This window comes from Burkholderia seminalis, from assembly GCF_001718535.1.
Taxonomy (GTDB): domain Bacteria; phylum Pseudomonadota; class Gammaproteobacteria; order Burkholderiales; family Burkholderiaceae; genus Burkholderia; species Burkholderia seminalis.
Map to the genome: position 1 here is coordinate 2,733,599 of NZ_CP013398.1, position 111,430 is coordinate 2,845,028.

Sequence of the window (111,430 nt, forward strand, 5' to 3'; positions counted from 1 at the left end):
CGGCCCGCACGCCGCGCACGCGATCAGGCGTCACGATTGTCGACGCCGGCCGACTCGAAGCTCGCCATCTCGCTGAGGAAGGCCGCCGCCGCGCGCACGAGCGGCAGCGCGAGCGCCGCCCCCGTGCCTTCGCCGAGCCGCAGGTCGAGCGCGAGCAGCGGCTTCGCGCCGAAATGCTCGAGCATGCGCCGGTGGCCGGCCTCGTGCGACGTATGCGAGAACACGCAGTAGTCGCGCACGCCGGGCACGATGCGTTCGGCGACGAGCAGCGCGGCCGTCGCGATGAAGCCGTCGACGAGAATCGTCATCCGCTCGCTCGCGGCCGCGAGATACGCGCCCGTCATCATCGCGATCTCGAAACCGCCGAACGTCGCGAGCACGTCGAGCGGCGCGATCGCATGCGAATGCTTGACGAGCGCACGGCCGAGCACCGCGCGCTTGTGCGCGAGCCCCTGGTCGTCGAGGCCCGTGCCGCGTCCGACGCATGCGTCGACCGGCACGTCGAGGAGGCGGCTCATCAGGCACGCGGCCGACGACGTGTTCGCGATCCCCATCTCGCCGAAGCCGATCACGTTCGTGCCGAGCGATGCATGCAGGCGCACGCGCGCCGCGCCGGCGGAGAGCGCCGTCGTCGCCTCGTCGCGCGACATCGCCGGCTCCGCCGCGAAGTTGCGCGTGCCGCGCGCGACCGGCAGCGACACCAGCCGGTCCGACAGCGGCAACGGCGACGCGACGCCCGCATCGACGATCTCGAGCGCGCTCTGCGCGACGCCCGAGAACGCGTTGATCGCCGCGCCGCCGGCCAGGAAATTCGCGACCATCTGCGCGGTCACCGCCTGCGGATAAGGGCTGACACCCTCGGCGGCGATCCCGTGATCGCCGGCGAACACGATCGTCACGGGGCGCTGCACGACCGGTCGCTCGGTATGCTGGATCAGGCCGATCTGCAGCGCGAGCGCCTCGAGCTGGCCGAGGCTGCCCGGCGGCTTGGTCTTGTGGTCGATCACATGCTGCAGGCGCGTGCGCAGCGCGTCGTCGAGCGGCGCGATCGCGGGCGGGAAGGGGGTCGAAGTCGTCATCGGGAAGCCGTGTCGTTGGCGCGGCACGCGCCGCGCATCGGAGGAATCGGAAAAGGAAAGGTCATGGTCGCGCAGGCCATGCCGGCAGCAACGCATCGCGGCCGTTCTCGCGGATCAGCACGAGCGGATAGCCGAACGCGTCGCTCGCGCGTTCGGGCGTCAGCACGTCGTGCACGGGGCCGGCCGACGCGCGGCCGCGGCCGTCGAGCAGCAACGCGTGCGTCGCGAAACGCCGCGCGAGATTCAGGTCGTGGCACGAAAACAGCACCGTGCGCGGGCCCCGGTCGAGCCATGCGCCCAGCGCGGTCAGGCAGTCGATCTGGTGATGCAGGTCGAGATGCGCGAGCGGTTCGTCGAGCAGCATCAGCGGCGCATCCTGGCACAGCGTCGCGGCCAGCGCGACCCGCTGCCGCTCGCCGCCCGACAGCGACAATACATCGCGCGACGCGAGTGCGGTCAGATCGAACGTCGCGAGTGCGTCGTACGCGGCCGCGCGATCGCCGTCGCGCTCCCAGCCCCAGCCGCCGAGATACGGATAGCGGTGAAGCAGCACCGTGTCGAGCACCGTCGCGCTGAACGCGTCGTGCAGCTGCTGCGGCATCAGCGCGCGACGCTGCGCGAGGGGCCCGGGCGGCCACGCGACCAGCGGCCGGCCGTCGATCTCGACCTGTCCGCCGGCCGGCGGCTGCAACCCCGCGAGCGTCGCGAGCAGCGTCGTCTTGCCGGCGCCGTTCGGCCCCGCGACGCACCAGATCTCGCCGGGCCGAAACGCCTGCGTGAACCCGTCGAGCAACGTGCGCGCGCCGGCCTTCAGCGTCAGGTCGACGGCCATGCAGCGCAGCTCGCCGCCGCCCGCGCGCAGTGCGGCATCCGTCATCGCATCGGCCTCCTCAACAACATCCACAGGAACACCGGCACGCCGATCAACGCGGTCATCACGCCGACCGGCAACTGCGCGGGCGCGATCGCGGTGCGCGCGAGCAGGTCGGCCGCCATCACGCCGCCGCCGCCCGCGAGCATCGCGGCCGGCAGCAGCATCCGCTGGTCGTTGCCGAACGCGAGCCGCAGCGCATGCGGCACGACGAGGCCGACGAAGCCGATCGTGCCGGCCGTCGTCACCGCGGCCGCGGCCGCCAGCGACGCGACGAGATAGATCCGCACGCGCAGGCGCGCGACGGGCACGCCGAGCGCCTGCGCGGTCGCGTCGCCGCGCAGCAGCACGTTCAGTTGCGGCGCGGCCGGCAGCGCGACGCATGCGGCCAGCAACAGCGCCCCCCATGCGAACCAGGGCGCCGTCACGCCGTTCAGGTCGCCCGTGAGCCAGAAGATGATGCCGCGCAGCCGCGCATCGGGAGCGAGCGACAGCAACAGCGTGACGAGCGCGCCCCACCCGGCCGCGATCACGACGCCGGTGAGCAGCAGGCGCGGCGACGCGTCGCGCGAATCGCCGCGCCACAACGCGCGGCGCGCGAGACCGAGCACGAGCGCGACCGAGACGAGCGAACCGGCGAATGCCGACGCGTCGACGAGCCACCATGCGCCGCCGGCAATCATCGCGACGAGCGCGAAGCCGGCCGCGCCGCCGGACACGCCGAGCACGTACGGTTCCGCAAGCGGGTTGCGCAGCAGCACCTGCAACAGCGCGCCGGCCAGCGCGAGCAGCGCGCCGCACGCGAAGCCGGCGAGCGCGCGCGGCAGACGCAGCGTGCGGACGATCTCGGCGAACAGCGCGTCGCCGCCATGCGGGACGAGCGACACGAGCGCCTGCCACGGCGACATCGGCACGCTGCCGATCGACAGCGACGCGACGAACAGCAGCGCGACCACGGCGGCCAGCGCGGCCCAGATCGCGGCGGCGCGCGCGGCGCTCATGCCGTGCACGGCCGCGCGCATGATGCGCGGCGCATCCGCTCGAGGTGGCCGGCCGGACGTGACGGGGACGCCGCGCGGACGATTGGGGTCAGCATCGAAGAACATTCCGTGAAGCGTTGCGCGCCCCGCCTCCCCGCAGGCCGCGCGTCATGAAACCCGTGCGGGCTTCCCGTCTCGGCCGGTATCCGGGCTGGCGGCGGTCCGGCTCGCCTTCCCGCGCGTTTCACGCGCAGTGGCCCGCGCCCGCGTGCGACACCTGCACGCAAAACGCGCCCGAGCCGGCCTGCGTCGACGGACGCGGCCGCTTACCGTTGCGGGGGCAGCGCAGGTTGGCACGCTCCCGGAGCGCACGCCCTGCTTCCCGTTTAACCGCGCGTGCCACGCGCGAGCACCGAGGCGGCGCCAGTTTAGGAGCCGGTCGCGCGAGCGTCAAGGAAGCATCCGGACACGCACGGGAAGCACCGATTCGCGGCAAGAAGCCGGGGTGTTACGACTGGAAACGTTACAGATGTCGGATTGCGCGTTATTCCGCGCTAAAATGCTGGGTCTTTAGAGGACGCAGCAAATGCTCAACGAACTCGAAACCTTATCTCAAAATATTGGCCGTCTGATTTCGCTGAACAAGCGCTATCACGCGGAACGGCTCGCGCTCGAGGAGCAGGTCGCGCAATTGCGCGCGGAAGCGGACACGGTCCGCGCGGAACTCGCGGCACTGCGCGACGAACGCAATGCGCTCGCGGCCGAGCGCGACACGCTGTCGGCAAAGATCGACGACGCCCAGGTGAAACTGAACGCGATTCTCGAAAAGCTGCCGCGCTCGAAAAGCGCGGAGCAAGCCGACAACCAGCTCGACCTGCTGGATGCGCAGGCACGCCCGGATGGCGATGACGCGGCCAGCCACGGAGAACATGCATGAGCACCAAGCAGATCGAAGTCTCGATTCTCGGTCAGGCCTATCGTCTCGCCTGTTCGGCCGAGACCGAAGCGGCACTGCTCGAGGCCGTCGCGCGCGTCGACGCCGAAATGTCGAAAATCCGCTCGAACAGTTCGGTACGCGGCACCGATCGCATTGCGGTGATGGCGGCGCTGTCGCTCGCATCGGAATTGCTGCGGCTGCAAACGAGCGTGCGGCACGGTGAAGCATTTCCGGCGGAGGAAATCCGTCGTACAATGCACCAGATGAACGAACAGCTCGGCGCGGTGCTCGCACAGCACGAGACGCAGTAACGTTTCAAACGATGCGTCGATTCCCCTTGATCTCGGCGGTCAACGGTGGTCAAATTGGCGCATCGAATCACAGTTCAGTCAGCTTCCCTGCCTGGTTCGCCAAGGTCATATATTCCTTGAACCAATGCCATGTGCACGGTTGCGGAAATTTGTAGCACGGGCGCGCGCGTCACTCTGTCTGATGTACCCGAAGTGCTGCTAACTGCGACCAATTCTGAACCCCAGGTTCAGGATGCCGGCCTAGCGGCCAAGGCGGGGGCCTATCCAACGGCATCGGGCGAGTCCCGGTGCCGTTTTCTTTTGTAGCAGCCCTTTCTGCGTCGATCACGATCCATGCAATACTGGCTGATGAAGTCCGAACCGGACGAAGCAAGCATCGACGATCTCGCCAACGCTCCGCAGCGCTCGCTGCCGTGGACCGGCGTGCGCAATTATCAGGCGCGCAATTTCATGCGCGACACGATGAAGATCGGCGACGGCGTGCTGTTCTATCACTCGAGCTGCCCCGAGCCGGGCATCGCGGGCCTCGCCGAAGTGTCGTCGACACCCTACCCCGATCCCACGCAGTTCGATCCGAAAAGCCCCTACTACGACCCGAAATCGACGCAGGAAGCGCCGCGCTGGCTGCTCGTCGACGTGCGCTACGTGAAGAAGTCGCCGCTCGTGCCGCTTGCCGCACTGCGCGAGCACGACGAACTCGCCGACATGCGCGTGCTGGCCCGGGGCAACCGGTTGTCGATCACACCCGTGACGCGCGCCGAATGGCGCTTCATCACCGAAAAGCTGATGAAGTAGGCGCGCGCCAAAGGTCAAATCTGGTCAGCACGCGCGGCCGGCACGGAACTCGCGGCACTTTTGCGCAGCCTAAGCAACCGCTGTCGGCCGATCGGGCCGGCCGTCGTTTATTTCGTCGCGCGGTACGCCCGCGTCGTGCACGCGTGATCCGCGTGCGCGCCCTCGCACAAGGAGTCCAACAATGACCAAGAAATCCGCTCTCGCGCTGTCGCTCGCCCTCGCCGCCGCCGTTCCCGTCGCGCTGACGCTCGCGTCGCCGGCCGCGCACGCGCAAACCGCCAACCCGCATTTCCCCGAGCCGGCAGGCGTGCTGTCGCTGTCGTCGCAAGCCAGCGCCGACGTGCCGCAGGACATCATCCACATCACGCTGTTCTACGAGCAGCAGGCCAAGGATCCGGGCAGCCTGACGGCGCAGCTGAACCAGCGCGCCGACGCGGCGCTGTCGCAGGCAAAGGGCGTGTCGGGCGTCACCGCACACACGGGTGCATTCTCCGTGTATCCGAGCACCGATCGCGACGGCAAGATTTCCGCGTGGCGCGGCCGTACCGAGGTGGCGCTCGAATCGCGCGATTTCGCCGCGGCGTCGAAGCTCGCGGGCCAGTTGTCGAACCTGATGCAGGTCGCGAACGTCGAGTTCTCGCTGTCGCCTGAAGCGCAGCGCACGGCCGAGCAGAAGCTCACGACCGAGGCGATCAAGTCGTTCCGCGCACGCGCGGACGAAGCCGCGAAGGCATTCGGCTACAGCAGCTACACGATTCGCGACGTGAACGTCGGCAGCGGCCGCAACGTGCAGCCGTACCCGCGCATGATGGCGATGGCCGCGGCGCCGATGGACAGCGCGAAGATGAGCGCGCCGATCGCGGTCGAAGGCGGCAAGGCGACCGTGTCGGTTACCGTCAACGGCTCGGTGCAGATGAAGTAACGCGCCACGCGTTGTCGGAAACGAAAAACGCCGGCCCGAGGGCCGGCGTTTTTTATGCGCCTGCAGATTGCCGATGCGCGCGACGGTTGCGCGCGCATCGATTTCACATTACGCGGCGGCGTTCGCCGCACGGCGGCGATACGCCCAGGCCATCAGCGCGACGCCCGCGAGGATCATCGGCAGCGACAGCCACTGCCCCATCGACAGGCCCAGTGCAAGCAGGCCGAGGAAGTCGTCGGGCTCGCGCGCGAACTCGACCGTGAAACGGGCGAGGCCGTAGCCGATCAGGAACAGCGCGGACACGGCGCCCATCGGCCGCGGCTTGCGCGCGAAGAAAAACAACGCGAAGAACAGCGCGATGCCTTCGAGCGCGATTTCATAGAGCTGCGAAGGATGGCGCGGCAGCATCTGGTATTGCATGAACACGTCGGCGAGATGCCACTGCTCGACGAGCGCCGGATGCTTCGGCAGCCAGGCCGCGTCGTCGCGCATCGCGCCCGGGAACAGCATCGCCCACGGTGCGGCGGGGTCGGTCACGCGGCCCCACAGCTCGCCGTTGATGAAGTTGCCGAGGCGCCCGGCCGCGAGCCCCGTCGGCACCATCGGCGCGACGAAGTCGGTGACCTGCAGCCACGGGCGCTTGCGCTGCCACGCGAACAGCATCATCGCGAGCGTGACGCCGAGGAAGCCGCCGTGAAACGACATGCCGCCCTCCCACACCTTGAACACGTCGAGCGGATGCGAGAAATAGAAATCGGCCTTGTAGAACAACACATAACCGAGCCGGCCGCCGAGCACGGTGCCGAGCACGCCGTAGAACATCATGTCGTCGATGTCCTTCGCGGTCCAGCCCTGCGCGGCGACATGCGGCAGCTTCAGGCGGATCCGGCCGACGACGATCGCCGCGATGAAGCCGACGAGATACATGAGGCCATACCAGCGCACGGCCAGCGGCCCGAGATGGATCGCAACGGGGTCGAAATTCGGGTGAATGATCATGGGTTAGCGAAGAAGTTTTCGAATGCGGTACGGCAGTCGCGCTGCGCAGCACTACGCGGCACCGCGCATTGGACGGCACCGGCGCGCCATCGTTCACGTCACGCGGCGGGGCCGTGCGCGCGCACGACGTCGATGAAGCCGGCCAGCACGGGACTCACGTCGCCCGTGCGCCACACGAGGCCGGTCTCGACGACCGGCGCGTGCCCGGCAAGCGGCCGGTAGACCACACCGGTGCGCCGCAGGTTACGCAGCGATTGCGGCACCAGTGCGACGCCCATGCCGGCCGACACGAGGCTGACGATCGTCTGCATCTGGATCGCCTCCTGGCCGATGCGCGGGGTTTCCCCCGCCGCGCCGTAGCAGCCCGTAATGATGTCATAAAAGCCGGGCGCCAAACGGCGCGGAAAGATCACGAGCGGCAGCGCGGCCACTTCGGCGAGGTGCACGGGCACGTCTTCGGCCGCATCGGATGCCGCGGCGGGCATCGCGACCACCAGCGGCTCGCGCACCACGGGCAGGTACGACAGGCCGGCTGCGTGGCGCGGCGGCACCGGTGGAATGACGAGTCCCGCGTCGATGCGCCCGGCGACGAGTTCGTCGATCTGCACGTCGCTCGTCGCCTCCGCGAGCTGCAGGCGCACCTGCGGATAGCGTGCGCCGAACGCGCGCAGCAGCGACGGCAGCAGCCCGTAATCCGCGGTCGACACGAACGCGAGCGACAGCGAGCCGGCCTCGCCGCGCGCGAGCCGCCGCGCGAGCGGCGGCAGCGCATCGGCCGATGCCAGCAGCCGGCGCACGTCGGGCAACAGCGCCGCGCCGACCGCCGTCAGCGCCACCGAACGCTTGGTGCGCACGAACAACGCGACGCCCAGCGCGTCCTCGAGCGCGCGGATCGCCTGCGACAGCGGCGGCTGCGTCATCGACAGGCGCTCGGCCGCGCGGCCGAAATGGCGTTCGTCGGCCACGGTCGCGAAATAACGCCACTGGCGCAAGTCGGGTGTCGGATCGGCCATGCTTGACTCATTCGCAAAAAGACTTAATAGGCGACAAATAATATATTGGACATCCCAATCCGGAAACTCCATTCTTGATTGACCCAAACCGGCGCGCCCTCACGAGCGACGCCCACACAACGATGGAGCCCCCCATGTCGTACAACCGTCGCTCGAAGCACATCACGCAAGGCGTGGCCCGTTCGCCGAACCGCTCGATGTATTACGCACTCGGCTACCAGAAGGACGATTTCGACAAGCCGATGATCGGCATCGCGAACGGCCATTCGACGATCACGCCATGCAATTCCGGCCTGCAGCGCCTGTCGGACGCGGCCGTCGAGGCCGTGAAGGCGTCCGGCGCGAATCCGCAGATCTTCGGCACGCCGACGATTTCGGACGGCATGTCGATGGGCACCGAGGGGATGAAGTACTCGCTCGTGTCGCGCGAGGTGATCGCCGACTGCATCGAGACCTGCGTGCAGGGCCAATGGATGGACGGCGTGGTGGTGGTCGGCGGCTGCGACAAGAACATGCCGGGCGGCATGATCGCGCTCGCGCGCCTGAACGTGCCGGGCATCTACGTGTACGGCGGCACGATCCGCCCGGGCAACTGGAAGGGCCGCGACCTGACGATCGTGTCGTCGTTCGAGGCCGTCGGCGAATTCACCGCGGGCCGGATGTCGCAGGAGGACTTCGAAGGGGTCGAGAAGAACGCGTGCCCGACGTCGGGCTCGTGCGGCGGCATGTACACCGCGAACACGATGAGCTCGTCGTTCGAGGCGCTCGGCATGTCGCTGCTGTATTCGTCGACGATGGCGAACCCCGACCAGGAGAAGGTCGATTCGGCCGCCGAATCGGCGCGGGTGCTCGTCGAGGCCGTGAAGCGCGACCTGAAGCCGCGCGACATCATCACGAAGGAAGCGATCGAGAACGCCGTGTCGGTGATCATGGCCACGGGCGGCTCGACCAATGCGGTGCTGCACTATCTCGCGATCGCGCACGCGGCCGAGGTCGACTGGACGATCGACGATTTCGAGCGCATCCGCAAGCGCGTGCCCGTGATCTGCGACCTGAAGCCGTCAGGGAAGTATGTGGCGACCGACCTGCACCGCGCCGGCGGGATTCCGCAGGTGCTGAAGATCCTGCTCGACGCGGGACTGCTGCACGGCGACTGCATGACGATCACCGGTCGCACGATCGCCGACGAACTGAAGGACGTGCCGAGCGTGCCGCGCGCCGACCAGGACGTGATCTTCCCGATCGACCGCGCGCTGTACCAGGAAGGCCACCTGGCGATCCTGAAGGGCAATCTCGCGGAAGACGGCGCGGTCGCTAAGATCACCGGCCTGAAGAACCCGGTGATCACCGGCCCGGCCCGCGTGTTCGACGACGAACAGAGCGCGATGGATGCGATCCTCGGCGACCGGATCCGCGCGGGCGACATCCTCGTGCTGCGCTATCTCGGCCCGCAAGGCGGCCCCGGCATGCCGGAAATGCTCGCGCCGACCTCCGCGATCATCGGCAAGGGGCTCGGCGAATCGGTCGGCTTCATCACGGACGGCCGCTTCTCGGGCGGCACCTGGGGCATGGTGGTCGGCCACGTCGCGCCGGAGGCGTTCGTCGGCGGCACGATCGCGCTCGTGCAGGAAGGCGACTCGATCACGATCGACGCGCACCGGCTGCTGCTGCAGCTGAATGTGGACGACGCGGAGCTCGCACGACGCCGCGCCGCATGGCGCCAGCCGGCGCCCCGCTATACGCGCGGCGTGCTCGCGAAATTCGCGGCGCTCGCCCGGCCGGCGAACCAGGGGGCCGTTACGGGGTGACGTGAGCGCGTCGCGGCATGCGGCCCCAACAGGCACGGCCGCCGGGGAACGCGCAAAACGCGCCTTCCCTTTGCTTCTATAATGCGCGGACCATGAGGCCGGCTGTCCCCGCCGGCGGAGAACCGCATGAAACAGACGATATTGCGCGCGCTGCTCGTGACGCTGCTGGCCGGCGGCGCGGCCGCCGCGCGTGCCGACCAGGCCGACGGGCTCGCGCTGGCGCAGCGCAAGAACTGCATGGCCTGCCACGCGGTGACCAAGCCGCTGATGGGCCCGTCGTTCCACGATATCGCCGGCAAGTACGCGGCACGCGGCGACGCCGTCGACTACCTGGCCCAATCGATCGTGAAAGGCAGCGTCGGCGTATGGGGCAGCGTGCCGATGCCCGCCAATACGCAACTGACGAATACCGAAGCCCATACGCTCGCGCAATGGGTGCTGTCGGTGCGCTGATCCGGATGCCCCGGACACCGGTCGCCGTTGTGCCGCGCGTTTGCCGTCAGGCGGCCCTGCACCGGCCGGCCGGTGCCTTGACGGCCACCTTACCGGCACTTGCCGGGACCGCCCCCTCTTTTCCGCCGCGGAGCGACCGCGCGTTCAGCCGGAATGGCCGGCGCGGCGGCGTGCGATCTCTTCATCGACCGCGTCGCGGACCCAGTCCATGACCTCGGTCTCCAGCGCGAGCGCCACCTCGCGCGTGACCTGCCCGACGAGCCAGGCCGAATGCTCATGCAGCGCGTCGCGACAGCGTTCCTCGATCGCGTCGCGACCCGCTCCGGTCAGATAGTTCGTCAGCCGATTGCGCAGGCGCTCGGCGATGTGCTGCGCATCCTCCGGCGTCAGCCCTGCTGCCGCGGCGGTATCCGGCATCGCCGTTTCAGGCGCCGGCCCGGCCGCTTCGTGCGCCATCGCGGCGAGCGCGTGCCGCGGCACGGTGTCGTCGGCCAGCGACGACCGCAGCGGTGCATTCATCGCCGCCGTGTCTTCGGCGACCACATGCTCCGTGGCGCCGGTTTCGGCCGGCGCATCGGTTTCGCCCATCGCGGCCGCCTCGGCCGTTGCCACGTCGCCCGGCAACGCGATCGCCGACACGTGCGGCGTCGGCACCGGCTCGACCACGACGGCTTCGGGGTCGGCCCCGATTTTCATGGCATCGCCCGGTGCGATCACGTCAGTGAGCACCGGAATCGCCGTGCGCTCGTGCGGCTGCGACGCGCCGGGCGCGGACGCGCGCGCCGGCACCGGCTTGCCCGGCACCAGCACGTCGGTCAGCGTCGGGATCGAGGATGAATCGGCTTGTGTCACGGCAACACTCCGTCGACGGTTGCGGCTAGCTGCCTTGCTTGTAGTTGTTCAGCGCGTATCCGCGGTCGCGGTAGAACCGGTAGCGGTCGCGGCCCGCGGCCAGCTCGTCCGGCGCATTGCCGACCACTTCGAGCAGACGCTCGAAGCGGGCGAACTGCGCGGGCACGGCCGCGCCGAGGTTCAGCAGCACGTGGTGATGCGGCGCGCGGTCGAGATCGGCCGCCAGCACGATCGGCGTGCCGGCTGCGTGCTCGCTGTCGACGCCGCAATGCGGGATGAAATCGAGCGGCGAGAACGTCCAGAGCCGCTCGTCGAGCGCGCGCAGGCGCGCGGGCTCGGCGAGCACGACGACCGGCTGCCCGGCCTGGTAGGCCTTGCGCAGCAGCCGGCACGCGTACGCGAGCGAATCGCCGACGTTCGAGTGGAAATCGATCCGCGTCATTGCCCGCGTACCCGCATCGTCGTCTGCACCGCCATCACTGGCCGGCGCGGTCGATCAGGAACTGCGCGAGCAACGGCACCGGACGGCCCGTCGCCCCCTTCGCCGCGCCGCCCTTCCACGCGGTGCCCGCGATGTCGAGGTGGGCCCACGGGTAGCTGTCGGTGAAGCGCGACAGGAAACACGCGGCCGTCACCGCGCCGGCCGGACGGCCGCCGATGTTCGCGAGATCCGCGAAGTTCGACTTCAGCTGGTCCTGGTACTCGTCGTCGAGCGGCATGCGCCACGCCGGATCGTTCGCCTCGCGCGACGCGTCGAGCAGTTCGCCCGCGAGCGCGTCGTCGGTCGAGAACAGGCCGCTGTTGTGGCCGCCCAGCGCGATCACGCACGCGCCCGTCAGCGTCGCGACGTCGATCACCGCCGCCGGCTTGAAGCGCTCGGCATACGTGAGCGCATCGCACAGGATCAGGCGGCCTTCGGCGTCGGTATTCAGCACTTCGATCGTCAGGCCCTTCATGCTGGTGACGATATCGCCCGGCTTCGTCGCGTTGCCGCCCGGCATGTTCTCGCAGGTCGGCACGATCGCGACGACGTTGATCTTCAGCCCCATCTCGGCGACCGCGCGCATCGTGCCGAGCACGGAGCCGGCGCCGCACATGTCGTACTTCATCTCGTCCATGCCCTCGCCCGGCTTCAGCGAGATGCCGCCCGTGTCGAACGTGATGCCCTTGCCGACCAGCACGACCGGCGCGGCCTTCGCGGCGGCGCCCTGGTAGTGCAGCACGATGAACTGGGGCGGCTCGACCGACGCACGCGCGACCGACAGGAACGAGCCCATCTTCAGCGCCTGGATCTGCTTGAGCCCGAGGACTTCGGCCTTCAGGCCCCAATCCTTCGCGATCTTCTTCGCGGTGTTGCCGAGGTAGGTCGGCGTGCAGACGTTGCCGGGCAGGTTGCCGAGGTCGCGGGTCAGATCCATCCCGTTCGCGAGCGCGACGGCCTGCTTGACCGCGACCTTCGCGGCCTTCTCGTCGGCCGGGTCGACGCTGAACACGACGCGCTTGAGCGTGTGCGACGCCGGTTCCGGCTTGCTCTTCATCTGCGTGAAGCGGTAGGTCTCGTTGCGCAGCGCGAGAATCGCCGCACGCACGCCCCAGTCGGAGCTGCGCTCGTCGACCGGCAGTTGCGCGAGCGAGAACGTGACCTGGACGACCTTGGTCGCCAGCAGCGCGCGCCACGCGGCCGTCACCGCGTCGTTATAGGCTTTCTGATTGAAAGCATCCTGTTTGCCGAGGCCGACGAGCAGCACGCGCGACGCGCCGATGCCCGACACTTCGTGCAGGAACAGCGTCTTGCCGCGCTTGCCGTCCATGTCGCCGGCCTTCACCATGCGCGAAATCAGCCCCTTGGTGGCCGTGTCGATGTCGAGCGCCGCGCCCGAAAGCGTCTGCGCCTCGAAGATGCCGAGCACGATGCAGTCGGACTTCCCGGTCAGGAACCCCTTGGCCTCGCCTTTGCTCCAATCACAGCCTTTTATGCTAAAGTCCATCGCGCTTGTCCTCGGATAAAATCTGGGCTAAGGATGAAAGCCGCAATTATCCGCTATTTTTCCCGTGGCGGCGCGAGCGCTCCACCACGCGTGCGCCGCCTCCCGCCCTCTTCTCATCAAGAATGATCTTCGAACGCTCCCTCCAGCGCGAGCTTGCGTATACGGCTGGCGCCGTGTTCATGGTGCTGCTCACGATCATGCTCACGACGATGATGATCCGCATCGTCGGCTACGCCGCGTCCGGTGAAATCGATCCGCGGGACGTGCTCGTGCTGATCGGCCTGACCGTGATCGGCTATCTCGCCGTGATGCTCGTCGTCACGCTGTTCGTGTCGATCCTGTTCGTGCTGACCCGGTGGTACCGGGACTCCGAAATGGTGGTGTGGCTCGCGTCGGGCGTGAGCCTCACGCGCCTCATCAAGCCGATCGGCGTGTTCGCCACGCCGATCGTCCTGCTGATCGCCTTCTTCGCGTTCGTCGGCTGGCCGTGGTCGAACCAGCAGAGCAAGATGATCAAGGCACGCTTCCAGCAGCGCGACGAGATCTCGCTGCTCGCGCCGGGCCAGTTCCGCGAGTCGGCCGCGAACCACCGCGTGTTCTTCATCGAGAAGATGACGCCCGACCAGAGCAAGGTGCAGAACGTGTTCGTCACGTCGACCGAGAACGGCAAGGTCAACGTGGTCGTGTCGCAGACGGGTCATACGGAGACGCGCGACGGCAGCCGTTTCGTCGTCCTGGAAGACGGCCGCCGCTACGACGGCACGCCCGGCCAGCCGAACTTCAAGATCATGGAGTTCGAGCGCTACGGCGTGAAGATCACCAGCACCCCGGTCACCAACGTGCCGACCACCAACAGCACGCCGACGCCCGACCTGCTGCGCAACCCGACGCGCGACAACCTCGCGGAATTCGCGTGGCGCGCGGGGCTGCCGCTGATCGCGATCAACCTGATGGTCCTCGGCATTCCGCTGTCGTACCAGAACCCGCGCCGCAGCCGCACGATCAACCTCGTGATGGCCGTGCTGATCTACCTTACTTACTCGAACCTGCTGAACGTCGTGCAGGCGCAGATCGAGCAGGGCAAGATGTCGTTCGGCGTGGGCCTCGTCGGCCTGCACCTGGTCGTCGCGGCGATCGTCGCGTTCATCTTCTGGTTGCGCGTGCGCAATCGTCCGTTATTGACACGCGCGCTGTTCGGCCGCTCGGGAGCATGATCGATGCGGCTCTATGAAAAGTACTTCGCGCGACAGATCTACGTCACGTTCATCTTCATCCTGTTCGCGTTCTCGGGCCTGTTCTTCTTCTTCGACCTGATCAGCGAACTGAACTCGGTCGGGCACGGGAACTACAAGTTCGGCTACGCGGTGCTGCGCGTCGCGCTGCAGACGCCGTCGCGCTTCTACGAGATCATCCCGGTCGCCGCGCTGATCAGCGCGATCTACGTGTTCGCGCAGATGGCCGCGAACTCGGAATTCACGATCTTCCGCGTGTCGGGCCTCGCGACCAACCAGGCGCTGCGCTCGCTGCTGAAAATCGGCGTGCCGCTCGTGATCGTCACCTACCTGATCGGCGAATTCGTCGGCCCGTACGCCGACCAGCTGTCCGAACGCGTGCGGCTGCAGGCGCTCGGCGCATCGGTATCGTCGAACTTCCAGTCGGGCGTGTGGGTGAAGGACACGCTCGCGGCCCGCGAAAACGGCGAGCAGGTCACGCGCTTCGTCAACGTCGGCAGCCTGTCGCCCGACTCGACGATCAGCAACGTGCGCATCTACGAATTCGACTCGAAGTTCCAGCTGCAGAACGTCCGGATCGCGCAGACGGGCCGCTACGAGCCGCCCGGCCACTGGCTGCTGAAGGGCGTCACCGAGACGGAGCTCACGCCGATCAAGCCGGTCAGCGGCCAGCCGGCCGACGCGCTGAACCCCGTGTACCGGTCGCAGCAGGTGTCGCTGCCCGAATACCGGCTGCGCTCGGACCTGACGCCGCAGATCCTGTCGGTGCTGCTCGTGTCGCCGGAGCGCATGTCGCTCATCAACCTGTTCCGCTACATCCAGCACTTGCGCGAGAATCAGCAGGACACCCAGCGCTACGACATCGCGCTGTGGCGCAAGCTGCTGTATCCGTTCGCGGTGTTCGTGATGCTCGTGCTGTCGCTGCCGTTCGCGTACCTGCACACGCGCGCGGGTGTGGTCGGCGTGAAGGTGTTCGGCGGCATCATGCTCGGCATGAGCTTCCAGCTGCTCAACACGCTGTTCTCGCACATCGGCACGCTGAACACGTGGCCCGCGCCGCTCACCGCGGCGACCCCGGGCCTGATCTATCTCGCGCTCGGCCTGTTCGCGCTCAAGTGGGTCGACCGGCACTGAGTGCCGCATGACGACGGAGGCATCGACATGAGTTCGCACGGCATCGTCCTGTTCGGCCACGGCGCCCGCGATCCGCGCTGGGCCGAGCCGTTCGAGCGGCTCGCCGCGCGGCTGCGCGGCGCAGGCTCCGCTGCCCCGCGCGTGTCGCTCGCGTTCCTCGAGCTGATGACGCCGTCGCTCGCCGACGCCGTTGCCGCGCAAGTCGCCGCCGGCTGCACGCGCATCACCGTGGTGCCCGTGTTCTTCGGCCAGGGCGGCCATGTCCGCCGCGACCTGCCGCAGCTCGTCGATGCCTGCCGCACCGCGCATCCGGCGGTCGAGATCCGCTGCGCGACGGCCGTCGGCGAAGACGACGGCGTGCTCGACGCGATCGCACGCTACTGTCTCGGCCAGCTCGGCGACGACGCCTGAGCGAATCCGCCGCCCCAAACAAAAAAGCGCCGGCTTCGAAAGCCGGCGCTTTTTTTACGCCCGCGAACCGGCGGCAATCCGGCAGCAATCGCTACCTCGCTTGGCCGCGCCGCGCGCGCGACTCAAGCGGCACTGCGCAACGCGTCGCTGTCTTTTGCGAGCCGCACGCGCTCGGCGAATGCATCGCCGATCATCAGCAGGCTCGGTTCGGCGGGATCGAGCCACGCCTGCGCGTCGCCCGCCGCCATCTGCGCGAGCGTCAGCGTCAGCGAGCGCTCGCGCACGGTGCTGCATGCCTCGACGATCGCGACGGGTGTCGCCGGCGCCCGGCCGGCGTCGATCAGCTCCTGCGCGATGCCGGGCGCCCTGTCGCGGCCCATGTAGTAGACGATCGAATCGGCGCGCGCGGCTTCGCGAATCTCGTCGCTGCCCGGCGCGCGACTGTGCGTCGCGAACGCGACGCTGCGCGACACACCGCGCAACGTCAGCGATCGCTTCAGCGTCGCGGCGCCGGCCAGCGCCGCGGTGATGCCCGGCACGACCTCGTAGTCGATGCCGGCCGCCTCGAGCGCACGCATTTCCTCTTCGGCGCGGCCGAACAGCATCGGATCGCCGCCCTTCAGCCGCACGACGCACGCGTGTTCGCGCGCCGCATCGACGATCTGCTTGTTGATGAAATGCTGCGCGGTCGAGCGCTGCCCGCAGCGCTTGCCGACCGCGATCTTTCGCGCGTTCGGCGCGTAGTCGAGCATCGCCGGCTCGACGAGCGCGTCGTGCAGCACGACGTCGGCTTGCTCGAGCAGCCGCATGCCGCGCACCGTGATGAGGTCGGCCGCGCCCGGCCCTGCTCCGATCAGATACACCTTGCCCATGTTTGTCGCTTCGCTTCGTCCTTGCGGACGTTTGCGGGCGGCCCGCGCCGCCGTGCGGCGGCGCGGTTCGCCGCGCAGATTGACGATTACGCCGAGAACGCCCGGATCATGCCGGCGGCGACCGTGTGGTGCGTCGCCTCATCGATCAGCACGAACGCGCCGGTGCCCGGGTGCGCATCGTACGTGTCGCAGACGATCGGCTTCTGCAGCGTCAGCGCGACGCGGCCGATGTCGTTCATCTTCAGGTCCTGACGGTCGGTCGCGTGCGACAGCGTATGCACGTCGAGCACCTGCTTGACCGCGCCGATCTTCGCGAACACCGTGCTCGTGGTCTGCTTCAGCAGGTACTTGCGCTGCGGCGACAGTGGCGCTTCGTCGAACCAGCACAGGTCGGCCTCGAGCTTCTTCGCCGGCTCGACCGGCTCGGCGGTCGTGACGAACATGTCGCCGCGCGACACGTCGACATCTTCCTCGAGGCGGATCGTCACCGTCTGGCCCGCGAACGCGTGCGCGACCGACGCGGTGCCGCCCGGCACCGGCGCGACGATCTCGGCGATCGTTGCCGTGCGGTTCGACGGCAGCACGACGATCTCGTCGCCCACCTTCACTTCGCCCGACTCGATCCGGCCCATGTAGCCGCGGAAGTCGTCGGCCGAGCTGCCGTCCTGGCGCGCGACCCACTGCACCGGGAAGCGCAGCGCGTCATGCGCCTGCGTCTCGACCGGCAGCGACTCGAGCACGTCGAGGAGCGGCTCGCCCGCGTACCACGGCATGCGCTCGCTCGCGCCGACGATGTTGTCGCCCTTCAGCGCCGACACCGGCACGAAGCGCACGTCGGTCAGGCCGAGCTGCTTCGCGAGCGCCACGTACGCATCGCGGATCTCGTTGAAGCGCGCCTCGCTGTGGTCGACGAGGTCCATCTTGTTGATCGCGACGATCACGTGCTGCAGCCCCAGCAGCTTGACGATCGCGCTGTGGCGCTTGGTCTGCGGCAACAGTTCCGCGACGCCGTTCTCGATCGTCACGCGCGTCGCGTCGATCAGGATGATCGCCGCGTGCGCGGTCGACGCGCCGGTCACCATGTTGCGCGTGTACTGCTCGTGGCCCGGCGTGTCGGCGATGATGAACTTGCGCTTCGCGGTCGCGAAATAGCGGTACGCGACGTCGATCGTGATGCCCTGCTCGCGCTCGGCTTCCAGCCCGTCGGTCAGCAGCGCGAGGTCGAGCTCGTCGCCGACGGTGCGCTTGTTCTTCGCACGCGACAGCGCGGACAGCTGGTCGGACAGCACGGCCTTGCTGTCGTACAGCAGGCGGCCGATCAGCGTGCTCTTGCCGTCGTCGACGCTGCCTGCGGTGATGAAGCGCAGCACGCCGAGGTCTTCGGTGTTCTCGATGATGCTCATGATGTGAATGTCCTCGTGTGCTTCAGAAATAACCTTGCTTCTTGCGCTGTTCCATCGCGGCTTCGGAGGCCTGGTCGTCCATCCGGGTCGCGCCGCGCTCGGTGATCTCGGTCACCGCCGTCTCGGCGATGATCTTCTCGACGTCGTCCGCATCGCTCTCGACCGGGCACGTGCAGCTGATGTCGCCGACCGTGCGGAAGCGCACCTGCGCGAACTCGCTCGACTCGCCTTCACGCATCGGCGTGAGCGGCGTGACGGGCACGAGCAGCCCGTTGCGGCGCACGATCTCGCGCTGATGCGCGTAGTAGATCGACGGCAGTTCGAGGTTCTCGCGCGCGATGTACTGCCACACGTCGAGCTCGGTCCAGTTCGAGATCGGGAACACGCGCAGGTGCTCGCCCTTGTGCAGGCGGGCGTTGTACAGGCTCCACAGTTCCGGGCGCTGCGCCTTCGGATCCCACTGGCCGAATTCGTCGCGGAACGAGAAGATCCGTTCCTTCGCACGCGCCTTCTCTTCGTCGCGGCGCGCGCCGCCGATCAGCGCGGTGTAGCCGTGCGCCTCGATCGTCTCGAGCAGCGTGACGGCCTGCGCGGCGTTGCGCGAATCGGTCTCGCGGCGCAGCACGACCGTGCCGCGCTTGATCGAATCCTCGACGTGCCCGACGACCAGCTCGGCGCCCAGTTCCTGCGCGCGGCGGTCGCGGAAGTCGATCACTTCCTCGTAGTTGTGGCCCGTGTCGATGTGCACGAGCGGGAACGGCAGCGTCGTCTTGCGGTTCGCGCCGAGGCCGAACGCTTTCAGGGCCAGATGCAGCACGACGACCGAATCCTTGCCGCCCGAGAACAGCAGCGCCGGCTTGCTGCACTCGGCAACCAGCTCGCGCAGGATGTGGATCGACTCGGCTTCGAGCCAGTCGAGGTGGCCCATGCGGCTGTCCGCGCCGGAGGCCGGGGCAAAGGCGGATTGCTCGAGCGTCGTGCTCATGATTTCAGTCCTTCTCTTCTGGGTTCGTGCCGCCCGCTGTCGCGGGCGGCGCAATAGTCAGTTTCTTGTAGGCGTTCAGTGCGCGGCGCCAGCATCGGCCGCCGCGGGAATCGGCGTGATCGAGATGTGCAGGCCGCATTCCTTCGTATCGCGCGATTCCCACCACCAGCGGCCCGCCCGGCTGTCCTCGCCGGGACGGATCGCCCGCGTGCACGGCTCGCAGCCGATGCTCGGGTAGCCGCGAGCATGCAGCGGGTTGACCGGCACGTCAAACGCGTCGAGGTACGCCCATACGTCGGCTTCCGTCCAGTCGGCCAGCGGGTTGTACTTCGCGATCCCGCGCGCTTCGTCCTGTTCTTCCTCGTGCAGCTCGGCCCGCGTGACCGACTGCTCGCGGCGCTGGCCGGTGACCCACGCGCCGACGTCGGCCAGCGCGCGGTTCAGCGGCTCGACCTTGCGGATGTGGCAGCACGACTTGCGCAGCTCGACGCTCTCGTAGAACGCGTTCAGGCCGTGCTCCGCGACATACTGGTCGACCGCGTCCTGCCGCGGGTGGAACTGCTCGATCTCGTAGCCGTAGCGCTCGCGCACGCGGTCGATCATGCCGAGCGTTTCCGCGTGCAGGCGGCCCGTATTCAGCGAGAAGATGCCGATCGACACGCCCTTCGACAGGATCGCGTGCGTGAGCAGCATGTCTTCCGCCGCGAGGCTGCTCGCGAACTTCACCTTGTCGTGACGGGCGCCGATCCGCGCGAGCAGCGCGTCGAGGCGCTCGACCTTCGCGGCGAGTGCCGGCGTCAGCGCGGTGGCGGTGCTCATGCGCTCACCTTCGCGTCGGGCGTCGCTACGTCGGGCGTCGCTACGTCGGCCGCGCGGCGGCGGAACAGCGGCGCCGGCTCGTCGAACGCGCCCTGGTAACGCTGCGTGAATTCCGCGAACGCGTTCAGCGCGTCGTGGATGTCCTTGTCGGCGCGCACCGCGAATGCGTCGAAGCCGCAACGCGACAGGTACAGCAGCTGGTCGCGCAGCACGTCGCCAATCGCGCGCAGCTCGCCCGTCCAGCCGTGACGCTCGCGCAACAGGCGCGCGATGCTGTAACCGCGGCCGTCCGCGAAGCGCGGGAAATCGACGGCGATCAGCGAAATCGCGCCGAAATCGGCCGCGAGATCGGCCGGCTCGCTGTCCGGCGCGAGCCACACGCCGAGTTCGTCCTTCGTCTTCGCGGCGACGAGCGCCGCGCGCTCGGCCTGCCAAAACGCGAACGGCACCAGCACCTTGCCGGCCGGCAATGCGTCGACCGCGGGCAGCGCACCGTCTTCCGCCGCGCGCACGACCTGCCATGCGTCGTCGATCACTGCGCGGTTCTTGATAATCGAAGCCATCTGCAAATTCCTTGTAGCCGGTGGGTTACGCGTTCACTGCCTGGCGCGCCGCATACACGCGCTCCTTGAACGGCGCGAGGCCGATGCGGTCGTACGTGTCGACGAAGCGCTCGCCGTCGATGCGCGCCTCGACGAACGTGTCGATCAGCTTCGCGATGACGCCCGGCACTTCTTCCGCCGAGAACGACGGCCCGATCACGCGGCCGAGGCGCGCGCCGTTCCGGCCCGTGCCCTGCTCGCCGCCGAGCGACACCTGGTACCACTCGGCGCCGTCCTTGTCGACGCCGAGGATGCCGATGTTGCCGACGTGGTGGTGGCCGCACGAGTTCATGCAACCGGAAATGTTCAGCGACAGGTCGCCGAGGTCGTGCACATAGTCGAGATCGTCGAAACGCTGCTGGATCGCCAGCGCGATCGGGATCGACTTCGCGTTCGCGAGCGAGCAGAAATCGCCGCCCGGGCACGCGATGACGTCGGTCAGGAGGCCGATGTTCGGCGTCGCGAAACCGGCCGCCTTCGCCTTTTCCCACAACGCGAACAGGTCGCGCTTCTTCACGTTCGCGAGAATCAGGTTCTGCTCGTGCGACACGCGCAGCTCGCCGAACGAGTAAGCGTCGGCCCAGTCGGCCACCAGTTCCATCTGCGCGTCGGTCGCGTCTCCCGGCGCCACGCGGTGATCCTTCAGCGACAGTGTGACGGCCGCATAACCGGCCACCTTGTGCGGCGCGACGTTACGCTCGACCCAGCGCGCGAACGCCTTGTTCTCGAGCAGGTGCTGCTCGAACGATGCGTCGGTGTCGGCCAGCTTCTCGTAGACGGGCGGCGCGAAATACTGCGACACGCGGTCGAGCTCGGCCTGCGTGAGCGTCGACGGGCCGTCCTTCAGGTGCTGCCACTCTTCCTCGACCTGTTGCGCGAACTTCGCGGGCGACAGCGCCTTCACGAGGATCTTGATGCGCGCCTTGTACAGGTTGTCGCGCCGGCCGTAACGGTTGTATACGCGCAGCACGGCTTCGCAGTAGGTCAGCAGGTGCTGCCACGGCAGATCTTCCTTGATCACCGCGCCGATGATCGGCGTACGGCCGAGACCGCCGCCCGCGAGGATGCTCGCGACCACCTCGCCCTGCGCGTTCTTCTTCAGGTACACGCCGAGGTCGTGGATCTGCACGGCCGCGCGGTCGTCCTTCGAGCCCGACACCGCGATCTTGAACTTGCGCGGCAGCCACGCGAATTCGGGATGGAACGTCGACCACTGGCGCAGGATCTCGGCCCACGGGCGCGGATCGATCTCCTCGTCCTGCGCGACGCCGGCGAACTGGTCGGCCGTGATGTTGCGGATGCAGTTGCCCGACGTCTGGATGCCGTGCATCTGCACCGACGCGAGCTTCGCGAGGATCTCGGGCGTGTCTTCCAGCTCGATCCAGTTGAACTGGATGTTCGAGCGGGTCGAGAAGTGACCGTAGCCGCGGTCGTGTTCGCGGGCGATGCGCGCCAGCATCCGGAGCTGGTCGCTGCGCAGGTTGCCGTACGGAATCGCGATGCGGTGCATGTACGCGTGACGCTGCATGTACAGGCCGTTCTGCAGGCGCAGCGGACGGAATTCTTCCTCGCTCAACTCGCCCGACAGCCGGCGGCGCACCTGATCGCGGTACTGCGCGACACGCTCGTCGACGATCGTCTGGTCGTATTGGTCGTACTGATACATTCGGGGACCCCAGGGTTTTCGTGGTGACCGCGCGACGTCCTAGCCACGTCGCGCCCGAATCTCCGTTCCGCCGTCATCGCCCCCATCCGCTACCGGGTGGATTGCTAATGACGAAAACAGATATCCATATTTGAAAAACTCGGGTGAATCGTAATAAACTCGCCTTATATTTCAAACGACTAAAAAATTCTGTTGATATGCGGAAGGGTTATAAATGAACCTGCACCAATTTCGCTTCGTGCGCGAGGCCGTCCGGCAGAATTTCAACCTCACCGAGGCCGCGAAGGCGCTCTACACGTCCCAACCGGGGGTATCCAAGGCGATCATCGAGCTCGAGGACGAGCTCGGCGTGGAGATCTTCACGCGGCACGGCAAGCGCGTGCGCTCGCTCACCGAGCCGGGCAGGATCATCCTCGCGTCGGTCGAGCGGATCCTCCAGGAGGTTGAAAGCCTTAAAAGGGTCGGGAAGGATTATGCCGCACAGGACCAGGGCAACCTGACCATCGCCGCGACCCACACGCAGGCCCGCTACTCGCTGCCGGCCGCGATCGCCGAATTCAAGAAACGCTTCCCGAAGGTGCACCTGTCGATCCTGCAAGGCAGCCCGACGCAGGTGGCCGAGATGGTGATCCACGACCAGGCCGATCTCGCGATCGCGACCGAGGCGATCTCCGACTACAAGGAGCTCGTGTCGCTGCCCTGCTTCCAGTGGCACCATGCGGCCGTCGTGCCGGCCGACCATCCGCTGCTCGAACGCAAGCCGCCGACGCTCGACGATCTCGCGCAGTACCCGCTGATCACCTATGACGACGCGTTCGCGGGCCGCAAGAAGATCAATCACGCGTTCGCGTTGCGCGGGCTGTCGCCGGACATCGTGCTGGAGGCGATCGACGCCGACGTGATCAAGACCTACGTCGAACTCGGCCTCGGCGTCGGCATCATGGCCGACATCGCGTTCAACCCGGAGCGCGACCGCAACCTGCGGCTGATTCCGGTTGGCCACCTGTTCGGCAGCAACGTGACGCGTGTCGCGCTCAAGCAGGGCGCCTACCTGCGCAGCTATGTGTATACGCTCGTCGAACTGCTGTCGCCGACCCTGAACCGCAAGCTGATCGAGCAGGCGCTCAAGGGCGAATCCGAATCGTACGAGCTTTGACCGGCGTGTATAAACAGCGGGGCGCATATCGCGCCCCTTTTTGCTGCCCGACGGAGATTCCCGCATGACGCTTCCCGCCCTGTTGCGCCGCGCCGCCGGCGCCGCCCTCGTCCTGGCCTGCGCGGCCGCGCATGCCGACCTGAAGGTCGGCGTCGACCTGTCGTCGACCGGCCCGGCCGCCGCGATCGGCATCACCAGCAAGAACGCGATCCTGATGTGGCCGAAGACGATCGCCGGCCAGCCGGTGCAGGTGACGGTGCTCGACGACGCATCCGATCCGGGCGCCGCGGTGCGCAACATCCGCAAGCTGGTCGACGAGGATCACGTCGACGTCGTGGTCGGGCCGAACATCACGCCGGCCGCGCTCGCGGCGCTCGACGCGGTCGCGGCCGCGCAGACGCCAATGATCACGCTGGTCGGCTCCGGCGCGATCGTCGAGCCGCAGGAAGGCGCGCGCACCTGGGCGTTCAAGATGGCCCAAGGCGACCGGGCGATGGCCGACGTGATGACGCGCTACATGGCGAACCACGGCGTGAAGACGGTCGGCTTCATCGGCTTCGCGGACAGCTACGGCGACAGCTGGCTGAACGAGTTCACGCGCTTCGCCGATCTCCGCAAGATCCGCGTCGTCGCGACCGAGCGCTTCAACCGCACCGACGCGAGCGTCACCGGCCAGGCGCTGAAGCTGATCGCGGCGAAACCCGACGCGATCCTGATCGCGGGCTCGGGCACGCCGGCCGTGCTGCCGCAGCGCACGCTGATCGAGCGCGGCTACAAGGGCCCGATTTACCAGACGCACGGGATCGCGACGCCGGAATTCATCAAGCTCGGCGGCAAGGACGTCGACGGCACGCTGTTCCCGACCCAGCCGGTGGTCGTCGCGCGCACGCTGCCGGCCGACCATCCGGCCCGCAAGGCCGCGCTCGCGTTCGTCGACGCGTACGAGGCGAAGTACGGCGCCGGCACGGTCACGCAGTTCGCGGGCGACGCGGCGGGCGTCTACCCGCGCCTCGCCGACGCGGTCGGCCGCGCGCTGAAGGCCGCGCAACCCGGCACGCCCGCGTTCCGCGCCGCGCTGCGGCACGAGCTCGAACGCGCGCACGAGCTCGTCGTGCCGAACGGCGTCGTCAACACGAGCGACAAGGATCACGTGGGGCTCGATCAGCGCGCGAGCGTGATGGGGATCGTGAAGCAAGGCCGGTTCGTCTACCTGAGCCAGTGACTGGCGCCCGGATGCCGGGGTGGCTTGCCCGGCATCCGGATTTCCGCCATAATCCGCGTTTCGCCGCGCACTCGCCTGCGCGGCCACGAACAAGCCCAGGTGGTGAAATTGGTAGACGCAGGGGACTCAAAATCCCCCGCCGCAAGGCGTGCCGGTTCGATTCCGGCCCTGGGCACCAGTCTTTCGCAGCGTCATGCGCTGCGCACTCGAAACCCGCGCAAGCTCGCCGCTTCGCGGGTTTTTTGTTTTTGTCCGCATGCGATGCGCGCCGCAACGCGCCCCCGCCCCCGACAGTCCAAGCATCAGGGAACGCGGCACGGAGGCAAGCCATGTCCAAGCGTGTGATTTCACGCCCGACCCGCGTCGGCGTGCTCGTCGCCCTGCTGTCGATCATGCTGGGCGGATGCAACCTGCTTCGCGAACCGCCGGTGCCCGACTGGCCGGGGCCGCATGCGCCCTACCCGTTCCCGGACGACATTCCGCATCGCACCGAATGAACCGATGGCGTCCTGCCGCCCGACGTGCTCAGGCCATCAATTCGCGGACGAAATCGAGAAACACCCGCACTTTCGCGGCGACCAGGTTCGACGCATGGTGATACGCATAAAGCGGGAACGTCTCGTCCGCCCATTCCGGCAGCAACTGGACCAATCGCCCTTCGGCAAGGACGTCGCGCGCATAGAGTTCGAGCAGTTGCGCGATGCCGACGCCGCCCAGGCACGCGCCGAGCAGCCCGCCGGTATCGTTCACCGTCAGCCGGCCGGCGGCGTCGACCGGCACGACTTCCTTGCCTCGATGAAATTCCCATTCGTACGGCCGCCCCGTCACCGGATCGCGGATCAGCACGCACTGGTGACCGTCCGCGAGATCGCGAGGGTGCCGCGGTTCGCCATGCCGCGCGACGTATGCGGCCGACGCGCAGGTCAACACGCGCGTCTCGAGCAGCAGTCGCGCACGATATGACGACGGCTCCGGGATGCCGAAGCGCACTGCCACATCGAAGCCGTCGGCGACGAGGTCGCCCATTCGGTCCCGCGCGCTGATCTCGACCTCGAGGTCGGGAAAGCGGTCGAGGAATGCCGCCATCCGCGGCGCGAGCACGTAGTGGCCGAACGTGCCGTCCACGTTCACGCGCAGCCGCCCCTTCACGCGCGCCTTCGACTGGCCGGCGTCGAGCGCCGCCTCCTCGATGCCGGCCAGCAGCGGCGCGACCGCCTCGTAAAAGCGTCGCCCTTCGTCGGTCAACGTGATCGCGCGTGCCGTCCGGTTGAAGATCCGGATGCCGACCCGTTCTTCCAGCCGGGCGACCGCACGACTCACCGCCGGTTGCGTCAGCCCCATCGCCTCGCCCGCCCGCGCGAAGGTGCCGGCCTCGATCACCGCGGAGAGCACGCCGATACCGCTGAGCAGCCTGCTGTCGAATCTCATCAGACATACTTTTAGTCATTTATTGACTGATCATTATTCATTATTTTTATTAATCGAGGAAGCCTACAGTCAATCCTGTCGCCGGATCGAACGGCATTCCACCCTCATCAGGAGCAGGACATGAGCACATCGGAACAGGTCGCCCTCGTCACGGGTTCGTCGCGTGGCATCGGTGCTGAAATCGCCCGCGCACTCGCGCGAGACGGCTTCCGGGTCGTCGTCAATTATGCCGGCAGCGCCGGGCCGGCCCGCGAAGTGGTCGACGCGATCGTCGCCGACGGTGGCCAGGCCATCGCGGTGCAGGCGAACGTCGCCGACCCGGCGGCCGTGGCCGCACTGTTCGACGCCGCCCGCGAGGCATTCGGCGGCCTCGACGCGGTGGTCAATTCCGCGGGCGTGATGAAGCTGGCGGCGATCGCCGACTGCGACGACGCGCTCTTCGACGAAACGATGGCCATCAACGTGAAAGGCACGTTCAACGTATGCCGCGAAGCGGCAAGACGCGTGCGCGACGGTGGATCCATCATCAACCTGTCGACCAGCGTGATCGGCATGCGCATGCCGACTTACGGCGTGTACGTCGCCAGCAAGGCGGCGGTCGAAAGCCTCACGCAGGTGCTCGCGCAGGAAATGCGCGGGCGCGGCATCCGTGTGAATGCCGTCGCGCCGGGGCCGGTGGCGACCGAACTGTTCCTGCAGGGCAAGAGCCCCGAACTGGTCGATCGGCTCGCGAAGCTGAACCCGCTCGAGCGGCTCGGCCAGCCTGACGACATCGCGCGCGTCGTCGCGTTCCTCGCCGGCCCGGAGGGTGCGTGGATCAACGGCCAGATCCTGCGCGCCAACGGCGGCATGTGCTGACGAACCGCTCGGAGCCGCCTCATCTTTCCGCCAGGAGATCGACCATGAAGCAAGTTGTCCTCGTCACCGGTGCGTCCAGCGGCTTCGGCCTGCTCAGCGCGTCAATCGCGCTCGCAGAACCGCAGGATCGCGTCCGCGACGGCCGCCGGCGCCTCGCGCTGCGGAAAGTGTCCGACCGAGTCCAGGATCTGCCGCTCGTAGCGGCCGGCGAAGAACCGTTCGCGCCCGGCTGAGCTGTCCGGATGGTTGCAGGTGTCCGCGCCGCCGTGCAACACGAGGGTCGGCAGCGACAGCACGGGCGCCGGGTTCAGCCGCGCATCGTCGTCGGCATAAGCCGGCGTGCCCGGCGCGAAGCCCCAGCGATGCCGGTACGAATGCAGCACGACGTCGATCCAGTCGGGACCGTCGAACGCGGCCGCCGCCGCCTCGAAATCGCCGTCGCGATACCAGCCGGCCGGCGACCACGTATCCCACATCAGGCGGGCAAACGCGCGGCGATCGTCGCGCAGCGCCTGCTCGCCGCGCGGCGTCGCCATGAACCAGTGATACCAGTAGTTGCGCGCCTGCTGCAGCGACAGCGGCTGGCGTGGATCGTTGGTGCCGTACCCGACCGACAGCATCACCAGATGCGACGCGGCGCCGTCGCGCAGCCCGCACGCGTTCGCGACCGCGCGTGCGCCCCAGTCGTGCCCGACCAGCACGGGCCGCGCGACGCCGAGCGCATCGACGAATTCGAGCAGGTCGCGCCCGAGCGCCGCGAGCTGGCCGCTGCGCGGCACGGATGCGTCGCGAAAGCGCGTCGGCGCGAAGCCGCGCAGCGCGGGTGCCAGCACGCGGTAGCCGCGCGCGGCAAGCGTCTCGGCCACCGCGGCCCAGCCGACGGGGCTGTCCGGCCAGCCGTGCAGCAGCACGGCCACGCGCTCGCCGCGCGGATTCCATTCGAGATAGGCAATATCGAGCGACGCGGTCGTCGCATGCATATAGGTCGTCATCGTGTACTCCGTTGGGCCAGCCTGAGCGCACGATGGTAGGCCGGCATTTCATCACGATTCACGGAGTATCATGATTCATTCATTGAATTCCACGTTGAATCGATCGATGGAACCGCTGACCGATCCTGCATCGACCGCGCTCGACATCACGCTGCTGCGTACCTTCCTCGAAGTCGTCGACAGCCGCGGGTTCGCACCGGCCGCCGACCGCCTCGCGCTCACTCCGTCGGCCGTCAGCGGCCACATCAAGCGGCTCGAACAGGCGGCCGGCACCGTGCTGCTGGCGCGCACGACGCGGCGCGTCGCGCTCACGCCGGCCGGCGACACGCTGTACGCCTACGCGCGCAACATCGTCGACATGGAGCGCGAAGTGCGCGCCCGGCTGCGCGGCGCGCCGGCGCACGGGCCGCTGCGCATCGGCGCGTCGGAGGACTTTGCCGGGGCGTGGCTGCCGCAGGTGCTGCGCGCGTTCCGCGACCGCCACCCGCGTACATCGATCGAGCTGAAGGTCGGGATCACCGCGTCGCTGCTGCGCGAACAGACGCTCGGCCGGCTCGACGTCGTATTCGGCAAGCAGTGCCGGCAGGTCGATACACCGGGCGAACTGCTGTGGGAAGAACCGCTCGTGTGGGCCTACGCGTCGGATCGCGCGCTCGACGCGGACGGCGAAGTGCCGCTTGCGCTGTTTCCGCAGCCGTGCGTCTATCGCGAAGCGGCCGTCGCGGCGCTCGCCGCCGCGCTGCGGCCGTTCCGCGTACGGTTCGAGAGCAGCAGCATGGCCGGCTGCGTGTCGGCCGCGCTCGCCGGCTTCGCGGTCACCGCGCTTGCACGTAGCCAGCTGCGCAACGGCCTGCGCGAATGCGGGCCGCGGGACGGGCTGCCCGCGCTGCCGGCCGCGCGCTTCTATGCGTTTGCCGCGAAGCCCGACGGCCCAGGCGCGGCATTGATCGACGCGGTGCGGGATGCCGGGCGCGACAGGCGATTCGCGGCACCGGACGGCTGAAACATGCGCGACGGCGGCCGCGCCACCCGGCTGCCGTCAGTCGCCTTCCGTGCCCGGCCCCACCGCCGTCCCCGTCAGCGCATCCGTCATCAACTCGCCGAACCACTCGACGAACGCATTGAGCCGGCGCGACCGATGCCGGCGATGCGGATACACGGCCGACACGTCCATCGGCGCGGCGCGGTGGCCGGGCATCACGTCGACGAGCGCGCCGCTTTCCAGCAGATGCTCGACGTCGAACCGCGGAATCTGGATCAGCCCCATGCCGGCAATGCAGCCGGCGATGTAGGTTTCCGCATTGTTGACGATCACGCGGCTCGGCAGCGTCAGCATGTGCGTCTGCCCGTCGACGCAGTACTCCCATCCGAGCTCGCGCCCCGTCGTCGGCGACGCATAACCGATCGCCCAGTGCCCGTGCGCGAGCGCATCCGGATGCTCGGGCACGCCGCATTCGCGCAGGTAGTCGGGACTCGCGCAGTTGATCAGCGTGAACTGCCCGAGCGGCCGCACGACGAGGCTGCTGTCCGCGAGCCGCCCGACGCGGATCGCGCAGTCGACGCCCTCCTGCACGAGGTCGATCGAGCGATCGGTCGAGCCGAGCGACAGTTGCAGCTTCGGGTAGCGGCGGAACAGCGACGGCAGCGCGGGCGCCACGACGCGGCGCGCGATCCGGCTCGGCACGTCGACGTTCAGCCGTCCGACGACGTCGCGGTCGCGGCGGCGGAACAGGCGGTCGAGTTCGTCGGCCTCCGCGAGCAGGCGCCGGCCGCGCTCGAGCAGCAGCGCACCGTCGGCGGTGAGCTGCACCTGGCGCGTCGTGCGATGCAGGAGGCGCGTGCCGAGCCCCGTCTCGAGCTGCTGGACGGCCGCCGACACGGTTGCGCGCGGCACGTCGAGCGCGTGCGCGGCCTTGATGAAGCTGCCCATTTCGGCAACCTGCAGGAAGATTCTGACCTGATCCAGCTTGTCCATCGGCGGGGGAACGTAGGTTCGGACGGCGGTCGCCGCCAGCCGCCGCCCATCGCGGCACGGTCCGGCGGCACAACGAAAACGGGCGCGCGGCCTCGCGGCTGCACGCCCGTTCATTGTCCACGCAAACGCGCCATTGCGGTGCGCCGCGCGGCGCGTGAACGGCCCGGTTACTTCGTCGTGTACCCGCCGTTGATCAGGATCGTCTGGCCCGTGATCCACCAGCCGTCGGTGACGAGATGGCGGATGAACGGCACGACGTCCTCGATGTCGGTCAGGCCGGTCTTGCTGAACGGCGACAGCGCGGCCGCCGTCTTGTGATACGCGACCGCGTCGGCGCCCTCGGCCGGATAGAAGAACGGCGTATCCATCGGGCCCGGCCCGACGGCCGTCACCGAGATCCCGCGGGCGCCGTATTCCTTCGACGCCGCGCGCGTGAAGTGCTCGACCGGCGCCTTCGACCCTTCGTACGCCGCATAGAACGGCGTGAACGCGCCGAGCAGCGACGTCACGAGCGTGACGAGCTTGCCGTGATCCTCGAGATGCCGCCCGGCTTCCTTGATGAAGAAGAACGCGGACTTGCTGTTGACCGCGAACATCTCGTCGTACTCGGCCTCGCTGATCTCGGTGAACGGCTTCTTCAGCACCTTGCCGACCGTGTTGATCGCGATGTCGATCTTGCCGAAGCGCTGCTTCGCGTCGTCGAACAGCTTCTCGACCGCGGCGGCCGTCGTCAGGTCGCCCTGGAACGTCGCGGCTTCCGCGCCGGCCGCGCGCACGGCGGCGGCCGTTTCCTCGGCCTGGGCCTGCGACGCCGCGCTGTTGTAGTGAATCGCCACCGCCTTCGCGCCGTGGCCGGCCAGATCCCGGGCGATCAGGCCGCCGAGATTCTTCGCGCCGCCTGCGATCAGGACGACCTTGTCTGCGAGCGTATGAGTTGCCACGGTTGACTCCTTTTTCGTTGAGCGAAGCTAGGAGTGTAGGCACGTGCCACGCGCGGGTCAGCCGGTCGCGGCTGGATGGATTATCCAGAAAACCGATCCAATTCGGACGCAAATCCGTGGTCTGCCGTACCGACGGCGGCACCGGATCATGCTTGCGAAGGCCGGCGCTTCAGCGCGCGTAAAGCGCCGCGTCGATCTTGCCGAGCAGCCACTGCATGCCGGCCAGATGCTGCTGGTCGTGGCTGCACAGGTAGTGGACGAGCCCGCGCACGGTCAACGGACCGTAGCCTTCGAACTCGCCGGTGCGCTCGAACTGCTCGGGCGTGAGGCGCGACAGCAACTCCAGCGTTTCGCGTCGCGCGTCGCGGATCGCCGCGAGCACGTCGGATGCGTACGCATCGGTGTAGCGGCGCTCGATCGCGAGCGCGTCGCCGTCGAGCGACACGAGCAGCGGCCGGTCTTCGTCGAGCATCCGCCGTAACCGCACCTGATAGCCGTCGATCTCGATGTCGCGCACGTGGCAGAGCTGCCCGAGTGGCGAGAAATGCTCGCTCGGAATCCCGGCCCAGTCGTCGGGTGTCCAGCGCGCATAGCCGTCGGGCACGGCCGCGAAATGCGCTTCGAGTTGACGGGGGAAATCGGCGAGTGCATCGAGCGTCGTCGGATTCATGCGGGAAACTCCCTGTCGGATAAGGGCGACGACAACCCTGGCACGGGCCTGCCGCCGCCGTTGCGTCACTTCACGCTGAAGCCGTACGCGCCCTGCGTGCGGTGCCCGTCGGTCGCGACGGCCACCCATTTCACCGTATAGGCACCGGCGCCGACTGCCGCGAGCGGCACCGTCATCCGCTTGCGGTTCGACGCGTCGATGCGCGCACGGCCGTCCGACACCGTCTTGCCGCCGCCGTCGACGACGACGATCGAGCTGAATGCCGGCTCCAGCGGCTCGGTGAAGTCGATCGTGACGGCAGCCGGCGCGGTGGCCACCGCCGCGCCCGCCGCCGGATCGCTCTTCGCGAGATGCGCGTGCGCGAAAGCAGCCGACGAGACGGTGGCGGCAATGATGACGGCGGCCGCCTGGCGACCGAACGGGAATGAATCGAAACGCATGGACTTTCCGTGAAGCATGAACGGGTGCCGCACCCCGCGCGGCGTTCCGGCAGCTTACCAGCGCAGGCGCGTTCATGCCGGTCATCCGCCGCCGCTTGATAGAATGCGCGCGCTATGGATCTCGAAAGCATTCTCTACACCCAGGGTTTCGGCTCGCGCCGCCAGTGCCGCGGCCTGATCGAAGCGGGCCGCGTCGCCGTCGCGGGCACGGCCGCGACCGATCCGGACGCCACCTTCGATACCGACGGCCTCGTATTCGAGGTCGACGATACGGCGTGGCCGTTCCACGAACGCGCGTATCTCGCGCTCAACAAGCCCGCCGGCTACGAATGCTCGCGCGATCCGCAGCACCACGCGAGCGTGTTCAGCCTGCTGCCCGCGCCGCTCGTCGCGCGCGGCGTGCAGTGCGTCGGCCGCCTCGACCAGGACACGACCGGCCTGCTGCTGCTGTCCGACGACGGCCAGTTCGTGCATGCGTACACGTCGCCGAAGCGCAAGGTGCCGAAGACCTACGTCGCGACCGTGCGCCACCCGCTCGACGACGCGCAGTTGAACGCGCTGCGCGGCGGCGTGCAGCTGCACGGCGAGCCGAAGCCGATCGCGGCCGTCGCCGCCGACGCGCGCGACACGCACGCGCTCGCGCTGACCGTCCTCGAAGGCAAATACCACCAGGTCAAGCGCATGGTGGCGGCGGCGAGCAATCGCGTCGAATTGCTGCACCGCGAAAGCATCGGCGGCTTCACGCTGCCGGACGATCTCGCGCCGGGCGCGTGGCGGTGGCTCGACGACGCCGACCTTTCAGCGCTGCGCAATCCCGTCAAAACCCTGTAAGGGAAAATCCGCACGACCGTTCGGTGCCCGGCCGCGTCTGGGCCGCAGGTTCCCCCGCTATACTGAAATCACAAGCTGCACGAGCAGCGATGCAGGGGAGACATCATGAACCTCAACCATTCTTTCGAACTGTCGTCGGTGATGATCGCGTTCGCGGTCATCGGTGTCATCGTGATCGGCGGCCTGCTGGCCATGATGCACATGAAGCACAAATATCATCCGAACCTGATTGGCGCGCTGATCGGGGCGCTGCTGTGCTTCCTGCTGATCGAGGCGTTACCGGCGCTGACCTGAGGCGCTGCCCGGCGCGAGCGTTTGAAGGAAATCGTCTACGGTCGGATAGCGCAACGTCACGCACAATTCGGCCTTGAGCCGTGCGTTGGACAGGCGTCGCGACTCCCGCATGAACGACAGCAGCGTCGGTTCGAGCTGGCGTTCGGCGTCCGCGCGGCTGACGCGCGGCGGCCTCGGCAGGCCGAGCACCCGCGCGACCCGGTCGAAATACTCCCCCATCCGCAGTTCGCTGTCGTCCGACGCGTGCACGGCGCGCGCCGGCCTGCCGCGCTCGGCCGCGCGGCGCAGGATCGCCGCGAGATCATCCGCGTGGATGTGGTTCGTGTAGACGTCGTCGGCCGGCTCGAGCGCCGGCGTGCCGCGCTCAAGCCGCGCGACCGGCAGGCGATTCGCCGCGTAGATGCCGGGAATGCGCACGATGCGCGCGGACAGCACGCCGCGCACCGTCGCCGCACGCAGTTGTCGCTCGGCCGACACGCGTCGGAACGCGCGCGGATTCGCGGGGCGCAACGGCTGCGTTTCGTCGATGCGCGCGCCGCCGCAGTCGCCGTATACGCCCGTCGTGCTCGCGTAGACGAGCCTCGGCGCGCGAAGGCCGTCGGGTACAATACGCGCTCCCCGAACGGGTGCGCCGGCCTGCCGTGCAGCGGTGCGCAGCGTTCGGAGCCGGCCGACCGCCGGTGCCGGCGGGGTCGCTGGCCGACGCGCGGGCATGGACGTTGCGGCGATCAGTGCACGCGTGCGCCGGTCGTCACGGCCGTCGGCCTGCGGCGGTGCGAGATGCAGGATCGTGCGAGCGAGACCCGCGAGGCGGCCGAGCGTCGCCCGGCGATCGAGGTCGCCGACGATCGGCGTCGCGCCCGCGGCCCGCAGTTCGTCGCGGCGGGCCGGGTGGCTCGTCAGCGCCAAGATCCGCAGGTTGCGGCGCGTGTCGCGCCATTGCGCGACGCAGCGCATGCCGACGTCGCCGCAGCCGACGATCAGTGCGCGCGGCCGGCGCAGGATTCGTGTCGCGATCATGTTGGTTGCGAAATCAGTAGCGGCCGTTGCGCGACGCGCAACGGTCTTGCATTGTAGCTGCCGTGCGCGACATGCACGGTCCCCCCATTTTGTTCTAGTTTGGTTCTATGGCATTCAACGTCACTCTCAAGCAAAGCGGCCGGCAATTCCAGGTCGAGTCGGACGAAACCGTGCTGGCTGCCGCGCTGCGCCAGAACGTCCATCTGCCGTACGGCTGCAAGAACGGCGCATGCGGCTCCTGCAAGGGCCAGATCGTGTCGGGCCAGATCGAACAGGGCCCGCACGCCGCATCGGCGCTGTCGAACGACGAACGCACGCGCGGCCTCGCGCTGCTGTGCTGCTCGAAGGCCCAGTGCGATCTCGAAATCGACGTGCGTGAAATCGCCGGCGTCGACGGCGTGCAGGTCAAGAAGCTGCCGTGCCGGATCGCCGCGCTCGAACGCAAGGCCGACGACGTGATGGTCGTGAAGCTGCAGCTGCCCGCCAACGAGCGCCTCCAGTACCTCGCGGGCCAGTACGTCGAGTTCATCCTCAAGGACGGCTCGCGCCGCAGCTACTCGATGGCGAACGCGCCGCACGAGGAAGGCCCGATCGAGCTGCACATCCGCCACATGCCGGGCGGCAAGTTCACCGACCACGTGTTCGGCGCGATGAAGGAGCGCGACATCCTGCGCTTCGAAGGCCCGCTCGGCACGTTCTTCCTGCGCGAGGACTCCGACAAGCCGATCGTGCTGCTCGCGTCTGGCACGGGCTTCGCGCCGATCAAGGCGATCATCGAGCATGTGAAGCACTCGGGCATCACGCGCCCGATGACGCTCTACTGGGGAGCCCGCCGCAAGAAGGACATCTACCTCGACGAACTCGCCGAGCAGTGGGCACGCGAGATCCCGAACTTCAAGTACGTGCCGGTGCTCTCCGAGCCGGACGCCGGCGATCAATGGACCGGCCGCACGGGCTTCGTCCATCGCGCGGTGATCGAGGACCTGCCCGATCTGTCGGGCTACCAGGTGTATGCGTGCGGAGCGCCGGTCATGGTCGAATCCGCGCAGCGCGACTTCACGCAGCACCACGCGCTGCCGGCCGACGAGTTCTACGCGGACTCGTTCACGAGCGCCGCCGACCTCGCGCATCCGGTCTGAGCGGCGGGCCCGCCCGCGTCCCGCGCCGCACGCCGCGATGTCACATTCGCGGCATCGCGGCGGTTTACAGTGAGGCGCGGGATGCCTTATGCTTGCGCACATGAACTGCTTCCTGTCCACCCTTCGACGTCGCCGCTCGCCGCTCCGCCCGGATGCCGCCGGCTCGTCACGGACTCGCGCGTAACCCACACCGCTTCACCGGTTACGCACAAGCTGTTCGAACCCACCAGCCACGGCCTTCCGTGGCTTTTTTATTGCCCGTTTCCCTTTCAACGTCCGCTGGAGTCTGCTGCCATGCCCCTGAACGATTTTCCGATCGACTCGCTGATGTACATCACGAACCGCCCCGACATCGTGTTTACCCACGGCAAGGGTTCGTGGCTCTACGATCACACGGGCAAGCGCTATCTGGACTTCATCCAGGGCTGGGCCGTCAACAGCCTCGGCCACTGCAACGACGGTGTCGTCGAAGCGCTGAAGACGCAGGCCGAAAAACTGCTGAACCCGTCGCCGGCGTTCTACAACGAACCGATGGCGAAGCTCGCGGGCCTGCTCACGCAGCACAGCGTGTTCGACAAGGTGTTCTTCACGAACAGCGGCGCGGAAGCGAACGAAGGCGCGATCAAGCTCGCGCGCAAGTGGGGCCGCAAGTTCCGCAACGGCGCGTACGAGATCATCACGTTCGACCACAGCTTCCACGGCCGCACGCTCGCGACGATGTCGGCCAGCGGCAAGCCCGGCTGGGACACGATCTACGCGCCGCAGGTGCCGGGTTTCCCGAAGGCCGAGCTGAACAACATCAACTCGGTCGAGAAGCTGATCACCGACAAGACCGTCGCCGTGATGCTCGAACCGATCCAGGGCGAAGGCGGCGTGATTCCGGCGACGCGCGAATTCATGCAGGCGCTGCGTGCGCTGACGAAGCAGCACAACCTGCTGCTGATCGTCGACGAAGTGCAAAGCGGCTGCGGCCGTGCGGGCACGCTGTTCGCGTACGAACTCGCCGGCATCGAACCGGACATCATGACGCTCGGCAAGGGCATCGGCAGCGGCGTGCCGCTCGCGGCGCTGCTGTCGAAGGCCGATGTCGCGGTGTTCGAGGCCGGCGACCAGGGCGGCACCTACAACGGCAACCCGCTGATGACGGCGGCCGGCTACTCGGTGATCTCGCAGCTCGTCGCGCCCGGCTTCCTCGAAGGCGTGCGCGCCCGCGGCGAATACCTGAAGCGCAAGCTGCTCGAGCTGTCGGAGGAGCGCGGCTTCGAAGGCGAACGCGGCGAAGGCCTGCTGCGCGCGCTGCTGCTCGGCAAGGACATCGGCCCGCAGATCGTCGAGAAGGCGCGCGACATGCAGCCCGACGGCCTGCTGCTGAACGCCGCGCGGCCGAACCTGCTGCGCTTCATGCCCGCCCTGAACGTGACGACCGACGAAATCGACCAGATGATGGCGATGCTGCGGTCGATCCTCGATACGCTCTAAGGAGACCGCCGCGATGGATGCCGCCGCCGATGCTGTCGCAATCCGCCCGTTCGACCGCGCCGATACCGATGCCGTGCTCGCGGTATGGCGCGACGCGTTCCCGCAATACGACGAAGCCGATGCGCCGCCGCACCGCGATCCGCTGCGATCGATCGCGCTGAAGCTCGCGACGCAGCCGGAGCTGTTCTTCGTCGCGACCAGCGGCGCGCGCGTCGTCGGCACGCTGATGGCGGGTTTCGACGGACATCGCGGCTGGCTCTACTCGTTCGGCGTCGCGAACGACGTGCGCCGGCTCGGCGTCGGCCGCGCGCTGATCGCGCATGCGGAACGCGCGCTCGCCGCGCGCGGCTGCCTGAAGATCAACCTGCAGGTGCTGCCCGGCAACGACGACGCGTGCCGCTTCTATGCGGCGCTCGGTTATCGCGTCGAGGAGCGCATCTCGTTCGGCAAGACGCTGCCGGCGGCGTGATGCCGGCGGCAGCGGCCCCTCTCAACGCGTGATCGGCCCCGCGCCCGGCAGCGGATTGCCGAGCGCGTCGGTCGGCACGGCCTGCTGCTCGAACGCCGCGAAATACGCGGCCCACTGCGACGCGCTCACGCGCACGATCAGTGCGCCGTCCTGCCACACGTCGTTGTGGTCGTTATGGTCGTCGCCCGCGCGATGCAGATAGTTCGAGCCCGTCGAGCCCTGGTTCATGTGCGTGTCATGAATGCCGTTGCCTTCCTTATAGGTACGGCCGAACACGACGACGTCGAGGCCCTGTGACTGCGCGGCGTTCACGAGCCGCAGCAGCGACGGAATCGGCTCCGGATTCTCGGTGCCGTCCATCACCGCACTCGCGCGCCACGCACCCGTCTCGTTCAGGATGTCGCTGCGCAGGTAGTCCAGTGCCGGCAGCGCGGCCTGCCCCGTGAGGTCGGTGTAGCCTTCGGCCGCGGCCGCGAGCGTCTCGGTGACGGGATGGTGGAAATCGTAGACGAGCTTGTAGTTCAACAGGTCGTCCGCATCGCTGGTGCCGACGTTGATCGCGACATCCCAGTCGCCCGACGGCAGCGCCAGCGTCAGGTGGATGTGATACTGGATCTCGCTGCCGTGCGGCGAGCCCTTCAGCTTCGCCACCGATGTCACCTTCGCCTTCACGAAACCGTAGTCCAGACTCATGCGTGCTCTCCGTGTTCGGATGGACCGTCGATGCTACGCGGCCCGTGTGTCGGTTTGCGGGCGACCGGCTGCGGGCGACCGGCTGCGCTCCATCATGCCCGCGCCGCATGCGCACCGCACCCGTCGAATGGAGTCGCGTCCGCGCACACAGTTCGGCACGAATCGCACAACACGAAAAAAAGGCTGTCACGGCATCCCGTGACAGCCTTTCGACAGCCCTGGCACAACGCACGCGGCATCTGCCGCCGCGCGTCACCGGACCTGCGCCTTCTCTCGCTTACTCGCCCAGATACGCGGCCCGCACCTTCGGATCGTCGAGCATCTGCTTCGCGTCGCCTTCCATCGTGACCGTGCCCGAATCCATCACGTAGCCGCGGTCGGCCGCCTGCAGCGCGAGGCGCGCGTTCTGCTCGACGAGCAGCACCGTGATGCCCTCCTTCGAGATCTCGCGCACCACTTCGAAGATCTTCTCGACCATGATCGGCGACAGACCCATCGACGGCTCGTCGAGCAGCAGCAGCTTCGGCTTGCTCAGGATCGCGCGCGACATCGCCAGCATCTGCTGCTCGCCGCCCGACAGCGTGCCCGCAAGCTGCGACGCACGCTCCTTCAGCCGCGGGAAGAAGCCGAACATCCGGTCGACGTCCTTCTTGATCTGCTCGGTGTCGTTGCGCAGGTACGCGCCCATCTGCATGTTCTCGATGATCGACATCCGCGCGAAGATCCCGCGGCCTTCCGGCACCATCGCGAGGCCGCGCTTGAGCAGCTCGTGCGGCGGAATGCCCTTGATCGACTTGCCGTCGTACTCGATGTCGCCCGCCGAGTACGGCTTGAGACCCGTGATCGCCTTCATCGTCGTGGTCTTGCCCGCGCCGTTCGCGCCGATCAGCGTCACGAGCTCGCCCTGACGGACTTCCATGTCAACGCCCTTGACGGCCTGGATGCCGCCGTAGTTGACCTGCAAGCCCTTGATTTTCAACATTGCCGCTGCCATCAGTGCACCCCTGCGCCGAGATATGCCTCAATCACCTTCGGATTCTTCTGCACGTCCTGCGGCAGACCCTCGGCGATCACCTTGCCGTAATCGAGCACCGTCATCCGGTTGCACAGCCCCATCACGAGCTTCACGTCGTGCTCGATCAGCAGGATCGTGCGGCCGTCCGAGCGGATCTTGTCGAGCAGGCGCGTGAGTTCGACCTTCTCGGTCGCGTTCATCCCGGCCGCCGGCTCGTCGAGCGCGAGCAGCTTCGGATCGGTGGCCAGCGCGCGCGCGATCTCGAGACGGCGCTGGTGGCCGTACGACAGGTTGCGCGACGTGTAGTCCGCGTACTGCAGCACGCCGACGTATTCGAGCAGCTCGATCGCGCGTTCCTTGATCTCGCGCTCTTCCTGGCGCTCGGCCGGCGTCTGGAACACCGCGCCGAGCAGCCCGTGCTTGGTGCGCACGTGGCGGCCCACCATCACGTTCTCGAGCGCCGTCATCCCGCCGAACAGGCGGATGTTCTGGAACGTGCGCGCGATGCCGGCCTTGGCCACCTGGTGCACGGCCGTCGGCGTGTAGTTCTGGCCGTCCAGCTTGAAGTCGCCGGAATCCGGCGTGTAGAGGCCCGTGATCACGTTGAAGAACGTGGTCTTGCCGGCGCCGTTCGGGCCGATCAGGCCGTAGATCTCGCCTTCCTTGATCTGCAGGCCGACGTCTGACAGTGCCTGCAGGCCGCCGAAGCGTTTGTTCACGCCCTGCACGGACAGTCGGATTTGCTTGTCGCTCATGTGTATATCCCCTGTGTCCGTCGATTAAGCGCGCACCGGCTTCTTGCTGTTGCGCTTCGCCAGTTTCGCGATCTTGTCCTCGTGCTTCGGCGCGGGCCACAGGCCTTCCGAGCGGTACAGCATGATGACGACCATCGCGAGGCCGTACAGCGCCTGACGGATCACTTCCGTATCGACGATGTCGTGGCCGAACAACGCATGCTGCAGCGGGCTCATCGTCGAGCGCAGGAATTCCGGGAAGATCGCGAGCAGCACCGCACCCAGGATCACGCCCGGGATGTGGCCCATGCCGCCGAGCACCACGCAGGCGAGCACCACGATCGATTCCCAGAACGTGAACGATTCCGGCGACACGAAGCCCTGGAACGAGCCGAACATCGCGCCCGACAGGCCGCCGAACGACGCGCCCATCGCGAACGCGAGCAGCTTCACGTTACGGGTGTTGATGCCCATCGCCTTCGCCGCGATCTCGTCTTCGCGGATCGCTGCCCACGCACGGCCGATACGCGAGTGCTGCAGGCGCGTACAGACCCAGATCACCAGCAGCGAGCACAGCACGAACAGGTAGTAGTACATGTAGACCGACGGCAGCTGCAGGCCGAACAGCGAGTGCGTCTGCGACAGGTTGAAGCCGCCGACATGCACCGGATCGATGCCCGTGATCCCCTTCGGGCCGTTGGTGATGTTCACCGGACGGTCGAGGTTGTTCATGAAGATCCGGACGATTTCACCGAAGCCGAGCGTCACGATCGCCAGGTAGTCGCCGCGCAGGCGCAGCGTCGGCGCGCCGAGCAGGATCCCGAAGGTCGCCGCCAGCGCCATCGCGATCGGCACGATGATCAGGAACGGCACGTGCAGGCCGTTCGGCGCGAGCGCCGCGATCCACTCGAACTGCGAGGTCAGGTGCGGCGAACTCAGCAATGCCGCCGTGTATGCGCCCACCGCGTAGAACGCGATGTAGCCGAGGTCGAGCAGGCCGGCGAAGCCGACCACCACGTTCAGGCCCAGCGCGAGCATCACGTACAGCATCGCGAAGTCGAGCACGCGGACCCAGTAGTTGCCGCCGGCCGAGCCGATCACGATCGGCGCCGCGATCACGAGGACGGCGGTCAGCAGGCCGATGACGATGGTCTTGGCGGTGTTGCGCTCTTCGACGAGCGACGTCGAGGATTCGATCGGTTGAATGGATGTCATGTTGTTTGCTCCCTTCCGTTACGCGCGATCCGCGACCCGTTCGCCCAGCAGGCCCGACGGACGGAACACCAGCACGATGATCAGCACGACGAAGGCGAACACGTCCTGGTAGTTGCTGCCGAATACGCCGCCCGTGAGGTTGCCGATGTAGCCGGCCCCGAGCTGCTCGATCAGGCCGAGCAGCACGCCGCCGACCATCGCGCCGCCGAGGTTGCCGATCCCGCCGAGCACCGCGGCGGTGAACGCCTTCATGCCGGGAATGAAACCCATGTAGAAGTGCACGTTGCCGTATTCGGAGGCGATCATCACGCCGGCCAGCGCGGCGAGCGCGGAGCCGATCATGAACGTCGCGGAGATCACGAAGTTCGGGTTCACGCCCATCAGGCTGGCCGTATTCGGGCTTTCGGCGATCGCGCGCATCGCGCGGCCGAGCTTGGTCTTGTGCACGAGCAGCAGCAGGCCGCCCATCACGATGAACGCGACCGCGATGATCACGATTTCAGTCACGGAGATCACGGCGCCCGGCGTCGTGTCGGTGGCCTTGATCACGTTGATCGGATCGGTCGGCAGCAATTGCGGGAACGGCAGCGGGTTGCGCGACCAGATGATCATCGCCGCCGTCTGCAGCAGGATCGACACGCCGATCGCGGTGATCAGCGGCGCGAGGCGCGGCGCGCGGCGCAGCGGCCGGTACGCGACGCGCTCGATCGTGAAGCCGACGAACGCGCAGACGACCGCGGCGATGCCCAGGCCGATCGTCAGCGTCGCGACGTTGCCGAGTCCGGGAAAATGGTTCTGCAGCACGGTGATGGCCGACAGCGCGACCATCGCGCCGATCATCAGCACGTCGCCGTGCGCGAAGTTGATGATGCCGAGAATGCCGTACACCATCGTGTAGCCCAACGCGATGATGGCGTAGACACTGCCGAGCACCAGCCCGTTGAGAACCTGCTGGACGAAAATATCCATTTAAAGCTCCTTGGCCCGTGCTGCCGGAGGACGTTGCGCCCCGCGGGTAAGCGAGGAATCGCGCCTTCTCGGCGACACTGCGGGTACTAGTCGATACCGGTAAGGGTGGATCGTCCCGGCGCGCGCCGCCCGGCCTGTACGGCCGGACCTGCCGCCGGGGCGGATACAAAAACGGCACCGCACTGTTCCGGTGCCGTCATGAGTCCCGTCGCTAAATCGTCACGACGTCGAGGACGGTGTTCGTGGCCTCCTTGAAGTCGTGGGGCAGCATGCCGAGACGGCCTTCGTCCGGTTTCCCGGCATCCGTGCCTTGGCCCGTCCGGCGCGACGCAAGCGCCGCCCCCGGACGGATCGGATTCCGCGCCGCGCCGCCCGTCAGGACATGGCGGCCGCCGCACCCGACATTCGTCAGGACTGCGTCGGAATCCATCGTACGAACCAGACCGCGCGCCATGACCGGATCGGTCGTGGCGGCACGCTGTTTCATCGAATTGAAATGAAGGGGGGCCGGTGACATCTGCGCGCTGCCCGCGGCGGCGCGAGCGGCCGGCATCCGTCGAGCGGCGCGACCGGTCACCGTCGCGCCGCGACCGGCGGCTTGCCGCGACACGACCGGCATGCCCGCTGCCGGAGCGTTCGTCACGCCAAGCGCGTTGATTTCGTCAATCGTCAAACGTGCCCCGTATTCCTTGTCGTTACCCAATTGCGCGATACGGCACGGCGATGGCGCCGCACGACCGGGTCCGGCGACGCACGCGCCGCTGGCCGGCGGCGCCGCGAACGCCGCAGCCTTCCTGCCCGCCCTGTCGCCGCTCTTTTTGCTGCATCCGGCAAGCATTGCAACCGGTGCGGCGGCGGACTCGGCGTAAGCCAACTTCACATGCATCGAATGGTCTCCCGCGCCTTGCCAAAACCCGATTTCAAAGCCATTCCGGCTTGAAAACGGGCGCATTGTAACTCCATTTATAGGACGCCAATAATCCTGATTCGATGGGGTTTTCCTGCATTGCAACCAATTTTGAGAGACGGCTGGAAACATCGGGAGCAACCGGGTTGCACCATGCTTGCGAATATTGGTTGCGATTATGATTTCGAGGCACCAAAAAAAAGCGCGCCGGGAGGCGCGCTTCGGTGTTCCGCGGGTGCAATGCGGCAATCAGGCGGCAGGCGGCAGGTTCAACCCGCGCGGCAGCGGAAACGACACGTTTTCCTCGATGCCGTCGAGCGCGCGGACATTGCGCACGCCGAGCTCGCGCAGCCGCGCGATCACGGCCTGGGCGAGCACTTCCGGCGCCGACGCGCCGGCCGTCACGCCGATACGGCGCTTGCCGGCGACCCATGCCGGATCGATCTGGTCGGGCGCATCGACCATGTACGCGGCCACGCCGCGCTTCTCGGCCACTTCGCGCAGGCGGCTCGAATTCGAGCTGTTGGGGCTCCCGACGACGATCACGACGTCGCACTGCGGCGCCATGAACTTCACCGCGTCCTGGCGGTTCTGCGTCGCATAGCAGATGTCCTGCTTCTTCGGCTCGCGGATCTTCGGATACTTCGCCTTCAGCGCGCCGATGATCTCCGCGGCGTCGTCGACGGACAGCGTCGTCTGCGTGACGAGCGCGATGCGCTCGGGATCGGCGAGTTCGAGCTTCTGCACGTCCTCGACGCTCTCGACGAGATGCATGCCGCGCTCGACCTGCCCCATCGTGCCTTCGACTTCCGGGTGGCCCTTGTGCCCGATCATGACGATGTCGACGCCATCCTGGCGCATCTTCGCCACTTCGACGTGCACCTTCGTGACGAGCGGGCAGGTTGCGTCGTAAATGCGCAGCCCGCGCACGTCGGCCTCGTCGCGCACGGCCTTCGACACGCCGTGCGCACTGAAGATCACGGTGTTGCCGGCCGGCACTTCCTCGAGTTCCTCGACGAAGATCGCGCCTTTCTTCTTCAGATCCTCGACCACGTACTTGTTGTGGACGATTTCGTGACGGACGTAGATCGGCGCACCGTGCATCGCGATCGCACGCTCGACGATCTCGATCGCGCGGTCGACACCCGCGCAGAACCCGCGCGGCTGGGCCAGCAGGATTTCGGCATCGGCGGCAACGGTTTGCCCGGACAGCGTATCGGTGTTGCTCATGATTACAGGATTCCGATGATTTTCACTTCGAACGTGAGCGCCTGGCCCGCGAGCGGATGATTGAAGTCGAACAGCGCCGAGGTCTCGCCGACCTCCTTCAGCACCCCTGCGTACCGGCCGCCGTCCGGTGCGTTGAACTCGATCAGTTCGCCCGGCGTGAAATCGTCGCCGACCATCCCGTTCTCGCGCAACGTCGACAGCGTCACGCGCTGGAGCATGTCGGGATTGCGGGGACCGAACCCCTGTTCCGGGGCTAGCTGAAAAGTCGAGTGGTCGCCCACCCGGAGCCCGAGCAGAATCTGTTCGAGCGAGGGCGCCAGTTGCCCCGCGCCCAGCAGCAGCGTGGCCGGCTTGTCGGAGAAGGTGTTGACGATGTCGGCGCCGTCGGCCAGTGCCAGCCGGTAATGCAACGTGACGTGGGAACCGGGCTTCACTTCGGATAGATCGATGAGGCTCATGAATTACTCGTTCAGTCGGCGCCCGATACGGCCGAATGGCCCGGCGCAAAGTCAATATTGTAAGTCACCTGAGCGAGCAAGGCGGAAAGTGCGACGACGTCGCGCACACCACCCTGCCGCCAATGGAGTTCCAAGCATGCTGTCACCCTGCCTCGCCCTGCCGCCGGCCGAATGCCGGGACAATGCCGATGCACCGGCCGATCCGCCCGGCCGCGTCATCCCGATTCGCCGGCGCAAGCGCCGCCCGGCCGACTGGCGGCCCGAGCGACCGCGCGAGCGCTTGCTGGAGCGCGGGCCGGCCGCGCTGACCGACGACGAACTGATCGCGCTGCTGCTCGGCACGGGCAAGCCCGGGCACGATGTCTTCATCACCGCCCGCGCACTGGTCGATCGGTTCAGGACGTTGCGCGGGCTGCTCGAAGCGAGCACCGACGATTTCGAGGCGCACCCCGGCATCGGCCCCGCGCGTGCCGCGCGGCTGGCCGCGATCATCGAGATCGCCCGGCGCGTGCTGAACGAGAAGGCGCAGGTGCGCACGCCGATCGATTCGCCCCGCGCCGTCGAGGATTGCCTGCGGCTGAGGATCGGCACGTGTCCGCACGAGGTGTTCGTCGCGGTGTACCTCGACGCGCGCAACGGCCTGATCGACATGGAGGAAATCACGCGCGGCTCGCTCACGCGGATGGCCGTCTATCCGCGCGAGATCGTGCGACGCGCGATGGTGCACAACGCCGCGTCGCTGATCGTCGCGCACAACCATCCGTCGGGCGCCGTACAGCCCAGCGCGGAAGACCGTCGCCTCACCCGCGTGCTGAAAGATGCGCTCGAACTCGTCGACGTGCGGCTGCTCGACCACATCGTCGTCGGCACCGGCGACACTTTTTCGTTCGCACGCGCCGGTTGGCTGTAGACTGTGCCGCGGCAGCCCGCCCCGGGCGCCGCAACGACGAAGCGAAATTAGGTTTGATTTTTCTGAACTTTTTCTGCTAGAATCGTCGTCTGTCTTTTTTCCAACCAGTTCTAGCCATCGAAGGGCCTTGTCTGTAAGGGCTACGGCGTTCTGAGTGCAGCCATGGATCACGTGGCGGTGCGATGGAACCTTCACCGGCGATCGAACCCCGAATTTAGCGTATTAGGAGTGCTCTCATGGCACGCGTATGCCAAGTAACTGGGAAAGCGCCGATGAGCGGCAACAACGTTTCCCACGCCAACAACAAGACGAAGCGCCGCTTCCTGCCGAACCTGCAAAACCGCCGGTTCTGGGTAGAGAGCGAAAACCGCTGGGTGCGCCTGCGCGTTTCGAACGCCGGCCTGCGCCTGATCGACAAGAACGGCATCGATTCCGTGCTCGCTGACCTGCGCGCACGCGGCGAAGCCTAAGCCCAAGGAGCACAATCATGGCAAAAGGCGCACGCGACAAGATCAAGCTCGAGTCCACCGCTGGTACGGGTCACTTCTACACGACCACGAAGAACAAGCGCAACATGCCGGAAAAGATGGCGATCAAGAAGTTCGATCCCGTCGTCCGCAAGCATGTGGAATACAAAGAAACCAAGATCAAGTAATCTCCGGTTTCTGCCAGCCTGACGGCGACCGAAAAGCCCCGCTCCTGCGGGGCTTTTTGTTTTGCGCGCACGCTCCGGCCCGACGCGGTATGCTCTTCCCTTTCCGCGGCCACGGCTGCCGGAACGCACAAGATCAAAAGCGTAAACGATGGAGATGCAGCATGAAATTCGACGTGGCGATCGTCGGCAGCGGCCTGGCAGGGCTGTCGGTCGCACTCAACCTGGCCAGCACGCGACGTGTCGCGCTGATCGCGAAACGTTCGATGATGGAGGGGGCAAGCGATAACGCGCAAGGCGGTATCGCGGCGGTCCTCGACTCGGCGGACAGTATCGAGAACCACGTCGACGACACGCTGGTCGCCGGTGGCGGGCTGTGCGACGAAGGCGCGACGCGCTACATCGTCGAGCACGGCCGCGAAGCGATCGAATGGCTGATCTCGCAAGGCGTGCCGTTCACGAAGGACGACGCGGCCGAACTCGGTTTTCACCTGACGCGCGAAGGCGGCCACAGCCACCGCCGGATCATCCATGCGGCCGACGCGACCGGCCATGCGGTGCTCGCGACGCTATCCGAGCGCGCGCGCCAGCATCCGAACATCACGTTCTTCGAGAACCACCACGCGATCGACCTGATCACGTCGGACCGGCTCGGCCTGCCCGGCCGCCGCTGTCACGGCCTGTATGCGCTCGACGTCGACAACGACCGCACGATCACGATCGAGGCGCCGCACACCGTGCTCGCCACGGGCGGTGCCGGCAAGGTCTACCTGTACACGACGAACCCCGACACCGCGACCGGCGACGGCATCGCGATGGCGTGGCGCGCGGGCTGCCGCGTGTCGAACATGGAATTCATCCAGTTTCACCCGACCTGCCTGTTCCATCCGTATGCGAAGTCGTTCCTGATTTCGGAAGCCGTGCGCGGCGAAGGCGGCCTGCTGAAACTGCCCGACGGCACGCGCTTCATGCCCGCGCACGACCCGCGCGCCGAGCTCGCGCCGCGCGACATCGTCGCACGCGCGATCGACTTCGAGATCAAGAAGCGCGGGATCGACTGCGTGTATCTCGACATCAGCCATCAGCCGGAAGCGTTCCTGCGCGAACACTTCCCGACGATCCACGCGCGCTGCCTCGAATTCGGCATCGACATCGCGAAACAGCCGATTCCCGTCGTGCCGGCCGCGCACTACACGTGCGGCGGCGTCGTCACCGATCTCGCCGGACGCACCGATCTCGCGGGCCTGTATGCGGTCGGCGAGACGTCGTGCACCGGGTTGCACGGCGCGAACCGGCTCGCGAGCAACTCGCTGCTCGAATGTCTGGTGATCGGCCGTGCGGCCGCCGAAGCAATCGAGGCGGCCGGCTTCGACACCGACACGCCGGCGACGCTGCCCGCATGGGACGAAAGCCGCGTGTCGGATGCCGACGAGGAAGTCGTCGTTGCGCACAACTGGGACGAACTGCGCCGCCTGATGTGGAACTACGTCGGCATCGTGCGCACCGACAAGCGCCTCGAACGCGCCAAGCACCGGCTGTCGCTGCTGCGCGACGAAATCCACGAGTACTACGCGAACTTCCGCGTGACGCGCGACCTGCTGGAACTGCGCAACCTCGTCGATGTGGCGACGCTGATCGTGAAGAGTGCGCAATCGCGCCGCGAAAGCCGCGGGCTGCACTACAGCCGCGACTGGCCGCATACGCTGCCGAAGGCATTGCCGAGCGTGCTCACGCCGCGCGCGCGCCGCTGAGCGTATGCCCTTCCCGGCTACGGCCGGGAGCGCCCAGGAAAAAAGCCGCTGGCGTTTGCGCGCCGGCGGCTTTTTTGTCTGACCCGACGACGTTCGGTCAGTCGACGATCCGCATCGAATAGTCGGTCGCGCGCACGTCCTTCGTCAGTGCGCCGATCGAGATGCGATCGACGCCCGTTTCCGCGAACGCACGCACCGTCTCGAAATTGACGCCGCCCGAGACCTCGAGCACGGCCTTGCCGGCCGCGACACGCACGGCTTCACGCATCATGTCGAGCGTGAAGTTGTCGAGCAGCACCGACTGCGCACGATGCGCGAGCGCCGTGTCAAGTTGCGCGAGCGTCTCGACCTCGATCTGCACGGGTACGCCCGACTCCAGCGCAAATGCCGCATCGAGCGCCTCGCCGACCCCGCCTGCCGCCGCGATGTGGTTCTCCTTGATCAGGATGCCGTCGTACAGCGCGAGGCGCTGGTTCTCGCCGCCGCCGACGCGCACCGCATACTTCTGCGCAAGCCGCAGGCCCGGCAGCGTCTTGCGCGTATCGAGGATCTTCGCGCGCGTGCCTTCGATGCGATCGACGTAGCGGCGCGTCGCGGTCGCGACGCCCGACAGCAGCTGCAGGAAATTCAGCCCGTTGCGCTCGGCCGTCAGCAGCGCGCGCGCCGGCCCGTCGAGTTCGCAGACGGTCGAATCGGGCGTCATGCGGTCGCCTTCGCGATAGCGCCATTGCACGGTGATCGACGGATCGATCCGGGCGATCACCGCCTCGAACCACGGCACGCCGCACAGCACGGCTTCCTCACGCACGATGATCCGCGCCCGGCGGCGCCCGCCGGCCGGCACGAGCCGCCCGGTCTGGTCGCCGGTGCCGACGTCTTCCGCGATCGCGTCGGCCACGTTGCGCGCGATCGCGTCGTCGAATGCCGCGCCGTATTGCTCACGAACGCTGTCGAACAGCGGAGATACGGCGTCGCTCATGCGGCCCCCACGTTCGCAAACAGCCCCTGGTCGCGCTGCAGGTCACCGCTCGCCTGCACGCGCTTCTTGTGCGCGGCCGCGAACTCGAGCATCCGGTCGATCGGCAAACGCGCACGCTCGCCGATCGCGGGATCGACGAAGATCTCGTTGTGGCCGCGTTCGAGCACGTCCGCAAGGTTCGCGAGGCCGTTCATCGCCATCCACGGACAATGCGCGCAGCTCTTGCAGGTCGCGCTGTTGCCGGCCGTCGGCGCGGCGATGAAGGTCTTGCCGGGCGCGGCGAGCTGCATCTTGTGCAGGATGCCGAGATCGGTCGCGACGATGAAGTGCGTCGCGTCGAACTTGACCGCCGCATCGATCAGTTGCGTGGTCGAGCCGACGACATCGGCCTGCGCGACGACGTTTTCCGGCGACTCGGGATGGACGAGCACCTTCGCGTCCGGATATTCGGCGCGCAGCAGGTCGAGCTCGATACCCTTGAACTCGTCGTGGACGAGGCACGAGCCTTGCCACAGCAGCATGTCCGCGCCGGTTTTCTTCTGGATATAGCTGCCGAGATGGCGGTCCGGCGCCCAGATGATCTTCTCGCCGCGCGCGTGCAGGTCGGCCACGATTTCGAGGCCGATCGACGACGTGACCATCCAGTCCGCGCGCGCCTTCACGGCCGCGCTGGTGTTCGCGTAGACGACGACGGTGCGGTCCGGATGCGCATCGCAGAACGCCGAGAATTCGTCGACCGGACAGCCGAGGTCGAGCGAACAGGTCGCGTCGAGATCGGGCATCAGGATCCGTTTGTTCGGGCTCAGGATCTTCGCGGTTTCGCCCATGAAGCGCACGCCGGCGACGACCAGCGTCTGCGCGTCGTGATCGCGGCCGAAGCGGGCCATTTCGAGCGAATCGGCAACGCAGCCGCCCGTTTCGTCGGCCAGCTCCTGCAGCTCGGCATCCACGTAGTAGTGGGCGACCAGCACGGCCTTTTCACGGGCGAGCAGCGTCTTGATGCGCGCCTTCAATGCAGCGCGCTCCTCGGCGGACGGCGCGTCGGGCACCTTGGCCCATGCCTGCCCCACGCCGCACACGGTCCCTGCCGCGACGGGCCGGTCGTACTCGACGGGTTTGATCGTCGATTGCATCTCCATATCTCCTGTCGATCCGAGTGAACGCTTTGGCGCTCACTCGGATCCCATGCTTCGCGGTCGGCCGGAGTGAGGGGCTCGGCGCCTGCTCCGCTCCCCTGCTCGCCCGGGGCCCCCGCTCGCCACCGCCCCAAGCTTCATACCAATCCGCCCTGCCGAACGCCCATCAAAACCGGCGGCCCAAATGAAAAAACCCCGCCAACGCGGGGTTTGTGACGTCCTGAGATTCTAATCGATTTCGAATCAGGCGTAGCGACGCAGGCGCGTCGCGAATTCCTGCAGCGCCTTGATGCCGCTTTGTTCCGCGCGATGGCACCAATCCTGCAATTGCGCGAGGAGCTGTTCGCGCGACGCGGTCGAACGATCCCAGATCGCGGCCAGGTCCTGGCGCAGCTGGAAGTACGTATGCAGCTTCTGGCTGTTCGCGAAGATTTCCGGCAACAGCTTCTTCTGCGGCTCGTCGAGGCCGTCGGCGTCCTTGTGGAACCACTTGCGCGCACCGCGCATCAGCTGGTACTTCTCGCTCGAGCCGAGTTCCTTCAGGTGCGCGAGCTCCTGGCGGTACGCACGCTTCACGGCCTTGCCGTAGCGCGCCATCACTTCGTAGCGGTTCGACAGCACGGCCTGCAGCGTTTCCTGGTCGAGCACCGTCTTCGGCTTGTTCAGGCGCGGCGTGGGCGCAACCTTCTTCACCTTCGCGAGACCGAACGCCGACATGATGCGGATGTACATCCAGCCGATGTCGAACTCGTACCACTTGTTCGACAGCTTCGCCGACGTCGCGAACGTGTGGTGGTTGTTGTGCAGTTCTTCACCGCCGATCACGATGCCCCACGGGAACAGGTTCGTGCTCGCGTCGGCCGAGTTGAAGTTGCGATAGCCCCAGAAGTGACCGAAGCCGTTGACGACGCCAGCCGCCCAGAACGGGATCCAGACCATCTGCACGGCCCACACGGTCAGGCCGATCACGCCGAACAGCGCGACGTCGATCACCATCATCAGGCTGATGCCGAGAATCGGGTACTTCGAATAGACATTGCGCTCGACCCAGTCGTTCGGCGTGCCGTGGCTGAACTTGCGCATCGTCTCTTCGTTCTTCGCTTCCGCGCGATACAGTTCCGCGCCCTCGAGGAACACCTTCCAGATCCCGCGCGTCTGCGGGCTGTGCGGATCTTCCTCGGTCTCGCACTTCGCATGGTGCTTGCGGTGAATCGCGGCCCACTGGCCCGTCAGCATGCCGGTCGTCATCCACAGCCACAGCCGGAAGAAGTGGCTCGCGATCGGATGCAGTTCCAGCGCACGATGCGCCTGGCAGCGGTGCAGATAGACCGTCACGCCGATGATCGTGACGTGCGTGACGGCGAGCGCGAACAGCGCGACCTGCCACCACGAAAAACGCAGGAGCCCGTGGGAAAGAAAATCGAGCAGGGAATTCAACAAGGCAGTTACCTGTGATGAGAGCGACGCCGGCTCGCGCAGGCGTCAGAAAAATGAAAGCATACCGCGTATAGACTTGGATTCTACTTCAACCGTTCCAAGTCTTTGTAAAAAATGAATATTTTCTTGCCCTGGCGCAACCGGAGCAGTCCACGGGCGGACTTGGACGGGCGTGCGATCCGGTTCCGGCCGCGGGGTCAAAGCATTTGACGGCCGGCGCGCGCTATGCAGCCGGTGCGCGCCCGTTCGCCGCGCCGTTCGCGGCCGCCGGATCGAGCCCGGCCGTCGTACCGGCGGCGGGAAAACCGTCCGGCAATCCGACCACGCGCACCTCGCGCTGCGGAAACGGAATCGAGATCCCGTGCTCGCTGAACAACCGCCAGATGTTGCGGTTCACGCTCGAACGCACGCCCGACGTGCCTTTCGCGGAATCCTCGATCCAGAAACCAAGCTCCAGGTCGATCCCGTCCGCACCGAAACTCACCAGATACGGCGTCGGCGCGGGCTCCGCCAGCACGCGCGGCACGTCCTTCGCCGCGTCGGCGAGCAGCGCGAGCGCGTGCTCGACGTCGCTCGTGTACGCGACCTGCACCGCGACCTTCGCATAACCGCGCGTCAGGTAAGACGACTGGTTCTGCACGACGTCGGTGATCAGCTTCTCGTTCGGGATCAGTGTCTCGTTACCGTCGAGGCCGCGCACGACCGTGTAGCGCGTGCGGATCTGCGTGACGACGCCCTGCAGCCCGCCGACGCTGATCGCGTCGCCGAGCCGCAGCGAGCGGTCGAGCAGGATGATGAAGCCCGACACGTAGTTGCTCGCGATCTTCTGCAGCCCGAAGCCGAGACCGACGCCCACCGCGCCGCCAAACACGCCGAGCACGGTCACGTCGATGCCGACCAGCGACAGCCCGATCAGGATCGCCGCGAACACGAGCAGCGCGCGGCCGACCCGCGACAGCACGACCTTCAGGTTCGCGTCGAGCGTGCTCGCGCGCGTGAGGCGATCCTCGAGCACCGAGCCGAGCCACATCGCGACCATCAGCGTGACGCACACCCACAGCGCGCCCGAGATCACCGACAGCAGCGTGAGATGCGCATTGGCGACGCGGAACTGCACGCTGTCGAGCCAGCCGAGCACGTCGCGCTGGATCCCGAGCACGGTCAGCACCATCGCGGCCCACACGACGGTCGACACCACCTTCTCGACGATCGACAGCCACGCATGCGTGTGGCCGTCGCGCGCGAACACGCGCCGCGCGAAGAAGAACAGCACGTAGATCAACCCGATGCCGAACAGCGGCACGAGCGCGAGCTGCAGCAGCGACGTCGACATGAACGGGTCGAACGCGAGTTGCGCGGCGCCGACGAAGACGCTGCCGAACAACGGGAACAACGCGCGCTTCAGGCTTTGCGCGCCCGCGCCGGGCGCACGTCCGGCCGCCCGGCGGCGCGCATCGATGCGGCCGTGCACGAAGCGCGCGGTCACCCACGCGAAGCACAGCGCGCCGACGAGAATCGCCGCCTGCCAGATCATCACCGGCTGGTGGAAGTCACGAATGACCGATTCCAGCCGGTGCGACAGCAGGCGGCTCTGCAGATTTTCCATCGTCCGTCCGGGCTGTCGTTACTGCGCGGCGCGCCGTTCGAGCACCGCGGCGAAGAAGCCGTCGGTCGCGTGACGATGCGGCCACAGCGACAGGTAGTCGCCCGTCTCCAGCTCGATGCGCTGGTCGGCCAGCACCTTCTGCGCCGGCACCAGCACGAACTCGGGATGATCGGCCAGGAACTGTTCGACGATGCGCTCGTTCTCGGCGTCGAGCACGCTGCAGGTCGCATAGACAAGCCGCCCGCCCTTCTTCACGAGACGCGCGGCGCTCGCGAGGATCGACGCCTGCTTCGGTGTCAGCTCGTCGATCGCCGTGCGCGACTGGCGCCACTTCAGGTCCGGATTGCGGCGCAGCGTGCCGAGGCCGCTGCACGGCGCGTCGACCAGCACGCGGTCGATCTTGCCGGCGAGCCGCTTGATCTTCGCGTCGTGCTCGCTGTCGATCAGCACCGGGTTCACGTTCGACAGCCCGCTGCGCGCGAGGCGCGGCTTCAGCTTCGCGAGGCGCTTCTCCGACACGTCGAACGCATAGAGCCGCCCGGTCGAGCGCATCATCGCGCCCAGCGCGAGCGTCTTGCCGCCCGCACCGGCGCAGAAGTCGACGACCATTTCGCCGCGGCGCGGCGCGACCAGCGAGCACAGCAGCTGGCTGCCTTCGTCCTGCACCTCGATCGCGCCTTCCTCGAACAGCTTCAGGCGCGTCAGCGCCGGCTTGCCGACCACCCGCACGCCGAACGGCGCGAACGGCGTCGCGCCCGCCTCGATGCCGCTCACGCGCAGCGCTTCGATCACCTGGTCGCGCGTCGCCTTCTGCGCGTTGGCACGCAGGTCGAGCGGCGCCGGGTAGTTCAGCGCGGCGGCAAGCTGCGCGAGCTCCTCGCCATCGAAACGGGCCGACAGCGCCTGATGGATCCAGTCGGGCAGGTTCGAGCGAATGCGCACCGGCAGGCTCGCCGGATCGATCTTCGACACGTGCTCGAGCCAGGCGGACTCGGTGTCGGACAGGAACGGCTTCAGCGCATTGCGGCCGACCGTCTGCATCAGGCCGAGCAGCGTCAGGCGCCGCGCCGGCGTACCCGTGCCGCTTTCGGCGAGGTGCGAAAACTCCATTTTCCGGCGCAGCACCGCGAACACGGCCTCGGCGATCACGCCGCGCTCGGCGTGCCCGAGCTTCGGGTGCGCGCGGAAGAACCGGCTCGTCGTCGCATCGGCGGGGCCGGCGAATTTCAGCACCTCGGCCAGCAAAGTCTCGGTCTGGCCAATCAGGAATCCGTGCAGCTTCATACGCCCTCGCTCGTTTCGGTATGCGGTTGATCCGCGAAAATCCAGCGCGCCTCTTCCGGCGCGACCACTGCACGGCCGTTCTCGAGGCGCAGACGCCCCTCGACGAACCAGCGCACCGCGCGCGGATACAGCACATGCTCGACGCTCAGCACGCGCCGCGCGAGCGCGGCCGCGTCGTCGCCGGCGCGCACGGGCACCGCGCCCTGCGCGACGATCGCGCCGCTGTCGAGCTCGGGAATGACGAAATGCACGCTCGCGCCATGCAGCGCGACGCCCGCGTCGAGCGCCTGCTGATGCGTATGGATACCCTTGAAGCTCGGCAGCAGCGACGGATGGATGTTCAGCAGCCGGCCTTCGTATCGTCTGACGAATGCGGGCGTGAGGATGCGCATGAAGCCGGCGAGAACGACGAGATCGGGGGCGAAACGGTCGATCTCGGCGGCGAGCGCCGCGTCAAAGCTGTCGCGGCCGTCGAACGACCGGTGGTCGACCACCGCCGTCGCCACCCCGTGCGACGCGGCAAAAGCCAGGCCGGCCGCATCGGGCCGGTTGGCGATCACGGCGGCAATCTCGGCCGGCCAGCGTTCCTGCGCGCATGCGCGGACGATGGCCTCCATGTTGCTGCCGCGACCGGAAATCAGGATCACGAGTTTTTTCATCCGCGAATTTTACCATTCGCCCCCGCGTTTCCCGCCTTCTCGGCCGCCGGCCCGTCCGAACGTTTATAATCTTCTGCTTTGCGGCATCCCACCGCCCATTCCCCGACCGCTGCATCCGCTATCGTGAAAGTCTTCCGCGGCCTGCCCAACGCCGAGAGCCGTGCCCCGTGCGCGCTGACGATCGGCAACTTCGACGGTGTCCATCGCGGCCACCAGGCCCTGCTCGCGCGCGTGCGCGCGGCAGCGGACGCGCGCGGCCTGCCCGTGTGCGTGATGACGTTCGAGCCGCACCCGCGCGAATTCTTCAATCCGGCCGGCGCGCCGCCGCGCATCGCGATGCTGCGCGACAAGCTCGAGGCGCTGCGCGATCACGGTGTCGACCGCGTCGTCGTCGAGCACTTCAACCATACCTTCGCGAGCCAGTCGCCGCAGGCGTTCGTCGAACGCACGCTGGTGAACGGGCTGCACACGCGCTGGATGATGGTCGGCGACGATTTCTGCTACGGCGCGAAACGCGCGGGCACCTTCGACACGCTGAAGGCGGCCGGCGAGCAGTACGGCTTCGAGGTCGAGCAGATGGGCACGGTGGCCGGCAGCGACGGCACGCGCATTTCCAGCTCGGGTGTGCGCGCCGCGCTCGCGGCCGGCGATCTCGACGCGGCCGCGCAGGCGCTCGGCCACGGCTACGCGATCAGCGGCCACGTCGCGCACGGGCTGAAGCTCGGCCGCGACCTCGGTTTCCCGACGCTGAACCTGCCGATCGCGCACAAGCGGCCGGCGCTCGCGGGCATCTTCGTCGTGCAGGTGCACGGCCTCGGCCCCGACCCGCTGCCGGGCGTCGCGAGCCTGGGCCTGCGCCCGACCGTCGACGATTCCGGCCGCGTGCTGCTCGAAGTGCACCTGCTCGACTGGCATGGCGACGCGTACGGCAAGCTCATCCGCGTCGAATTCCTGAAGAAGCTGCGCGACGAGGCGAAATTCGACGACCTCGAGGCGCTGTCGCGCGCGATCGCCCTGGACGTCGCGAACGCGCGCGCGTACTTCATCGAACGCGACCGGGCGCCGGGCAGCCGCGCCACGGGCTTCTCGACGTCGGCAACCGACCGAATTAGCTGATCCGGACGGCGGCGCCCGGCGCCGCACCCTCGCGCCGCCCACTCGCGCGCATCCCCGATTCACGACGCCCGAGCGTCTCCCGATTTAGATAGCGATCCCATCATGAGCAACAAGAAAGCCGATTCGAAACCGCAGGCCAAGTATCCGGTCAACCTGCTCGACACGCCGTTCCCGATGCGCGGCGACCTGCCCAAGCGCGAGCCGCAGTGGGTCAAGGAATGGGAGGAGCGCGGCCTCTACGAGAAGATCCGCGCGGCCAGCAAGGGCCGCCCGAAGTTCATCCTGCACGACGGCCCGCCGTATGCGAACGGCGACATCCACCTCGGCCACGCGGTCAACAAGATCCTGAAGGACATCGTCGTCAAGTCGCGCAACATGGCCGGCTTCGACGCGCCGTACGTGCCGGGCTGGGATTGCCACGGCATGCCGATCGAAATCCAGATCGAGAAGCAGTTCGGCAAGTCGCTGCCGGCAGCCGAAGTGATGAGCAAGGCGCGTGCGTACGCGACCGAGCAGATCGAGAAGCAGAAGGTCGGCTTCAAGCGCCTCGGCGTGCTCGGCGACTGGGCGAACCCGTACAAGACGATGAACTTCGTGAACGAGGCGGAAGAGATCCGCGCGCTCGGCAAGATCATCGAGAAAGGCTACGTGTACCGCGGGCTGAAGCCGGTGAACTGGTGCTTCGACTGCGGCTCGGCGCTCGCCGAGGCGGAAGTCGAGTACAAGGACCGCACCGATCCGACGATCGACGTGATGTTCGCGTTCGCGGAACCGGAAAAGACCGCGCAGGCGTTCGGCCTGCCGGCACTGCCGCGCGCCGAGGGCGGCATCGTGATCTGGACCACCACGCCGTGGACGATCCCCGCCAACCAGGCGCTGAACCTCCATCCGGAAATCGTCTACGCGCTGGTCGACACCGAGCGCGGGCTGCTGATCATCGCGCAGGAGCGCGTCGAAGCCTGCATGGCCGACTTCAAGCTGACGGGCCGCGTCGTCGCGACCGCGCCGGGCGTGAAGCTCGCCAACCTGCGCTTCCACCACCCGCTCGCATCGGCCCACCCCGGCTACAAGCGTACGGCCCCCGTCTACCTCGGCGACTACGTGACGACCGACACGGGTACCGGCGTCGTGCACTCGTCGCCCGCGTACGGCATCGAGGACTTCATGTCGTGCAAGGCGCACGGGATGACCGATTCGGACTTCATCAACCCGGTGATGGGCGACGGCCGCTACATCGAATCACTGCCGCTGTTCGGCGGCCTGTCGATCTGGGACGCGAACCCGAAGATCGTCGACGCGCTGAACGCGGCCGGCTCGCTGCTGCGCAGCGAGAAGTACACGCACAGCTACATGCACTGCTGGCGCCACAAGACGCCGATCATCTACCGCGCCACGTCGCAGTGGTTCGCCGGCATGGACGTCACCCCGCGCGACGGCGGCAAGACGCTGCGTGAAACGGCGCTCGAAGGCGTCGACGCAACCGCGTTCTACCCGTCGTGGGGCAAGCAGCGCCTGTTCAGCATGATCGCGAACCGTCCCGACTGGACGCAGTCGCGCCAGCGCCAGTGGGGCGTGCCGATGGCGTTCTTCGTGCACAAGGAAACCGGCGAGCTGCATCCGCGCACGCTGGAGTTGCTCGAGGAAGTCGCGAAGCGCGTCGAGCAGTCGGGCATCGAGGCATGGCAGTCGCTCGACCCGCGCGAGCTGATCGGCGACGACGCGAACCTGTACGAAAAGAACCGCGACACGCTCGACGTGTGGTTCGACTCGGGCACGACGCACTGGCACGTGCTGCGCGGCTCGCACAAGGATCAGCTGCAATTCCCGGCCGACCTGTACCTCGAAGGCTCGGACCAGCATCGCGGCTGGTTCCACTCGTCGCTGCTGACCGCGTCGATGATCGACGGCCGCGCGCCGTACAAGGGCCTGCTCACGCACGGCTTCACGGTCGACGGCGAAGGCCGCAAGATGAGCAAGTCGCTCGGCAACGGGATCGACCCGCATGAAGTCGCGAACCGCCTCGGCGCGGAAATCATCCGTCTGTGGATCGCGTCGACCGACTACTCGGGCGAACTCGCGATCTCCGAGGAAATCCTGAAGCGCGTGACCGAAGGTTATCGCCGCATCCGCAACACGCTGCGCTTCCTGCTCGCGAACCTGTCGGACTTCGACTTCGCGCAGCACGCGGTGCCGGTCGACGAATGGCTCGAGATCGACCGCTATGCGGTCGCGTTCTCGCAGCAGTTGCAGACGGAGCTGCTCGGCCACTACGAGAAGTACGAATTCCACCCGGTCGTCGCCAAGCTGCAGACGTACTGCTCGGAAGATCTCGGCGGCTTCTACCTCGACGTGCTGAAGGACCGCCTGTACACGAGCGCGGCCGACTCGCGCGCGCGCCGCTCGGCACAAACGGCGCTGTACCACCTGACGCACGGCCTGCTGCGCGTGCTCGCGCCGTTCCTGTCGTTCACGGCGGAAGAAGCGTGGAAGGTGTTCCAGCCGGCCAGCGACACGATCTTCACGGAAACCTACTATGCGTATCCGGAGGTCGCCGGCTCGGCCGCGCTGATCGAGAAGTGGGCGCTGCTGCGCGAGGTGCGCGGCAACGTGACGAAGGCACTCGAGGAAGCGCGCACCGCGAACCGCATCGGCTCGTCGCTGCAGGCCGAAGTCGCCGTGCACGCGAGCGGCGCGCGTTACGACGCGCTCACGAGCCTCGGCGACGACCTGAAGTTCGTGCTGATCACGTCGGCCGCGACGGTCGTCAAGGTCGACGACGAAGCGCAGGAAAGCGTCGACGTGGCCGCCTCGAAGTACCAGAAGTGCGAACGCTGCTGGCACTACCGCGAAGATGTCGGCGCGCACGCCGATCATCCGACGCTGTGCGGCCGCTGCTTCTCCAACCTGTTCGAAAACGGCGAAATCCGGAGCGCTGCTTAAATATGGCGAAAACCCTGTCGAAACCGGCCAGCGGCGCGCTTGCGCCCTGGCTCGGCATTTCGCTGATCGTGATCCTGTTCGACCAGTTGTCGAAGATCGCGATCCTGAAAACGTTCGCGTACGGCGCGCAGCACGCGCTGACGTCGTTCTTCAACCTCGTGCTGGTGTACAACCGCGGCGCCGCGTTCGGCTTCCTGTCGACCGCCGGCGGCTGGCAGCGCTGGGCGTTCACCGCGCTCGGCATCGGCGCGACGCTCGTGATCTGCTTCCTGCTGAAACGCCACGGCCAGCAGCGGCTGTTCAGCCTGTCGCTCGCGCTGATCCTCGGCGGCGCGCTCGGCAACGTGATCGACCGGCTCGTCTACGGCCACGTGATCGACTTCCTCGATTTCCACCTCGGCGCCTGGCACTTCCCGGCGTTCAACCTCGCCGATTCCGCGATCACGGTCGGCGCGGTGCTGCTGATCTACGACGAGCTGCGTCGCGTGCGCGGCTCGCGCTAAACGCGCATACTCGGCGTCGACGGCCGGCTTCGCGCCGGCCGTTCCGTTTGACCCTTGGAGGCCTGAGTTGGCACACGCAGAACTCGCAGGAAAACACCTCGTTCTCGGCCTGACGGGCGGCATCGCCTGCTACAAGATCGCCGAGCTCACGCGGCTGCTCGTGAAGGCCGGCGCGACCGTGCAGGTCGCGATGACCGAAGCGGCCACCCAGTTCATCACGCCCGTCACGATGCAGGCGCTGTCGGGCCGGCCCGTCTACACGAGCCAGTGGGATGCGCGCGTCGACAACAACATGGCGCACATCGACCTGTCGCGCGAGGCCGACGCGATCGTGATCGCGCCAGCATCGACGGACTTCCTCGCGAAGCTCGCGCACGGGTTTGCCGATGACCTCCTGTCGACGCTGTGCGTCGCACGCGACTGTCCGCTGCTCGTCGTCCCCGCGATGAACCGCCAGATGTGGCAGAACCCCGCCACGCAGCGCAACGCCGCGCAACTGCGCGCGGACGGCGTGTCGGTGCTCGGCCCGGATTCGGGTGCGCAGGCATGCGGGGAAGTCGGCGACGGCCGCATGCTCGAGCCCGAGGCGATCTATGAAGCCATCGTCGCGCACTTCGCGCCGAAGGTGCTCGCGCACCGGCGCGTGCTGATCACGGCCGGGCCGACGTTCGAACCGCTCGATCCCGTGCGTGGCCTGACGAACCGCTCGAGCGGCAAGATGGGCTTCGCGCTCGCACGCGCCGCGCAGCAGGCCGGCGCCGACGTGCATCTCGTCGCGGGGCCGGTCGCGCTCGACACGCCGTGGGGCGTGTACCGCCAGGACGTGCAGACCGCGCAGCAGATGTACGACGCGGTGATGCATGCGGTCGCCGATGCCGACATCTTCATCGCGGTGGCCGCGGTGGCCGACTGGCGCGTCGATCAGCCGGCCGAGCACAAGATGAAGAAGACGGCCGACCGCAAGATGCCGGCGCTCGCGTTCGTCGAGAACCCCGACATCCTCGCGTCGGTCGCGGCGCTGCCCGATCCGCCGTTCTGCGTCGGTTTCGCGGCCGAAAGCGGCGACCTCGACGTACACGGCGACGAAAAGCGCAAACGCAAGAACGTGCCGCTGCTCGTCGGCAATCTCGGCCCGCTGACGTTCGGCCGCGACGACAACGAAGTCGTGCTGTTCGAAGCGGCCGGCCTCACGCGCCTGCCGCGCGCCCCGAAGGACGAACTCGCGCATGCGCTCGTCGCGGAAATCGCGAAGCGCCTGCCCGACAACCGCCTGATCTGATCACCCGCGCGGCGGCGCTGGCCGCCGCGCCCTTCCCGACCGATTCGACGACCGCATGAAACTCGACCTGAAGATTCTCGACGCGCGCATGCGCGACTACCTGCCCGCCTACGCGACCACCGGCAGCGCGGGCCTCGACCTGCGCGCGTGCCTCGACGCCCCGGTCACGCTGCGGCCGGGCGAAACGACGCTCGTCCCGACGGGCCTCGCGATCCACCTCGCCGATCCCGGCTATGCGGCGCTGATCCTGCCGCGCTCGGGCCTCGGCCACAAGCACGGGATCGTGCTCGGCAACCTGGTCGGCCTGATCGACTCCGACTACCAGGGCCAGTTGATGGTCTCGACGTGGAACCGCGGCCAGACCGAGTTCGTGCTGAACCCGTTCGAACGGCTCGCGCAGCTCGTGATCGTGCCGGTCGTGCAGGCGCAGTTCAACATCGTCGACGATTTCGCCGAGAGCGATCGCGGCGAAGGCGGCTTCGGCAGCACCGGCCGCCACTGATCGGCATCACACGAAAAAGGGGCCGCGCGGCCCCTTTTTCTTTTCCGTTCATCGTCACTCGCCGGCCGGCTGCGCGATCCGCGCGGGCACCGGTTCGCGCCGCCGCGCCTGCGCGATGCTCGCATAGATCACCATCGCGACCAGCACGCCGAGCAACACGGCCGACGAGCCGACCGTCCCGAGCGCGAGGCCGCCCTTCGCGACCGGCTTCGTCAGCAGGTCGCCGACCGTCGCGCCGAACGGACGCGTGAGCACGAACGCGGCCCAGAACAGCAGCACGCCGGAGATCCGCGTGAAGTAGTGCGCGAGCACGATCACCGCCAGCAGCCCGCCGATCAGCAGCGCGCCGCCGCCGAAGCCGAGCCCCGAGCTGTCCGCGAGGAAATCGCCGAGCGCGGTGCCGAGCGTGTTCGAGAACAGGATCGCGATCCAGTACAGCAGTTCGACCTTGCGCGTGCGGATCAGGTCGACCGACAGCGATTCGCCGCTCAGGCGCCAGACCGCGAAGATCGCCAGCAGGATCGCGACGAGGATCGACGAACCGGCTGCGTAGCCGAGGCCGAGCGTGCGGTCCATGAAGTCGGACATCGTCGTGCCGGCCGTGCTCGTCGCGACGATCACGGCCCAGTAGACCGCCGGGCGATAGCGCGTCGTCCGGAGCTGGGCGCCCAGCGTCACGAGAAAGAAACCGAACAGCAGGATCGAGCTCACCGCGTAGCCGACGTTCAGCGTCATCGACAGCAGGTCGCCGCCGGTTTCGCCGAGCGTCGTCGCGCAGATCTTCATGATCCAGAACGCGAGCGTGATTTCGGGAAGTTTGTTCATTCGAACCCCATTTGCAGGAAGCGGCGAGCCGGCGCGTGCCGGCCCGCCTTGCGGACAGGATCGAATGTAGTCGCCGCCGGCTTAACGGAACCTTAGCGAACGTGAAGCCGGTGCACGAGTACGCCGGCGCCGTCAGCGCGCGTGTTCGTGCCGGTAATGCAGCGCGTACGCGAGCGTCAGCAGCACGGCGAACACGACGCCGACCACCATCGTCATCCGGAATTCGCGCGTGAACGCGGTGGTGAGCAGGATCGCCGCGACGAGCGCCGCGCCGAGCAGGCTGCCGAACGGGTGGCCCCACATCCGGAACGCGAGCACGGGGCCGCGATACCGCGCACGGAAGCGCAGGTGCGTGATGAAGATCATCAGCCACGTGAACAGCGCGCCGAACATCGCGATCGCCATCATCACCGTGAACGCGGTGTCGGGCGCGAGCGCGACCAGCACGGCCGCGACCGCGACGCCGCTGGTCGAGATCCACAGCGCCGCGCGCGGCACGCCGTTCGCGCCGAGCCGGCCGAACACCGCGGGCGCGAGCCGTGCGCGCGACAGGCTGAACATCATCCGCGTCGTCACGTAGAGCTGGCTGTTCATCGCCGACAGCGCCGCGACCAGCAGCACGAAGTTGATCACGCCGGCCGCGTACGGCACATGCGTCGCGGCCATCACCTTCACGAACGGGCTCTCGTCGGTACCGGCCGCCGTCCACGGCACGATCGCGAGCATCAGCGACAGCGTCAGCAGGTAGAACAGCACGAGCCGGAACACCGTCGAGCGGAACGCGCGCGTGACCGCGTGCTGCGGATCGCGCGCCTCGCCGGCTGCGATCGCGACGGCTTCGATGCTCATGTAGCTGAAGATCGCGACGATCACCGCGACCCAGGTGCCCCACGGCCCCTTCGGCATGAAGCCGCCGTGCGCGGTGTAGTTGGCGAAACCGATGCCCGATGCGGCCGGCGCCGACCAGACCAGATACGCGCCGAGCACGATGAACACGACGATCGCCGCGATCTTCAGCAGCGAGAACGCGTATTCGACCGTGCCGTACAGCGTGACGCTGGCGAGATTCACGGCGATCAGCAGCGCGGAGAAGCCGATCACCCAGTACCAGCCGGGTACGGCGGGGAACCAGTACTTCATGAACACGGCGATCGCGCTGATTTCGGTACCGATCGCGAATACGACCGCGAACCAGTACGCATAGCGCACCAGAAAGCCCGCGAGCGGGCCGACGTAGTGCTCGGCATACGCGCCGAACGAGCCGGCCGTCGGGTGCGCGACCGTCATTTCCGCGAGCGCGCCCATCAGCAGCAGCGCGATCAGCGCGCCGATCGCATAGGACACGAGCACGCTCGGGCCCGCGAGCCCGATCGCGAATCCGCTGCCGAGGAACAGCCCCGTGCCGATCGCGCCGCCGATCGCGATCATCGCCATCTGCCCCGACGTCAGTGCGTGGCGCAACCCTTGTTCGCGCGCGACGATATCGTCGAACGACCGTTGTTGTTGTGTCACTGCGTTACCACTCCCCTGCACCACCATCGCGCCGCCGGCGCCGGATAAAACGAAACGGCGCGGAGAACTTCCCGCGCCGTTCGCATGAACAACGAATTATCGCTTACTCGACTTCGACCGTCTCTTCGTTCGGCTTGTGCGGCGGATTCGCCAGCTTGTCGAACGACAACTGCACCTTGTCGTTTTCGTCGACGTCGACCGTCACGTGACCGCCGTTGAGGAGCTTGCCGAACAGCAGCTCGTCGGCCAGCGCGCGCCGGATCGTGTCCTGGATCAGCCGTTGCATCGGCCGCGCGCCCATCAGCGGGTCGAAGCCGTGCTTCGCGAGATGCTTGCGCAACGCGTCGGTGAAGAGCGCGTCGACCTTCTTCTCGTGCAGCTGTTCCTCGAGCTGGATCAGGAACTTGTCGACCACGCGCATGATGATTTCCTCATCGAGCGAGCGGAAGCTGATGATCGAATCCAGGCGGTTGCGGAACTCCGGCGTGAACAGGCGCTTGATGTCGGTCATCTCGTCGCCCGTTTCGCGGCGCGTCGTGAAGCCGATCGTCGCCTTCTGCATCGACTCGGCGCCCGCGTTCGTCGTCATGATGATGATGACGTTGCGGAAATCCGCCTTGCGGCCGTTGTTGTCCGTCAGCGTGCCGTGGTCCATCACCTGCAGCAGCACGTTGAAGATGTCCGGATGCGCCTTCTCGATTTCGTCGAGCAGCAGCACGCAATGCGGCTTCTTCGTAACGGCTTCGGTCAACAGGCCACCCTGGTCGAACCCGACGTAACCCGGCGGCGCGCCGATCAGGCGGCTCACCGCGTGACGCTCCATGTATTCCGACATGTCGAAACGGATCAGCTCGATGCCGAGCGTGAACGCGAGCTGGCGCGCCACTTCGGTCTTGCCGACGCCCGTCGGGCCGGAGAACAGGAACGCGCCGATCGGCTTGTCCATCTTGCCGAGCCCCGCGCGCGCCATCTTGATCGAGGCCGCGAGCGCGTCGATCGCCGGATCCTGGCCGAACACGACGCTCTTCAGGTCGCGGTCGAGCGTCTGCAGCTTGCTGCGATCGTCCTGCGACACGCTTTGCGCCGGCACGCGTGCGATCTTCGAGATGATTTCCTCGATCTCGCTCTTGCCGATCGTCTTCTTCTGCTTCGACTTCGGCAGGATGCGCTGCGCGGCGCCGGCCTCGTCGATCACGTCGATCGCCTTGTCCGGCAGGTGACGATCGGTGATGAAGCGCGCCGACAGTTCGGCCGCGGCCGACAGGGCACCCGACGAATACTTGACGCCGTGATGCTCCTCGAAGCGCGATTTCAGCCCGCGCAGGATCGCGACCGTCTGCTCGACGCTCGGCTCCGTCACGTCGACCTTCTGGAAGCGCCGCGACAGCGCCGCATCCTTCTCGAAGATGCCGCGATACTCGGTGAACGTCGTCGCGCCGATGCACTTGAGCGTGCCCGACGACAACGCCGGCTTCAGCAGGTTCGACGCATCGAGCGTGCCGCCCGACGCGGCGCCCGCGCCGATCAGCGTATGGATTTCGTCGATGAACAGGATCGCGTGCGGGCGCTCCTTCAGTTCCTTCAGCACCGTCTTCAGACGCTGCTCGAAATCGCCGCGGTACTTGGTGCCCGCGAGCAGCGCGCCCATGTCGAGCGAGTACACCTGCGCGTTCGCGAGGATGTCCGGCACTTCGCCGCGCGTGATGCGATACGCGAGCCCTTCGGCGATCGCGGTCTTGCCCACGCCGGCTTCGCCGACGAGCAGCGGATTGTTCTTGCGGCGACGGCACAGCACCTGCACGACGCGCTCGACTTCGGGCTCGCGCCCGATCAGCGGATCGATGCGGCCGTCCTTCGCCATCTGGTTCAGGTTCTGCGTGAACTGCGCGAGCGGCGTTTCCTTCTGCGCGTTCGCGTCTTCGCTTTCCGCGTTCGCGTCGGTCGACTTCGCGGCTTCGCCGTTGTTCGTCTTCGCGATGCCGTGCGAAATGAAGTTCACCACGTCGAGGCGCGTGACGCCCTGCTGCTGCAGGTAGTACACGGCGTGCGAATCCTTCTCGCCGAAGATCGCGACCAGCACGTTCGCGCCGGTGACTTCCTTCTTGCCGTTCGACGTCGACTGGACGTGCATGATCGCGCGCTGGATCACCCGCTGGAAACCGAGCGTCGGCTGGGTATCGACATCGTCGGTACCCGGGACGGTCGGTGTGTTGTCGTGGATGAAATTGCGCAGGTTCTGACGCAAGTCCTCGATGTTTGCCGCGCACGCGCGCAACACCTCGGCTGCCGTCGGATTATCCAGCAGGGCCAGCAGCAGGTGCTCGACCGTGATGAACTCATGGCGCGCCTGGCGTGCTTCCATGAACGCCATGTGCAGGCTGACTTCCAATTCCTGGGCAATCATGCTTCCTCCATCACGCACTGCAGCGGATGCCCGGCCTGCCGCGCATGGGTAACGACTTGCTCAACCTTGGTCGACGCGATGTCCCGCGTATAGACCCCACATACCCCTCGCCCTTCGCGATGGACCTTCAGCATGATCTGCGTGGCCGTCTCGCGATCCTTCTTGAAATACTCCTGGACCACCATCACGACGAATTCCATCGGCGTGAAGTCGTCGTTCAGCAGCACCACCTTGTACATCGAAGGCGGCTTGAGCTTCTGCTGCTTGCGTTCCAGGACGGTACTGTCCTGCTTGTCCGGGATAATCGCCATACACCCATTCTAAACAACTCGGACAGGCCCGCAATCCTGCCATAACCCGACCGACCGGCCGGCGCCCTCCCCGGTATCCCGGAACACGCTATCGTCTTCGTGCCATACGAAAGCCGGCTGCGGTGCCGGCTTTCACGCGTGGCGCGGAACACGAACCGTCAGGGGGCAACTGCACCGGAGCGTCGTGTCCGCATCCAGTATCCCACAAGCCGGGACGACTCGAACGCGTGTCACTCGAGCCTGGTATATGAGCCGATTATGCGGCTTTTCAAGCCCCGGCGCTCGGCGGCATGCTGCAAAGCAAAGCCGGAAAAACCCTGAAAATGGGTTCTTTACAACGACCCTCTAAACGTCTAAAAATTCCTCTTGACACTCCAATAAAGAGCGCCAACAATCAAGCTGGCACTTTTTTCAATTCGCCGGTTGGCGAAATGAATGAGGCCGAGGTGAGCTTGTGAGGGGGGAACGGCTGCATTTTCCGGTCGTTTAGCTTTTCGAGCGTGCTCGTGGTAAGTAGCAGCGACTGTGTGACAGGGGAAGTAGGAAATGGCAACTGGTATCGTTAAATGGTTCAACGACGCGAAGGGCTTCGGTTTCATCACTCCCGACGAGGGCGGTGAGGATCTGTTTGCGCACTTCTCGGCTATCACCATGAATGGCTTCAAGACGCTGAAGGAAGGCCAGAAGGTGAGCTTTGACGTCGTCCAAGGGCCGAAGGGCAAGCAAGCGTCGAACATCCAGGCCGTATAAGGCATCGGATATCTGACGAAGAAACCCGGCGCATTGCGCCGGGTTTCTTTTTTTGGAGGCCGGCCATTCGATAATCGATTGGCCGGCCTTTTCGTTCAATCCCGATAATTGAACACACATTGTCTTGTCACACATGCAGATCGGATATCGATCCCGCACGTGAAACATATTCACGACTTCGTTACACGACCTTCAGCGTGCCCATCATGCCGAGATCCTCGTGTTCGAGAATGTGGCAATGAAACATGCGCTCTCCGGGCATGTCTTGCGTGACGAGAATCGACACGGTTTCACCGCTGCGCACGTTCACGGTATCGCGCCATGCGCGCAACGGTTCGGTCGTGCGCGCGCCGCCCGACGCGCGCTCGATCACCTGGAACTGCGTGCCGTGCAGGTGGAACGGGTGATCCATGTCGGTGCCGTTGCGGATCTCCCAGCGCTCGACGTCGCCGCGGCGGCTCGTCAGCGTTGCACGGTGCGCCGCATAGGTTTCGCCGTTGATCATGAAGCGCATGCCGGCCGGCCGGCCGTGCGCCGCGCCCTTCATCATCGCGTCCATGTCCATTTCCTCGCCGAACTCGACCGTCTTGCGCGCAACCGGTTCGCCCAGCGGCGATACCGTGCGCAGCGTGGCCGGCAACGCGCGCGCGGCGGCGGGCGCGAACGCGACATCGGCCAGTGCCAGCGCCGGATCGGGCGGCAGGCTGCCGTGGCCGTCGTCGTGCGACATCGCCATCTTGCGGCGGTCGTATTCGGCCGCCTGCAGCACCGCGCGCGATGCGCGGTCGCCCGCGCGCACGAGCAGCTCCGCACGCTCGCCCGGCGCGATCAGCAACGACGTCACGCGGCGCGGCGCATCGAACAGCCCGCCGTCGGTACCCACGTGCTCGAACGCACGGCCGTCGTCGAACGCGACGCGCAGGTAGCGCGCGCTGCACGCGTTCCACACGCGCCAGCGCTCGTCGCCCGCGATGTCGATGCGCGGCCGGCGCGCGCCGTTGACCAGGACGAACTGACCTTCGCGGCCGTTCATCCAGTCCATCATGTCGTTCGGCGCAATCGTGCCGTCGCGCGCAAGCTTCAGGTCCGACACGAACAGGTTGCGCTCGGGCCAGCCGGCGAGCGGATCGTCCGCGGCGCGCACGATGAACGGGCCGGCCAGCCCGCGAAATACCTGCTCGGCCGTCATCATGTGCGGATGCGGGTGGTACCAGTAAGTGCCGGCGCTGCCCTTCGGTAGCGTGAAACGGTACACGCGCGACGCGCCGGGTGCGACGGGATCGGACGGATTGCCGTCCTGGTCGGGCGGCACGGGCAGGCCGTGCCAGTGGATCGTCGACGGCTGCGGCAGCCGGTTCACGAACTTGATTTCGACGGTGTCGCCCTCGCGCACGTCGATCAGCGGGCCGACGACGGGGCCTTGCGCGCCCGCGCCGAACTGCCAGAACGTGGTCGGCCGCGTGCCGCGCAGCATCGGGCGCGCGACGGGTTGCGCGACCAGCGTCGCCCGGAACGTACCGGGCTCGCGGCTTTCGTTCGCGAGCGTGCGCAACGTCGCGAGCGGCGCGCCGGCCGGCAGCGCGTCGGCGGCCGCGAGCGCGGCCGGCGCGGGCTTGCCGTGCCCCGCATGGTCCGCCATCCCCGACATGCCCGACATGTCGTCCATCGAATCCATGCCGGCCATGCCCGCATGACCGGCATGCTGCGCCCACGCGGTGCGCGCGAACAGCGACGCGGCTGCGACGCCGATGGCGCGCGACAGGAAGGTTCTCCGTCTCATCAATCGATCCTCGTTATCCATGCAGCGTCGCACGACCGCCACGACGCACGCGCCGGCCGGCCGGACCGCCGGTGCGCGACGCGAAACCTGATGCCCGCGTCATCATAACCGCTGGCTCCGCTCGAACGGCGCCGCCCCGGCCGGGCGGCGATACGCCGCAGCGCTACTGCTTACGGCCCTTCGGCAGCGATCGCCCCTGCCCTGAACCATGCCCGCCGCCGCATCCAGCCGCCCGTTTCGCCCCTACCGTCGGCCACCCGGTCGGCGCGTGTCGCGCCACCCCTCCACGAAACCGCCAATTTTTCACGATGCGGAACAAGTCCCTGCGTTGTAAAAATTCGTGGTGCAGGGCACAAATTTCCCGTTTCGCGATGGCAAAAAACGTTCCGCAATATGGAACATGGAAAATAATCCGTTGTTTTTAAACATGAATTTTTGTTTCGAGAAGCCGTTCTAGTTGCACCATCCAACCGGGTCGCGGACGTAGACTTTGTTCCATGCACTGACGCTTCGCCACGACGTTCGATACGGAACCCGGCGCAAGCAGCCAGTCGGGCCACAGCCGGCCGAGCCGGCAGGCGGCACACCAGAATCGCTTGTGATCAGAAAGGGAGAACGGAAATGAAGGGATTTCGCTTTGGTTCAGCGCTCGGGTCGTTCTACATCCTGCCGGGTAACGGCGGCTGGGAAGCGACGTTCGGCAACGCCCTGCTCGGCGCATTCTCGTGCCCCGAAGTCGCGGCCGACCACATCTCCCGCGGCGACTGCGAACACCTGTCCGAACTGGACACGGCCACGCTCGAGGTGCCGCACGAAATCGCCGAATGGGAAATCGTTCACGTCTGAATGGCAAGCCTGCAACGAAAAACGCCCCGGGCGACCGGGGCGTTTTCATTGGACGTCGGACGGCGAACGGCTAACCGCGCCGCGTCGACATACGCATCGGCTCGCGCGATCGCGCGGCCCGCGTCAGACGACTGCGTCGACGATGCCGTTCAGCGTCGCGCTCGGGCGCATCGCCTGGCTCGTCAAGTCGACGTTCGGACGGTAGTAGCCGCCGATCGCCTGCGCCTTGCCTTGCGCGGCCGCCAGTTCTTCCAGGATGCGCGCTTCGTTGTCGGACAACGACTTCGCCACGCCTTCGAACTGCGCCTTCAGCGCGGCGTCCTCGGTCTGCTCGGCCAGCGCCTGCGCCCAGTACAGGCACAGGTAGAAGTGGCTGCCGCGGTTGTCGAGGCCGCCGACCTTGCGCGCCGGCGACTTGTTCTCGTCCAGGAACTTGCCGGTCGCCTGGTCGAGCGTCTTCGCGAGCACGACCGCCTTCGGGTTCTGGTATGCGTTGCCGAGGTGTTCGAGCGACGCGGCCAGCGCGAGGAATTCGCCGAGCGAATCCCAGCGCAGGAAGCCTTCCTCGACGAACTGCTGCACGTGCTTCGGTGCCGAACCGCCGGCGCCCGTTTCGAACATCCCGCCGCCGGCCATCAGCGGCACGATCGACAGCATCTTCGCGCTGGTGCCGAGCTCCATGATCGGGAACAGGTCCGTCAGGTAGTCGCGCAGCACGTTGCCGGTAACCGAGATCGTGTCCTTGCCCGCGCGGATGCGCTCGAGCGAGAAACGCGTCGCGTCGACCGGCGTCATGATGCGGATGTCGAGACCGTTCGTGTCGTGATCCTTCAGGTAGCGTTCGACCTTCGCGATGATCTGCGCATCGTGCGCGCGCGCCGGATCGAGCCAGAACACGGCCGGTGCGCCGGTCGCACGCGCGCGGTTCACCGCGAGCTTGACCCAGTCCTGCACCGGTGCGTCCTTGGTCTGGCACATGCGCCAGATGTCGCCCGACTCGACCGCGTGCTCGAGCAGCACGTTGCCGGCTTCGTCGGTGACGCGCACGACGCCGTCCGCCGGGATCTGGAACGTCTTGTCGTGCGAACCGTATTCTTCGGCCGCCTGCGCCATCAGGCCGACGTTCGGCACGCTGCCCATCGTGACCGGATCGAATGCGCCGTGCTGCTTGCAGTCCTCGATCACGGCCTGGTAGACGCCTGCGTAGCAGCGGTCCGGAATCACGGCCTTCGCGTCGTACAGCGCGCCGTCCGGGCCCCACATGCCGCCCGAATCGCGGATCATCGCCGGCATCGACGCGTCGACGATCACGTCGCTCGGCACGTGCAGGTTCGTGATGCCCTTGTCCGAGTTGACCATCGCGAGGCGCGGGCGCACCGCGTATTCGGCCTTCACGTCGGCTTCGATCGCTTCGCGCGTGTCGGCCGGCAGGTCCTTCAGGCGCGCGTACAGGTCGCCGATCCCGTTGTTCGGGTTGAAGCCGACCTGCGCCAGCACGTCCGCGTGCTTCGCGAGCGCGTCGCGATAGAACACCGACACGAAGTGACCGAACAGGATCGGGTCCGAGACCTTCATCATGGTCGCCTTCAGGTGCACCGAGAACAGCACGTCCTGCGCCTTCGCGTCGGCGATCTGCGCGTCGATGAAGCTGCGCAGCGCATTGCGGCTCATCACCGATGCGTCGATCACTTCACCGGCCTTCACGGCCGTCTTTTCCTTCAGCACCTTCTTCGCGCCGTCGGTCGTCGTGAGCTCGATCTTCACGCTGCCGGCCTCGGCGATCAGCGCCGACTTCTCGCTGCCGTAGAAGTCGCCTTCGCTCATGTGCGCGACGTGGGCCTTCGACGTCGCCTTCCATGCGCCCATCTTGTGCGGATGCTTGCGTGCGTAGTTCTTGACCGACAGCGGCGCGCGGCGGTCGGAGTTGCCTTCGCGCAGCACCGGGTTCACCGCGCTGCCCTTGATCTTGTCGTAGCGCGCCTTGACCGCCTTCTCTTCGTCCGTCGACGGGTCTTCCGGGTAGGCCGGCAGCTTGTAGCCCTGCGCCTGCAGTTCGGCGATCGCGGCCTTCAGCTGCGGCACCGATGCGCTGATGTTCGGCAGCTTGATGATGTTCGCTTCCGGCTTCAGCGTGAGCTGGCCCAGCTCGGCCAGATCGTCGGAACCCTTCTGCTCGGGCGGCAGGATGTCCGCGAAGGCCGCGATGATGCGGCCGGCGAGCGAGATGTCGCGCGTTTCGACGGCGACGCCGGACGAGCGCGTGAAGGCCTTGACGATCGGCAGCAGCGAATAGGTCGCGAGCGCGGGCGCTTCGTCGGTGAGGGTGTAGATGATCTTGGGCGAAGTGGACATGGTCGATGCGTTGCTACGTGAAATGGGACTGAGGAGCGCCGGCGGGTAACCGGCGGGGAGCGACCAGGTCGGTCGCGAAAGGGGCGCCGGGTTCAGCCGGGCGATGGTGTTGCGAGGGCCGTCATGTTCTACCTTGCAGGGCCTCCGGGCCGCTTCGCGGCGCCGCGGCCCGCATGCCGGACCGCCCTGCCAACAAACCTGCCATCCACGAAACGCTCCGGCGCCGGCAGTCAGCACCGGAGCGGCCGGCATGCGCCGGCCCACCCCGGAAGGGGTCTTACATGTTCTCGATCAGCACTTCGCCGAAGCCGGAGCACGACACCTGCGTCGCCCCTTCCATCAGGCGCGCGAAGTCGTACGTGACGCGCTTCTGCAGGATCGACTTCTCCATCGCGGCGATGATCGTGTCGGCCGCTTCCGTCCAGCCGAGGTGGCGCAGCATCATTTCCGCCGACAGGATCTCGGAACCGGGGTTCACGTAATCCTTGCCCGCGTACTTCGGCGCCGTGCCGTGCGTCGCCTCGAACATCGCGACCGAATCCGACAGGTTCGCGCCCGGCGCGATCCCGATGCCGCCGACCTGCGCGGCCAGTGCGTCGGAGATGTAGTCGCCGTTCAGGTTCAGCGTCGCGATCACGTCGTATTCGGCCGGGCGCAGCAGGATCTGCTGCAGGAACGCGTCGGCGATCGAATCCTTGATCACGATCTCGTTGCCCGTCTTCGGGTTCTTCACGCGCATCCACGGGCCGCCGTCGATCAGCTCGCCGCCGAATTCCTTCTGGGCCAGCGCGTAACCGGCGTCACGGAACAGGCCTTCCGTGAACTTCATGATGTTGCCCTTGTGCACCAGCGTGACCGACTTGCGATCGTTGTCGATCGCGTACTGGATCGCCTTGCGCACGAGACGCTCGGTGCCTTCCGTCGACACGGGCTTGACGCCGATCCCCGAGGTTTCCGGGAAGCGGATCTTCTTCACGCCCATCTCGTCCTGCAGGAACTTGATGACCTTCTTCGCCTGCTCGGAACCCGCGGCCCATTCGATGCCCGCGTAGATGTCTTCCGAGTTCTCGCGGAAGATCACCATGTCGATCTTCTGCGGCTCGCGCACCGGCGACGGCACGCCCTTGAAGTACTGGACCGGGCGCAGGCACACGTACAGGTCGAGTTCCTGGCGCAGCGCGACGTTCAGCGAACGAATGCCGCCGCCGACCGGGGTCGTGAGCGGCCCCTTGATCGACACCACGTATTCCTTCAGCACCTGCAGCGTCTCGTCCGGCAGCCACACGTCCGGACCGTACACCTTCGTCGCCTTCTCGCCCGCGAAGATCTCCATCCAGTGGATCTTGCGCTTGCCCTTGTAGGCATGCGCGACCGCCGCGTCGACGACCTTGATCATGACCGGCGTGATATCGAAGCCCGTACCGTCGCCTTCGATATAGGGAATGATCGGCTGATCGGAAACGTTGAGCGAGAAGTCCTTGTTGACGGTGATCTTGTCACCGCCTTCCGGAACCTTGATGTGCTGATACGGCATGATCGACTCCAGTGACGTGGCTGAGCAGGTGATGCTGGTCGAAGCTGCGCGCGCGGCGGGGGCGCGGCATGGCCACCCCGTGACGGGCAACAGCGAGCCGCTATTCTAGCGCCCCAACCGGGCACTTCGGCATGAACCGCGGCACTGCGTATCAAGACCTCACTTATGTCTTATATAAGACAGAGGACTTGCCGTTCCGTATTATGCATTAAGATTCCGCCATTTGCCATAGACCGCCCGCCTCCGCGTCCCGCGGCGCGCCGGGCGGGCGCCCCGCCATGAACCTGATCGCCCTCAACAAGCCGTTCGGCACGATTTGCCAGTTTTCCGCGCACGAGACGCGCCCGTCGCTCGGCGACTGGGTAAAAACGCCCGGCGTGTATGCGGCCGGCCGGCTGGACGCGGACAGCGAAGGCTTGCTGCTGCTCACCGACGACGGCGCGCTGCAGGCGCGCATCGCGGAGCCGCGCCACAAGCTCGTGAAACGCTACTGGGCGCAGGTCGAGGGCGCGCCCGGCCCGGCCGACCTGAAGGCGCTCGCGCGCGGCGTCGACCTCGGCGACTACGTGACGCGGCCGTGCCGCGCCGAATTCATCGAGCCGCCCGACACGCTGTGGCCGCGCACGCCGCCGATCCGCTATCGCGCCGCGATCCCGACCACGTGGATCGAACTCGCGATCACCGAGGGCAAGAACCGGCAGGTGCGCCGGATGACCGCGGCCGTCGGCTTCCCGACGTTGCGCCTGGTGCGTGTCGGCATCGGCGCGCTGGACATATTTGCGCTCGGCATTGCGCCGGGCGAAACAATCGCACTGCCGCCGCGCGCGCCATGGGACGGTTTCGCGCCCGCCGGATGACGAATTCGGGAGGCGCGCATTTTTCGTCATCTTTTTCGTCAACCGCCCGCGAAGATCGCGCGTTAAACCACGCAGATGCCAACCTTAGCTATCCGGCATTGGCAGCCGAACCCGTGTTTGCGTCACGAAAGCGACGTTTTTCTCGAATACGATTCGGCGCCCGCAGCGCAATGAGAAATTTCTCGAAGCGTCTGTCAACCGAAAGGTGGATGGCACCGTTAGACGACATGACTCCTATTGCCGGGTCATTTGGTTAATTAACTAAAGCTGAGGAACACAACATGAACAAACTGATCGCCGCTCTGGTCGCTGGCCTCTTCGCAACGGCTGCTTTCGCACAAGCTTCGGCTCCGGAAGCTGCTCCGGCAGCAGCAGAAGCTGCTTCGGCACCGGCTAAGCACGCTGCCAAGAAGCACCACGCTGCCAAGAAGCACCACAAGGCATCGAAGAAGGCTGCAGCAAGCGACGCAGCAGCACCGGCAGCTGCTTCGAACTAAGTAAGCAAGCTGTAATAACGCAGTCAAGAACACGCAGTCTTGCCGTTCTTACGGCGTTGAAAGGCAGATCACCGCAAGGCGATCTGCCTTTTTCTTTTTTGTGCCCGCCGGCGCGCATCGCGTACCATGCGGGTCTCGTTTTCCAGACAGGAGCCATGCTGTGCAATTCTCCCTGCGCTCGTCGCTCGGCCGCCTAGCGCGCGCCGCCGTCTTTCCCGCCGCGCTCGCCGTCCTCGCGCTCGGCATGCAGGCCGCCGCCGCGCAGGTGCCGCCCGGCGCCAAGCAGCCGAGCGAGTTCCCGCGCGTGAAACTGCGCGCCGGCATGTACGTGATCGACGCGGCCGTCGCCGCGAACGACGCCGACCGCGAACAGGGGCTGATGTACCGTTCGCAGCTCGCGCCCAACGAAGGCATGCTGTTCGTCTTCAACGAGAACGCCGTGCACTGCTTCTGGATGAAGAACACGCTGATCCCGCTGTCGATCGCGTTCATCCGCGCGGACGGCACGATCACCGACATCGACGAGATGCGGGCGGAGACGACCGACAACCACTGCCCGCGCAACAACGGCGTCTACGCGCTCGAAATGAGCAAGGGCTGGTTCGCGGCCAAGGGCATCAAGCCCGGCATGAAGCTCGACGGCCTGCCGAAGGCCCAGTAACGGTCTTTTCCGCGGCGGCGCGCCGCGCACCGACCGAAGCCGGCCGCCCGCTGCGCGCCGGTTTTTTTTCGCCTGCCGGCGGCAACGCCCCGCTTGATTCCGCCGCTGCTGGCCGCATCTGCAAAAGCCACGCGCAAGCGCTATGCTTGAAGTCTCGCTTGTTCCAGCCCGGGCCGGCCCAGTCGGCCCGCTTAAGATCCGAACCACCAGGAGGTTCACGTGCCCCGCAAAACCCCCATCGAGCGCTATCGCAATATCGGGATCAGCGCTCACATCGATGCCGGCAAGACCACGACGACCGAGCGCATCCTGTTTTACACCGGCGTGAGCCACAAGATCGGTGAAGTGCACGACGGCGCGGCCACGATGGACTGGATGGAGCAGGAGCAGGAACGCGGCATCACGATCACGTCGGCGGCGACCACGGCCTTCTGGAAGGGCATGGCCGGCAACTATCCGGAACACCGCATCAACATCATCGACACGCCCGGGCACGTCGACTTCACGATCGAAGTCGAGCGCTCGATGCGCGTGCTCGACGGCGCGTGCATGGTCTACGACTCGGTCGGCGGCGTGCAGCCGCAGTCCGAAACCGTATGGCGCCAGGCAAACAAGTACAAGGTGCCGCGCATCGCGTTCGTCAACAAGATGGACCGCATCGGCGCCGACTTCTTCCGCGTGCAGAAGCAGATCGGCGAGCGCCTGAAGGGTGTCGCCGTGCCGATCCAGATTCCGATCGGCGCCGAAGATCATTTCCAGGGCGTCGTCGATCTCGTGAAGATGAAGGCGATCGTGTGGGACGACGAAAGCCAGGGCGTGAAGTTCTCGTACGAGGAGATCCCCGCGAACCTCGTCGAGCTCGCGCACGAATGGCGCGAGAAGATGGTCGAGGCGGCGGCCGAAGCGAGCGAGGAATTGCTCGAGAAGTACCTGCACGACCACGAGTCGCTGACCGAGGACGAGATCAAGGCCGCGTTGCGCAAGCGCACGATCGCGAACGAGATCGTGCCGATGCTGTGCGGCAGCGCGTTCAAGAACAAGGGCGTGCAGGCCATGCTCGACGCGGTGATCGACTACCTGCCGTCGCCGGTCGACGTGCCCGCGATTCTCGGCCACGACTTCGCCGATCCGGAAAAACCGGCGGAACGTCATCCGAGCGATGACGAGCCGTTCTCGTCGCTCGCGTTCAAGATCATGACCGACCCGTTCGTCGGCCAGCTGATCTTCTTCCGCGTGTATTCGGGCGTCGTCGAGTCGGGCGACACGGTGCTCAACGCGACGAAGGACAAGAAGGAACGGCTCGGCCGGATCCTGCAGATGCACGCGAACGAGCGCAAGGAAATCAAGGAAGTGCGCGCGGGCGACATCGCGGCGGCCGTCGGGCTGAAGGAAGCGACGACGGGCGACACGCTGTGCGATCCGGCCAAGCCGATCATCCTCGAGAAGATGGAATTCCCCGAGCCGGTGATCTCGCAGGCCGTCGAGCCGAAGACGAAGGCCGACCAGGAAAAGATGGGCCTCGCGCTGAACCGTCTCGCGCAGGAAGATCCTTCGTTCCGCGTGCAGACCGACGAAGAGTCCGGCCAGACGATCATCTCGGGGATGGGCGAGCTCCACCTCGAAATCCTGGTCGACCGGATGAAGCGCGAATTCGGCGTCGAAGCGACGGTCGGCAAGCCGCAGGTCGCGTATCGCGAGACGGTGCGCACGACGGCCGCCGACGTCGAGGGCAAGTTCGTCAAGCAGTCGGGCGGCCGCGGCCAGTACGGCCATGCGGTGATCACGCTGGAGCCGAACCCGGGCAAGGGCTACGAGTTCCTCGACGAGATCAAGGGCGGCGTGATTCCGCGCGAGTTCATCCCGGCCGTCGACAAGGGCATCACCGAAACGCTGAAGAGCGGCGTGCTCGCGGGCTACCCGGTCGTCGACGTGAAGGTGCACCTGACGTTCGGCTCGTACCACGACGTCGACTCGAACGAAAACGCGTTCCGGATGGCCGGCTCGATGGCGTTCAAGGAAGCGATGCGCAAGGCGAAGCCCGTGCTGCTCGAGCCGATGATGGCCGTCGAAGTCGAGACGCCCGAGGAATTCATGGGCAACGTGATGGGCGACCTGTCGAGCCGTCGCGGCATCGTGCAGGGGATGGAAGACATCGCGGGCGGCGGCGGCAAGCTCGTGCGCGCCGAAGTGCCGCTCGCGGAGATGTTCGGCTATTCGACGTCGCTGCGTTCGGCCACGCAGGGCCGCGCGACCTACACGATGGAGTTCAAGCAGTACGCGGAAACGCCGGTCAACGTGTCGGAAGGCGTGATCAGCGCGAAAACGAAGTAAGCGCCGGGCGCGCGCGCCCCGTCGCATGCACGCAAGGCCCGTCCGGTTCCGGACGGGCTTTTTTTTCATCCGGCGCGCGCGGGGTTCGCGGCTTTTTGATCGGCACGCCAGGCATTTTTTTCGCGTGCCACAATGGATGGCGAATTGTCAGATGGAACCCGCCCGATGCCGCCCACCCCTGCCCTGCGCCGCCTGCTGATCCTTTATGCCGGCCTGATCACCGCGAACGTCGCGGTCTGGCTGTGGGCGCTCGCGGTGCTGCGCGACCATCCGCTGCTGCTCGGCACCGCGGCAATCGCGTACGGGCTCGGGCTGCGTCACGCGGTCGACGCCGATCACATCGCCGCGATCGACGTCGCGACGCGCAAGCTGATGCAGGATGGCCAGCGTCCGGTGAGCGTCGGTTTGTTCTTCTCGCTCGGCCATTCGACCATCGTGATCGCCGCGACGCTCGGCATCGCGCTGACCGCGTTCGCGCTGCGCGACCGGTTCGATGCGTTCCGTGAAATCGGCGGCACGATCGGCACGGCCGTATCGGCCACCTTCCTGCTCGTGCTCGCGTGCGTGAACCTGCTGATCCTGCGCGACGTCTGGCGACGCTATCGCGGCGCATCCGGTCACGCGCACGACGATGCGCATGTACACCGCCCCGCCGGGCTCGTCTCGCGGCTGCTGCGCCCGCTGTTCCGGTTCGTGTCGAAGAGCTGGCACATGTATCCGGTCGGCGTGCTGTTCGGGCTCGGTTTCGATACTGCAACCGAAATCGGCCTGCTCGCGATCGCCGCCGCGCAGGCGAGCCAGGGGCTGCCGGTCTACACGGTCATGCTGTTTCCCGCGCTGTTCACCGCCGGCATGACGCTGATCGACTCGACCGACAATGTGCTGATGATTCAGGCATACGGCTGGGCGATGGACGATCCGCAGCGCAAGCTGCTCTACAACGCAAGCATCACGTTCGTGTCGGCGGCCGTTGCACTGGCGATCGGCGGGATCGAGGCGGCCGGACTCCTGGCCGACAAGCTGTCGCTGACGGGCCCCGTGCGCGATACGCTCGATGCGCTCGGCGATCGCTTCGGCTCGATCGGCTACGGCATCATCGCGCTGTTCCTCGTCTGCTGGATCGCGTCGATCCTGTTCCATCGCTGGCAGCGCGCAGCCGACGCGCCCGCACGCTGAGCCGCCCGCGAACGCTCAGACGTTTCAATCCGGAAACAAAACACCCCCACGACGTTGCATGCGCCCGTCGCGTGCCCACGTGCGCGTTGCGCGACGGGCACAAGCGGCCGATGGCACGAATCTCGCAGAGAGGGATTCGCACGGCGGGCCCGCGTGCCGATCCGCGTTCGCGGCTGGCGTCAAGCGTCGGCCCGAACGCAATCGGCCGCCGACCGGACAACGAATCCTTGCTGGCCCCCTGCACCACACGTAGATAGTCGCGCGGCAACGAGGCATCGCGCGCAAGGGGAGGCCATGATGCATAAGACGAAACAACCGTCCCGCCCGGCGGGACGGCGCCCTCGTGCAACCTTGCTGGCCGCAGCCGCGTTGGCGTGCTGCTGCTCGTATGCCGTCGCACAAACCACCACGCCCGACTCCGGGCCCGACGCGAGCGCCAGCGCGGACACCATCATGACGCTGGTCGCGGACGCTTCGTCATGCGCCGCCAATCCGGCCGCGTGTGCGGGGCAGGTTCATGCCGGTCATGGGATCGGCGGCGGTAAAGGTGCCGGCCCGAGTGGCGGCGGCGGCAGTCCCGGGCCGGGTAACGGCAATGGCGGCGGCAGCGGTGCAAATAACGGGAACGGCGCCGTCGGGCCTGCCGGTGTCGGTGGAGCGACAGGCGGCACATCCGGCGGTACGAGCGGCACGGGTCGCGGAGGCAACGCGTCCGGTAACGGTGGTTCAGGTGGCGGTACTTCGGGCAGCGGTACTTCGGGCGGCGGTACTTCGGGCGGCGGTACTTCGGGCGGCGGTACTTCGGGTGGCGGCACTTCGGGTGGCGGTACTTCGGGTGGCGGTACTTCGGGCGGCGGCACCTCGGGCGGCGGTACTTCGGGTGGCGGTACTTCGGGTGGCGGTACTTCGGGTGGCGGTACTTCGGGCGGCGGTACTTCGGGTGGCGGCACCTCGGGCGGCGGTACTTCGGGTGGCGGTACTTCGGGTGGCGGCACTTCGGGTGGCGGCACTTCGGGTGGCGGCACTTCGGGTGGCGGCACTTCGGGTGGCGGTACTTCGGGTGGCGGTACTTCGGGTGGCGGTACTTCGGGTGGCGGTACTTCGGGTGGCGGTACTTCGGGTGGCGGCACTTCTGGAAGCGGAGGCCATGGCGGACACGGAGGTGGAGGCGACGGAGACGGTGGTGGTCACGGCAATGGTGGCGGCCATGGTGACGGCGGCGGCCACGGCGACGGTGGCGGCCACGGTGACGGCGGTGGTCACGGTGACGGCGGTGGCCACGGTAATGGTGGCGGCCACGGCGATGGCGGTGGTCACGGCGATGGTGGCGGCCACGGCAACGGTGACGGTGGTGGTCACGGCAATGGCAACGGCAGTGGCGGCTCGGGCAACGGCAATGGTGCCGGCGGCAATGGCGGCCATGGCAGTGGTAGCGGTAATGGCGGTTCGGGCAACGGCAACGGTGGTCACGGTAACGGCGGCGGCAACGGCAATGGCGCTGGCGGTAACGGCGGCCATGGCAGTGGCAGTGGCAGCGGCAATGGCGGTTCGGGCAACGGCAACGGTGGCCACGGTAACGGCGCCGGCAACGGCAATGGCGCTGGCGGTAACGGCGGCCATGGCAGTGGCAGCGGCAATGGCGGTTCGGGCAACGGCAACGGTGGCCACGGTAACGGCGGCGGCAATGGCAATGGCAACGGCAGTGGCGGCGCTGGCAACGGTGGTGCCAACGGCGTTGGCAACGGCAATGGCGCTGGCGCTGGCGGTAACGGCGGCCATGGCAGCGGCGGCGGTTCGGGCAACGGCGGCGGCAACGGCAATGGGGCCGGCAGCAACGGTGGCCAAGGCAACGGCAATGGTGGCCACGGTAACGGCGGCGGCAATGGCAACGGTAACGGCAGTGGTGGGGCCGGCAATGGCGGCGCCAACGGTGTCGGCAATGGCCACGGTACCGGCAACGGCAATGGCGGCGGTCACGGCAACGGCGGATCGTCCGGCGGCAACCACTGACCGTAAGCGTTACCCGGCCGGGTGCCGTCAGAGCATCTCGAGCGCGCGCTTGCTGCGAGGCGGTCGGAAGTACGCGTCAAGCTGCGCGCGCTCGTCCTCGCTCAATTCGAGATCGAGCGCGGCGCGATTGTCGCGCACGTGCTCGATCCTCGACGCCTTCGGGATCGCGAATACGCCCGGCTGCGCGAGCACCCAAGCCAGCGCGACGCGCATCACCGATACGCCGCGCAGCCGCGCGATCTCGTCGAGCGGCGAACGCTTCGGCAACCGTCCGTGGTCGACCGGGCTGTATGCCATCGCCGGGATCCGGTGGTCGGCGAGCCACGGCAGCAGGTCGAATTCCGGGCCGCGCCGCGCAATGTTGTAGAGGATCTGGTTGGTCGCGCAGGCGCCGCCGCCCGCCCCGCCGACGAGCTCCTCCATATCGGCCGTATCGAAGTTGCTCACGCCCCAGTGACGAATCTTGCCCGCGCGCCGCAGCGTCTCGAAACCCTCGACCGTCTCCTCGAGCGGCACCGAGCCGCGCCAGTGCAGCAGGTACAAGTCGAGGCGATCGGTGCGCAATCGCTTGAGGCTCGCGTCGCACGCGGCGACGACGCCGCGCCGGCTCGCATGATGCGGATAGACCTTGCTGACGAGAAAGACGTCGTCGCGCAGGCCCGCGAGCGCCTCGCCGACGAGTGCCTCGGTCGCGCCGTCGCCGTACATCTCGGCCGTATCGACCAGCGTCATCCCGAGTTCGACACCTTCACGCAGCGCGGCGATCTCGTCCGCCCGGCGGGCCGGCCGCTCGCCCATTTCCCAGGTGCCCTGGCCGAGCTTCGGAATCGTCTCGCCGTCCGGCAGGACGACCGTGGCGATCGTGTCTGTCATGCGTTCCTCGTTGCGGATTCGTGGCCGCGCACCGCGGCCGAAGCATGGAATACGACGTGTCAGTGTAGTCAATCGGCGCGGCGTCGGCCTATTGCACGGCAAAAACCGGCTATAACGGTGCCGCATGATGACTTAGAATGGCCGCAACCTGATCGATACCCATTCCATGAAGGCACCCACGGACGACCGGTGGCAAGACCTGCGCCCCGACCCCGACAACGACACGCCGCTGTACCTGCAGCTCGCCCGCAAGCTCGGCGATGCGATCCACGACAACCGCTGGACGGCCGGCGAGGCCCTGCCTTCGGAGCGCGTGCTGTCCGATGCGCTCGGCGTATCGCGCATCACCGCGCGCAAGGCGATCGCGCTGCTCGTCGAGCAGGGCTTGATCCGCCGCACGCAGGGCGCGGGCAACTTCATCCAGCCGCGCTACGAGGATCCGCTGTCGCGACTGTCGAGCTTCAGCGAAATGCTCGAGCGCCGCGGCTTCAAGCCGAGCTCGCAATGGCTCGCGCGCGAAATCCAGCCGGCGAACCGCGACGAAGTGATCCAGCTCGGACTGTCGCCGGCCGCATCGGTGACACGCCTGAAACGCCTGCGTCTCGCCGACGGCATCGTGATGGCCGTCGAGAACTCGACGTTCCCCGCCACGCTGATTCCCGATCCGCAGGCGATCGCCGGCTCGCTGTACAGCTATCTCGAAGCGCGCGGCACGCCGATCGTGCGCGCGCTGCAGCATTTCCGCGCGGTCAACGCGACCGACGAGATCGCCGAACAGATGGGCATCGCGCCGCACGACGCGCTGCTGCTGATCACGCGGATCGGCTATACGTCGGACCAGCGCGCCATCGAACTGACCGATACCTACTGCCGCAACGACTACTACGACTTCGTCGTCGAACTGCGCAAGTAACGCCGGCCGCGCAGCCGGCATCTACAGCCAGCGCGCATCGTCGGTGCCGGGCGGCACGGGCGGCCGCGCGAACGTCGGCGGCGTGGCCGACAACCGCTCGGCCGGGCGCACGGTGTCGAGCATGCCGAACGGCGACGCGACGCGATCGATCCGGTCGCGCACGTCGGCAGCCGCGAGATCGGGCGCATGCAGGCCGTCCTGCACATTGCCGAACGACTGCAGCCAGCGCCCCGTCTGCGCGAGCGACATCCGCACGTGCCAGCTTCCCCCTTCGCACGATCGCCGCGCGAGCGCGATCATCGCGCCGAACGCCGCGAGATAGCCGGTCGCATGATCGAGCGCCTGGCACGGCAGAGGGCGCGGCGCATCCGCATGGGCGGCCTGCTGCTCCCGCCATGCGATCCCGCTCGCCGACTGCACGAGACTGTCGAAGCCGCGCCGCCCCGCCCACGGCCCCGCATGCCCGTATGCCGAGATCGACACGCACACGATGCCGGGCCGCCGCTGCGCCAGCGCCTGCGGCGCGAAACCGCGGGCGGCGAGCGAGCCGGGCCGGTACGACTGCAGGAACACGTCCGCGTCGCGCACGAGCGCGTGCAGCGTCTCGACACCCGCCGTATCGCGCAGGTCGATCCATGTCGAACGTTTGCCGCGCCCGTTGTCGATCACGAGCGGCGCGATGTTCGGCAGGTGCGGCCCGTTGACGAGCAGCGTCTGCGCGCCGTGCGACGCGAGCGTGCGGCCCGCGACCGGGCCCGCGATGATGCGCGTGAGATCGAGCACGCGCACGCCCGCGAGCGGCGGCCCGGCTTCGCCGCGGCCGATCGGTTCGAGCGGCGCATCGCCGATCCGCTCGATGTCGAACAACGGCAGCGACGCGATCGCGCGCGCCTGCTCGTGCGCCGCCCATTCGTCAGGGGTTCTGATCAATGCCGCGCACAGGCCGGCCTCGGCCAGCGCGGTGTCGAGCGCCGCGCCGTCCCATCTGCGGATCGCCGCGGCGACGTCGGCGCGCTGCGCGCCGCAACCGAGTACGGCGAGGATCCCGCGCAGGTGATGCGGGAAGTTCGCATGCAGCTGGATCCAGCGCCCGTCGCCCGTCTCGAAGAAGCCCGTCACCGGATGACGCAACTCCGGCGGCGGGCCGTCGTCCACACGCAGGTAGCGTTCGCTGCGGAACGCGACCAGCGCATCGCGCACCGACACGTCGACGGATTGCGCGACGCCCGTGCGAAGCCGGTGACATTCGGCCGCCGCGAGCCCGGTTGCCGCGATCGTCGCTGCCGCGAGCGTGCCGACATGAAACGTCGACGGCAACGTCGGGTCCCGCCCCGTCACGGTCACGCGGGCGAGCGCGTCGCGATCGCCGTGTGCGCTTTGCCACAGATGCGTCAATGCGAGTTCCGGCGTCATGGTGAAAGGGCGATGGAGGACACGGAATCGAGTCTAGAATTCGCGCCCGGCGCAATCAATCCCGATCGCGCGAATCGAGGCGCGGGCGCGCTTCAGGAGGCCGGCAAGCGCGATCGGCGCCAGATCCGTCCGCGGCGCCGGGTACCTCCGCCATCCGCCGCGTTCGCGCAAGCGCCCCGCGCACGCTACATCGGCAGCGACGCGGCCGCGTGGCGCCGGCCGTCCCGCCACGCGACGAGCGGCCGCCACCACGCATGCACAACACGCGCGGCCGGTGCCGCGTGCGGCCCGAACGCGAACGTCGCGCCGCGTGGCCCCGCGCTGACCCATACGCGCACGCCGGGCTCGAACGTCAGCGAATCGCCGGCGCCCAGCCAGTGGTCGTCGAGCCGGCCCTCGACGGTCACCCACACGTCGCCGTCCGCCACCTGCAGTGCGGTGCGATCGACGATCCGCCACCGTGCGGCCGGCTCGTCGCCGTCGATCACGTAAAGTCGCAGTTCGCGCATGGCAGCCTCCTGGTCGCACGGTTCCGATGGCACCAGTATTTCGGACAGTGACAGCACGCGGACAGATACGGCTGCAGACACTTTTAGCTGAACTGTACTGGTCGAGCGACAAGGACGGCATCCGACCGCCGGATTTCGCGTCACGCCGGGTGCCGAACCTGCACGGCCCATCGGGTTTCCCTACAATGTCGGCTGTCCCGCGCCACCGCCCCGCTCCCATGTTCCAGCGCCCGCCTGCCGCCGCCCCCGGCGAAAAAAATCTCACCGTGATGCTCTGGCTCGTTGCGACGGGCTTCTTCATGCAGACCCTCGATTCGACGATCGTCAACACGGCGCTGCCGTCGATGGCCGCGAGCCTCGGGGAATCGCCGCTGCGGATGCAGTCGGTCGTGATCGCGTACTCGCTGACGATGGCGGTGATGATCCCCGTGTCGGGCTGGCTCGCCGATACCTTCGGCACGCGACGCGTGTTCTTCAGCGCGATCCTGGTGTTCTCGCTCGGTTCGCTGCTGTGCGCGAATGCGCATACGCTCTCGCAGCTCGTCGCGTTCCGCGTCGTGCAGGGAGTCGGCGGCGCGATGCTGTTGCCGGTCGGGCGGCTCGCGGTGCTGCGCACCTTTCCGGCCGAGCGTTATCTGCCCGCGCTGTCGTTCGTCGCGATCCCGGGCCTGATCGGCCCGCTGATCGGACCGACCCTCGGCGGCTGGCTCGTGAAGATCGCGTCGTGGCACTGGATCTTCCTGATCAACGTGCCGGTCGGCGTCGCGGGCTGCATCGCGACCTTCTACTCGATGCCCGATTCACGCAACCCGGCCGTCGGCCGCTTCGACCTGAAGGGCTATCTGCTGCTGACGATCGGCATGGTCGCGATCTCGCTGTCGCTCGACGGGCTCGCCGATCTCGGCATGCAGCACGCCGCCGTGCTGGTGCTGCTGATCCTGAGCCTCGCGTGCTTCGTCGCGTACGGGCTGTACGCGGTGCGTGCGCCGCAACCGATCTTCTCGCTCGACCTGTTCCGGATCCACACGTTCAGCGTCGGGCTGCTCGGCAACCTGTTCGCGCGGATCGGCAGCGGCGCGATGCCGTACCTGATCCCGCTGCTGCTGCAGGTGAGCCTCGGCTACTCGGCGTTCGAGGCGGGGCTGATGATGCTGCCGGTCGCGGCGGCCGGGATGTTCTCCAAGCGGATCATCACGCGGCTGATCACGCAGCACGGCTACCGCAAGGTGCTGCTCGCGAACACGATCATGGTCGGCGTGATGATGGCAAGCTTCGCGCTGATGCGCGACTCGGTGCCGGTGTGGGTGAAGGTCGTGCATCTCGCGCTGTTCGGCGGCTTCAACTCGATGCAGTTCACCGCGATGAACACGCTGACGCTGAAGGATCTCGGCACGGGCGGCGCGAGCAGCGGCAACAGCCTGTTCTCGCTCGTGCAGATGCTGTCGATGAGCCTCGGCGTGACGGTCGCCGGCGCGCTGCTCGCGACGTTCACGGGCATGCTGCGCACCGTGACGCCGAGCAATACGCTGCCGGCGTTCCACGCGACCTTCATCTGCGTCGGGATCATCACGGCCGCGTCGGCGTGGATCTTCGCGCAGCTCGCGCCCGAGATCCGCAGCACCGCGCGCAAGACCGACCCGTCCGAGCGCGCGTGACGCGCGGCGCGCGCCGTTTCGGGGGCCGCGCCGCCGCCGCGCGCACCAGGACGGTGCAGGCCGCCCCCGGCAACGCACGCGCCGATGCGCCCCGTCCCGGCCGCGACGGGCGGCCGCACGCGGCGCGATGCCGTGCATGCTTCTTGCTGGCCTATTCTCTAGGTAAACTGGCAGTCTTCCATCGGCCGACATCATGAGCATGATCGAAATCGATCCCCCCGGCTTTCAGCCGCCCCGCCCCGTCGCCGGCGACGACGGGAACCGGCGCACCGTGCTGTACGGCGGATACACCGTGTTCAGCGTGTTCCAGCCCGTTTTCTCGGTGTCGCACCGCCGCGCGATCGGCTATCACGCGTCGCTGCGTGCGCACGACGAGGAAAGCCGCCAGGTGGCGTCGCACGAGGTTTTCACGCAGGCGGCGCGGCGCGGCGACTTGCTCGAACTCGGCCGGCTCGCCGAATCGTTGCATCTCGGTAACTTCCACGCGTTCGACAGTCACGACGAATGGCTCTTCCTGAGCCTGCATCCGGCCGCGCTGATGGACACCGTCTACGGCGACGCGCTGCTCGCGAACCTGAAGGCGCTCGGGCTGCCGCCGCACCGCGTGGTGCTCGAGGTACCCGAGCAGGCCGGCGGCGAAACGCCGCGCTACGCGGCGATCGTCGACGGGCTGCGCAAGGCCGGCTTCCTGATCGCGCTGGGCGGGTTCGGCGCGAAGCATTCGAACATCGACCGCGTGTGGCACCTGCATCCCGACATCGTCACGCTCGACCGCGGCATCCTCGCGCAGGCGAGCGAGCACTCGCACCTCGAACGCGTGCTGCCGGGGCTCGTGTCGCTGCTGCACGAATCCGGCCAGCTCGTGCTGATGGGCGGCCTGTCGACCGAACGCGACGCGCTGATCGCACTCGAATGCGACGTCGATTTCGTGCAGGGCCAGTATTTCGCGGGGCCGAGCGTCGACCCCGTGCAGCCGCAGGCCGCCGCGGGCTGCATGGATACGCTGTCGGCCGCACTGCGGCTGCGCGTCGCGCAACGCGAACGCACGCAGGCGGAGCGGCTCGCGCCGTACGTCGCCGCGCTCGAGGAAGCGAGCCAGAAGCTCGGCGCGGACGCGCCGCTCACCGACGCGGCCGCCGCCGTGCTCGGGCTGCCGGAAACCGCGCGCTGCTTCCTGCTCGATGCATCGGGGCGCCAGATCGGCGACAACGTGCTCGCGCGCGGCAGCGTGTCGCAACGCGCGAAGCGCTTCCGTCCGCTGCTGCATTCCGAAGGGGCCAGCTGGGAGCGCCGCCCGTACTTCATCGACGCGATGCGGGCGCCGGGCCGCGTGCACCTGACGGCGCCCTACCTGTCGATCAACGAGGCGCACCTGTGCGTGACCGCGTCGATCGCCGCGCCCGCGGCGACCGGCATGCAGGTGCTCTGCGTCGACATCAACTGGGAAGCGGCGCTCAACCGCGAGTAAGCGCGACGGCGCGCCGCCGTCACGCGGCGCCGCCCGCCTTGCGCACGATCAGCCGGTGTACGCGCTTGCCGGACGACGCGCCGACGACCTCGTGCTCGTCGATCACCTGCACGTCGGCGCCGAGTGCCGCATGCATCCGCGCCGAATCCAGTGCCGTATAAAGTCGGCCGCGCTCGTCGCGCGACGTGCCGTGTCCCGCCACCCGCCAGCTCAGGTACAACGTGCCGCCCGGCATCAGCAGATCGGCCAGCCGCGCGGCCGCCGCTGCCGCATCGGCCTGTTCGAGGTGCATGACGACCGTCTCGCACAGTACGTTGCGAAACGCGCCGGACGGCACACCGGCCAGCGCCGGCAGCGCGGCGAGCTCGAAGCGCAGGTCCGGATGGTGCCGGCGCGCCTCGTCGAGCAGCGCGGCGCTCGCGTCGTAGCCGCGGACGTCGAAACCGCACGACGCGAGCCAGGCCGTGTCGCGGCCGGCGCCGCAGCCGACGTCCGCGGTCGGCCCCGGCGAGAAATATTGCTCGAGCAGCGCGTACATGTCGTCGGGCGCGGCCTGGTCGAGCCAGTCCTGCGCATATCGCGCGGCATGGGCGTCGTACGCGTCGAGCGTCGGGCGATCCACCATGGTGAGTGCTCCGCAAGGGCGTCGTATGACGCACCCCGCATCTTAGCCGTTGCGCGTGGCCTGCGGCGCCGCGCGCGACCCGGCCTACGCGGCCCGCACGTCGCCCGCGCGTGGCGCCCGCGCGATCAGTTCGGCCCACAGCGCGTCGCCGCGCCACGCCGGGCGCACGACCGCGCCTTCCGCGTCGTGGACGAGCGCGCACAGGCGCGCATTGACGGGCGCCTGCGCGCCGAAGCGCGCGGCCAGCCGCACGATCTCGCCGTTGATCCACTCGACCTCCGTCGCACGGCGCGCCGCAAGATCGTCGGACATCGACGAGCGCGCAAGCGGGTCGATCGCCAGCATCCGGCCGCCGAGCACACGGAAAGCCGCGTCGGGCAGATCGAGCATGGCAGGGACCCAGCCGGCCGGCAGCGGCGTGAGCCGCGCCGGCCGGATCGCGGCGCGTGCCAGCCAGTGCAGCGCCTCGCGCTGGGCCAGCGCGACGCAGCGACGGTACGCGCGTTGCGCAAGCTCGTCGCGCAGCGACAGGTTCGCGAGCGCATTGACCGCATTGTTCAGGTTGAGCAGCAGCTTCGCCCACTGCACGGCCCGCATGTCGCGATGCAGCGAGAGTGGCAGCCCGGCACGCGCGAATGCGCCGGCGAACGGCTGCAGCGCGGACGACGCGTCGGCCGCGAGCGCGCCGGCCGAACCCTGGTGAAACGCACCGGGCCCGCGCTCGATCACATTGAACGGCACCATGCCGGCCAGCACGGTCGCTTGCGGCAGCGCGTCGCGCAACGTGTCGGCATGGTGCAGGCCGTTCTGGAAGCTGATCACGACCGTGCCGGGCCGCAGCACGCCGGCCAGTTGCCCGGCTGCCTCCCGCGTGGCGGCCGACTTCACCGCGACCAGCACGAGCCGTGCGTCGGCCGCGGCGGCCGGATCGGTCGCGAACGCGACATCGGCCGCCGCGAGCGTCGCGCGATAGCCCCGCCGGTCGGTCAGCGTGAGCCCGTGCCGGTGAATCGCATCGCCGATCCGCGCGCGGCCGACGAGCGTCACGTGCGCGCCGCCCGCCGCGAGCCGGCCGCCGAGATAACAGCCGACGGCACCTGCGCCGAACACGCAGACCGGCGCATCAGACATGCGAGTGCGCGCCGCCGTGCACGGGGCCCGCGCGCCGCTCGACTTCGCGGCGCACGTCGGCGCACAGCCCCGCGAAGAACGCGACTTCGGCGACGACGAACAGCGGCCCGACCATCAGGCCGACCAGGTCGTCGACGAACGCGGGCTTGCGCCCTTCGAACCAGTGCCCGACGAATTGCACGATCCAGCCGACGACGAACGCGCCGATGCCGATCGTGAGCCATTGCGCGGTCGGCAGCAACGCGAGCGACTGCGCGGCCCACAGGCCGAGCGCGAACAGCGCGGTCATCACGATCCCGAACCGCAGGTCGAGGCGCAGGTAGAACACGACGAACGCGACCGCGAGCAGCAGCGCCGGCGACAGCGCGACGCCGGCCAGCATCCCGACCGCCGGCCGCGACAGCAGCACCTCGACCGCGAACACGATCATCGGGATGCCGACCAGATGCGTCGCGATGTTGCGCGCGTCGCGATGGTAGGCCGCATACTGCGAAAGATGGTCTTCGAGCGTCTTCATCGCGTCTCCTGGTCGGTTATTGAGCGCTATGATGCGCGTCACGCCCGACAACCTCTGTCAGCTACCCGACATCGCGTGCCCATGCCTGCTCCGCTCGCCCCATACCTGCCGCAGATCGAAGCGAACCCGTGGTTCGCCGCGCTGCCGCCCGCGTTGCGCGCGGACCTGCTCGCCGGCGCGGCGCTGCGCCGCCTGCCGGCCGGCCACGCGCTGTTCCGGCGCGGCGACCCGCCGTGCGGGCTGTACGCGGTCCTGGCCGGTTCACTCACGATAGGTGCGGTCGACCCGCAGGGCAAGGAAGCGCTGCTGACGGTGGCCGAGCCCGTCACGTGGTTCGGCGAAATCGCGCTGTTCGACGGCCAGCCGCGCACGCACGACGCCATCGCGCTCGACGACGCGCTGCTGCTGCACGTCCCGCAGGCCGCGCTGCTCGCGATCCTCGATGCGACGCCGCAATACTGGCGGCAGTTCGCGCTGCTGATGGCGCAGAAACTGCGCCTGAGCTTCCTGACCGTCGAGGCGATGAGCGTGATGCCGGCCGCGCAGCGGCTCGCCGCGCGCCTGCTGATGATCGCCGAAGGCTACGGCGGCATCAGCGCCGGGCGCACGCGCGTGCGGCTGTCGCAGGAAACGCTCGCGTCGATGCTGTCGCTGACGCGGCAGACCACCAACCAGTTGCTGAAGGCGCTGCAGGCCGACGGCGTCGTGCGGCTGCATGTCGGCGAGATCGAGCTGGTCGACATCGACGCGCTGCGCCGCGCGAGCGGGCTGGGCGACGGCACGCGCTGAGCAGCGCGTACCGCGCTGTCGCACGCCGCCCCGCCGCCGCCGCGTTGCGCTATCGTGTCGGCTCGTCCGATCTCCCCGCGCCCCATCTTGAATCCATCGACCGCCGCCGCCCCGCCCCGTCATCCGTGGCCCGTCTTCGTCGCGTTCCTGCGGCTCGGCCTCACGTCGTTCGGCGGCCCGGTCGCGCACCTCGGCTACTTCCGCGCCGAATTCGTCACGCGGCGCGGCTGGCTCAGCGAACGCACATATGCGGATCTCGTCGGGCTGTGCCAGTTCCTGCCGGGGCCCGCGAGCAGCCAGGTCGGGATGGCGATCGGCCTCGCGCGCGCCGGCTACGCGGGCATGTTCGCCGCGTGGCTCGGCTTCACGTTGCCGTCGGCGCTGCTGATGATGCTGTTCGCGCTCGGCATTCACGCGACGGGCGCACCGATCGAAGCCGGCGCGCTGCACGGGCTGCGCATCGTGTCGGTCGCGGTGATCGCGCAAGCCGTCTGGGGGATGGCGCGCACGCTGTGCCCCGATGCGCGCCGCGTCACGCTGATGGCCGCGGCCGCGTGCGTCGCACTGCTCGCGCCGGCCGCGTGGACGCAAATCGCGGTGATCGCCGCGGCCGGTGCCGCCGGCCTCGCACTGTTGCCGCAACCGGCACGCGACGCGCACGAACCGTTGCCGCTTCACGTGTCGCACCGCGCGGGCATGCTGTGGCTCGCGCTGTTCGCGGCGCTGCTCGTCGCGCTGCCGTTCGCGGCCCGCGCGCTCCACTCCGATACGCTCGCCGTCGTCGATGCGTTCTTCCGCACCGGCGCCCTCGTGTTCGGCGGCGGGCACGTGGTGTTGCCGCTGCTGCAGGCGGCCGTGGTCGCGCCCGGCTGGGTCGGCGATTCGACGTTCCTTGCCGGGTACGGCGTCGCGCAGGCCGTGCCGGGACCGCTGTTCACGTTCTCGGCGTTCCTCGGCGCCTCGCTGCGCGACGCGCCGAACGGCTGGCTCGGCGGCACGCTCGCGCTGGTCTCGATCTTCGCGCCGTCGTTCCTGCTAATTGCCGGCACCGCACCGTTCTGGGAGCGCCTGCGCCGCAGCACGCGCATGCAGGCCGCGCTCGCGGGCGTGAACGCAGCCGTCGTCGGGCTGCTGCTCGCCGCGCTCTATCACCCGGTCTGGACCGACACGATCGTCGCACCGCGCGACCTGGCCGCCGCGCTCGTCGCCTACGTCGCGCTGGTGTTCTGGCGCGTGCCGCCATGGGCCGTCGTGCTTGCGAGCGCGGCACTCGGCTGGGCGCTCGGGCTGGCCGCCTGATCCGGCACGCGCGCCGCCTGCCCGCGCGACAAAAAACAAAAAAGCCCTCGAAACGAGGGCTTTTTCGGGGTGCTGCGCGCCGTGGCGGCGCGCCGGCGCCGGACTTACGCGAAGTTCTTCGCCGCGAAGTCCCAGTTCACGATGTTCCAGAACGCTTCGACGAACTTCGGACGTGCGTTGCGGTAGTCGATGTAGTACGCGTGTTCCCACACGTCGATCGTCAGCAGTGCCTTGTCGGCGGTCGTCAGCGGCGTCGCCGCGTTGCTCGTCGACACGATGTCGAGCGAACCGTCAGCCTTCTTCACGAGCCATGCCCAGCCCGAACCGAACGTGCCGACTGCGGCCTTCGTGAACGCTTCCTTGAAGGCGTCGTACGAACCCCACTTCGCGTTGATCGCGTCGCCCAGCGCGCCCGTCGGTGCGCCGCCGCCGTTCGGCGACAGGCTGTTCCAGAAGAACGTGTGGTTCCAGATTTGCGCGGCGTTGTTGAAGATGCCGCCCGACGACTTCTTCACGATCTCTTCCAGCGACAGGTTTTCGAATTCCGTGCCCGGGATCAGATTGTTCAGGTTCGTCACATAAGCCTGATGGTGCTTGCCGTAGTGGTACTGGATCGTCTCGAGCGAGATGGTCGGCGCGAGTGCGTCTTCAGCGTACGGGAGCGGCGGGAGCGTATGAGCCATGGCGATTCCTTCGTTGAGTATGTAGGGAGGGCGTGTTGGATGCTGCCGAGCGTCCGATTGTAGGCGAGACCGAATAACCCCGCAAACTCGCGGGCCATTTATCCGCGGTATGCGGAAAAGCGATGTTCGCGCGACGTCCGGCAGGACGAACCCGACGATGCGCAGCATCCGTTCCCGCTCACGATGCGTCCGTTGCGGCGGCCTTCGCCCGCCTTACGGCGATTACGTCAGATCGTATCGGTCAGCCGCGGCTGCACGTCGGCGAGCGACACGTCGGCCGAGCCTTCGGCGAGATGCACGGTCAGGCGCCGCTGCGGCTTCAGCGCGTTCGGCGCGCGCACCGCGCGGCCCGTCTGCGCATCGATCAGCGCCGCATAGCCGCGCTCGAGCGTGCGCTGCGGGCTCAGCACCTCGAGCCGCGCCGCACAGGCCGACACGCGCGCCGTGTCGCGTTCGTGACGGCGCTGCCACGCAACCGCGAGCCGTTGCGACAGCCCCGCGAGCGCCTGGCGCGCCTGCGACGGATCGGGCCGCGCGCGCTGCCAGCGCAGCTGCACGAGCGCGAAACGCGCACGCGCATCGCGCACCGGCCGCGACGCCGCCGACGCGAGCCGCACCGCGAGTTGCTCGACGTGCGTACGCTGCCGCTGCAGCCGCTCGGCCGGGCTCACGAGCCGGCGCGAGAGCCAGTCGAGCTGCTGCGCGCGCTGCTCGAGCCGGCGCGCCATGCCGCGCGCGAGCGCCCGCCGGCGGTCGTCGACCTCGCGCAGCAGCAGCGCGCGCTGCGGGCTCGCGAGCTCGGCCGCGCCGGTGGGCGTCGGCGCGCGCACGTCGGCCGCGAAATCCGCGATCGTGAAATCGGTTTCGTGCCCGACGCCGCTCACGACCGGCAATTCGCTCGCCGCGATCGCGCGCGCCAGCGCTTCGTCGTTGAACGACCACAGATCCTCGATCGAGCCGCCGCCGCGGCAGACCAGCAGCACGTCGACCTCCCGGCGCGCATTCGCGGCCTCGACGGCCGCGACGAGCTTCTCGGCGGACCCGGCGCCCTGAACGGGCGCCGGATAGACGATCACCGGAATGTGCGGCGCGCGGCGGGCGAGCGTGGTCAGCACGTCGCGCAGCGCGGCGGCCTGCAGCGACGTGACGATGCCGATCGCACGCGGATGCGCCGGCAGCGGCCGCTTGCGCTCGGGCGCGAACAGGCCCTCGCCTTCGAGCTGCGCCTTCAGCCGCAGGAACGCCTCGTACAGGCGCCCCTGCCCGGTGCGCCGCACGGCCTCGACATTGAGCTGCACTTCGCCGCGCGGCTCGTACATCGTGACGACCGCGCGCACCTCGATCCGGTCGCCTTCGCGCGGCGTGAATTCCGCATACTGCGCACGGCCGCGGAACATCACGCAGCGCATCTGCGCCTGCTGGTCCTTGATCGAGAAATACCAGTGGCCGCTCGCGGCGCGCGTGAAATTCGACACTTCGCCCGAAATCCACAACAGCGGAAACGAACGCTCGAGCATCGTCGAAATCGCGCGATTGAGCGCCGAAACGGGAATCACGTCGTCGCCGCCGCGCGTCGCGCCGGGTGCGGAAAAAGGGGTGTCGGAAAGCATGGGCGGTCGGATGAATGCTGGCGGCGACACGATAGTCCGACACGCGCGCGGCGTCCAGCGCCGGCCGCATTCGCCGCGGCACGCGGAAGGTGTCCACACTCTGGCAATCTTCCGCGTAAAACGCATTAAAACCGCTGGAAAATCCAGACGATTGACGATAACGCATTGATTTTTATATATTTTTAAATCTTTCGAAATGATTCTCATCCGATTCGATGCCCGCCCGGCGGGCGTTTGAGGTGCTCGGGCGGGGAGTTTTTCACAGAGTTATCCACAGCCCGTCCCGATCCGGCCCCGCGAGCCGCGTCGGCCGGCCGCGCTTGCCGCGGCCGCCTGCGGCGCGCTAGAGTGCCGCCTTCCGCAGACCCCGCGGCACGCGCCGCCCAACGGAGAATCCGCCTTGACGAATCCGTCTCACGCCGCGGCGCACGATGCGCCGCGCCCGGCCCGATGAGCGCGCCCGGCGGCCCGCTCGCACGGCTCGAAGCGCGCCTGACACGCGAATGGCAGCGGCGCGGCGCGCTCGCCTGGGCGCTCACGCCGTTCGCCTGCGTGTTCGGCCTGTGCGCGGCGCTGCGACGCACCGCTTACACGCAGGGCTGGAAAAAGCCGGTCGACGTCGGCGTGCCCGTGGTCGTGGTCGGCAACGTGACCGTCGGCGGCACCGGCAAGACACCGACCGTGATCGCACTCGTCGACGCGTTGCGCGCGGCCGGCTTCACGCCCGGCGTCGTGTCGCGCGGCTACGGCGCGAACGTGACGGCGCCGACCGCCGTCACGCCGGCGTCGCGCGCGAGCGCGGCCGGCGACGAACCGCTGCTGATCGCCCGCCGCACCGGTGCGCCCGTATGGGTGTGCCCCGACCGCGTCGCGGCCGCGCGGGCGCTGCGCGCCGCGCACCCGGACGTCGACGTGATCGTCAGCGACGACGGCCTGCAGCACTACCGCCTCGCGCGCACGGTCGAGCTCGTCGTGTTCGACCACCGGCTCGGCGGCAACGGCTTCCTGCTGCCGGCCGGGCCGCTGCGCGAGCCGCTGTCGCGGCACCGCGACGCGACGCTCGTCAACGACCCGTACAGCGGCACGCTGCCGCCGTGGCCCGACACCTACGCGCTCGCGCTGACGCCGGGCGCCGCCTGGCACCTCGACCAGCCGGCACTGCGCCGTCCGCTGTCGCAGTTCGCCAACGAGCGCGTGCTCGCCGCGGCCGGCATCGGCGCGCCGGAACGCTTTTTCGCGACGCTGCGCGCGGCCGGTCTCGCGCCGGCGACGCGCGCGCTGCCCGACCACTACGCGTTCGCCGACAATCCGTTCATCGACGACGCGGTCGATGCAATCCTGATCACCGAGAAGGATGCAGTAAAATTGGGCGCTTCCTGGCGCGATGCCCGACTGTGGGTCGTCCCCGTCGAAGCCGCGCTCGACCCTCGCCTCATTGCCCTCGTTGTGGAGAAACTCCGTGGACGCTCGCCTGCTTGAAATCATTGTGTGCCCTATCTGCAAAGGCCCGCTCCACTACGACCGCGCCGCGCAGGAGCTGATCTGCAATGCGGACAAGCTCGCCTACCCGATCCGCGACGGCATCCCCGTGATGCTCGTCGACGAAGCGCGCCAGACCGTCGAAGGCACGCCGGTCGATCCGGCCGGCCGCTAAGCCGCCTGCGGCGCCCCGGCCGGGGCGCCAAACCCTGCCGGCCGCCCGGTTCCGGACGCGCCGCCGGCCCCGTTCTTCTCACCGCTCACCCCGATGACTCACCCGCAACCCTTCATCGCCGTCATTCCCGCCCGGCTCGCGTCGACGCGCCTGCCGAACAAGCCGCTCGCCGATCTCGGCGGCAAGCCGATGGTCGTGCGTGTCGCCGAGCGCGCGCGCGAGGCGGGCGCACGGCAGGTGCTCGTCGCCTCCGACGCGCAGAGCGTGCTCGACGCGGCGCGCGACCACGGCTTCGAAGCGGTGCTCACGCGTGCCGACCATCCGTCCGGCACCGACCGGCTCGCGGAAGTCGCGGCGGCCTTCGGGTGGAGCGACGACACAGTCGTCGTCAACGTGCAGGGCGACGAGCCGCTGATCGACCCCGTGCTGGTGCGCGACGTAGCGTCGCACCTGGCCGCGCATCCGGCCTGCGCGATCGCGACCGCCGCCCACCCGATCCACGACGCGGCCGACGTGTTCAACCCGAACGTCGTGAAGGTCGCGCTCGACGCGCAAAGCGTCGCGCTGTACTTCTCGCGCGCGCCGATTCCGTGGAGCCGCGACGCGTACCAGCCGCACTGGCCGGACGTCGCGGCCATGCCTGCGCCGGCTTTCCCGGTCTATCGGCACATCGGCCTCTATGCCTATCGCGCACGTTTCCTGCGCACTTATCCGTCGCTCGCGCAGGCGCCGATCGAACAGGCCGAGCAGCTCGAACAGCTGCGCGCGCTGTGGCACGGCGAGCGCATCGCGGTGCGGATCACCGAGTCCGCGCCCGAAGCCGGGATCGATACGCCGGCCGATCTCGCGCGCGTGCAGGCCCTTTTTCGGCCGGGTTCAAAATAACCCGTGGCATAATCAGGCGATTGTGCGAGCCGTCCGCGACCAGCGCGTTCTCGCTTGACCCCGCCCGCGGCCTTGCCGGCAGCCGCGCGTCGCCCAAGTCGACGCGCCGCATCAGACCGGCCCGCCGCGCGCCAGGCAAGCCCCGCGCCCGCCGTCGCCGACACCTTTGAGGCTCGCCACACGAATCTACATACTTGGAGATATCACCATGCGTTTGATCCTGTTGGGCGCGCCCGGCGCGGGAAAGGGCACCCAGGCAAACTTCATCAAGGAAAAGTTCGGCATCCCGCAAATCTCGACGGGCGACATGCTGCGCGCGGCCGTGAAGGCCGGCACGCCGCTCGGCGTCGAAGCGAAGGGCTACATGGACGCCGGCAAGCTCGTGCCGGACGCGCTGATCATCGGCCTCGTCAAGGAGCGCCTGAAGGAATCCGACTGCGCGAACGGCTATCTGTTCGACGGTTTCCCGCGCACGATCGCGCAGGCTGACGCAATGAAGGAAGCCGGCGTCGCGATCGACTACGTGCTCGAGATCGACGTCCCGTTCTCGGAAATCATCGAGCGCATGAGCGGCCGCCGCACGCACCCGGCATCGGGCCGCACGTACCACGTCAAGTTCAACCCGCCGAAGGTCGAGGGCCACGACGACGTGACGGGCGAACCGCTGATCCAGCGCGACGACGACAAGGAAGAAACCGTCAAGAAGCGTCTCGAAGTGTACGAAGCGCAGACCAAGCCGCTGATCACGTATTACGGCGACTGGGCACGGCGCGGCGAGGAAAACGGCCTGAAGGCACCGCAGTATCGCAAGATCTCGGGTCTTGGCGCCGTCGAGGAAATCCGCGAGCGCGCGTTTGACGCGCTGAAGTAAGCCACGCGTCGCGCATCCGCGAAAGCCGCCCTTTTCGGGCGGTTTTTTTTTCGCCTGGCCGGGATTCGAAGGACCATGCTTGTATCGCCTCCGCGCGACGACGCCCCGTACAATCGGCATCGGACGGAACAACCGTTTTGCATGGGACCTCCCTGGGCGCTGAAGCGCCAAGCGCGGTCGACGCTTTGCATGGGACCACCCTGGGCGCTGAAGCGCCAAGCGCGGTCGACGCTTTGCATGGGACCTCCCTGGGCGCTAAAGCGCCAAGGGCGGTCGACGCTTTGCATGGGACCTCCCTAGGCGCTAAAGCGCCAAGGGCGGTCGACACGGAGACAGTCATGGAAATTCGCGGCAACGTGTTTCTGATCACGGGCGGTGCATCGGGCCTCGGCGCCGGCACCGCGCGAATGCTCGCGCAGGCCGGCGGCACGGTCGTGCTCGCCGACCTGAACGAAGCGGCCGGCACCGCGCTCGCGACCGAACTGGGCGGCATATTCGTACGCTGCGACGTGTCGAGCGAGGCCGACGCACAGGCCGCCGTCGACGCGGCGACACGCGCGGGCACGCTGCGCGGCCTCGTGAACTGCGCGGGCATCGCGCCGGCCGCGAAAACCGTCGGCAAGGACGGCGCTCACCCGCTCGACGTGTTCGCGAAGACGATCAACGTGAACCTCGTCGGCACGTTCAACATGATCCGGCTCGCGGCCGCCGCGATGGCCGCGACCGCGCCGACCGCGGAAGGCGAGCGCGGCGTGATCGTCAGCACCGCGTCGGTCGCCGCCTTCGACGGACAAATCGGCCAAGCCGCGTACGCGGCATCCAAGGCCGGTGTCGCCGGCATGACGCTGCCGATCGCGCGCGACCTGTCGCGCAGCGGCATCCGCGTGATGACGATCGCGCCCGGCCTGTTCGAGACGCCGATGCTGCTCGGCATGCCGCAGGACGTGCAGGACGCGCTCGGCGCAATGGTGCCGTTCCCGCCGCGGCTCGGCAAACCGGCCGAATACGCGATGCTGGTCCGCCAGATCGTCGAGAATCCGATGCTCAACGGCGAAGTGATCCGCCTCGACGGCGCGATCCGGATGCAGCCGAAGTAAGCGCACAAGAAAAACGCCCGCGATGCGGGCGTTCTTGCTCGTTCCTGCAACGGTGCGACGGCGGCTCAGTCCTCGCCGTCGCGTTGCATCCGCTGCCGCAATTCGGTGACCTGCGATTCGACGACGGTCGCGTCGTCCGCCTCCGGCCGCTCGCCCAGATACTGCTCGAGATCCTCGAGCGCGGGGCGCAGGTAGTCGAGCCGCGCATACGCGAAGCCGCGGTCGCGCACCTCGTCGAGCTGCTCGGGCAACAGGATCACGAGCCGCTGCTGTACCGCGAGCAGCCGCTGCCAGCGTTCCGTCTGCAGATAGATCGTCTTCAGGTTGCGCAGCATCCGCGCGATGATCTCGCGGCTCGTCGCCGGTTGCAGCAGCGCGCGCAACGCGCTGTCGACCGCGCCGGCCGCGCGCGCGACGTACGGCTCGAGCATCTCGACCATCTCGGCCTCGGACAGCGAATGGCCGTTGGTCGGATCGATGATCAGGTCGCCGTCCGGCAGCGTGACGCGCAGCAGGAAATGGCCGGGGAACGACACGCCGCGCGCCGGCACGCCGATCTGCTCGGCGAGCTCCAGGTACAGCACCGACAGCGAGATCGGAATCCCGCGCCGCCGCTTCAGCACGGCGTTCAGGTGGCTGTTATCGGGGTCGTAGTAATCGTTGTGATTGCAGGCGAAGCCGAGTTCGCGGAAGAAGAAATCGTTCAGCGCGGCGACGCGGCCCTTCAGGTCCGCATCGTCGGCGAGCCGCCGGCGCAATCGCGCCGCCAGCATGTCGAGTTCGGCCAGCGTGCCCTGCAGGTCGAGGTCGGGATACGCGTCCTGCGCCAGCGACAGCGCGGTTTCCGTGACGGGCAGACTGTCGTCGTCCGCCACGAGCGTGCTGAAGTAGTCGAGGACGCGGGTCATTGCGGTCGTCACTTTGCGCGCCTTCTGAAGTAAGCGTATTTGAAGCCCATCACCCACAACATACCGAAATATAGTGCAGCGAACAGCACGAGGCACGCCGCCATCAGCGCAATGCGCTCGAGCGGCTGCGTGCGCATCCCGGTCCAGTCGAAGCTGATCGCGCACCAGTGCATCAGGCCCGCGAGCACGAGCGCCGCGCCGACGAGCTGCATGAAGAAGCGCAGCCAGCCCGGCGAAGGCTGGTAGATGCCGCGCTTGCGCAGCCCGAAGAACAGCAGCAGCGAGTTCAGGCACGCGCCGACGCCGATGCTCAGCGTGAGGCCCGCGTGGCCGATCAGCGGCACGAACACGTAGTTCGAGAGCTGCGTGACGATCAGCACGCCGATCGCGATCTTCACGGGCGTCTTGATGTCCTGCTTCGCATAGAAGCCCGGCGCGAGGATCTTGATCAGGATGATGCCGACAAGGCCGATCCCGTAGGTCGCGAGCGCGCGCGAGACCATCGTGACGGTATGCGCGTCGAACTTGCCGTAGTTGAACAGCGTCGCGGTGAGCGGCGTCGCGAAGAAGAACAGCGCGAGTGCGCTCGGCGCCGCGAGCAGGAACGTGACGCGCAGCCCCCAGTCCAGCAGCGCGGAATATTCGTGCGAATCGGCATCGACGTGCGCCTTCGACAGGCTCGGCAGCAGGATCGTGCCGAGCGCGACACCCAGCAGCGCCGTCGGGAATTCCATCAGGCGGTCGGCGTAGTTGATCCACGACACGGCGCCCTGCCCGAGCCGCGACGCGATATTGGTGTTGATGATCAGCGACAGTTGCGCGACCGACACCGCGAACGTCGCGGGCACCATTTTCGCGAGCACGCGCTTCACGCCCGGGTGACGCAGCGCGCGCAGCGGGTTCAGGCCGATCAGCGGCACCATGTCGATCTTCTTCAGCCCCGGCAGCTGCACGAGGAACTGCAGCACGCCGCCGACGATGACGGCCCACGCGAGCGCGTAGACCGGCACCTTCAGGTGCGGCGCGACGAACACGGCCGCGGCAATGAACGCGACGTTGAGCAGCACCGGCGCGAACGCGGGCAGCGAGAAGCTCTTGTACGTGTTAAGCACGCCGGACGCGAGCGTCGTCAGCGAGATGAACACGATGTACGGGAACATGATCTGCGTCATCGTGACCGCGAGCGGAAACGCCTGGCCATCGGTGTGCAGGCCGGACGCGACCGCGAACACGACCCACGACGCGCCGGCGATCCCGACGACCGACAGCACGGCAAGCGCCCACGCGAGCACGGTGGACATCGCGTCGACGAGCGCCTTCGTCGCATCGTGCCCCTGCTGGTTCTTGAACTCGGCGAGGATCGGCACGAACGCCTGCGAGAACGCGCCTTCGGCGGACAGGCGGCGCAGCAGGTTCGGAATGCGGAAGGCGACGTAGAACGCGTCGGTGTATTGACTGGCGCCGAACGCACGGGCGATCAGCGTCTCGCGGGCCAGTCCGGTCACGCGCGACAGCAGCGTGAAGCCGCTGACCGTCAGCAGGGCTCGGAATAGATTCATGGGGCGCTTATTATACGGACGTTGCGCGACCCGGCCAGCGGCCGACGCCGAAAAGCGCAGCGGCAGCCGGCGCCTCGTCCCGCGGGTATCACTTCGAACTTGCCACTCGCTTGATTTTGTTGCTATAATCGCCGGTTTCTGGGCTCGTACATGCGCGGCAACTGCCGTTTTCATGTCCCTGCCTCGGTTAAAATCACCGTTTTTTTATGCGCCCCTGGGCAATCGTTCTCAGGGGACGGATCGAAAAGCAGCGCTTGGCCGTCAGGCTCCAAGCTCTGGAAACAGGACAGGATAAGGAACCGTCATGGCTAACTCCGCACAAGCACGCAAGCGCGCCCGCCAGGCCGCGAAGGCAAACTCGCACAACTCGGCGCTGCGCTCGAAATTCCGTACCGCGATCAAGTCGGTTCGCAAGGCTGTTGAAGCCGGCGACCAAGCAAAGGCTGCCGAGCTGTTCAAGGCTGCCGTGAAGACGATCGACACGATCGCCGACAAGAAGATCGTTCACAAGAACAAGGCCGCTCGCAGCAAGAGCCGCCTCGCCGCAGCCGTCAAGGGTCTGCAGGCAGCAGCGTAAATCCGGTGCGCCCGCTCGCGCGGGCGTTCCTGTTTCCTGCGATCGCAAAAAAGCCCGCCTAGGCGGGCTTTTTTGTTGCCTGTCGCCCGCGCATCACGCGGGGCGGAGGGTCTTGCCGCGGCGGGCGCAGCCTGCGCCCTCGCCTGCCGGCATCACTTCTTCGTGTTGTAGTCCGGCAGCTCGCACGCCTCGGTGACGACGAGGTTGTTGTCCTTCGCGAAATTCAGCACGAAATCGAAAGCCATCGGTTCGATGTCGCGCAACCGCGAATCGAGAATCACGCACTTCAGGTCGCCAAGCATCGTCGGGCGCACGTACAGCGAATACTTGAGACGCGCATTCGGCCCACTCGCCCCCGGCCCGAAGCAGGCCATCACACCGGCCAGACGTTCCGACCAGTCGCTCGGGCGAAACTTTTTCCCGTCTTTCGTGATGCCCTGGATGAAGAATTCGGTCGGAGGGGTTTCAGCCATGTGGTTACCCAAGTGACGGCCCGGCGATGTCCAGGCAACAGCGCCTGGATACGCGAACACAAAGCTGGAACGGACGGCGGCACAAGCGTTCCGATATCCCGAAAACGGGACGCCGGTGCGCGCCGCCGGCGGACTGCACCGGATTTGTGCAGCGCACGGCTTGTGTCCGGCAGAGCGCGAAAAGCCTTGCCTGCCGGGCTGGAGAAAACTTTCGGATTATACCGCAGCGCGCCATCGCGCGTCGTCCCGACCGCCCCCTTCCCGCGCTGTCCGCCGCCCGCCTCGATCGTGCCCCGCTTCGCTCCGCGGCTCGTCAAAGCACAGAAAATCCTTTATGCTGCTTTGAGTTATCCACACCCGACGGCGGCGCCGTCCGGCCTCGCTGCCGGGTGAAACCCGCCGTATTTCGCTTCATGACCGCCAAAACCATTCGTCACTACCTGCAGTTCAAGGATTTCTCGCTGGAAGATTACGAGTACGTGCTCGAGCGCACGGGTATCCTGAAGCGCAAGTTCAAGAACTACGAGACCTACCACCCGCTGCACGACCGCACGCTCGCGATGATCTTCGAGAAGAGCTCGACGCGCACGCGCCTGTCGTTCGAGGCCGGGATCTTCCAGCTCGGCGGCCACGCCGTCTTCATGAGCACGCGCGACACGCAGCTCGGCCGCGGCGAACCGGTCGAGGATTCCGCGCAGGTCATCTCGCGGATGGTCGACATCATCATGATCCGCACGTTCGAGCAGGAGGTCATCAAGCGCTTCGCGGACAACTCCCGCGTGCCGGTGATCAACGGCCTGACGAACGAGTACCACCCGTGCCAGGTGCTCGCCGACATCTTCACGTACTACGAGCACCGTGGTCCGATCGCCGGCAAGACCGTCGCGTGGGTCGGCGACGCGAACAACATGCTCTACACGTGGATCGAGGCCGCGCAGATCCTCGGCTTCAAGCTGCGCCTGTCCACGCCGCCCGGCTATGCGCTCGACATGAAGCTCGTGTCGCCCGACAGCGCGCCGTTCTACGAGGTGTTCGACGATCCGAACGAAGCGTGCAAGGGCGCCGACCTCGTCACCACCGACGTGTGGACGAGCATGGGCTTCGAGGCCGAGAACGAGGCCCGCAAGCAGGCGTTCGCCGACTGGTGCGTCGACGAGGAAATGATGGGCCATGCGAACCCGGACGCCCTCTTCATGCACTGCCTGCCCGCGCACCGCGGCGAGGAAGTGACGGCCGGCGTGATCGACGGCCCGCAGAGCGTCGTGTGGGACGAGGCGGAAAACCGGCTGCACGTGCAGAAGGCGCTGATGGAGTTCCTGCTGCTCGGCCGCCTCAAGCACTGATACCGAGCCGCCGGAACGCACCCGCATGAAAAAGCGCCGATCGTCGATCGGCGCTTTTTGTTTGGGCGTGCGGGAAACGGCGCGAAGCCCGCGTTACAGGCAGACCGGCTCGGCCTCCAGCTCGACACCGAATTGCGCACGCACGTCGGCCTGGATCGCCTGCGCCAGCGCGAGCACGTCCGCGCCCGTCGCACCGCCGCGATTGACGAGCACGAGCGCCTGGCGGTCGTGCACGGCCGCCGCACCGAGCGCGCGGCCCTTCCAGCCGCAGCGGTCGATCAGCCAGCCGGCCGCGAGCTTCACGTGCCCGTCCGGCTGCGGATACGACACGACCTCGGGTGCGCGGGCGCGCAGCGCCTCGAACTGCGCGGCGCCGATCACCGGATTCTTGAAGAAACTGCCCGCATTGCCGAGCACGAGCGGATCGGGCAGCTTCGCGCGGCGGATCGCGACGACCGCGTCGAACACGTCGCGCGGCGTCGCCGCCTCGGGCGCGATGCCGCGTGCGTCGAGCTCGCGCGTGACGTCCGCGTAGCCGAGCCGCGGCGCCCATTGCTTCGGCAGCCGGAACGTCACGGACACGATCGCGAACCGGCCGCGCCCGTCCCGCTTGAAGAAGCTGTCGCGGTAGCCGAACGCGCAGCGCGCGGCGTCGAAGCGCTCGCGGCGCCCCGTCGCCAGCTCGACCGCGACCAGCGAGTCGAAATACGCCTTCATTTCGAGGCCGTACGCGCCGATGTTCTGGATCGGCGCGGCGCCGACGGTGCCGGGAATCAGCGCGAGGTTCTCGAGACCCGGCATCCCGTGCTCGAGCGTCCACGCGACGAACCCGTGCCAGCTCTCGCCGCCGCCGGCCTCGACGTACCACGCGTCGTCGTCCTCGCGCACGACACGGCGGCCGGCGATCTCGTCGAGCAGCACGATGCCGTCGAAATCGCGCGTGAACACGACGTTGCTGCCGCCGCCGAGCACGAGCCGCGGCAGGTGCGCGACGCGCGCGTCGCGGTGCAGCGCCTCGAACTGCGCCGCATGCGTGATGCGTGCGGCGAAGCGCGCGTTCGCGGCGATGCCGAACGTGTTGTGGGCAGCGAGCGGATGGTCGGGGAGCAGCGACAGGGCGGAATCGTCAGGAGGCATCGGCATTCGCGGTCACGTCGCCCCGGGCCGGCAGACGGCCGGCCTTGGGCAAACGGAGGGGCATCGGTAAAATGGCAAACAGTCCGCAATTATAGCGAGTGCCCGCGCGCCAGCCGGGTGCCCGCACCTCAAGGGAGAATGCCATGCCATCGTTCGACGTCGTTTCCGAAGCGAACATGATCGAAGTGAAGAACGCCATCGAGCAGTCGAACAAGGAAATTTCGACGCGCTTCGACTTCAAGGGCTCCGACGCGCGCGTCGAGCAGAAGGAACGCGAGCTCACGCTGTTCGCCGATGACGATTTCAAGCTCGGCCAGGTCAAGGACGTGCTGATCGGCAAGCTGGCCAAGCGCAACGTCGACGTGCGCTTCCTCGACTACGGCAAGGTCGAGAAGATCGGCGGCGACAAGGTCAAGCAGATCGTCACCGTGAAGAAAGGTGTGACCGGCGATCTCGCGAAGAAGATCGTGCGCCTCGTGAAGGACAGCAAGATCAAGGTGCAGGCAAGCATCCAGGGCGACGCGGTGCGCGTGGCCGGCACGAAGCGCGACGACCTGCAGAGCGTGATCGCGATGCTGCGCAAGGACGTGACCGACACGCCGCTCGACTTCAACAACTTCCGCGACTGATCGCTGGCCGATCCGTCACGTCATCCTGCCGGGCCCCGCACACGCGGCGCGCCCGGCCCGCGGCAGCCGCCGCGCTTTCTCAGGCTTGCCCGCCGTCCTGCGCGCCGCCGTCCGCGGCCGCCTTCTTCTTGTCGCCGATCCGGCTCTCCTGCCCCGCGAGCAGCTTCGCAATGTTGCCGCGGTGACGCCACACAAGCAGCACGCTCATCGCGAGCACGGCCCATGCGACCGGGTTGTGACCCGTGCCGAACAGGAACACGTCGAACACCGGCGCGAACACGGCCGCCACCAGCGCCGCGAGCGACGAATAGCGGAAGAAGAACGCGACGATCAGCCAGGTCAGCGCGGTCGCGAGCCCGAGCACCGGGTGCACGGCGAGCAGCACGCCCGCCGCGGTCGCGACGCCCTTGCCGCCCTGGAAGCGGAAGAACACCGGATACAGATGGCCGAGGAACACGGCGATCGCGACCCATGCGATCGCGACATCGGGCAGGCCCAGGCGCCGCGCGAGCCAGACGGCAATCCAGCCCTTGAACGCGTCGCCGACGAGCGTCAGGATCGCGGCCTTCTTGTTGCCGCTGCGCAGCACGTTGGTCGCGCCGGGATTCTTCGACCCGTACGAGCGCGGGTCGGCCAGGCCCATCGCGGCGCTGACGACGACGGCGAACGACACCGAACCGATCAGGTAGGCAACGAGGGCGGCGAGCAGGATCTGCATGCGGAGGACTCTTCTTTCAACGTATCGGTAAAGGGACGGCCGTGCGCGGCAAGCCGGCGAGCCGAAACGGCGCCCATTCTACCGAACGGGCGCGGGGTGCCACGAAGGTGAAACCCTCAGTCGACGCTCGCGCACTGCACGGGCCGTGCGCCGAGCAGCGACACGAGCACCGCCGGCGCAAGGCTGACGAGGTAGCCGCGGCGGCCGCCGTTCAGGTAGATCGTCGGCAACTCGAGGATCGACGCCTCGACATAGACGGGCATCGTCTTGCGCGTGCCGAACGGCGACGTACCGCCGACGAGATAACCCGAATGGCGGTTCGCGACCTCCGGCTTGCACGGCTCGACGCGCTTCGCGCCGATCTGCCGCGCGAGGTTCTTCGTCGACACGGTGCGGTCGCCGTGCATCAGCACGATCAGCGGCTTCGCGTGCTCGTCTTCCATCACGAGCGTCTTCACGACGCAGTGCTCGTCCGCGCCGAGCTGGCGCGCCGATTCGCCGGTGCCGCCATGCTCGACGTAGTCGTACGGATGCTCGCCGAACGCGACGCCATGACGGCGCAACAGCTGGGTCGCCGGGGTTTCGGACACGTGTCTGGATTTGCTCATGGCGGCATTTTAATGGCGAACGACCAGCAGGCGGGCGGCGATGTGCGCGGCCGACGGTATACTCGCCGCCCGTTTTCCGCCGGGCGGCCGCCTGCGCCGCCGCCATTGCGCCCGTCATCATTGCGGACATCGCGAAGGGCTATTGCCCGATTGGCCGATTGTGGCGCGCGCGCCGTCATGGCACGATCGTTCGCAAACATCGTCAAGCCGCCGCCCGGCCCCTTTTCTGGAGACGCCATGCCCTCGCCCATCCGTTCATCCGAGTCGCTCGACGTCGACGCCCTGCTCGCCGCGCTGCCGCGCCGCATCGCCGACGTGCCCGCGCGCTGGGCCGCGCAGGCGCCCGCGCACCCGGCGCTGATCGAGGATGCGCGCCGACTGTCGTACGGCGAGCTGGCGCAGGCCGTCGATGCGGCGGCCGCGCGACTCGCGAGCCTCGGCGTGCAAGGCGGCGACCGCGTGATGATCGTCGCGGAAAACTGCGTCGCGCAGATCGTGCTGCTGTTCGCGGTCGCCCGCCTCGACGCATGGGCGCTCGTGTCGAACGCGCGGCTGTCGGCCGGCGAACTCGATGCGATCGCCGCGCATGCGCGCCCGAAGCTGGTCGCGTTCACGACCGACGCATCGCCCGACGCGCGCGCGCATGCCGCGCGGCTCGGCGCGACGCCCGCCGGCGCGCTGCCGGTCGACATCGGCGCGTGGTCGTATCGCGTCGACGCAGGCGCGCCCGCCGAACCGGTCGCCGCCGACAGCGCCGCGCAATGCGCGGCGCTGATCTATACGACCGGCACGACTGGCACGCCGAAGGGCGTGATGCTGTCGCACCGCAACCTGCTGTTCATCGCGGCTACATCGAGCGCGCTGCGCCGCGTGTCGCCCGACGACGTCGTCTACACGGTGCTGCCCGTGTCGCACGTGTACGGGCTCGCGTCGGTCTGCCTCGGCAGCCTTTACGCCGGCGCGACGCTGCGGCTCGCGCCGCGCTTCTCGCCGGAAGCCGTGCGCGTCGCGCTCGCCGACGAAGGCGTCACGATCTTCCAGGGCGTGCCCGCGATGCACGCGAAGCTCCTCGAACATCTGCACACGCATGGCCACGCGTGGCACGCGCCGCGCCTGCGCTTCGCGTATTCGGGCGGCTCGCCGCTCGACGCGAACCTGAAGGCGCGCGTCGAGCGCCAGTACGGCCTGCCGCTCCACAACGGCTACGGGATGACCGAAAGCAGCCCGACGATCACGCAGACGCCGCTCGACGCGCCGCGCGCCGACGGTTCGGTCGGCGTGCCGATTCCGGGCGTCGAGCTGCGGATCGTCGCGCCGGACGGCACCGACGTGCCGCCGGGCGACGTCGGCGAGATTCGCGTGCGCGGGCCGAACGTGATGCTCGGCTACTACCGCAACGCGGACGCGACGCGGGCGGCCGTGTCGCCGGACGGCTGGCTGAGCACCGGCGATCTCGCGCGGCAGGGGGCCGACGGCGCGGTGACGATCGCGGGCCGCAGCAAGGAGCTGATCATCCGGTCGGGTTTCAACGTGTATCCGGTCGAGGTCGAGCAGGTGCTGAACGCCCATCCGGACGTCGTGCAGGCGGCCGTGATCGGCCGCGCGGTCGAAGGCAACGAGGAAGTGCTGGCGTTCGTCGAGCTGGTGCCGGGCGCGAGTGCGGACGAAGCGGTGCTGCACGCGTGGTGCGCGGAGCGGCTCACGCCTTACAAGCGCCCGGCCCGCATCCGCGTGCTCGACGCGCTGCCGGCCGCGTCGACCGGCAAGGTGCTGAAACACAAGCTGCGCGACCTGGCCTGACGCCGGCCGGCGCGCCTGGCGGCACGCACCGCGCGCTAGCCGCGCGGGTGGTGCTGCGCGTGCAGCGTCTTCAGCCGCTCTCGCGCGACGTGCGTGTAGATCTGCGTGGTCGAGATGTCGCTGTGGCCGAGCAGCATCTGCACGACGCGCAGGTCGGCGCCGTGGTTCAGCAGGTGCGTCGCGAACGCGTGCCGCAGCGTGTGCGGCGACAGGTGCGCGCGCACGTCGGCCTGCCGCGCGTGACGCTTGATGATGTTCCAGAACTGCTGGCGCGTCATCCCGTCGCCGCGCGCGGTCACGAACAGCGCATCGGCCGCGCGCGCGCCGAGCAGCGCCGGCCGCGCGTCGCGCAGGTAACGCTCGATCCAGCCGTGCGCCACTTCGCCGAACGGCACGAGCCGCTCCTTCGAACCCTTGCCCATCACGCGCACGACGCCTTCGTTCAGGCCGACCTCGACGGTCTTCAGCGTCACGAGCTCGCTCACGCGCAGCCCGCTCGCGTACATCAGTTCCAGCATCGTGCGATCGCGCAGGCCGAGCGGCGTGCCGGTGTCGGGGGCGCCGAGCAGCGCCTCGACCTGCGCCTCGGACAACGTCGACGGAAACCGCGCCGCCTGTTTCGCGGATGTGATCCGCAGCGTCGGGTCAGCGCTCGCGCGATGCTCGCGCACGGCCCACCCGTAATAGCGACGGAACACCGACAGCCGCCGGTTCGACGACGTCGCCTTGCCGTCGCTGCGCGCGGCGATGTAGCCCGTCACCATCGCCTCGTCGGCCTTGTCGAGCGGCGCGTCGTGCGTCTCGGCCAGCCATTGTGAAAACAGCACCAGATCGCGCCGGTAGGCGTCGAGCGTATTGCGCGCCAGCCCGTGCTCGAGCCACAGCGCATCGCAGAACACGTCGATCGACGCGCGGCTCGCGTGCAGCGCGGGCGAGGCCGCGGCGACCTCGCCGTCGGCGTCGGAAGTCATCAGGGGTTCGCTCATCAGTACGGCACGCCTTCGTGCGCCAGCAGCCAGCGCTTCACTTTCTGGTAATAACCGTTGTCGTCGTGGTTCGCGAAGCCGCCGAGGCCGCCCGCCGCGACGACGCGATGGCACGGGATCACGAGCGGGAAGTAGTTCGCGCCGCACGCCTGGCCGACCGCGCGCGGCGCACTGCCGATCCGCTTCGCGACCTGGCCGTAGGTCAGCACCATGCCGGGCGGGATATCGCTGATCACGTCCCACACGCGGTGCTGGAACGCGCTGCCGACTTCGGCGAGCGGCAGGTCGAAGCGCGCCGACGCACGCTCGAAATAACGTTCGATCTGCTTGACCGCACGCTTCGCGAGCGGCGAGTCCGGATCGACCGACTTCACCGATTCGGGCAGATAGACGATCTCGCGCACCACCGCGGCGTCCGTGCGGATGCCGACCTTGCCGAACGGCGCGTCGATGACTGCGTTGAACATTGCCCTCTCCTGGCCGATGAATGCGCGCGTCGCTGCCGCGCGCCGACGACACTTTACGCTGCCTTCACGCGGCACGCAGCGCCCATTCGACATGCTCGCGCACGACCGGCGACGGATCGTCGGCCCGCGCGCGCAACGCGGCGACGATCGCGTCGCGCGCCGGCGGCGCGAGCCGGTCCGCGCCCGCGCGCAGCGCATTGCCGAGCCCGACCGCGAGATTGCGCAGCCAGCTTTCATAACCGATGCGCCGGATCGCACTGCCCTGCATCCGCGTATCGAACGTGTCCGCATCCCACGCGAACAGCTCGACGAGCGTCGCGCGGTCGAGACCGTGCCGCACGTCGAAATCGGCGACGGGCGCGGCCTGCGCGAACTTGTTCCACGGGCAGACGAGCTGGCAGTCGTCGCAGCCGTACACGCGATTGCCGATCATCGGCCGCAGCGCTTCGGGGATGCTGCCTTTCAGTTCGATCGTCAGGTACGAGATGCAGCGGCGCGCATCGACGCGATACGGCTCGACGATCGCGCCGGTCGGGCATGCGTCGATGCAGCGCGTACAGCTGCCGCAGTGCGCGCCGGGCGTCTCGGGCGCGGCGTCGGGCGCCGTGTGCGCGTCGGTCGGTAGCGGCAGGTCGACGTAGATCTCGCCGAGGAAGAACAGCGAACCGGCATCGCGCTGCAGCAGCAGCGTGTGCTTGCCGCGCCAGCCGACGCCGGCCTTCTGCGCGAGTTCGACCTCGAGCACCGGCGCCGAATCGGTGAACACGCGGTAGCCGAACGCGCCGATCTCGTGCTCGATGCGCTCCGCGAGCGTCTGCAGCCGGTTGCGCAGCACCTTGTGATAATCGCGGCCGCGTGCATAGATCGACACGACGGCCGCCTGCGGATCATCGAGCCGGGCGCGCTCGCGGGCGCGCCAGTCGTGCGGCACGAGCGCGCCGGGCGCGCCGCCGCGCGCATCGCCGGCGAGCGTTTCGGCCGGCAAATAGGCGAGCCGCACGGAAATCACGCGTCGCGTACCGGCCACAAGTTCGGCCGGGCGCGCGCGTTTCATCCCATGTTTCGCCATATAATCCATTTCGCCGTGGTATCCGGCTTCCAGCCAGGCGGCGAGGCCTGCTTCGGCATCCGAGAGATCGGTATCGCTGATGCCGATCGCCCCGAAACCCAATTCGCGCCCCCACGCCCTGATGCGCGCGGCGAGCGCAGTCAACGCCGCATCGTCGAGCGCGCACGGCGCCGCGCCTTCGGCACGAGTCGAAGGCCTGTCGGATGCGGCGAGTTCCGGTAATCGGTTCATCGCACTATTTTACGAGAATGCCAGCCACGTCCCATACGCCTCACGCCACCACGCTGCCCGCCCCGC

Annotated in this window: 112 protein-coding genes, 1 tRNA gene, 1 other RNA gene and 1 riboswitch (2 of these 115 cut by a window edge); of the genes, 53 read left to right on the plus strand and 61 right to left on the minus strand. The window is 67.6% G+C overall.

What is annotated here, in order from left to right; genetic code table 11:
- The 4 genes from WJ12_RS12340 to WJ12_RS12355 form a co-directional block, all read right to left on the minus strand.
- Positions 1–34, minus strand: the beginning of a protein-coding gene (locus WJ12_RS12340) for an adenosylcobinamide-GDP ribazoletransferase (protein ID WP_034186268.1). Its footprint begins 743 nt before the window's first position; only the first 34 of its 777 coding nucleotides appear in the window; it begins with the start codon at positions 32–34; its stop codon lies off the left edge, out of view.
- The gene (cobT, locus tag WJ12_RS12345) at positions 24–1,079 is read right to left on the minus strand and encodes a nicotinate-nucleotide--dimethylbenzimidazole phosphoribosyltransferase (RefSeq protein ID WP_059560357.1); all 1,056 of its coding nucleotides are present in this window, start codon (positions 1,077–1,079) and stop codon (positions 24–26) included. Before cobT ends, WJ12_RS12340 begins: the two co-directional genes overlap by 11 nt.
- 61 nt (positions 1,080–1,140) lie before the next feature.
- The gene (locus WJ12_RS12350) at positions 1,141–1,956 is read right to left on the minus strand and encodes an ABC transporter ATP-binding protein (protein WP_059560354.1); all 816 of its coding nucleotides are present in this window, start codon (positions 1,954–1,956) and stop codon (positions 1,141–1,143) included.
- Positions 1,953–2,951 carry a FecCD family ABC transporter permease gene (locus WJ12_RS12355; RefSeq protein ID WP_059560352.1) on the minus strand — a complete coding sequence of 333 codons (999 nt, stop codon included), beginning with the start codon at positions 2,949–2,951 and terminating at the stop codon, positions 1,953–1,955. Before WJ12_RS12355 ends, WJ12_RS12350 begins: the two co-directional genes overlap by 4 nt.
- 159 nt (positions 2,952–3,110) lie before the next feature.
- A riboswitch (cobalamin riboswitch) is annotated at positions 3,111–3,362 on the minus strand.
- A 154-nt stretch (positions 3,363–3,516) separates the two neighbouring features.
- Here WJ12_RS12355 and WJ12_RS12360 point away from each other — a divergent pair.
- From WJ12_RS12360 to WJ12_RS12380, 5 genes are all read left to right on the plus strand, one after another.
- On the plus strand, positions 3,517–3,867 hold the full coding sequence (locus WJ12_RS12360; RefSeq protein WP_034186271.1) for an ATPase: 351 nt from the start codon (positions 3,517–3,519) through the stop codon (positions 3,865–3,867).
- A complete protein-coding gene (locus WJ12_RS12365; RefSeq protein WP_011352906.1) occupies positions 3,864–4,178 on the plus strand; it encodes a cell division protein ZapA in 315 nt (104 codons plus the stop codon). The genes WJ12_RS12360 and WJ12_RS12365 overlap by 4 nt, the downstream gene beginning before the upstream one ends.
- Positions 4,179–4,259: 81 nt before the next feature.
- Positions 4,260–4,441, plus strand: a non-coding RNA gene (gene ssrS / locus WJ12_RS12370) — 6S RNA.
- 70 nt (positions 4,442–4,511) lie between these two features.
- Complete coding sequence (locus WJ12_RS12375) at positions 4,512–4,973, plus strand: EVE domain-containing protein (RefSeq protein WP_034178770.1); 462 nt, start codon at positions 4,512–4,514, stop codon at positions 4,971–4,973.
- Between the two features lie 181 nt (positions 4,974–5,154).
- A complete protein-coding gene (locus WJ12_RS12380; RefSeq protein ID WP_034186272.1) occupies positions 5,155–5,895 on the plus strand; it encodes an SIMPL domain-containing protein in 741 nt (246 codons plus the stop codon).
- Positions 5,896–6,003: 108 nt separating this feature from the next.
- Here WJ12_RS12380 and lgt read toward each other — a convergent pair whose 3' ends face one another.
- Positions 6,004–6,894 carry a prolipoprotein diacylglyceryl transferase gene (lgt, locus tag WJ12_RS12385; protein WP_034186273.1) on the minus strand — a complete coding sequence of 297 codons (891 nt, stop codon included), beginning with the start codon at positions 6,892–6,894 and terminating at the stop codon, positions 6,004–6,006.
- A gap of 98 nt (positions 6,895–6,992) precedes the next feature.
- Positions 6,993–7,907 carry a LysR family transcriptional regulator gene (locus tag WJ12_RS12390; protein ID WP_034186274.1) on the minus strand — a complete coding sequence of 305 codons (915 nt, stop codon included), beginning with the start codon at positions 7,905–7,907 and terminating at the stop codon, positions 6,993–6,995.
- 134 nt (positions 7,908–8,041) lie between these two features.
- On the opposite strand from WJ12_RS12390, the gene ilvD reads away from it, so the two are divergent.
- Both ilvD and WJ12_RS12400 read left to right on the plus strand, forming a co-directional pair.
- A complete protein-coding gene (gene ilvD, locus WJ12_RS12395; protein WP_034186275.1) occupies positions 8,042–9,715 on the plus strand; it encodes a dihydroxy-acid dehydratase in 1,674 nt (557 codons plus the stop codon).
- A gap of 126 nt (positions 9,716–9,841) precedes the next feature.
- A complete protein-coding gene (locus WJ12_RS12400; protein WP_059560349.1) occupies positions 9,842–10,168 on the plus strand; it encodes a c-type cytochrome in 327 nt (108 codons plus the stop codon).
- 144 nt (positions 10,169–10,312) lie between these two features.
- On the opposite strand, the gene WJ12_RS12405 is transcribed toward WJ12_RS12400, so the two are convergent.
- From WJ12_RS12405 to WJ12_RS12415, 3 genes are read right to left on the minus strand one after another with little or no spacing between them, the layout of a single operon-like run.
- Positions 10,313–11,020, minus strand: coding sequence for a DUF2486 family protein (locus tag WJ12_RS12405; RefSeq protein WP_059560347.1), 708 nt, complete (start codon positions 11,018–11,020; stop codon positions 10,313–10,315).
- 25 nt (positions 11,021–11,045) lie between these two features.
- Positions 11,046–11,462 carry a DNA polymerase III subunit chi gene (locus tag WJ12_RS12410; RefSeq protein WP_021160787.1) on the minus strand — a complete coding sequence of 139 codons (417 nt, stop codon included), beginning with the start codon at positions 11,460–11,462 and terminating at the stop codon, positions 11,046–11,048.
- Between the two features lie 34 nt (positions 11,463–11,496).
- The gene (locus tag WJ12_RS12415) at positions 11,497–13,008 is read right to left on the minus strand and encodes a leucyl aminopeptidase (protein ID WP_034186278.1); all 1,512 of its coding nucleotides are present in this window, start codon (positions 13,006–13,008) and stop codon (positions 11,497–11,499) included.
- 122 nt (positions 13,009–13,130) lie between these two features.
- Here WJ12_RS12415 and lptF point away from each other — a divergent pair, with 122 nt between their 5' ends.
- Genes lptF through WJ12_RS12430 form a run of 3 tightly spaced genes read left to right on the plus strand, consistent with a single transcriptional unit; the run spans position 13,131 to position 15,785 of the window.
- Entirely contained in the window at positions 13,131–14,222 is a 1,092-nt protein-coding gene (gene lptF, locus WJ12_RS12420) for an LPS export ABC transporter permease LptF (protein WP_034186279.1), read from the plus strand.
- Between the two features lie 3 nt (positions 14,223–14,225).
- On the plus strand, positions 14,226–15,374 hold the full coding sequence (gene lptG, locus WJ12_RS12425; protein WP_034186280.1) for an LPS export ABC transporter permease LptG: 1,149 nt from the start codon (positions 14,226–14,228) through the stop codon (positions 15,372–15,374).
- A 27-nt stretch (positions 15,375–15,401) separates the two neighbouring features.
- Complete coding sequence (locus WJ12_RS12430; RefSeq protein ID WP_059560410.1) at positions 15,402–15,785, plus strand: sirohydrochlorin chelatase; 384 nt, start codon at positions 15,402–15,404, stop codon at positions 15,783–15,785.
- A 122-nt stretch (positions 15,786–15,907) separates the two neighbouring features.
- On the opposite strand, the gene cobA is transcribed toward WJ12_RS12430, so the two are convergent.
- The 6 genes from cobA to WJ12_RS12460 form a co-directional block, all read right to left on the minus strand.
- Complete coding sequence (gene cobA / locus WJ12_RS12435) at positions 15,908–16,657, minus strand: uroporphyrinogen-III C-methyltransferase (RefSeq protein WP_059560344.1); 750 nt, start codon at positions 16,655–16,657, stop codon at positions 15,908–15,910.
- 86 nt (positions 16,658–16,743) lie between these two features.
- Entirely contained in the window at positions 16,744–18,060 is a 1,317-nt protein-coding gene (locus WJ12_RS12440; RefSeq protein ID WP_034186282.1) for a sulfate adenylyltransferase subunit 1, read from the minus strand.
- A gap of 22 nt (positions 18,061–18,082) precedes the next feature.
- Entirely contained in the window at positions 18,083–19,045 is a 963-nt protein-coding gene (gene cysD, locus WJ12_RS12445; protein ID WP_034186283.1) for a sulfate adenylyltransferase subunit CysD, read from the minus strand.
- A gap of 75 nt (positions 19,046–19,120) precedes the next feature.
- Positions 19,121–19,864 carry a phosphoadenylyl-sulfate reductase gene (locus WJ12_RS12450; RefSeq protein WP_059560341.1) on the minus strand — a complete coding sequence of 248 codons (744 nt, stop codon included), beginning with the start codon at positions 19,862–19,864 and terminating at the stop codon, positions 19,121–19,123.
- Positions 19,861–20,427: a DUF934 domain-containing protein gene (locus WJ12_RS12455; RefSeq protein ID WP_059560340.1), complete on the minus strand. Its 567-nt coding sequence runs from the start codon at positions 20,425–20,427 to the stop codon at positions 19,861–19,863. The genes WJ12_RS12450 and WJ12_RS12455 overlap by 4 nt, the downstream gene beginning before the upstream one ends.
- Before the next feature lie 25 nt (positions 20,428–20,452).
- Complete coding sequence (locus WJ12_RS12460) at positions 20,453–22,132, minus strand: nitrite/sulfite reductase (RefSeq protein ID WP_034186286.1); 1,680 nt, start codon at positions 22,130–22,132, stop codon at positions 20,453–20,455.
- Between the two features lie 214 nt (positions 22,133–22,346).
- Here WJ12_RS12460 and WJ12_RS12465 point away from each other — a divergent pair, with 214 nt between their 5' ends.
- The 4 genes from WJ12_RS12465 (at position 22,347) to WJ12_RS36400 (ending at position 25,007) form a co-directional block, all read left to right on the plus strand.
- Positions 22,347–23,288: a CysB family HTH-type transcriptional regulator gene (locus WJ12_RS12465; protein WP_034186287.1), complete on the plus strand. Its 942-nt coding sequence runs from the start codon at positions 22,347–22,349 to the stop codon at positions 23,286–23,288.
- 64 nt (positions 23,289–23,352) lie between these two features.
- Complete coding sequence (locus WJ12_RS12470; RefSeq protein WP_034186288.1) at positions 23,353–24,510, plus strand: ABC transporter substrate-binding protein; 1,158 nt, start codon at positions 23,353–23,355, stop codon at positions 24,508–24,510.
- A gap of 93 nt (positions 24,511–24,603) precedes the next feature.
- A tRNA-Leu gene (locus WJ12_RS12475) sits at positions 24,604–24,688 on the plus strand.
- A gap of 151 nt (positions 24,689–24,839) precedes the next feature.
- Entirely contained in the window at positions 24,840–25,007 is a 168-nt protein-coding gene (locus WJ12_RS36400) for a hypothetical protein (protein WP_167361874.1), read from the plus strand.
- A 28-nt stretch (positions 25,008–25,035) separates the two neighbouring features.
- Here the strand turns inward: WJ12_RS36400 and WJ12_RS12480 are convergent, their stop codons facing one another.
- On the minus strand, positions 25,036–25,938 hold the full coding sequence (locus tag WJ12_RS12480; protein ID WP_049036359.1) for a LysR family transcriptional regulator: 903 nt from the start codon (positions 25,936–25,938) through the stop codon (positions 25,036–25,038).
- A 120-nt stretch (positions 25,939–26,058) separates the two neighbouring features.
- On the opposite strand from WJ12_RS12480, the gene WJ12_RS12485 reads away from it, so the two are divergent.
- Positions 26,059–26,796 (plus strand): SDR family oxidoreductase, encoded by a 738-nt coding sequence (locus tag WJ12_RS12485; RefSeq protein ID WP_059560337.1) that lies wholly within the window; start codon positions 26,059–26,061, stop codon positions 26,794–26,796.
- A gap of 101 nt (positions 26,797–26,897) precedes the next feature.
- On the opposite strand, the gene WJ12_RS12490 is transcribed toward WJ12_RS12485, so the two are convergent.
- Positions 26,898–27,788: an alpha/beta fold hydrolase gene (locus WJ12_RS12490; RefSeq protein ID WP_059560334.1), complete on the minus strand. Its 891-nt coding sequence runs from the start codon at positions 27,786–27,788 to the stop codon at positions 26,898–26,900.
- Positions 27,789–27,894: 106 nt separating this feature from the next.
- On the opposite strand from WJ12_RS12490, the gene WJ12_RS12495 reads away from it, so the two are divergent.
- A complete protein-coding gene (locus WJ12_RS12495) occupies positions 27,895–28,791 on the plus strand; it encodes a LysR family transcriptional regulator (RefSeq protein WP_059560331.1) in 897 nt (298 codons plus the stop codon).
- A 36-nt stretch (positions 28,792–28,827) separates the two neighbouring features.
- Here the strand turns inward: WJ12_RS12495 and WJ12_RS12500 are convergent, their stop codons facing one another.
- From WJ12_RS12500 to copC, 4 genes are all read right to left on the minus strand, one after another.
- Complete coding sequence (locus WJ12_RS12500; RefSeq protein ID WP_034186293.1) at positions 28,828–29,763, minus strand: LysR family transcriptional regulator; 936 nt, start codon at positions 29,761–29,763, stop codon at positions 28,828–28,830.
- A gap of 167 nt (positions 29,764–29,930) precedes the next feature.
- The gene (locus tag WJ12_RS12505) at positions 29,931–30,704 is read right to left on the minus strand and encodes an SDR family oxidoreductase (protein WP_034186294.1); all 774 of its coding nucleotides are present in this window, start codon (positions 30,702–30,704) and stop codon (positions 29,931–29,933) included.
- 169 nt (positions 30,705–30,873) lie between these two features.
- Positions 30,874–31,374, minus strand: a complete 501-nt coding sequence (locus tag WJ12_RS12510; RefSeq protein WP_034186295.1) for a DinB family protein — start codon at positions 31,372–31,374, stop codon at positions 30,874–30,876.
- 65 nt (positions 31,375–31,439) lie between these two features.
- Positions 31,440–31,814, minus strand: a complete 375-nt coding sequence (copC, locus tag WJ12_RS12515; RefSeq protein WP_059560328.1) for a copper homeostasis periplasmic binding protein CopC — start codon at positions 31,812–31,814, stop codon at positions 31,440–31,442.
- A gap of 114 nt (positions 31,815–31,928) precedes the next feature.
- Between copC and WJ12_RS12520 the strand changes: the two genes are divergently transcribed.
- Both WJ12_RS12520 and WJ12_RS12525 read left to right on the plus strand, forming a co-directional pair.
- The gene (locus WJ12_RS12520; RefSeq protein ID WP_049032542.1) at positions 31,929–32,645 is read left to right on the plus strand and encodes a pseudouridine synthase; all 717 of its coding nucleotides are present in this window, start codon (positions 31,929–31,931) and stop codon (positions 32,643–32,645) included.
- A gap of 105 nt (positions 32,646–32,750) precedes the next feature.
- Positions 32,751–32,939 (plus strand): hypothetical protein, encoded by a 189-nt coding sequence (locus WJ12_RS12525; RefSeq protein WP_034186298.1) that lies wholly within the window; start codon positions 32,751–32,753, stop codon positions 32,937–32,939.
- Here WJ12_RS12525 and WJ12_RS12530 read toward each other — a convergent pair.
- On the minus strand, positions 32,922–33,959 hold the full coding sequence (locus WJ12_RS12530) for an NAD-dependent epimerase/dehydratase family protein (RefSeq protein WP_059560326.1): 1,038 nt from the start codon (positions 33,957–33,959) through the stop codon (positions 32,922–32,924). The genes WJ12_RS12525 and WJ12_RS12530 overlap by 18 nt on opposite strands.
- Before the next feature lie 107 nt (positions 33,960–34,066).
- Between WJ12_RS12530 and WJ12_RS12535 the strand changes: the two genes are divergently transcribed.
- The 3 genes from WJ12_RS12535 (at position 34,067) to WJ12_RS12545 (ending at position 37,046) form a co-directional block, all read left to right on the plus strand.
- Positions 34,067–35,098 carry a CDP-6-deoxy-delta-3,4-glucoseen reductase gene (locus tag WJ12_RS12535; RefSeq protein ID WP_034186300.1) on the plus strand — a complete coding sequence of 344 codons (1,032 nt, stop codon included), beginning with the start codon at positions 34,067–34,069 and terminating at the stop codon, positions 35,096–35,098.
- Positions 35,099–35,392: 294 nt separating this feature from the next.
- On the plus strand, positions 35,393–36,577 hold the full coding sequence (locus tag WJ12_RS12540) for an acetylornithine transaminase (RefSeq protein ID WP_034186301.1): 1,185 nt from the start codon (positions 35,393–35,395) through the stop codon (positions 36,575–36,577).
- A 13-nt stretch (positions 36,578–36,590) separates the two neighbouring features.
- Positions 36,591–37,046, plus strand: a complete 456-nt coding sequence (locus tag WJ12_RS12545) for a GNAT family acetyltransferase (RefSeq protein ID WP_034186302.1) — start codon at positions 36,591–36,593, stop codon at positions 37,044–37,046.
- 21 nt (positions 37,047–37,067) lie between these two features.
- Here the strand turns inward: WJ12_RS12545 and WJ12_RS12550 are convergent, their stop codons facing one another.
- The 8 genes from WJ12_RS12550 to WJ12_RS12585 all read right to left on the minus strand — a co-directional run bounded on the left by WJ12_RS12550 (position 37,068) and on the right by WJ12_RS12585 (position 44,267).
- On the minus strand, positions 37,068–37,739 hold the full coding sequence (locus tag WJ12_RS12550; RefSeq protein WP_034186303.1) for a DUF2278 family protein: 672 nt from the start codon (positions 37,737–37,739) through the stop codon (positions 37,068–37,070).
- A gap of 277 nt (positions 37,740–38,016) precedes the next feature.
- Positions 38,017–38,733: an ABC transporter ATP-binding protein gene (locus tag WJ12_RS12555; RefSeq protein ID WP_034186304.1), complete on the minus strand. Its 717-nt coding sequence runs from the start codon at positions 38,731–38,733 to the stop codon at positions 38,017–38,019.
- Positions 38,733–39,509 carry an ABC transporter ATP-binding protein gene (locus WJ12_RS12560; RefSeq protein ID WP_034178806.1) on the minus strand — a complete coding sequence of 259 codons (777 nt, stop codon included), beginning with the start codon at positions 39,507–39,509 and terminating at the stop codon, positions 38,733–38,735. Before WJ12_RS12560 ends, WJ12_RS12555 begins: the two co-directional genes overlap by 1 nt.
- 24 nt (positions 39,510–39,533) lie before the next feature.
- Positions 39,534–40,703 (minus strand): ABC transporter permease subunit, encoded by a 1,170-nt coding sequence (locus tag WJ12_RS12565; protein ID WP_034186305.1) that lies wholly within the window; start codon positions 40,701–40,703, stop codon positions 39,534–39,536.
- A gap of 18 nt (positions 40,704–40,721) precedes the next feature.
- A complete protein-coding gene (locus tag WJ12_RS12570) occupies positions 40,722–41,672 on the minus strand; it encodes a branched-chain amino acid ABC transporter permease (protein WP_006478051.1) in 951 nt (316 codons plus the stop codon).
- A 211-nt stretch (positions 41,673–41,883) separates the two neighbouring features.
- Complete coding sequence (locus tag WJ12_RS12575) at positions 41,884–42,624, minus strand: amino acid-binding protein (protein WP_082744747.1); 741 nt, start codon at positions 42,622–42,624, stop codon at positions 41,884–41,886.
- Positions 42,625–42,828: 204 nt separating this feature from the next.
- Complete coding sequence (ispH, locus tag WJ12_RS12580) at positions 42,829–43,809, minus strand: 4-hydroxy-3-methylbut-2-enyl diphosphate reductase (RefSeq protein ID WP_034186307.1); 981 nt, start codon at positions 43,807–43,809, stop codon at positions 42,829–42,831.
- Positions 43,810–43,811: 2 nt separating this feature from the next.
- Positions 43,812–44,267, minus strand: coding sequence for an FKBP-type peptidyl-prolyl cis-trans isomerase (locus WJ12_RS12585; RefSeq protein WP_034186308.1), 456 nt, complete (start codon positions 44,265–44,267; stop codon positions 43,812–43,814).
- 136 nt (positions 44,268–44,403) lie between these two features.
- Between WJ12_RS12585 and radC the strand changes: the two genes are divergently transcribed.
- The 4 genes from radC to nadB all read left to right on the plus strand — a co-directional run bounded on the left by radC (position 44,404) and on the right by nadB (position 47,580).
- Positions 44,404–45,177: a RadC family protein gene (gene radC / locus WJ12_RS12590; protein WP_034186309.1), complete on the plus strand. Its 774-nt coding sequence runs from the start codon at positions 44,404–44,406 to the stop codon at positions 45,175–45,177.
- Between the two features lie 236 nt (positions 45,178–45,413).
- Positions 45,414–45,647, plus strand: a complete 234-nt coding sequence (gene rpmB / locus WJ12_RS12595) for a 50S ribosomal protein L28 (protein ID WP_004186391.1) — start codon at positions 45,414–45,416, stop codon at positions 45,645–45,647.
- A 17-nt stretch (positions 45,648–45,664) separates the two neighbouring features.
- The gene (rpmG, locus tag WJ12_RS12600; protein WP_006478046.1) at positions 45,665–45,832 is read left to right on the plus strand and encodes a 50S ribosomal protein L33; all 168 of its coding nucleotides are present in this window, start codon (positions 45,665–45,667) and stop codon (positions 45,830–45,832) included.
- Positions 45,833–45,993: 161 nt separating this feature from the next.
- Positions 45,994–47,580 (plus strand): L-aspartate oxidase, encoded by a 1,587-nt coding sequence (nadB, locus tag WJ12_RS12605; RefSeq protein WP_059560320.1) that lies wholly within the window; start codon positions 45,994–45,996, stop codon positions 47,578–47,580.
- 97 nt (positions 47,581–47,677) lie between these two features.
- Here the strand turns inward: nadB and nadC are convergent, their stop codons facing one another.
- From nadC to purN, 6 genes are all read right to left on the minus strand, one after another.
- On the minus strand, positions 47,678–48,559 hold the full coding sequence (nadC, locus tag WJ12_RS12610; RefSeq protein ID WP_034186311.1) for a carboxylating nicotinate-nucleotide diphosphorylase: 882 nt from the start codon (positions 48,557–48,559) through the stop codon (positions 47,678–47,680).
- A complete protein-coding gene (gene nadA, locus WJ12_RS12615; RefSeq protein ID WP_034186339.1) occupies positions 48,556–49,692 on the minus strand; it encodes a quinolinate synthase NadA in 1,137 nt (378 codons plus the stop codon). Before nadA ends, nadC begins: the two co-directional genes overlap by 4 nt.
- A gap of 246 nt (positions 49,693–49,938) precedes the next feature.
- The gene (locus WJ12_RS12620) at positions 49,939–51,135 is read right to left on the minus strand and encodes a DesA family fatty acid desaturase (RefSeq protein ID WP_034186312.1); all 1,197 of its coding nucleotides are present in this window, start codon (positions 51,133–51,135) and stop codon (positions 49,939–49,941) included.
- A gap of 220 nt (positions 51,136–51,355) precedes the next feature.
- On the minus strand, positions 51,356–52,738 hold the full coding sequence (locus WJ12_RS12625) for a mechanosensitive ion channel family protein (protein WP_059560318.1): 1,383 nt from the start codon (positions 52,736–52,738) through the stop codon (positions 51,356–51,358).
- A gap of 18 nt (positions 52,739–52,756) precedes the next feature.
- The gene (locus tag WJ12_RS12630; protein WP_034186314.1) at positions 52,757–54,022 is read right to left on the minus strand and encodes an RsmB/NOP family class I SAM-dependent RNA methyltransferase; all 1,266 of its coding nucleotides are present in this window, start codon (positions 54,020–54,022) and stop codon (positions 52,757–52,759) included.
- Entirely contained in the window at positions 54,019–54,681 is a 663-nt protein-coding gene (purN, locus tag WJ12_RS12635) for a phosphoribosylglycinamide formyltransferase (RefSeq protein ID WP_034186315.1), read from the minus strand. Before purN ends, WJ12_RS12630 begins: the two co-directional genes overlap by 4 nt.
- A gap of 123 nt (positions 54,682–54,804) precedes the next feature.
- Between purN and WJ12_RS12640 the strand changes: the two genes are divergently transcribed.
- The 5 genes from WJ12_RS12640 (at position 54,805) to dut (ending at position 61,021) form a co-directional block, all read left to right on the plus strand.
- Positions 54,805–55,797: a bifunctional riboflavin kinase/FAD synthetase gene (locus tag WJ12_RS12640; RefSeq protein ID WP_034186316.1), complete on the plus strand. Its 993-nt coding sequence runs from the start codon at positions 54,805–54,807 to the stop codon at positions 55,795–55,797.
- A 102-nt stretch (positions 55,798–55,899) separates the two neighbouring features.
- A complete protein-coding gene (gene ileS / locus WJ12_RS12645; protein ID WP_069245687.1) occupies positions 55,900–58,737 on the plus strand; it encodes an isoleucine--tRNA ligase in 2,838 nt (945 codons plus the stop codon).
- Positions 58,738–58,739: 2 nt separating this feature from the next.
- Positions 58,740–59,240 carry a signal peptidase II gene (lspA, locus tag WJ12_RS12650; RefSeq protein ID WP_034186318.1) on the plus strand — a complete coding sequence of 167 codons (501 nt, stop codon included), beginning with the start codon at positions 58,740–58,742 and terminating at the stop codon, positions 59,238–59,240.
- A gap of 67 nt (positions 59,241–59,307) precedes the next feature.
- A complete protein-coding gene (gene coaBC, locus WJ12_RS12655) occupies positions 59,308–60,519 on the plus strand; it encodes a bifunctional phosphopantothenoylcysteine decarboxylase/phosphopantothenate--cysteine ligase CoaBC (RefSeq protein ID WP_034186319.1) in 1,212 nt (403 codons plus the stop codon).
- Positions 60,520–60,574: 55 nt separating this feature from the next.
- A complete protein-coding gene (gene dut / locus WJ12_RS12660; RefSeq protein ID WP_034186320.1) occupies positions 60,575–61,021 on the plus strand; it encodes a dUTP diphosphatase in 447 nt (148 codons plus the stop codon).
- A 54-nt stretch (positions 61,022–61,075) separates the two neighbouring features.
- Here the strand turns inward: dut and WJ12_RS12665 are convergent, their stop codons facing one another.
- From WJ12_RS12665 to clpS, 4 genes are all read right to left on the minus strand, one after another.
- Entirely contained in the window at positions 61,076–61,846 is a 771-nt protein-coding gene (locus WJ12_RS12665; protein ID WP_059560311.1) for a COG4705 family protein, read from the minus strand.
- Between the two features lie 132 nt (positions 61,847–61,978).
- Entirely contained in the window at positions 61,979–63,358 is a 1,380-nt protein-coding gene (locus tag WJ12_RS12670) for an amino acid permease (protein WP_034186341.1), read from the minus strand.
- 103 nt (positions 63,359–63,461) lie between these two features.
- Entirely contained in the window at positions 63,462–65,762 is a 2,301-nt protein-coding gene (gene clpA / locus WJ12_RS12675; protein ID WP_034186321.1) for an ATP-dependent Clp protease ATP-binding subunit ClpA, read from the minus strand.
- Positions 65,759–66,073, minus strand: coding sequence for an ATP-dependent Clp protease adapter ClpS (clpS, locus tag WJ12_RS12680; protein ID WP_006398529.1), 315 nt, complete (start codon positions 66,071–66,073; stop codon positions 65,759–65,761). Before clpS ends, clpA begins: the two co-directional genes overlap by 4 nt.
- A 290-nt stretch (positions 66,074–66,363) precedes the next feature.
- Here clpS and WJ12_RS35885 point away from each other — a divergent pair, with 290 nt between their 5' ends.
- Together WJ12_RS35885 and WJ12_RS12685 are read left to right on the plus strand one after the other, a co-directional pair.
- Positions 66,364–66,531, plus strand: a complete 168-nt coding sequence (locus WJ12_RS35885; RefSeq protein WP_154233702.1) for a hypothetical protein — start codon at positions 66,364–66,366, stop codon at positions 66,529–66,531.
- An 88-nt stretch (positions 66,532–66,619) separates the two neighbouring features.
- A complete protein-coding gene (locus tag WJ12_RS12685; protein WP_006488945.1) occupies positions 66,620–66,823 on the plus strand; it encodes a cold-shock protein in 204 nt (67 codons plus the stop codon).
- A gap of 181 nt (positions 66,824–67,004) precedes the next feature.
- Here the strand turns inward: WJ12_RS12685 and WJ12_RS12690 are convergent, their stop codons facing one another.
- Complete coding sequence (locus WJ12_RS12690) at positions 67,005–68,603, minus strand: multicopper oxidase family protein (RefSeq protein ID WP_059560308.1); 1,599 nt, start codon at positions 68,601–68,603, stop codon at positions 67,005–67,007.
- Positions 68,604–69,224: 621 nt separating this feature from the next.
- Between WJ12_RS12690 and WJ12_RS12695 the strand changes: the two genes are divergently transcribed.
- On the plus strand, positions 69,225–69,449 hold the full coding sequence (locus WJ12_RS12695; protein ID WP_034186323.1) for a hypothetical protein: 225 nt from the start codon (positions 69,225–69,227) through the stop codon (positions 69,447–69,449).
- A 123-nt stretch (positions 69,450–69,572) separates the two neighbouring features.
- Here the strand turns inward: WJ12_RS12695 and WJ12_RS12700 are convergent, their stop codons facing one another.
- Both WJ12_RS12700 and icd read right to left on the minus strand, forming a co-directional pair.
- Positions 69,573–71,801 carry an NADP-dependent isocitrate dehydrogenase gene (locus WJ12_RS12700; RefSeq protein ID WP_034186324.1) on the minus strand — a complete coding sequence of 743 codons (2,229 nt, stop codon included), beginning with the start codon at positions 71,799–71,801 and terminating at the stop codon, positions 69,573–69,575.
- 277 nt (positions 71,802–72,078) lie between these two features.
- Complete coding sequence (gene icd, locus WJ12_RS12705; protein ID WP_006478026.1) at positions 72,079–73,335, minus strand: NADP-dependent isocitrate dehydrogenase; 1,257 nt, start codon at positions 73,333–73,335, stop codon at positions 72,079–72,081.
- Positions 73,336–73,613: 278 nt separating this feature from the next.
- Between icd and WJ12_RS12710 the strand changes: the two genes are divergently transcribed.
- From WJ12_RS12710 to WJ12_RS12725, 5 genes are all read left to right on the plus strand, one after another.
- A complete protein-coding gene (locus WJ12_RS12710; RefSeq protein WP_034186325.1) occupies positions 73,614–74,192 on the plus strand; it encodes a pseudouridine synthase in 579 nt (192 codons plus the stop codon).
- Positions 74,193–74,473: 281 nt separating this feature from the next.
- Positions 74,474–74,689 carry a hypothetical protein gene (locus tag WJ12_RS34755; RefSeq protein WP_011352970.1) on the plus strand — a complete coding sequence of 72 codons (216 nt, stop codon included), beginning with the start codon at positions 74,474–74,476 and terminating at the stop codon, positions 74,687–74,689.
- 160 nt (positions 74,690–74,849) lie between these two features.
- A complete protein-coding gene (locus tag WJ12_RS12715) occupies positions 74,850–75,350 on the plus strand; it encodes a DUF192 domain-containing protein (protein WP_059560306.1) in 501 nt (166 codons plus the stop codon).
- 219 nt (positions 75,351–75,569) lie between these two features.
- A complete protein-coding gene (gene fusA, locus WJ12_RS12720) occupies positions 75,570–77,681 on the plus strand; it encodes an elongation factor G (RefSeq protein WP_059560304.1) in 2,112 nt (703 codons plus the stop codon).
- Positions 77,682–77,846: 165 nt separating this feature from the next.
- Positions 77,847–78,857 carry a HoxN/HupN/NixA family nickel/cobalt transporter gene (locus WJ12_RS12725; RefSeq protein ID WP_034186328.1) on the plus strand — a complete coding sequence of 337 codons (1,011 nt, stop codon included), beginning with the start codon at positions 77,847–77,849 and terminating at the stop codon, positions 78,855–78,857.
- A gap of 726 nt (positions 78,858–79,583) precedes the next feature.
- On the opposite strand, the gene WJ12_RS37235 is transcribed toward WJ12_RS12725, so the two are convergent.
- On the minus strand, positions 79,584–80,216 hold the full coding sequence (locus WJ12_RS37235) for a hypothetical protein (RefSeq protein ID WP_156810494.1): 633 nt from the start codon (positions 80,214–80,216) through the stop codon (positions 79,584–79,586).
- A gap of 678 nt (positions 80,217–80,894) precedes the next feature.
- Positions 80,895–81,740: an aldo/keto reductase gene (locus tag WJ12_RS12735; RefSeq protein ID WP_059560297.1), complete on the minus strand. Its 846-nt coding sequence runs from the start codon at positions 81,738–81,740 to the stop codon at positions 80,895–80,897.
- Between the two features lie 166 nt (positions 81,741–81,906).
- Between WJ12_RS12735 and WJ12_RS12740 the strand changes: the two genes are divergently transcribed.
- Complete coding sequence (locus WJ12_RS12740) at positions 81,907–82,653, plus strand: GntR family transcriptional regulator (protein WP_034191129.1); 747 nt, start codon at positions 81,907–81,909, stop codon at positions 82,651–82,653.
- A 21-nt stretch (positions 82,654–82,674) separates the two neighbouring features.
- Here the strand turns inward: WJ12_RS12740 and WJ12_RS12745 are convergent, their stop codons facing one another.
- Together WJ12_RS12745 and WJ12_RS12750 are read right to left on the minus strand one after the other, a co-directional pair.
- Complete coding sequence (locus tag WJ12_RS12745; RefSeq protein WP_059560295.1) at positions 82,675–84,066, minus strand: CoA transferase; 1,392 nt, start codon at positions 84,064–84,066, stop codon at positions 82,675–82,677.
- 185 nt (positions 84,067–84,251) lie between these two features.
- Positions 84,252–84,575 carry a DUF2917 domain-containing protein gene (locus WJ12_RS12750; RefSeq protein ID WP_059560291.1) on the minus strand — a complete coding sequence of 108 codons (324 nt, stop codon included), beginning with the start codon at positions 84,573–84,575 and terminating at the stop codon, positions 84,252–84,254.
- A gap of 218 nt (positions 84,576–84,793) precedes the next feature.
- Here WJ12_RS12750 and mdtD point away from each other — a divergent pair, with 218 nt between their 5' ends.
- Positions 84,794–86,230 carry a multidrug transporter subunit MdtD gene (gene mdtD, locus WJ12_RS12755; protein ID WP_034191132.1) on the plus strand — a complete coding sequence of 479 codons (1,437 nt, stop codon included), beginning with the start codon at positions 84,794–84,796 and terminating at the stop codon, positions 86,228–86,230.
- Between the two features lie 193 nt (positions 86,231–86,423).
- Positions 86,424–87,698 (plus strand): EAL domain-containing protein, encoded by a 1,275-nt coding sequence (locus tag WJ12_RS12760; protein WP_034191133.1) that lies wholly within the window; start codon positions 86,424–86,426, stop codon positions 87,696–87,698.
- 19 nt (positions 87,699–87,717) lie between these two features.
- On the opposite strand, the gene WJ12_RS12765 is transcribed toward WJ12_RS12760, so the two are convergent.
- From WJ12_RS12765 to WJ12_RS12775, 3 genes are all read right to left on the minus strand, one after another.
- Entirely contained in the window at positions 87,718–88,323 is a 606-nt protein-coding gene (locus WJ12_RS12765) for a class I SAM-dependent methyltransferase (RefSeq protein WP_059560288.1), read from the minus strand.
- A gap of 84 nt (positions 88,324–88,407) precedes the next feature.
- Positions 88,408–89,454: a 2-dehydropantoate 2-reductase gene (locus WJ12_RS12770; RefSeq protein WP_059560285.1), complete on the minus strand. Its 1,047-nt coding sequence runs from the start codon at positions 89,452–89,454 to the stop codon at positions 88,408–88,410.
- The gene (locus tag WJ12_RS12775) at positions 89,447–89,971 is read right to left on the minus strand and encodes an Mpo1 family 2-hydroxy fatty acid dioxygenase (RefSeq protein ID WP_059560282.1); all 525 of its coding nucleotides are present in this window, start codon (positions 89,969–89,971) and stop codon (positions 89,447–89,449) included. Before WJ12_RS12775 ends, WJ12_RS12770 begins: the two co-directional genes overlap by 8 nt.
- 81 nt (positions 89,972–90,052) lie before the next feature.
- Between WJ12_RS12775 and WJ12_RS12780 the strand changes: the two genes are divergently transcribed.
- Both WJ12_RS12780 and chrA read left to right on the plus strand, forming a co-directional pair.
- Positions 90,053–90,760 carry a Crp/Fnr family transcriptional regulator gene (locus WJ12_RS12780; RefSeq protein ID WP_034191136.1) on the plus strand — a complete coding sequence of 236 codons (708 nt, stop codon included), beginning with the start codon at positions 90,053–90,055 and terminating at the stop codon, positions 90,758–90,760.
- Between the two features lie 87 nt (positions 90,761–90,847).
- Entirely contained in the window at positions 90,848–92,059 is a 1,212-nt protein-coding gene (gene chrA, locus WJ12_RS12785) for a chromate efflux transporter (protein WP_059560279.1), read from the plus strand.
- Between the two features lie 104 nt (positions 92,060–92,163).
- On the opposite strand, the gene sodB is transcribed toward chrA, so the two are convergent.
- Together sodB and xseA are read right to left on the minus strand one after the other, a co-directional pair.
- Complete coding sequence (sodB, locus tag WJ12_RS12790; protein WP_011352986.1) at positions 92,164–92,742, minus strand: superoxide dismutase [Fe]; 579 nt, start codon at positions 92,740–92,742, stop codon at positions 92,164–92,166.
- A gap of 227 nt (positions 92,743–92,969) precedes the next feature.
- The gene (xseA, locus tag WJ12_RS12795) at positions 92,970–94,352 is read right to left on the minus strand and encodes an exodeoxyribonuclease VII large subunit (RefSeq protein ID WP_059560276.1); all 1,383 of its coding nucleotides are present in this window, start codon (positions 94,350–94,352) and stop codon (positions 92,970–92,972) included.
- Positions 94,353–94,802: 450 nt separating this feature from the next.
- Between xseA and lpxK the strand changes: the two genes are divergently transcribed.
- The 5 genes from lpxK to WJ12_RS12820 all read left to right on the plus strand — a co-directional run bounded on the left by lpxK (position 94,803) and on the right by WJ12_RS12820 (position 98,859).
- Complete coding sequence (gene lpxK, locus WJ12_RS12800) at positions 94,803–95,831, plus strand: tetraacyldisaccharide 4'-kinase (protein ID WP_059560273.1); 1,029 nt, start codon at positions 94,803–94,805, stop codon at positions 95,829–95,831.
- On the plus strand, positions 95,812–96,006 hold the full coding sequence (locus WJ12_RS12805) for a Trm112 family protein (protein ID WP_006482216.1): 195 nt from the start codon (positions 95,812–95,814) through the stop codon (positions 96,004–96,006). Before lpxK ends, WJ12_RS12805 begins: the two co-directional genes overlap by 20 nt.
- 93 nt (positions 96,007–96,099) lie before the next feature.
- Entirely contained in the window at positions 96,100–96,891 is a 792-nt protein-coding gene (gene kdsB, locus WJ12_RS12810; RefSeq protein WP_034191140.1) for a 3-deoxy-manno-octulosonate cytidylyltransferase, read from the plus strand.
- Between the two features lie 208 nt (positions 96,892–97,099).
- A complete protein-coding gene (adk, locus tag WJ12_RS12815) occupies positions 97,100–97,762 on the plus strand; it encodes an adenylate kinase (protein WP_034191141.1) in 663 nt (220 codons plus the stop codon).
- Between the two features lie 338 nt (positions 97,763–98,100).
- Entirely contained in the window at positions 98,101–98,859 is a 759-nt protein-coding gene (locus WJ12_RS12820; protein WP_059560268.1) for an SDR family NAD(P)-dependent oxidoreductase, read from the plus strand.
- A 65-nt stretch (positions 98,860–98,924) separates the two neighbouring features.
- Here the strand turns inward: WJ12_RS12820 and WJ12_RS12825 are convergent, their stop codons facing one another.
- On the minus strand, positions 98,925–99,767 hold the full coding sequence (locus WJ12_RS12825) for a SirB1 family protein (RefSeq protein ID WP_034190561.1): 843 nt from the start codon (positions 99,765–99,767) through the stop codon (positions 98,925–98,927).
- 8 nt (positions 99,768–99,775) lie between these two features.
- Complete coding sequence (murJ, locus tag WJ12_RS12830) at positions 99,776–101,326, minus strand: murein biosynthesis integral membrane protein MurJ (RefSeq protein ID WP_034190559.1); 1,551 nt, start codon at positions 101,324–101,326, stop codon at positions 99,776–99,778.
- A gap of 304 nt (positions 101,327–101,630) precedes the next feature.
- On the opposite strand from murJ, the gene rpsT reads away from it, so the two are divergent.
- A complete protein-coding gene (gene rpsT / locus WJ12_RS12835; protein ID WP_006482211.1) occupies positions 101,631–101,903 on the plus strand; it encodes a 30S ribosomal protein S20 in 273 nt (90 codons plus the stop codon).
- 152 nt (positions 101,904–102,055) lie between these two features.
- Here rpsT and WJ12_RS12840 read toward each other — a convergent pair whose 3' ends face one another.
- On the minus strand, positions 102,056–102,376 hold the full coding sequence (locus WJ12_RS12840) for a DUF3579 domain-containing protein (RefSeq protein ID WP_011546046.1): 321 nt from the start codon (positions 102,374–102,376) through the stop codon (positions 102,056–102,058).
- Between the two features lie 413 nt (positions 102,377–102,789).
- Between WJ12_RS12840 and argF the strand changes: the two genes are divergently transcribed.
- On the plus strand, positions 102,790–103,719 hold the full coding sequence (gene argF / locus WJ12_RS12845; RefSeq protein ID WP_034190558.1) for an ornithine carbamoyltransferase: 930 nt from the start codon (positions 102,790–102,792) through the stop codon (positions 103,717–103,719).
- A gap of 93 nt (positions 103,720–103,812) precedes the next feature.
- On the opposite strand, the gene murB is transcribed toward argF, so the two are convergent.
- Positions 103,813–104,862: a UDP-N-acetylmuramate dehydrogenase gene (murB, locus tag WJ12_RS12850; protein ID WP_069245689.1), complete on the minus strand. Its 1,050-nt coding sequence runs from the start codon at positions 104,860–104,862 to the stop codon at positions 103,813–103,815.
- 137 nt (positions 104,863–104,999) lie between these two features.
- Here murB and WJ12_RS12855 point away from each other — a divergent pair, with 137 nt between their 5' ends.
- Positions 105,000–105,485 (plus strand): YajQ family cyclic di-GMP-binding protein, encoded by a 486-nt coding sequence (locus WJ12_RS12855; RefSeq protein WP_011885818.1) that lies wholly within the window; start codon positions 105,000–105,002, stop codon positions 105,483–105,485.
- A gap of 79 nt (positions 105,486–105,564) precedes the next feature.
- On the opposite strand, the gene plsY is transcribed toward WJ12_RS12855, so the two are convergent.
- Positions 105,565–106,203 carry a glycerol-3-phosphate 1-O-acyltransferase PlsY gene (gene plsY, locus WJ12_RS12860; protein WP_034190556.1) on the minus strand — a complete coding sequence of 213 codons (639 nt, stop codon included), beginning with the start codon at positions 106,201–106,203 and terminating at the stop codon, positions 105,565–105,567.
- Between the two features lie 116 nt (positions 106,204–106,319).
- The gene (gene ybaK / locus WJ12_RS12865; RefSeq protein WP_034190555.1) at positions 106,320–106,811 is read right to left on the minus strand and encodes a Cys-tRNA(Pro) deacylase; all 492 of its coding nucleotides are present in this window, start codon (positions 106,809–106,811) and stop codon (positions 106,320–106,322) included.
- 237 nt (positions 106,812–107,048) lie between these two features.
- Between ybaK and WJ12_RS12870 the strand changes: the two genes are divergently transcribed.
- Positions 107,049–108,611: a class I adenylate-forming enzyme family protein gene (locus WJ12_RS12870; protein WP_069245690.1), complete on the plus strand. Its 1,563-nt coding sequence runs from the start codon at positions 107,049–107,051 to the stop codon at positions 108,609–108,611.
- Between the two features lie 35 nt (positions 108,612–108,646).
- On the opposite strand, the gene xerD is transcribed toward WJ12_RS12870, so the two are convergent.
- The 3 genes from xerD to queG all read right to left on the minus strand — a co-directional run bounded on the left by xerD (position 108,647) and on the right by queG (position 111,364).
- Positions 108,647–109,597, minus strand: coding sequence for a site-specific tyrosine recombinase XerD (gene xerD, locus WJ12_RS12875; protein ID WP_069245691.1), 951 nt, complete (start codon positions 109,595–109,597; stop codon positions 108,647–108,649).
- Complete coding sequence (locus WJ12_RS12880) at positions 109,597–110,064, minus strand: methylated-DNA--[protein]-cysteine S-methyltransferase (protein ID WP_069245692.1); 468 nt, start codon at positions 110,062–110,064, stop codon at positions 109,597–109,599. The genes xerD and WJ12_RS12880 overlap by 1 nt, the downstream gene beginning before the upstream one ends.
- Before the next feature lie 64 nt (positions 110,065–110,128).
- Positions 110,129–111,364 carry a tRNA epoxyqueuosine(34) reductase QueG gene (queG, locus tag WJ12_RS12885; RefSeq protein WP_034190551.1) on the minus strand — a complete coding sequence of 412 codons (1,236 nt, stop codon included), beginning with the start codon at positions 111,362–111,364 and terminating at the stop codon, positions 110,129–110,131.
- 17 nt (positions 111,365–111,381) lie between these two features.
- Here queG and tsaE point away from each other — a divergent pair, with 17 nt between their 5' ends.
- Positions 111,382–111,430, plus strand: the 5' portion of a protein-coding gene (gene tsaE, locus WJ12_RS12890) for a tRNA (adenosine(37)-N6)-threonylcarbamoyltransferase complex ATPase subunit type 1 TsaE (protein WP_034190550.1). Its footprint extends 503 nt past the window's final position; 49 of the gene's 552 nt are visible here — the first part of the coding sequence; its start codon is at positions 111,382–111,384; its stop codon lies off the right edge, out of view.

Bases quoted from the DNA above. Each gene is read 5' to 3' on its own strand.
- cobT (WP_059560357.1), bottom strand. From the start codon at position 1,079: ATGACGACTTCGACCCCCTTCCCGCCCGCGATCGCGCCGCTCGACGAC.
- WJ12_RS12350 (WP_059560354.1), bottom strand. From the start codon at position 1,956: ATGACGGATGCCGCACTGCGCGCGGGCGGCGGCGAGCTGCGCTGCATG.
- WJ12_RS12355 (WP_059560352.1), bottom strand. From the start codon at position 2,951: ATGAGCGCCGCGCGCGCCGCCGCGATCTGGGCCGCGCTGGCCGCCGTG.
- WJ12_RS12360 (WP_034186271.1), top strand. From the start codon at position 3,517: ATGCTCAACGAACTCGAAACCTTATCTCAAAATATTGGCCGTCTGATT.
- WJ12_RS12365 (WP_011352906.1), top strand. From the start codon at position 3,864: ATGAGCACCAAGCAGATCGAAGTCTCGATTCTCGGTCAGGCCTATCGT.
- WJ12_RS12375 (WP_034178770.1), top strand. From the start codon at position 4,512: ATGCAATACTGGCTGATGAAGTCCGAACCGGACGAAGCAAGCATCGAC.
- WJ12_RS12380 (WP_034186272.1), top strand. From the start codon at position 5,155: ATGACCAAGAAATCCGCTCTCGCGCTGTCGCTCGCCCTCGCCGCCGCC.
- lgt (WP_034186273.1), bottom strand. From the start codon at position 6,894: ATGATCATTCACCCGAATTTCGACCCCGTTGCGATCCATCTCGGGCCG.
- WJ12_RS12390 (WP_034186274.1), bottom strand. From the start codon at position 7,907: ATGGCCGATCCGACACCCGACTTGCGCCAGTGGCGTTATTTCGCGACC.
- ilvD (WP_034186275.1), top strand. From the start codon at position 8,042: ATGTCGTACAACCGTCGCTCGAAGCACATCACGCAAGGCGTGGCCCGT.
- WJ12_RS12400 (WP_059560349.1), top strand. From the start codon at position 9,842: ATGAAACAGACGATATTGCGCGCGCTGCTCGTGACGCTGCTGGCCGGC.
- WJ12_RS12410 (WP_021160787.1), bottom strand. From the start codon at position 11,462: ATGACGCGGATCGATTTCCACTCGAACGTCGGCGATTCGCTCGCGTAC.
- WJ12_RS12415 (WP_034186278.1), bottom strand. From the start codon at position 13,008: ATGGACTTTAGCATAAAAGGCTGTGATTGGAGCAAAGGCGAGGCCAAG.
- lptF (WP_034186279.1), top strand. From the start codon at position 13,131: ATGATCTTCGAACGCTCCCTCCAGCGCGAGCTTGCGTATACGGCTGGC.
- lptG (WP_034186280.1), top strand. From the start codon at position 14,226: ATGCGGCTCTATGAAAAGTACTTCGCGCGACAGATCTACGTCACGTTC.
- WJ12_RS12430 (WP_059560410.1), top strand. From the start codon at position 15,402: ATGAGTTCGCACGGCATCGTCCTGTTCGGCCACGGCGCCCGCGATCCG.
- cobA (WP_059560344.1), bottom strand. From the start codon at position 16,657: ATGGGCAAGGTGTATCTGATCGGAGCAGGGCCGGGCGCGGCCGACCTC.
- WJ12_RS12440 (WP_034186282.1), bottom strand. From the start codon at position 18,060: ATGAGCATCATCGAGAACACCGAAGACCTCGGCGTGCTGCGCTTCATC.
- cysD (WP_034186283.1), bottom strand. From the start codon at position 19,045: ATGAGCACGACGCTCGAGCAATCCGCCTTTGCCCCGGCCTCCGGCGCG.
- WJ12_RS12450 (WP_059560341.1), bottom strand. From the start codon at position 19,864: ATGAGCACCGCCACCGCGCTGACGCCGGCACTCGCCGCGAAGGTCGAG.
- WJ12_RS12455 (WP_059560340.1), bottom strand. From the start codon at position 20,427: ATGGCTTCGATTATCAAGAACCGCGCAGTGATCGACGACGCATGGCAG.
- WJ12_RS12460 (WP_034186286.1), bottom strand. From the start codon at position 22,132: ATGTATCAGTACGACCAATACGACCAGACGATCGTCGACGAGCGTGTC.
- WJ12_RS12465 (WP_034186287.1), top strand. From the start codon at position 22,347: ATGAACCTGCACCAATTTCGCTTCGTGCGCGAGGCCGTCCGGCAGAAT.
- WJ12_RS12470 (WP_034186288.1), top strand. From the start codon at position 23,353: ATGACGCTTCCCGCCCTGTTGCGCCGCGCCGCCGGCGCCGCCCTCGTC.
- WJ12_RS36400 (WP_167361874.1), top strand. From the start codon at position 24,840: ATGTCCAAGCGTGTGATTTCACGCCCGACCCGCGTCGGCGTGCTCGTC.
- WJ12_RS12480 (WP_049036359.1), bottom strand. From the start codon at position 25,938: ATGAGATTCGACAGCAGGCTGCTCAGCGGTATCGGCGTGCTCTCCGCG.
- WJ12_RS12485 (WP_059560337.1), top strand. From the start codon at position 26,059: ATGAGCACATCGGAACAGGTCGCCCTCGTCACGGGTTCGTCGCGTGGC.
- WJ12_RS12490 (WP_059560334.1), bottom strand. From the start codon at position 27,788: ATGACGACCTATATGCATGCGACGACCGCGTCGCTCGATATTGCCTAT.
- WJ12_RS12495 (WP_059560331.1), top strand. From the start codon at position 27,895: ATGGAACCGCTGACCGATCCTGCATCGACCGCGCTCGACATCACGCTG.
- WJ12_RS12500 (WP_034186293.1), bottom strand. From the start codon at position 29,763: ATGGACAAGCTGGATCAGGTCAGAATCTTCCTGCAGGTTGCCGAAATG.
- WJ12_RS12510 (WP_034186295.1), bottom strand. From the start codon at position 31,374: ATGAATCCGACGACGCTCGATGCACTCGCCGATTTCCCCCGTCAACTC.
- copC (WP_059560328.1), bottom strand. From the start codon at position 31,814: ATGCGTTTCGATTCATTCCCGTTCGGTCGCCAGGCGGCCGCCGTCATC.
- WJ12_RS12520 (WP_049032542.1), top strand. From the start codon at position 31,929: ATGGATCTCGAAAGCATTCTCTACACCCAGGGTTTCGGCTCGCGCCGC.
- WJ12_RS12525 (WP_034186298.1), top strand. From the start codon at position 32,751: ATGAACCTCAACCATTCTTTCGAACTGTCGTCGGTGATGATCGCGTTC.
- WJ12_RS12530 (WP_059560326.1), bottom strand. From the start codon at position 33,959: ATGATCGCGACACGAATCCTGCGCCGGCCGCGCGCACTGATCGTCGGC.
- WJ12_RS12535 (WP_034186300.1), top strand. From the start codon at position 34,067: ATGGCATTCAACGTCACTCTCAAGCAAAGCGGCCGGCAATTCCAGGTC.
- WJ12_RS12540 (WP_034186301.1), top strand. From the start codon at position 35,393: ATGCCCCTGAACGATTTTCCGATCGACTCGCTGATGTACATCACGAAC.
- WJ12_RS12545 (WP_034186302.1), top strand. From the start codon at position 36,591: ATGGATGCCGCCGCCGATGCTGTCGCAATCCGCCCGTTCGACCGCGCC.
- WJ12_RS12550 (WP_034186303.1), bottom strand. From the start codon at position 37,739: ATGAGTCTGGACTACGGTTTCGTGAAGGCGAAGGTGACATCGGTGGCG.
- WJ12_RS12555 (WP_034186304.1), bottom strand. From the start codon at position 38,733: ATGGCAGCGGCAATGTTGAAAATCAAGGGCTTGCAGGTCAACTACGGC.
- WJ12_RS12560 (WP_034178806.1), bottom strand. From the start codon at position 39,509: ATGAGCGACAAGCAAATCCGACTGTCCGTGCAGGGCGTGAACAAACGC.
- WJ12_RS12565 (WP_034186305.1), bottom strand. From the start codon at position 40,703: ATGACATCCATTCAACCGATCGAATCCTCGACGTCGCTCGTCGAAGAG.
- WJ12_RS12570 (WP_006478051.1), bottom strand. From the start codon at position 41,672: ATGGATATTTTCGTCCAGCAGGTTCTCAACGGGCTGGTGCTCGGCAGT.
- WJ12_RS12575 (WP_082744747.1), bottom strand. From the start codon at position 42,624: ATGCGCCCGTTTTCAAGCCGGAATGGCTTTGAAATCGGGTTTTGGCAA.
- ispH (WP_034186307.1), bottom strand. From the start codon at position 43,809: ATGAGCAACACCGATACGCTGTCCGGGCAAACCGTTGCCGCCGATGCC.
- WJ12_RS12585 (WP_034186308.1), bottom strand. From the start codon at position 44,267: ATGAGCCTCATCGATCTATCCGAAGTGAAGCCCGGTTCCCACGTCACG.
- radC (WP_034186309.1), top strand. From the start codon at position 44,404: ATGCTGTCACCCTGCCTCGCCCTGCCGCCGGCCGAATGCCGGGACAAT.
- rpmB (WP_004186391.1), top strand. From the start codon at position 45,414: ATGGCACGCGTATGCCAAGTAACTGGGAAAGCGCCGATGAGCGGCAAC.
- rpmG (WP_006478046.1), top strand. From the start codon at position 45,665: ATGGCAAAAGGCGCACGCGACAAGATCAAGCTCGAGTCCACCGCTGGT.
- nadB (WP_059560320.1), top strand. From the start codon at position 45,994: ATGAAATTCGACGTGGCGATCGTCGGCAGCGGCCTGGCAGGGCTGTCG.
- nadC (WP_034186311.1), bottom strand. From the start codon at position 48,559: ATGAGCGACGCCGTATCTCCGCTGTTCGACAGCGTTCGTGAGCAATAC.
- nadA (WP_034186339.1), bottom strand. From the start codon at position 49,692: ATGCAATCGACGATCAAACCCGTCGAGTACGACCGGCCCGTCGCGGCA.
- WJ12_RS12625 (WP_059560318.1), bottom strand. From the start codon at position 52,738: ATGGAAAATCTGCAGAGCCGCCTGCTGTCGCACCGGCTGGAATCGGTC.
- WJ12_RS12630 (WP_034186314.1), bottom strand. From the start codon at position 54,022: ATGAAGCTGCACGGATTCCTGATTGGCCAGACCGAGACTTTGCTGGCC.
- purN (WP_034186315.1), bottom strand. From the start codon at position 54,681: ATGAAAAAACTCGTGATCCTGATTTCCGGTCGCGGCAGCAACATGGAG.
- ileS (WP_069245687.1), top strand. From the start codon at position 55,900: ATGAGCAACAAGAAAGCCGATTCGAAACCGCAGGCCAAGTATCCGGTC.
- lspA (WP_034186318.1), top strand. From the start codon at position 58,740: ATGGCGAAAACCCTGTCGAAACCGGCCAGCGGCGCGCTTGCGCCCTGG.
- dut (WP_034186320.1), top strand. From the start codon at position 60,575: ATGAAACTCGACCTGAAGATTCTCGACGCGCGCATGCGCGACTACCTG.
- WJ12_RS12665 (WP_059560311.1), bottom strand. From the start codon at position 61,846: ATGAACAAACTTCCCGAAATCACGCTCGCGTTCTGGATCATGAAGATC.
- clpA (WP_034186321.1), bottom strand. From the start codon at position 65,762: ATGATTGCCCAGGAATTGGAAGTCAGCCTGCACATGGCGTTCATGGAA.
- clpS (WP_006398529.1), bottom strand. From the start codon at position 66,073: ATGGCGATTATCCCGGACAAGCAGGACAGTACCGTCCTGGAACGCAAG.
- WJ12_RS35885 (WP_154233702.1), top strand. From the start codon at position 66,364: ATGCTGCAAAGCAAAGCCGGAAAAACCCTGAAAATGGGTTCTTTACAA.
- WJ12_RS12685 (WP_006488945.1), top strand. From the start codon at position 66,620: ATGGCAACTGGTATCGTTAAATGGTTCAACGACGCGAAGGGCTTCGGT.
- WJ12_RS12690 (WP_059560308.1), bottom strand. From the start codon at position 68,603: ATGAGACGGAGAACCTTCCTGTCGCGCGCCATCGGCGTCGCAGCCGCG.
- WJ12_RS12695 (WP_034186323.1), top strand. From the start codon at position 69,225: ATGAAGGGATTTCGCTTTGGTTCAGCGCTCGGGTCGTTCTACATCCTG.
- WJ12_RS12700 (WP_034186324.1), bottom strand. From the start codon at position 71,801: ATGTCCACTTCGCCCAAGATCATCTACACCCTCACCGACGAAGCGCCC.
- icd (WP_006478026.1), bottom strand. From the start codon at position 73,335: ATGCCGTATCAGCACATCAAGGTTCCGGAAGGCGGTGACAAGATCACC.
- WJ12_RS12710 (WP_034186325.1), top strand. From the start codon at position 73,614: ATGAACCTGATCGCCCTCAACAAGCCGTTCGGCACGATTTGCCAGTTT.
- WJ12_RS34755 (WP_011352970.1), top strand. From the start codon at position 74,474: ATGAACAAACTGATCGCCGCTCTGGTCGCTGGCCTCTTCGCAACGGCT.
- WJ12_RS12725 (WP_034186328.1), top strand. From the start codon at position 77,847: ATGCCGCCCACCCCTGCCCTGCGCCGCCTGCTGATCCTTTATGCCGGC.
- WJ12_RS12735 (WP_059560297.1), bottom strand. From the start codon at position 81,740: ATGACAGACACGATCGCCACGGTCGTCCTGCCGGACGGCGAGACGATT.
- WJ12_RS12740 (WP_034191129.1), top strand. From the start codon at position 81,907: ATGAAGGCACCCACGGACGACCGGTGGCAAGACCTGCGCCCCGACCCC.
- WJ12_RS12745 (WP_059560295.1), bottom strand. From the start codon at position 84,066: ATGACGCCGGAACTCGCATTGACGCATCTGTGGCAAAGCGCACACGGC.
- WJ12_RS12750 (WP_059560291.1), bottom strand. From the start codon at position 84,575: ATGCGCGAACTGCGACTTTACGTGATCGACGGCGACGAGCCGGCCGCA.
- mdtD (WP_034191132.1), top strand. From the start codon at position 84,794: ATGTTCCAGCGCCCGCCTGCCGCCGCCCCCGGCGAAAAAAATCTCACC.
- WJ12_RS12760 (WP_034191133.1), top strand. From the start codon at position 86,424: ATGAGCATGATCGAAATCGATCCCCCCGGCTTTCAGCCGCCCCGCCCC.
- WJ12_RS12765 (WP_059560288.1), bottom strand. From the start codon at position 88,323: ATGGTGGATCGCCCGACGCTCGACGCGTACGACGCCCATGCCGCGCGA.
- WJ12_RS12770 (WP_059560285.1), bottom strand. From the start codon at position 89,454: ATGTCTGATGCGCCGGTCTGCGTGTTCGGCGCAGGTGCCGTCGGCTGT.
- WJ12_RS12775 (WP_059560282.1), bottom strand. From the start codon at position 89,971: ATGAAGACGCTCGAAGACCATCTTTCGCAGTATGCGGCCTACCATCGC.
- WJ12_RS12780 (WP_034191136.1), top strand. From the start codon at position 90,053: ATGCCTGCTCCGCTCGCCCCATACCTGCCGCAGATCGAAGCGAACCCG.
- sodB (WP_011352986.1), bottom strand. From the start codon at position 92,742: ATGGCTCATACGCTCCCGCCGCTCCCGTACGCTGAAGACGCACTCGCG.
- xseA (WP_059560276.1), bottom strand. From the start codon at position 94,352: ATGCTTTCCGACACCCCTTTTTCCGCACCCGGCGCGACGCGCGGCGGC.
- lpxK (WP_059560273.1), top strand. From the start codon at position 94,803: ATGAGCGCGCCCGGCGGCCCGCTCGCACGGCTCGAAGCGCGCCTGACA.
- kdsB (WP_034191140.1), top strand. From the start codon at position 96,100: ATGACTCACCCGCAACCCTTCATCGCCGTCATTCCCGCCCGGCTCGCG.
- adk (WP_034191141.1), top strand. From the start codon at position 97,100: ATGCGTTTGATCCTGTTGGGCGCGCCCGGCGCGGGAAAGGGCACCCAG.
- WJ12_RS12820 (WP_059560268.1), top strand. From the start codon at position 98,101: ATGGAAATTCGCGGCAACGTGTTTCTGATCACGGGCGGTGCATCGGGC.
- WJ12_RS12825 (WP_034190561.1), bottom strand. From the start codon at position 99,767: ATGACCCGCGTCCTCGACTACTTCAGCACGCTCGTGGCGGACGACGAC.
- murJ (WP_034190559.1), bottom strand. From the start codon at position 101,326: ATGAATCTATTCCGAGCCCTGCTGACGGTCAGCGGCTTCACGCTGCTG.
- rpsT (WP_006482211.1), top strand. From the start codon at position 101,631: ATGGCTAACTCCGCACAAGCACGCAAGCGCGCCCGCCAGGCCGCGAAG.
- WJ12_RS12840 (WP_011546046.1), bottom strand. From the start codon at position 102,376: ATGGCTGAAACCCCTCCGACCGAATTCTTCATCCAGGGCATCACGAAA.
- argF (WP_034190558.1), top strand. From the start codon at position 102,790: ATGACCGCCAAAACCATTCGTCACTACCTGCAGTTCAAGGATTTCTCG.
- murB (WP_069245689.1), bottom strand. From the start codon at position 104,862: ATGCCGATGCCTCCTGACGATTCCGCCCTGTCGCTGCTCCCCGACCAT.
- WJ12_RS12855 (WP_011885818.1), top strand. From the start codon at position 105,000: ATGCCATCGTTCGACGTCGTTTCCGAAGCGAACATGATCGAAGTGAAG.
- plsY (WP_034190556.1), bottom strand. From the start codon at position 106,203: ATGCAGATCCTGCTCGCCGCCCTCGTTGCCTACCTGATCGGTTCGGTG.
- ybaK (WP_034190555.1), bottom strand. From the start codon at position 106,811: ATGAGCAAATCCAGACACGTGTCCGAAACCCCGGCGACCCAGCTGTTG.
- WJ12_RS12870 (WP_069245690.1), top strand. From the start codon at position 107,049: ATGCCCTCGCCCATCCGTTCATCCGAGTCGCTCGACGTCGACGCCCTG.
- xerD (WP_069245691.1), bottom strand. From the start codon at position 109,597: ATGAGCGAACCCCTGATGACTTCCGACGCCGACGGCGAGGTCGCCGCG.
- WJ12_RS12880 (WP_069245692.1), bottom strand. From the start codon at position 110,064: ATGTTCAACGCAGTCATCGACGCGCCGTTCGGCAAGGTCGGCATCCGC.
- queG (WP_034190551.1), bottom strand. From the start codon at position 111,364: ATGAACCGATTACCGGAACTCGCCGCATCCGACAGGCCTTCGACTCGT.